This is a genomic window from Cupriavidus sp. OTU4054 (assembly GCF_038440175.1).
GTDB lineage: Bacteria > Pseudomonadota > Gammaproteobacteria > Burkholderiales > Burkholderiaceae > Cupriavidus > Cupriavidus pauculus_D.
Genome location: NZ_JASATF010000019.1, coordinates 1 through 112,795, shown reverse-complemented (window position 1 = coordinate 112,795; position 112,795 = coordinate 1). Strand labels below are relative to the sequence as shown.

Sequence of the window (112,795 nt, the reverse complement as noted above, 5' to 3'; positions counted from 1 at the left end):
CAATCAACTAAATAGCATTTCTACGAAAACAAGAAGGGCCCGCACGATGCGAGCCCTTCGAGCCACCGCGCCCGCTACCGCGCGGTCAATCCGTCACAGCGCCCTTGCTGGCCGTGGAGGCGAGCTTCGAGAACTTGGCCAGCACCCCGCGCGTGTAGCGCGGCGCCGGGGCCTTCCACGCGGCGCGCCGGCGCGCGAGCTCGGCGTCGTCCACATTCAGCTGGAGCTTGAGCTGATGCGCGTCGATCGTGATGGAGTCGCCTTCCTGCACGAGCGCGATGGTGCCGCCCACGTACGCCTCCGGCGCGACGTGGCCCACCACCATGCCCCACGTACCGCCCGAGAAGCGCCCGTCGGTAATGAAGCCCACCGATTCGCCGAGCCCCTTGCCGATGATCGCGGACGTCGGGGCAAGCATCTCCGGCATGCCGGGGCCGCCCTTGGGACCAAGGTACCGCAGCACCAGCACGTCGCCGGACTGGATGCGATCGGCGAGGATCGCATCCATCGCGCTCTGCTCGTCGTCGAACACGCGCGCGGGGCCCGTGATGACCGGATTCTTGAGGCCCGTGATCTTGGCCACCGCGCCCTCTTCGGCCAGGTTCCCCTTGAGGATCGCGAGGTGACCCTGCTTGTAGAGTGCCTTGTCGATCGGCAGGATCACGTCCTGATCCGCGCGCGGCTGGTCGGGCACGTGCGCGAGTTCCTCCGCGAGCGTGCGGCCCGTGATCGTCAGGCAGTCGCCGTGCAGCAGGCCCGCGTTCAGCAGGATCTTGAGCACCTGCGGAATGCCGCCCGCGCGATGCAGGTCGGTGGCCACGTACTGGCCCGACGGCTTGAGGTTGCAGATCACGGGCACCTTGCGGCGGATGCGCTCGAAATCGTCGATGGTCCATTCGACCTCGGCCGAATGCGCGATCGCGAGGTAATGGAGCACCGCGTTGGTGGACCCGCCGGTCGCCATGATCAGCGACACCGCGTTCTCGATCGACTGCTTCGTGATGATGTCGCGCGGCTTGATGTCGCGCTTGATGGCCTCGTACAACACGCGCGCCGACTCGGCCGCGCTATCCACCTTTTCGTCGTCCGGGTTCGCCATCGTCGACGAATACAGCAGCGACATGCCGAGCGCCTCGAACGACGAACTCATCGTGTTGGCCGTGTACATGCCGCCGCACGAGCCCGACGACGGGCAGGCATTGCGCTCCACGCCCTCGAAGTCTTCCTCGCTCATGCGGCCGGCCGTGAATTCGCCCACGGCCTCGAATGCCGAGACGATCGTCAGGTCCTTGCCCTTCCAGTTGCCGGGCTTGATCGTGCCGCCGTACACATAGATGCCGGGCACATTGGTGCGCGCGAGCGCGATCATGCCACCGGGCATGTTCTTGTCGCAGCCGCCGATGACGACCACGCCGTCCATCCACTGGCCTTGCACCGCGGTCTCGATGCAGTCGGCGATGACCTCGCGCGAGATCAGCGAGTACTTCATGCCCTCGGTGCCCATCGACATGCCGTCGGAGATCGTCGGCGTGCCGAAGATCTGCGGGTTGGCTCCCGATGCTTTGACGGCGTTCACGGCCGCGTCGGCCAGGCGCTGGAGGCCGGAATTGCAAGGGGTGATCGTCGAGTGCCCGTTGGCAATGCCGATCATCGGCTTGTCGAAGTCTTCCTTCTCGTAGCCGAGCGCGTAGTACATCGAACGATTGGGGGAACGGGCCACGCCCTGCGTGATGTGCCGGGACCGCTTGTTGAATGCCATGGTGGGGATCTCCGATGTTTTCTTGTGGACGACAGCATGGCCCTTTGCGTGTTCGGGTGTCAAATATATTATTCAACCCTTATTGAGTCGAAAAACATATCAGAGATGCGGGAGCAACACGTGGACCTGCGGCAACTGCGGTACTTTGTCACGGTGGCGGAAGAACTGCATTTCGGCCGCGCCGCGCAGCGGCTCGCCATGACGCAGCCGCCGCTCTCGCAACACATCCAGGCGCTGGAGGAGGAAATCGGCGTCCGGCTGTTCGCGCGCACGCGCCGCTCCGTCATGCTGACGCCGGCCGGACAGCAGTGGCTGCCCGAGGTGCGCCGCGTGCTGGCCGACGCCGGTGCGCTGTCGGCGCTCGCCCAGCGCTTCGCGCGCGGCGAGATCGGGTCGCTGACGCTGGCGTTCGTCAGCACGGCCGACTACGGCATCCTGCCCGACCTGCTGCGGCGCTTCCGCGCGCGGCATCCCGACGTGCAGCTCCATCTGCGCGAAGCGACGAGCGACATCCAGTTCGACGCGCTGATGGACGGCACCATCGACGCGGGGCTCGTCATCCGCCCGCAAATGCCCGCGATGCCCCACGGGCTCTCGTACCTGCCGCTCGTGCGCGAGCCGCTGGTGCTCGCCGTGCCCGATGGCTGGCGGCCCGCGACGTCCGCGATCTCGCTCCGCGATGCCGCCCATGAACCGCTGATCGTCTTCCCGCGGCGAAGCGCGCCGGCGTTTTATGACATCATTACGGGCTACTATGCCCGCGAGGGGCTGACGCCCACGGTCGCGCAGGAAGCGATCCAGATGCAGACCATCGTCAGTCTCGTGTCGGCCGGCATGGGCGTGGCACTCGTGCCCGCATCGCTGCGCAATCTGCGGCGGACCGGTGTCTCGTACCTCGCGCTGCGGGAAGCGGGGCCCGATATCGAGACCGGTCTCGTCTGGCGCGAAGGCGCCGCGGGCGTGGCGCCGGTATTGCGGTCGTTCATCGACATCGCCGGCGCCATGGCGCTGACGCATGAGGCTGGCACGATGCAGGCACCCCGCTCATAGCATCCATTTAACTCTCTCGGAACCCATGCTCGTTCACCCGCAATTCGATCCGGTCGCCATCCACCTGGGACCGCTGGCCATCCGCTGGTACGGCCTCATGTACCTGGCCGGCTTCATCATGTTCCTGTGGTTCGGCCGCCTGCGCGTCCGCCAGCCGCATAACTTCCTGCGCGGCTGGACCACGCGCGATCTGGACGACCTGCTGTTCTACGGTGTGCTGGGCGTGATTCTCGGCGGGCGGCTCGGCTACGTGCTGTTCTACAAGCCCACGTACTACCTCTCGCATCCGCTCGAAATCTTCAAGGTGTGGGAAGGCGGCATGGCCTTCCATGGCGGCTTCCTCGGCGTGCTCGTCGCGGTCTGGGTGTTTGCGCGCCTGCGCGGCCGCAGCTGGTTCGAGGTGACCGACTTCATCGCGCCGCTGATCCCGTGCGGGCTCGCGGCCGGGCGTATCGGCAATTTCATCAACGGCGAACTGTGGGGCCGCCCGACCGACCTGCCGTGGGGCATGATCTTCCCGCAGGCCGGCGACAATATCCCGCGCCATCCGTCGCAGCTGTATCAGTTTGCGGGCGAAGGCGTCGCGCTGTTCATCATCCTGTGGTTCTATTCGCGCAAGCCGCGTCCCACGGCGGCAGTGTCCGGGCTGTTCCTGCTCGGCTACGGCGTGTTCCGCTTCCTCGCCGAGTACACGCGCGAGCCGGACAACTTCCTCGGCCTGCTGGCGCTGAACTTCTCGATGGGGCAGTGGCTGAGCCTGCCGATGATCCTGGCCGGCGTGATCATGATGGTGTGGGCATACCGCCGCGCCGGCAGCCGGGATGCGGCGCGCGCCTGAGGCGCGTCACACCCTGCGTTACATCCCGCCCGGGTCGCGCTCGATTTCTTCGAGCGTGGCATCGAGCCATTCGACCAGGCGCGCTTCCAGCGCCTGCGTCAGTTCCGCGGCCAGCTGCGCCGTCAGCGGCGCGAGGCGCGACTGCAGCGTCGCCTCGGTATGCGCCTCCACGACCTGCGGCCACTCGGTGCGGAACCGCATCATCACGCGCGTCAGCAGCTCGCTGCGCACGGCACGCAGATCGTCCTCCCCGGACAGATAAGGCGTGGCGTCGAGAATCGGCGGACCGCCGCCATCGTCCTCGAGGCGGTCGTCGAGCGCTACCACCTCAGTGAGCTCGACCACGTCGGTCAGCTCCACCACGTCGTTCAGCGCGACCATGTCGCCCAGATCGCTCGCCCCTTCGCTCCCGTCGCCCACGTTCCCGACATGCGTGATCACCCCCGATGCGGGCATGCCCGTGGTATCGATCACGCCGCCCGGCGATGCCGCGTCAGCATCCGTCGCGGGCAGGTCGATGACCTCGGTCAGCAGCGGAATGCTGTCGTGGGGCCCGGGCCGCGGAATCACCCGCGAAGTGGTGCGCTCGCTCATGCCGACTCTCCTTTGGCGGACTGTCCGATGTCATGATGCGCGAGCGGATACCCGCGCTCGCGGTAGAAACGATATCGCGCGCGGCCCGCTTCGCGCGCTTCCGGCGAGGCGCCGACCACTTCGATCATCCGCTCGAAGCGCGCGAACTCCGCGGGCGCTTCCGCCTCGAGGTTGATCAGGATCTGATGGTGCGGCACCCCGTCGAGCGTCGCGGCCAGCACGATCGGCGTCACCGCCGCCTGCGGGCTGTCGAGCCCGCAGTGCGGCAGGAAGTCCAGCGCGGAGAACGTCCACAGCCGCTGGTCCAGCTGCGACAGCTGCTGGGGCGAGCCGTGCACCACCATCTTCTGCCCGGCGCCATAGGCCTTGCGGACCAGCCGGCAAACATAGCCGAGCGTGTCGGGCACGTTGCTGTGGAAGTCGATACGCGTCATCGTGCGGCTCCGCTCTCCGTGCCCGTCAGCCCACGCGGTCCATCAGGAAGCGCGCGAGCAGCGGCACCGGGCGGCCCGTGGCGCCCTTGGCCGCGCCGCTCTTCCAGGCGGTACCGGCGATATCCAGGTGGGCCCAGTCGTACTTCTCGGTATAGCGCGCGAGGAAGCACGCCGCCGTCACGCTGCCCGCGGGACGGCCGCCAATGTTCGCCATGTCGGCGAAATTGGACTTGAGCTGGTCCTGGTACTCGTCGTCCAGCGGCAGGCGCCAGGCGGTGTCCAGCGCCTTCTTGCCCGCGTCCAGCAGCTGGTCGGCCAGCATGTCGTTGCGCGCGTACAGGCCGCTGTTCACATGGCCCAGCGCGATGATGCAGGCGCCCGTGAGCGTGGCCACATCGATCACGGCGGCCGGCTTGAAGCGCTCGACGTAGGTCAGCGCGTCGCACAGGATCAGGCGGCCTTCGGCGTCGGTGTTCAGGATCTCGATGGTCTGGCCGGACATGCTGGTCACCACGTCGCCCGGCTTGGTCGCCACGCCGCTCGGCATGTTCTCGCAGGTCGGCACCACGGCGATCACGTTCAGGCGCAGGCCCATCTCGGCCACGGCCTGGATGGTGCCGAGCACCGAGGCGGCGCCGCACATGTCGTACTTCATTTCATCCATGCCCTCGCCCGGCTTCAGCGAAATACCGCCGGTATCGAAGGTGATGCCCTTGCCCACGAGCACCACGGGCGCCTGCTTGGCGCCCGCGCCGTCATAGCGCAGCACGATGAACTGGGGCGGCTCCACGCTGCCCTTGGTCACGGCCAGGAAGGCGCCCATCTTCAGCGCCTCGATCTGCTTGCGGCCGAGGATCTCGGCCTTGAGCTTGTGGCGCTTGGCGATCCCGCGGGCGGCATCGGCCAGGTAGGTCGGCGTGCAGATGTTCGACGGCAGGTTGCCGAGGTCGCGGGCCAGGTCCATGCCGTTGGCGATCGCGGTACCGCGCACCACGGCCTGGGTGGCGGCCTTGGCGTCCGCCGAATCCACGGCCAGCACGATCTTGCGCAGCGACGGGCGGTCCGCGCCGTTGGCGCCGCGCGGGGCGCGCTTGAGCTCCGGATGGCGCTCCAGCAGGCGGTAGCCGGCGTCGCGCACGAGCGTGATCGTCGTGATCACCGACCAGGCCACGTCGCGCTGGGTCGGGGCCTGCGGGGCCAGTGCCCACAGCGCCGTGGCGGCACGCGTGCCGGCCAGCGCACGAATCGCGGTGCGTACGGCCTCCGCGAACGCCTTGTCGTGAAAGTCGGCTTCCTTGCCTAAACCCACGAGCAATACGCGGGCGGCGCCGATTCCGGGCACTTCATGCAGCATGATATGCGTGCCGCGCTTGCCTTCGAAGTCGCCCTGCTTGACCAGACGTGCCACCAGCCCCTTGGTGGCAACATCCAGTGCCTTGGCCACGCCGGCCAGATTCTGGCCTTCGAACAGACCGACCACGAGGCAGTCGGTCTTGGTCGCCAGGAAACCATTTTGGCCGGCCTTGCTCCAATCCAGGGCTTTTGTGCTAAATTCCATCGCGCTTCCTTCCAGGGGCTCGTCGAAAAGAAAGCCCCCATTATCCGCGATTTTCATCCGCGACTCGCCGCCGCCGACACGCCACGCTGACAGCCCCGCGGTCCTGCCAGCTTCCTCGGCGCCCCGGCACATCGCCCGCTCCGGCCGGCAGCCCGGAACCGAATCCGCATGATCTTTCAACAAGCTCTGCGACGCGAGCTCGCGTACACCGCCGGTGCGGTGTTCCTGGTCATGCTGACCTTCATGCTCACGTCGCTCGTCATCCGCATCCTGGGGCTCGCCGCCAACGGCAAGGCCAGCCCCAACGACGTGCTGATGCTGATCGGACTGGCGACCATCGGTTACCTGTCGATCCTGCTATCCGCCTCGCTGTTCATCTCGACGCTGATCGTTCTGACGCGCTGGTACAAGGACTCGGAGATGGTGGTGTGGTTCTCCGCCGGCATCTCGCTGCGGGACTTCGTGAAACCCGTGTTGCAGTTCGCCACGCCGTTCATCGTCATGTCCCTGCTGCTGGGGATGTTCGCGTGGCCCTGGGCCAACGAGCAGAGCGCGCTGTTTCGCGACCGCTTCCAGCAGCGCGGCGTGCTGTCGATGATCGCGTCGGGCCGTTTCATCGAGCCCGCCAACGGCAACTACGTGCTGTTCATCGAAGGCATCGACGGCCAGATGAAGAACGCGCAGAACGTGTTCGTCGCCAACGCCGAAGCCAACAAGATCGGCGTGGCGCTGTCCCATCAGGGCCACTTCGAGACGATGCCCAACGGCGACCGCCTCGTCGTGATGGAAAACGGCCGCCGCTACGCGGGCACGCCGGGCCAGCTCGACTATCGCATCCTCGAATTCGAGCGCTACGCAGTCAAGGTCGATACCAAACCGCCTGAAACCGAAGCCGACCTGCCGGCCAAGAGCCGCCCGACCCTCGATCTGCTGCGCAACCCGACGCGCGAGAACATGGGCGAGCTGCTCTGGCGCATCTCGCTGCCGATCCTGGCCTTCAATTTCGTGATGATCGCGATTCCGCTCGCGTACGTGAACCCGCGCCTCGGCCGGTACACGCCGCTGGTATTCGCGGTACTGATCTACCTGACCTACAGCAACGTGATCAACCTCGCCCAGGCCTGGGTGCGTTCGGGCTCGCTGCATTTCTGGACCGCGCTCGTACCGGTTCACCTCATCGTGTTCTTCGGCGCGGTGATGATGTTCCGTTACCGTCAGAACCGCAGCCTCGGCGGCTGGCGCGCCGTGTTTGGCCTTGGCCGCCGCAAGGCGAACGGGGGCCGCGCATGAAGGTCCTCTACGTCTACGAGCGGTATTTCGCGCGGCTGATCTACGGCGTCTTCTCGTTCATCCTGTTCGCGGTGCTCGCGCTGTTCGTGTTCTTCGACATGCTCAACGAGCTCGAGAGCGTGCAGGGCGGTTACACGTCGCTGATCGCGTTCTTCCACGTGATGCTGGAGGCGCCGACCCGCGTCTACGAGGTGCTGCCGATCGCGGTACTGATCAGCGCGATCTACGTGTTCTCGCAACTGGCCAGCCAGTCCGAGTACACGATCTTCCGCGTGGCGGGCCTCAACACGCGGCAGGCGCTGTTCTCGCTGTTCAAGCTCGCGGTGCCGCTTGCGATCACGACATTCATCTTTGGCGAGTTCATCGGCCCCGCGGCCGAGCAGTACGCGCAGAAGATCAAGCTCCAGGCGATTGGCGCGACGGTGTCGTCGGGCTTCCGCTCGGGCGTCTGGGTCAAGGACCGCGACAAGGACAACACGCCCGGCGCCGCCGGCGGCGAGGTCACGCGCTTCGTCAACGTGCAGGGCCTCAAGGCGGACCAGAGCATCAACGGCATCACGATCTACGAGTTCGACAGCAACTACCGGCTGCGCGTGATTCGCGTGGCGCAGGAAGGCCGCTACCAGGGTGGCCAGTCCTGGCAGCTGAACCAGGTCAACGAGACCCGCTTCATCGAGCTGCCGCACGAAGCGGGCGTTCGCCGCGACGCGCTGGCGCCGGACTTCCGCGCCGAGCAGGCCAGGTTCCCGAACATGGTCATGCATTCGGAGCTCACGCCGCAGATCCTGTCGGTGCTGCTCGTGACGCCGGAGCGGATGTCCACGGTGGACCTGTTCCGCTATATCCGCCACCTGCGCGACAACAAGCAGGACACGCAGCGGTACGAGATCGCGTTCTGGAAAAAGGTGGTCTACCCGCTCACGCTGTTCGTGATGGTCGCGCTGGCGCTGCCGTTCGCGTACCTGCATGCGCGGGCCGGCGCGGTGGGCGTCAAGGTGTTCGGCGGCATCATGCTGGGCCTGTCGTTCCACCTGTCCAACACGCTGTTCTCCCACGTCGGCCTGCTGCACACGTGGCCGCCCATCATCTCGGCGCTGGTCCCGGGGACGCTCTACCTGCTGGTGGGCCTCACGGCGCTGCGCTGGGTGGATCGGCACTAGCCCATGGCCGGCACGCCCTTCCCCGCCTCGCAGGCGCTGATCCTGTTCGCCCACGGCGCGCGCGATGCGCGCTGGCGCGAGCCGTTCGATCGGCTGCATGGCAAGCTCACGGCACTACTGCCCGGCTGCGACGTGCGGCTCGCATTTCTGGAATTGATGACGCCGGCATTGCCCGAGGTGCTTGCCGAAGTCGCCGCGGACGGCCGTGCGCACGTCACGATCGTTCCGGTGTTCTTCGGGCAAGGGGGGCACTTGCGGCGCGACTTTCCGGCCCTCGTGGAACAGTGCCGCCAGCAGTATCCGGATATGCGGATCGATACGGCAACGGCTGTGGGCGAATCGGACAGCGTACTGGATGCCATTGCCGCGTATTGCGCGGCGTCGATCCGGGCCTGATCAGGCCGCGCGGATGGCGTCCGGCCGACCGTCGGCGGGTACCGCTTCCGTCTCGCGCTGTCCCAGCGCTTCCCCGATCATCAGCAGGCTCGGCTGCACCGGATCCATCCATGCCGCGGCCTCGCCGGCGGCCATCTCGCGCAGCGTGAACTGGTGGCTGCGCTGGCGCGGCGTGGTGGCGGCTTCCACGACCCAGGCGGGGGTGGTAGCGGGCTTGCCGCGCGCGATCAGCTGAGCGGCGATACGGGCCGCCTGATCGCGTCCCATGTAGTAGACGATGGTGTCCGCCTTGACGTCGGCATCGACGTCGACCTCGTCGGCGGCCTTGGCCTGTGTGGCAAACGCCACGCTGCGCGACACGCCGCGCTTGGTCAGCGGGCGCGCGATCGCGCTGGCGGCCGCGAGGGCCGCCGTGATGCCGGGCACCACTTCATACTCGATGCCCGCGGCTTCCAGCGCCTGAAGCTCCTCGTCGGCGCGCCCGAACAGCATCGGATCGCCACCCTTGAGGCGCACCACGCGCGCGTACTTGCCCGCCAGATCGACGATCTGGCGGTTGATGAACAGCTGCGCGGTGGAACGCTGGCCGCAACGCTTCCCCACTTCGATCAGCTCGGCCTGGGGACACCAGGCGAGCATCTCGGGCGACACCAGCGCATCGTGCAGCACGACCTCGGCCTCGCCCAGCAGGCGTGCGCCGCGCACCGTAATGAGGTCCGCCGCGCCGGGGCCCGCACCAATCAGGTACACCTTGCCCGGCGCGTGCCGTTTTGCCTTGTCTTGTGGGGAATTCATGTTCAGTGCCTGCGTGGCGTTACCGGTCAAGCGTAAGCACGGATCATACCCGCTGCCACCGTGTGGTTGGTGGCTTCGTCGATCAGCACGAACGCGCCCGTCGCCGGGTTGTCGCCATACGCATCGCACACGATCGGCTTCTGCAGCGAGATCTGCACCGCGCCAATGTCGTTGAGACGGATATCGTGGCGGCCGGTTTCATGCGACAGGGTATGAACGTCGAGCACGCGATCCACAGCCGACACGCGCGCGAACACGCTGGCCGTGGTGTGCTTGAGCACGTACTTGCGCGCCGGGTTCAGCGACTCGTCGTCGAACCAGCAGAGGTCCGCCTGCAGCTTCTTGGCCGCCACGGCAGCGGTCTCGGCGGCGACGAACATATCACCCCGCGATACATCCACATCCTCGGACAGGCGCACGGTGACGGTGTCGCCCGCATGCGCGGCATCCGCGCTGCCGTTCGGCGTCAGCACCTCGGCGACCACGGCCTCGCGGTTCGCGGGCAGCACGCGGAGCTTCTGGCCCACGCGCACGGTACCCGCTTCCACGCGACCCGCGTAGCCGCGGAAGTCGTCCGATTGCGCGCCATCCTGGCGGATGACGAGCTGCACCGGGAAGCGCAGCGCCGCGTCGCCCGCGGGCGCGAAGTCCTGCACCGGCAGCGCTTCGAGCAGGGGCAGCAGCGGCTCGCCCTGATACCACGGCATGGCATCGCTCGCATGCACGATGTTGTCGCCACGCAGCGCGGACACGGGCACGTACTGCACGTCCTTCAGCCCCAGCTGTTCGGCCAGCTCGGTGTAGGCGGTGCGGATCTCGTTGAAGCGCTGTTCGCTGTAGTCGACGAGGTCCATCTTGTTGACCGCGACGATCACGTGCTGCAGTTCCAGCAGCTTGAGGATCGCCGAATGGCGCTTGGTCTGCGCGAGCAGCTCGGCGCGGCCGTTCGTGACCGTGACGCGCGTCGCATCGACGAGCACGATTGCGGCGTGCGCCGTGGAAGCGCCCGTGACCATGTTGCGCGTGTACTGCTCGTGACCCGGCGTGTCCGCGATGATGAACTTGCGGCGCGCGGTGGAGAAGTAGCGATATGCCACGTCGATGGTAATGCCCTGCTCGCGCTCGGCCTCGAGGCCGTCCGTCAGCAGCGAGAAGTCGATCTGCTCGCCCGCGGTGCGCTTGTTCTTGGCGTTTGCCAGCGCGGTCAGCTGGTCGGACAGCACGGCCTTGCTGTCGTACAGCAGGCGGCCGATCAGCGTGCTCTTGCCGTCGTCGACGGAGCCTGCGGTGATAAAGCGCAGCAGGCCTTGGTGATTCGATTGGGTGCTCATGAGTAATCCTGTTCCGTGGCGTCGGGGGTCGCGATCAGAAGTAGCCTTCCTTCTTGCGGCGTTCCATCGAGGCTTCGCTAGTCTGGTCGTCCATGCGGGTCGCGCCACGCTCGGTGATCTCCGTCACCGCGGTTTCCGCGATGATCTCCACCGGCGAAGCCGCCGTGCTCGCCACCGGGCACGTGCAGCTGATATCGCCCACGGTACGGAAGCGGACCGACAGCACTTCGCTCTCGTCGCCATCCTGCTTCGGCGTGATGGGCGTCACGGGCACGAGCAGGCCATTCTTGCGCACGACCTCGCGCTGGTGCGCGTAGTAGATCGGCGGCAGCGCCAGGTTCTCGCGCGCGATGTACTGCCACACGTCGAGCTCGGTCCAGTTCGAGATCGGGAACACGCGCATCTGCTCGCCCTGCGCCATGCGCGCGTTGTAGAGGCTCCACAGTTCCGGGCGCTGCGCCTTGGGATCCCACTGGCCGAATTCGTCGCGGAACGAGAAGATGCGCTCCTTCGCGCGGGCCTTCTCTTCGTCGCGGCGCGCGCCGCCCATCAGCGCGTCGTACTTGTGCGCCTCGATGGTTTCCAGCAGCGTCACGGCCTGCGCGGCATTGCGCGAGTCGGTTTCCTTGCGCAGGCGCACGGTGCCGCGCTTGATCGAGTCCTCGACATGGCCCACCACGAGGCGCGCGCCGATCTCGGCCACGCGCTGGTCGCGGAACGCGATCACTTCCGGATAGTTGTGGCCCGTGTCGATATGCACGAGCGGGAACGGCAGTTCGGTCTTGCGATCGCCGAGCCGGAACGCCTTGAGCGCCAGGTGCAGCATCACGATCGAATCCTTGCCGCCCGAGAACAGCAGCGCGGGATTGCGGCACTCGGCCACCACCTCGCGGATGATGTAGATCGACTCGGCTTCCAGCCGGTCGAGGTGGTCGTTCTGTACCTGCAGCAGGTGCTCGACGTTGCTGGCAACGTTGGCGGTAACTTCTGCTTCGGCGATTTCGTTCATGATGCCCATGTCGTGTGGCCTCGTTTTAATGCTTGATGTTCTGTTCGTGCAACCCGCATTCCTTGGAGTCCTTCGACTCCCACCACCAGCGCCCGGCGCGTACATCCTCGCCGGCCTTGGTCGCGCGCGTACACGGCTCGCAGCCGATGCTCGGGTAACCCTTGGCATGCAGCGCGTTGACGGGCACGTTGTGGCGCGTCAGGTAGGCCCAGACTTCGGCCTCGCTCCAGTCCGCCAGCGGGTTGAACTTCGGAATGCCGCGCGCATCGTCCATCTCTTCGAACGGCAGCTCCAGGCGCGTGACGGCCTGCTCGCGGCGCTGGCCCGTCATCCACGCATCGGCGTGGGACAGCGCGCGGTTGAGCGGCTCGACCTTGCGAATGCCGCAGCAGGACTTGCGCAGGTCCACGCTCTCGTAGAACGCGTTCTCGCCGTGGCGCTTCACGTAGTTCTCGACCGCTTCCGCATCGGGCGTGAACTGCTCGATCACGTAGCCGTAGTGCGCATGCACCTTGTCCAGCACCGCCAGCGTTTCGGCATGCAGGCGGCCCGTGTTCAGCGTGAACACGCGGATACCCGCGCGCACGCCTTCGTTGCCGCGCAGGATCGCGTCCGTCAGCACCATGTCCTCGGCGGCCAGGCTCGTGGCGAAGCGCGCGCGGAAAAAGCGCGACGCAATGCCCGCCAGCCGTTCGGCCAGCGCCTGTTCCTTGGCCTCGAGGGCCTCGATCGAGCCCGTGTACAGGGGCATCGTCCACAGCGCTGGGGGACGCAGGGACGACACCTCCGCGGAGGCATCGACAACGGGAATGTCTGACAGGACGACGCTCATGCCGCCCCGCCTTGATGCGCAGCCCCGTGCGCCGTTACCTCCGCGCGGGCGCGGCGGAACAGCGGCAGGGGCTCATCCACCGACGCCTGGTAGGCCACGGTGAATTCGGTGAAGCCCTTGATCGCGTCCTCGATGTTCTTGTCCGCGCGCACCGCGAACGCATCGAAGCCGCAACGCTTCATGAAGTTGAGCTGGTCGCGCAGCACGTCGCCGATGGCGCGCAGCTGGCCCGCCCAGTGATAGCGCGTGCGCAGCAGATAGGCCGTCGAGAAGCCGCGGCCATCACGGAACACCGGGAAGTCCACCGCCACCACCGAAACCTGCTTGAACAGGACCTCGGCATCGGCCGGCTCGTCTTCCGGGGCCAGCCACACGCCGGTGATGGCCGGGTCACGGCCAGCCAGCAGCGCTTCGCTGGCTTTCCATACCGACAGCGGGAACAGCACGGCGTCCTTACCCTGTGCGGCGGCGGCGATACGCGCCTCGTCGAGCGGTTCCGCTTCGGTCGCGCGCAGCACGGTCCAGTTGTCGTCGACGATGACCGGACGCACTTCCGTGGCGCTGCGTTGCAGTTGAATGATCTTTGCCATGTTCGTTTTCTCCGGTCTTCAGGCTTCGGCGCGCTCGCGCTGCTTGTCGGCGTACACGCGTTCCTTGAACGGCGTGATACCGATGCGCGACAGCGTCTGGATGAACGGCTCGTCCTCGACGCGGTTGGCGACGAACGTGTCGATGATGCGGCTGACCACATCGGGCATTTCCTCGGCGCTGAACGACGGGCCGATGACCTTGCCGAGCGCCGCGTTGTTGCCTTGCGCGCCGCCGAGCGTCACCTGGTACCACTCGGAACCGTCCTTGTCCACGCCGAGCACGCCGATATTGCCGACGTGGTGATGGCCGCAGGCGTTGATGCAGCCGGAGATGTTCAGCGAGAGTTCGCCGAGGTCGTAGACGTAGTCGAGGTCCTCGAAGCGCTCCTGGATCGCGGCCGCGATCGGCAGCGACTTGGCGTTGGCCAGCGAGCAGAAGTCGCCGCCCGGGCACGCGATGATGTCGGTCAGCAGGCCGATGTTCGCGGTGGCCAGGCCGGCCTTCTTCGCGAGCTGCCACAGGTCGAACAGGTCGCGCTTCTTCACGTCCGGCAGGATCAGGTTCTGCTCGTGCGCCACGCGCAGTTCGCCGTAGCCGAAGCGGTCGGCCAGATCGGCCACCGCATCCATCTGCACGTCGGTGGCGTCGCCCGGGGGCGATGCGGGACCGGGCTTCGTCGACAGCGTGACGGCCGCATAGCCCGTCACCTTGTGGCCATGCACGTTACGGCTGACCCAGCGCGCGAACGCCTTGTCCTCGAGCAAATGCTTTTCGTAGGACGCATCGGTATCGGGCAGCTTCTCGTAGGCCGGGGGCGCGAAGTACTGCGCCACGCGGTCGAATTCTTCCTGCGTGATCGTGCCGGGACCGTCCTTGCTGAACTGCCATTCTTCCTCGACTTCCTTGGCGAACTTCTCCGCGCCGATGGCCTTCACGAGGATCTTGATACGCGCCTTGTACTTGTTGTCGCGGCGGCCATAGCGGTTGTACACGCGAATGGCCGACTCGACGTACGACAGCAGGTGCTGCCACGGCAGGTCTTCCTTGATCACGGTGCCGAGGATCGGCGTGCGGCCCAGGCCGCCACCGGCCCAGATACGCAGGCGCGTCTCGCCTTCCGCGTTGCGGTAGGCCTCGATGCCGATATCGTGCATCTGGATCACGGCGCGATCGGTCGCCGAGGCGTTGATCGCGATCTTGAACTTGCGCGGCAGGAACGCGAATTCGGGCTGGAACGTGCTCCACTGGCGCAGCAGTTCGGCCAGCACGCGCGGATCGACGTACTCGTCCGGCGCCACGCCGGCGAAGTGGTCGGTCGTGATGTTGCGGACGCAGTTGCCCGAGGTCTGGATGCCGTGCATCTCGACGCTGGCGAGGTCGGCCAGCACGTCGGGCACGCGCTCGAGGTCCATCCAGTTGTACTGGATGTTCTGGCGCGTCGAGAAATGGCCGTAGCCGCGGTCGTACGTGCGCGCGATATGCGCGAGCATGCGCAGCTGCTTCGACGACAGCAGGCCATACGGAATCGCCACGCGCAGCATGTACGCATGGCGCTGCATGTACAGGCCGTTCTGCAGCCGCAGCGGCAGGAATTCTTCCTCGGTCAGTTCGCCGGAGAGACGGCGCTGTACCTGGTCACGAAACTGGGCAACGCGTTCGTTGACGATGCGTTGGTCATACTGGTCGTACTGATACATGGTGTGGGTCCGTTCAGTATTCGTCGTTTAATCGGGGGCGCTCAGGAGACGAGCTTGATCGCGACGAGCGTCAAGGTCGTTGCCAGGGCCGCGCGCACGAGCCGCTCGGGCAGTGCCCGCGACAGTTGCGCGCCAAGCCAGATGCCGGGGATCGAGCCCACCAGCAGCGCGAGGAGCAGGTTCCAGTGCACGGTACCGAGCCACACATGGCCAAGGCCGGCCAGCGCGGTCAGCGGCACCGCGTACGCGATGTCGGTGCCGGCCACTTCGGCCGGCTTCATATGGGGGTACAGCAGCAGGATCAGCGTCGCGCCGACCGCGCCCGCGCCGATCGACGACACGGTCACGAGCACGCCGATCACGGCGCCGACGATGACCGTCGCAATCGTCTGCGCGCGGCCTTCGAGCTGGAAACGGGGATGACGCGCGAGCCAGTCGAGCATCTGCTTGCGGAACAGCAGCGAGGCGACGGTCAGCAGCACCGACACGCCGATGGTCAGGCGGATCGCGTGCAGCCACTGGGCGTCGAGCTCGCCGGCACTCTTGAGGACAAGGATGGCCGCGACCGCGGCGGGCAGGCTGCCGATGCAGAGGCGGCGCACCACGTGCCACTGCACGTGGCCATGCGCGCGGTGCGCGATCGTGCCGAAGCCCTTGGTGATGGCGGCGAAGGCGAGGTCAGTGCCGACCGCCGTGGCGGGCGAGAAGCCGAACAGCAGCGTCAGCAGCGGCGTCATGAGCGAACCCCCACCCACGCCGGTCAAACCGACGAGGAGACCGACCAGCAGACCGGAAACGGTATAGGCGAGGGACATGCAAGCTCTCGGCGTGGCCCCTTGCCGGGATGCTCGGGCGCCTGCGGGGGGCGGCGCGCGAAGACACTGGGCCATTCATTAACAAAGTTCGCAAATCGTAATAAACTGGCCTCATATCTCAAACTAATAAGAAGTTGTTTGTTTATACGACCGAAGTTATATGAACCTGCACCAGTTCCGATTCGTCCGTGAAGCCGTCCGTCAGAATTTCAATCTGACCGAGGCGGCTAAAGCGCTTTATACGTCACAACCGGGCGTCTCGAAGGCTATTATCGAGCTGGAAGAGGAGCTGGGTGTCGATATCTTCACTCGCCACGGCAAGCGGATTCGCAGCCTGACCGAGCCGGGGCGGCGCATCCTGACCTCCGTGGAGAAGATTTTGCAGGAGGTGGAGAGCCTCAAACGTGTCGGCAAGGACTATGCGGCACAGGATCAGGGCAATTTCACCATCGCCACCACGCACACGCAGGCCCGTTATGCCCTCCCCCGCGTAGTCGGCGAGTTCACCAAGCGTTACCCGAAGGTCCGCCTGTCCATCCAGCAGGGCAACCCGGCCCAGATCGCCGACATGGTCCTGCACGACCAGGCCGACATCGCGATCGCGACGGAAGGGATCTCGCGCGACCGAGGCCTCGTATCCCTGCCCGGCTATCAATGGCAACATGTGGTGGTTACGCCACCCGACCATCCGCTGCTCGAGCGCAAGCACCTGACGATCGAGGATCTGATGGCCTTCCCGCTCATTACCTACGACCCGAACTTCGCGGGCCGGCCCAAGATCGACAAGGCGTTCGAGCTGCGACAGCTGCAGCCGGACATCGTGCTCGAGGCCGTCGATGCCGACGTGATCAAGACCTACGTCGAGATCGGCCTCGGGGTCGGCATCGTCGCGGGCGTCGCGTTCGACCCCGAGCGCGACCGCAACCTGCGTGGCATTCCGGCCGGCCACCTGTTCGGTACCAATGTGACCCATCTGGCCGTCAAGCAAGGCGCCTACCTGCGCAGCTTCGTCTACACCTTCATCGAACTGTTCTCGCCCACGCTGAACCGCAAGCTGGTCGAGCAGGCGATGTCCGGCGACCACGAAGCCTACGAGCTCTGATTGCCCCTGTTGACTTGAGTATGTCCACCCATTCATCCGAACCCATCATCCACTGGACCGAGGACGGTGCCGAGCGCCAGGCGCGCTGGCGCTCCGAGGCCGGTGTGCCCGCGCCCAGGCGCGTGGTCATCGCCGACGACACCACGTCGGCCGATACCGCCTATCGTCTCGCCTGCGAGGGCACCGCGCTGCTGTGGCGCGGGGACTTTCAGAACGCGCGCCAGCTGCTGCAGGCCATGGCCCGCCGCACGGACCGCAAGCCCAGGCGCGCGCCCAAGGGCGCCAAGGCTCCCGCGAGCGTGACCGAGGCCTTCCATCTGCATCGGCTCGCGCAGTCGCAGCGCGCGCGCACGCTGGGCATGCTGCTGATTCCGTTCGATGCGGACCACGTGGTGCCGCTGCGCCGCGCGCCCGATGTGCACGAGGCCTGCGTGCAGGTCCATGGCGAGACCGATGCCCCGTACGTGGCCTCCCTGCGCGAACTGCTCGGCATGATCGGCGCCTACGAATGGCGTCGCAAGGGCGTGGAAGTGCCGGCGCTCGAGGACCGCATCCATCCGTGGTACGGCGTGTTCTCGCCGGTGCGCGGCGAATATCTCGATCTCGTGGCCGCCGAGCCGCTGCCCGCCGGGCTGGCGAAGCAGTCGCTCGCGTTCGATATCGGTACGGGTACCGGCGTGATCGCCGCCGTGCTCGCGCGCCGCGGCGTGCGGCGCGTGGTGGCCACCGACCAGGATCCGCGCGCGCTGGGCTGCGCGCGCGCAAACCTTTCGCAGCTGGGTTACGCGGACCGCGTCGAAGTCACCGAAGCCGATCTGTTCCCGGCCGGCCGCGCGCCGCTCGTGGTCTGCAATCCGCCATGGGTGCCCGCCCGGCCGAGCTCGCCGATCGAGCACGCCGTGTTCGATCCGGAAAGCCGCATGCTGCGCGGTTTCCTCGCGGGACTGGCCGCGCATCTGGAGCCGGGCGGCGAAGGCTGGCTGCTGCTCTCGGACTTTGCCGAGCATCTGGGCCTGCGCACGCGAGAGGAACTGCAGGGCTGGATCGATGCGGCGGGGCTCGTCGTGGCCGGCCGCTCGGATATTCGCCCGCGCCACCCGAAGGCCGCCGACGCCGACGATCCGCTGCACGCCGCGCGCGTGGCCGAAGTGACGTCGCTCTGGAAACTGCGCGCCAAAGCCTAGAACGTGGAGACCGTTTTATGACTACCGTTGCATTCATTGGCCTCGGCGTGATGGGCGCGCCGATGGTCGGCCATCTGATCGCGGCCGGCCATACCGTGCGCGCCTCCGTGCGCCGGCCGGAAGCCGCCGAGGCGGCGCGCGCGCTCGGCGCCGAACCGTTCTTCTCTCACGCCGAAGCGGCACGCGGCGCCGAGGTCGTCTTTACCAACGTGACATCGTCCGAGGACGTGCGCGAGGTATTGCTCGGCAAGAACGGCGTGGTGGACGGCGCCGCGCCGGGCACGATCTGCATCGACCACAGCACGATCTCCCCGATCGTCACGCGCGAGATCGCGGCGGCGCTTGCCGCGCGCGGCATCGAGGCGCTCGACTGCCCGGTGTCGGGCGGCGTGATCGGCGCGCAGGCGGCCACGCTGACGATCATGGTCGGTGGCAGCGAAGCCGTACTCGAGCGCGTGCGCCCGTTGCTGGCCGTCATCGGCAAGCATATCAACTACATCGGCGATCATGGCGCGGGCCAGGTGGCCAAGCTGTGCAACCAGATCGCGCAGGTCGTCAATATCGAAGGCATTGCGGAAGCGATGCGCTTTGCGGGCGCGCAGGGTGTCGACACGCAGCGCGTGTTCAACGCGATGGCGAGCGGCTTCGCGGGCAGCCGCATGCTCGATCTGCTCGGACCGAAGATGGTCTCGCGCGATTTCGCGCCGGGCATGGAAGCGCGCCTGCACTACAAGGATTTCGGTCTCGCCAACGGTATCGCCGAAGAACTCGGGCTGCCGCTGCCCGCGATGCGCGCCACCGCGGCGCAACTCGACAAGCTTATCGACAACGGCTGGGGCAAGGACGATACGTCTTCGCTGCTGCGCGTGCTCGAACAGCAGAACGGAAAGTAATCAGACCGCGCCCACCATCGCGAGGGTCGCGCGCAGCAACGGCGTGCCCTCGCGCGCAAGGTCGTCCAGCGCGTTGAAATGGTGCCGGCCCGGCAGCGGAATGTCCTCGCGCACATTGTCGGGCCAGGCCGCCCGGATCAGCGCCTTCTGGCGATGGAACTCGCTCGACTCGAGCTCCCCCACGGCCGTGATGAACGGCGCATCGGTCGCGGGTTTCAGGTAGGCCGGCGAGAGCCGCTCGACGTCAGCCGCGCTGAGCTTCAGATCCGTCTGCAGGAATTCGGCGCGCCGCAGCGGCTCGAGGTCGTACAGCCCGCTGATCGACATCCCACCCTTGACCAGATCGGCCGGCAGGTCCGCGCCGAACTGCGGCCAGAGCGCCGCCATCAGCATCGCCACGAGATGCCCGCCCACCGAATGGCCCGCCAGATAGATGCGGTCGCGGTCGTGCCCCAGCGCAGCGGCCTCGCGGTAGAGCCACGCCACGCTCTGCAGGACCTGCCGCACGATCGTCTCGACGCTGACCGCCGGGCATAACGAATAGTTGATCACCGCGACCGACACGCCCTTGCGCGGCAGCTGCGTCGCGACAAAGCTGTGGTCGCTCTTGTCGAGCGAGCGGAAGTACCCGCCGTGCATAAACACCAGCAGCGGCGGCCGCGCGAAATCGACGCTGGTCACCGCGGGAAAGTAATCGAGCGTCTCCGCGTCGGCGTACGGGGAATCGGGGTCGCCATAGCCGAGCCCCTCGCGAAACGTGACACGCGCGCGCACGAGCGCGGAGTCCGCTGCCCATCGAGCCATATGCACGGGATGATCGGGCACGAGCGCGCGGTTGTTGTACGCGTGCGCATAGAAGGCAGGATCCTGCGAGGGCAGTTCGGCGAGACTGGCCAGGGTGGGATGGGCAGACATGGCGGTTCCGTTCGTCATGAGATCACGATGGTGGCGCTGTGATCCTACACGATCTGATAACGTACCCGCTCGAACCCTTCCCATGGATACCGCCATGGTCGTCAAACGCCGGCTCCGCGCCAACGCGCACGATCAACTCGGCCCACCCGCGATCCCGGTGGCGGCCAACGCGCGCTGCCCGCTATGCGGCCGTCCGCTGCTCGAAGACGCCAGCACCGATCTGCACCACCCGATCCCGAAAAGCCAGGGCGGCCGCGAGGTCGTGCCCATGCACCGTATCTGCCACCAGAAGATCCACTCGGTCTTTACGGAACCCGAACTCGCGGCCACCTATCACGACTGGCCCACGCTGCGCGCCCACCCGGTCATCGCCGCCTTCATCCGCTGGATCGCGCGCAAGCCGCCGGGCTTCTACGACCGCAACCGCACCACCAACGCCCGCCGCGGCCGCTGACCGCCAATCCCGTTGTTCCGCCCCCCGATTTCCGGCATAATCCCCGATTCATCGCGGGCACTGCATTGGCAGCGGCCCCACCCAAGGCCCGGGTGGTGAAACAGGTAGACGCAGGGGACTCAAAATCCCCCGCCGCAAGGCGTGTCGGTTCGAGTCCGACCCCGGGCACCAATTCGAAAGCCGTCCCAGCGCAAGCCGGGACGGCTTTTTAACGTCTGGCGCGCGCGTTCGCTTTCGGTACCGGTGCTGGCGGCGCTGGTGCTGGCGCCGGCCGGGACGGCATCGCACGAATGAAGTCGATGAACGCCCGCAGTGGCGCGGGCACCAGTTGTCGGCCGGCGTAGTAGAGGAACGGCCCGGAAAACGACGTCCACCACGGCTCCAGGATCGGTTCGAGCGCACCGGTAGCAAAGTGCGGGCGCAGCCAATCCTCGAACAGATGGATGACGCCGGTGCCCGCGATCGCCACATCCACGGCCAGATCGACGCCACCCCCGACATGCACGAGCAGCGGGCCGTCAGGATTGATGGTCACCGTCTTGCCATGGCGACCGAACTCCCAGGGATAGATCGCGCCGCTGCTGAAACGGCCCCGGATACACGCGTGGTCCAGCAGCTCCTTCGGATGCTTCGGGCGGCCACGGCTATCCAGATACGCGGGTGCGGCCGCGGTCGCCAGGCGCTGCACGCGCGGACCGATCGGGATGGCGATCATGTCCTGCTCCAGTCGCTCCTCGTAGCGAATGCCCGCATCGCAGCCGGCCGCAATCACATCGACGAAGCTTTCCTCGGTGATGACTTCGACGCGGACGTCCGGATAGGCCGCGAGAAAACCCGGAAGAATCGACGGCAAGACCAGCCTCGCGGCGCTGACCGGCACATTGAGCCGCAGCGTGCCCATCGGCCGGTTGCGGAACTGGTTCACGACGTCGATCGCGGCCTCGACCTCGTCGAGCGCCGGCGTCAACCGCTCCAGCAGCCGGCTCCCCGCTTCTGTCGGCACCACGCTTCGCGTATTGCGGTTGAGCAGGCGCACGCCGAGTTGCGCCTCGAGCCGGCGCACGGCCTCGCTCAGGCTCGAAGCGCTGCCCCCCGCGAGCCGCGCGCCGTCTCGAAAGCCTTTTGCACGCGCCACCGCGACAAACGCATTCAGATCGTTCAAGTCATGTTTCATTGTTCGGGTTTCCGCACAGCCCGTCCGGTTTATGGGTCATTGTCGCACAGGGTCATGGCACCTACATTCTCGATATCCATCGGGAGAATCCACATGACGAACATCGACAACATCACGAAGGGCGGCGCATACGCTCTCGGCAATCGCCGCGTCAACCGCCTTGGCTACGGCGCCATGCAGCTGGCCGGGCCGGGCGTCTTTGGCCCGCCCAGGGACGGCAATGCCGCGCTCGCCGTGCTGCGGGAAGCCATCGCACTAGGCGTCAACCACATCGACACCAGCGACTTCTATGGGCCCCACATCACGAACCAGATCATCCGCCAGGCCCTGCATCCGTATCGCGCAGATCTGACCATCGTGACCAAGGTCGGCGCGAAGCGCGGCGCCGACGCGTCCTGGCTTCCGGCGATGTCGAAAGAAGATCTGTCGCAGGCCGTCCATGACAACCTGCGCAACCTTGGCGTGGACGTTCTCGACGTCGTCAACCTGCGCAGCATGTTCAGCGTGCACGGCCCGACGGAAGGTTCGCTCGAAGAACCCCTGACTGTGCTGGCCGAACTGCAGCAGCGCGGGCTGATCCGCCATATCGGCCTGAGCAACGTCACGCCCACGCAGATCGGCGAAGGGCAGCGTATCTGTCAGATTGTCTGTGTGCAGAATCAGTACAACCTTGCGCATCGCGCCGACGATGCGCTGATCGATGCCCTGGCGCGCGAGGGCATCGCCTACGTGCCCTTCTTCCCACTGGGCGGCTTCTCGCCGTTGCAGTCGGCGACGCTGTCCGAGGTGGCCACGCGATTGCAGGCCACACCGATGCAGGTCGCGCTGGCGTGGCTGCTGCGACGATCGCCCAATATCCTGCTGATTCCGGGCACGTCTTCGGTCTTGCATTTGCGCGAAAACCTCGCATCCGCCGAACTGGTGCTGCCCGATGACGCCATCGCCGCGCTCGATGGCATGGCCGACCCCACCTAGCGCCATGCACGGGCACGTGGCGTGCCAGCCGTTTGTCAGACTTCGCCTACTTCCGTGCGTCTGGCTCACGGTCTATCCTGCGGGTTGCGGTCCGGCGCCATGGTGCGGCGGACCGTCCAACGACAACACAAACCTCAGGGAACGACCATGACTCGCATCTCCGCGACGGCGGCGGCCTTTGGCTGCGCGCTCCTGATGACCGGGTGTGCCGGCACCAACTACGATGGGCTCACGCAGGCCGGCGGCAGCCTGTTCTCCGCGGCGTCGCTGTCCGATGCCAACGTCAAGCAGCTCTCCGACCAGTCCTGCGCGGAGATGGACAAGAAGAACACCGTGGCGACCGCGGACAGCACCTATGCCAAGCGGCTGACCACCATCATGGCCGGCCTCAAGAACACCGGGCTGCCGCTCGATGCCAAGGTCTACATGACCAAGGACGTCAATGCATGGGCGATGGCCAACGGTTGCGTGCGCGTCTATAGCGGCCTCATGGACCTGATGACCGACGACGAGGTGCGCGGTGTGCTCGGCCACGAGATCGGACACGTGGCGCTGGGCCATACCAAGGCCGCGATGCAGGTCGCGTACTCCACCGCGGCCGCGCGGGGCCTGCTCGGGTCGCTGGGCAACACGACGCTCACGGCGCTGTCGTCGTCGCAGGTCGGCGAACTCGGCGAGACCTTTATCAATGCCCAGTTCTCGCAGCGGCAGGAAAGCGCCGCGGACGATTACTCCTACGATCTGCTTACCAAGAACGGGCAGAACCGCCAGGCACTCGTCACCGCGTTCCAGAAGCTGGCGAAGCTCGACGGCGGCAACTCGAGCCTGCTGAGTTCGCATCCGGGCTCCGCCGCGCGCGCCCAGCATATTCAGGACCGGCTCAACAGCGGCAAATAGGTGTCGGCGGCGAGCTTGTTGAAGCCGTTTAAATCACCTTCGAAACGTTTCAATTCCTGACGCGAAACGCCGCGCGGATAATCCTCCACACCCTTGCAGGCAGGGCTGTCATCGTGACTGCAAGGGCGACCTGGAGGCCGCAACCGCGTCATGGAACCTGCGCTCGCACTGCTTGCCGGAAATCCCGAGATCGCGCTCTTTCTGGCGCTGGCGATCGGCCATGCGGTAGGCGCCATCCGCTTCGGGCCGTTCCAGCTCGGCGGCATCTGCGGCACGCTCATCGCCGCGCTCGTCATCGGGCAGGCCGGCGTCCGGCTCGACGACGACGTACGCAACGTCGCGTTCGCACTCTTTATCTTCGCGCTCGGTTTCACGGGCGGCCCACAGTTCTTCGCCAACGTCGCGAAGGAATGGCGCATCGGCCTGCTGTCGCTCGTCGAAGTCTTCGTATTGCTCGCGCTGCTGGCCATCGCGGTACCGCTGCTGCGGCTGGACCCCGGCACCGCGGCGGGACTGCTGGCGGGCGCGGCCACCGAGTCCGCCGTCATCGGCACCGCCTCGGAAGCCATCGCGCACCTCGGCGTCGATGCCGAGCAGACCCGCGTCCTCCAGAGCCATATCGTCACCGCGTACAGCGTCACGTACCTGTTCGGGCTGATCGCCATCGTGCTGTTCACGAGCCAGCTCGCGCCGTGGCTGCTGCGCGAGAACCTGCGCGAATCGGCGCAGCGACTATGGCAGAAGCTTGGCGGACAGGATGACGGGCAGGACGGCCAGCTCGATGCCTTGCCGCGCATCGTCTCGCGCGTGCTGCGCGTGGGCCCGGCCGGCGAGGCGCTGACGGTCATCGACGCCGAACGCGGCGTCGCGATGGGCGTGACCATCCGCCGCATCCTCCGCGATGGCGAAACGACGAAACCCGCACCGGACGATGTCCTGCATGTCGGCGACATCGTGCTGGCGGTCGGCCGCCGCGATGCCATGGTCGCGTTCGTACCGCGCATCGGCACGGAGGCCGGCGGCCACGACGCGCTGGCCGCCGAGTTCGAGGACGTGATCCAGTGCGAGCAAAGCGTGCTGCTGACGCGCCGCGAAGTCGTCGGCCTCACGCTGTCGCGCCTGCGCGAGATGGCCGATGTCGGCGCGGGCCGCGGCGTCTACCTCGCGAACCTCTCGCGCATGCAGCATCGCGTGCCCCTGCTGCCCGAGACCGTGCTCCAGCGCGCCGACGTGCTCACGCTGTCCGGCCCGCGCGATGCCGTGCAGCACGCGCTGCCGGAGCTCGGCTACGCGATCGTGCCGACGATTCGCACGGACTTCGTGTTCCTCGGCATCGGCATCCTGCTCGGCATGTGGATCGGCTCGCTGCATGTCGATATCGGTCGCGCCAATCTCACGCTCGGCACAGGGGGCGGCTGCCTCGTCGCGGGCCTCGCATTCGGCTGGCTGCGCGCGCGCGTGCCGCTCATGGGCTCGCTGCCCGGCCCCGCCGCGGAGATTCTCAAGGACTTCGGCCTGGCCACCTTCATCGCCGCGGTGGGACTGAGCGCGGGTCCCGACGCGCTGCGCCTGATCGCGCAGTACGGCCTCGTGCTGCCGATCGCGGGCGTGCTGATCTCGGTGATTCCCGCGGCCATCTCGCTCTACATCGGCCGCCGCTGGCTGCGGCTCGACCTGCCGATCCTGCTCGGCGCCGTTGCCGGCCAGCATTGCAGCACCCCCACGATCATGGCGCTGACCAATGCCGCGGGTAACGGCACGCCCGTGATCGGCTACACGATCACGTACGCAATCTCCAACGTGCTGCTACCGCTTCTCGGCCCCATCGCCGTCACGATGGCCGCCGCCATGGCAGCCCGTTGAACACGATCCCGATTTGCATCGCATCACGGCAATACAAAGAGGAGGTCTTCATGGAATGGCTGCACAACATCTTCCAGAAATCACCGGAGTCCGCGCTGTTCCTGTCGCTGGCGGTCGGCTACGCCCTCGGCAAGATCACGTTCGGCAAGTTCCAGCTCGGCGGCGTGGCCGGATCGCTGCTCGCGGCAGTCGTCATCAGTCAGGTGGGCGTCGAGATCGATAACGGCGTGAAGGCCGTGATGTTCGCGGTGTTCATCTACGCCGTGGGCTATGAAAGCGGCCCGCAGTTCTTCAACTCGCTCAACCGCAGCTCGCTGCGCGAGATCGCGATGGCGGTCTTCATGGCGGTGGCCGGCCTCGTGACCGTCGTCGTGCTGGCCAAGCTGTTCCACCTCGACAAGGGCCTGGCGGCGGGGCTCGCGGCGGGCGGCATGACGCAGTCCGCGATCATCGGCACGGCCGGCGACGCCATCACCAAGCTCGGCCTGCCGCCGGACCAGGTCAAGACGCTGCAGGCCAACGTCGCCATTGGTTATGCGGTGACCTACGTATTCGGCTCGCTCGGCGCGATCATCGTCTGCGTGAACATCCTGCCGCGCTTCATGGGCTCCGACCTCAAGACGGACGCGAAGAAGGTGGAAGCGGCCATGCACGGCGGTCTGCCGCAGTACGGCCCGGGCCAGGCCGGTGCACTGCCCCGCCTCGTGGGCCGCCTGTTCCGCGTGACCGGCGCCGCGGGCAAGACCGTGTCGCAGATCGAGATGGGCGGCGACGACCTCGTCACCGTCGAGAAGATCCAGCGCGCGGGCAAGCCGCTCGAGGTCACGCAGGACACGCTGCTGCAGGCAGGCGACCTCGTGCTGATGGTGGGCCGGCGCGACGCGATGGTACCCACGGCGCTCGTGATCGGCGAGGAAGTCGCCGATGCGGAGGGCATGGGCACGGTCATGCAGACCCGGCGCGCGGTGTTCACGCTCAAGGGCATGAACGACAAGACGCTCGGCGAGATCGTCGCCAATGTCAGCCGAGAGATGCGCCACGGCGTGTACCTCGAACGCATCGAGCGCAACGAGCATCCGCTGCCGCTGCTGCCGGACGTGCATCTGCAGCACGGCGACATCATCACGTTCTACGGCACGCCCGCCGATACCAAGCGCGCGGCGCAACGCGCGGGCTACGAACTGCAGCCCAGCGAGAAGACGGACTTCGTCTACTTCGGCGCCGGCGTGCTCGTGGGCCTGCTCATCGGCCTGCTTGTCGTGCGCATCGGTTCCATCCCCCTCACGCTGGGTTCGGGCGGCGGCGCGCTGCTATCGGGCCTCGTGTTCGGCTGGGCGCGGTCGAAGCATCCGATGTATGGCGCCATGCCGACCGCCGCGTGCCAGCTGCTCAAGGACTTCGGGCTCGCCGCGTTCGTCGCGATCGTCGGTATCAACTCGGGCCTGCAGGCCGTGTCCACGCTCAAGGAGTCCGGGCTGACGATCTTCATTCTCGGCGCGGTCGTCACGCTGCTGCCCCTCTTCCTCACGATGCTGTTCGGCCGTTACGTCCTGCGCTACGACAACTCGGCACTGCTCGCGGGCGCGCTGTCCGGCTCGCGCAGCGCCAACCCCGCGTTCGGCGGGATTCTCGACAAGGCGGAAAGCCCGGTGCCGACCGTGCCGTTCGCCATCACGTATGCCATCGCCAACGTATTGCTGACCCTGCTCGGCCCATTGGTCGTGGGTCTCGTCTAGGTCTCGTCTAAAGGAGCGAAAACCATGAGCAAACCCGATCTCGCCAAGCTGGCCAGCCTGTCGCCATTCGAACTCAAGGACGAACTCATCAAGCTCGCCAGCAGCCGCAGCGACTGCCTGATGCTGAATGCGGGCCGCGGCAATCCAAACTTTCTCGCCACCGTGCCGCGCCATGGCTTCTGGCAGCTCGGCCTGTTCGCGATGCGCGAGTCCGAGCGCTCGTTCTCGTACATGCCCGAGGGCGTCGGCGGGTTTCCGCGGCGCGAAGGCATCGAGGAACGCTTCGACCTGTTCGCGCGCGAATGCGCGGACGCGCCGGGCGTGAAATTCCTCGCGGGCGCGGTGTCGTACGTGCGCGACCAGCTCGGCCTCGACGCCGGCGACTTCCTGTACGAGATGTGCGAGGGCATCCTCGCGTGCAACTATCCGGTGCCGGACCGCATGCTGCGGCTCTCCGAGGTGATCGTCGGCCAATACATCCGCAAGGAGATGATCGGCAATCATCCGTTCATCGGCGAATTCGACCTGTTCGCGGTGGAAGGCGGCACGGCCGCGATGACCTATCTGTTCAACTCGATGCGCGAGAATCATCTGCTCAAGGCCGGCGACACCATCGCGCTCGGCATGCCGATCTTCACGCCCTATATCGAGATTCCCGAGCTCAACGATTACCAGCTCGTGGAGTTGATGATCGATGCCGACGCCGACGCGCGCTGGCAGTATCCGAACAAGGAGCTCGACAAGCTGCGCGACCCCAAGGTCAAGGCGTTCTTCCTCGTCAACCCCAGCAACCCGCCATCGGTGCGGATGAGCGACGAGAGCCTCGAGTACCTCGCCTCGATCATCGAGGAGCGGCCCGACCTGATCATCCTGACCGACGACGTGTACGGCACCTTCGCGGACGACTTCACGTCGCTGTTCGCGCTGTGCCCGCGCAACACGATCCTCGTCTATTCGTTCTCGAAGTATTTCGGCGCCACGGGCTGGCGGCTGGGCGTCATCGCCACGCATCGCGACAACGTGTTCGACGAACAGCTCAAGGCACTGCCCGAAGCCCAGCGCACATCGCTGCACAAGCGCTACAACTCCATCACCACCACACCGGACACGCTCAAGTTCATCGATCGCGTGGTGGCGGACAGCCGCACGGTCGCGCTCAATCACACGGCGGGGCTTTCCACGCCGCAGCAGGTGCAGATGGTGCTGTTCTCGCTGTTCTCGCTCATGGACACGCCCGATGCGTACAAGCAGGCGATGAAGCGGCTCATCCGCAAGCGCAAGGCCGCGCTGTTCCGCGAGATCGGCATCGCGCCCGAGGAAGGCGATCCGAATGTCGTCGATTACTACACGCTGCTCGATATCGAGCAGCTCGGCGGCAAGGCCATCGGCCCGGACTTCGTGAAATGGGTGCTGAGTTCGCAGGAGCCCGTGGAACTGCTGTTCCGGCTGGCCGAGGAAGCGGGTGTGGTGCTGCTGCCGGGACGTGGCTTCGGCACGCGCCATCCGTCCGGGCGCGTATCGCTGGCCAATCTGAACGAATCGGACTACGTGAAGATCGGTCGCTCGATTCGCAAGCTGTTCGAAGAATATGTGGAGAAGTACAACCAGGCGACGGGTAACAAGGCGAACAAGAACGTCGTCAAGAAATAGGCAATGGGCGACAGGGAGGGGGGTGCCCCCCTCCCTTCGCCTTATACCTTCGACTCCACGAACTGCAGCATCGTCTCCAGCATCTTCCGGATCGCGGGCTGCACGCGCGAGGCACGCGACTCGTCGTAGTCGAACGGATAGCTCTCGATCATGTACGCGCTCTGTGCCAGCTCCAGCTGCATCGCATGCACGCCACCGGCCGGATTGCCATACTGCCGCGTGATGTAGCCCCCCTTGAAGCGCCCATTGAGCACGGCCGTATGGCCCGGCACGAGGTTCGCGATCTCGAGCATGCGCGCGGCCAGGCCCGCATCGCTGCTGGCGCCGTTCGCCGATCCCAGATTGAAGTCGGTCAGCTTGCCTTCGAAGAAGCGCGGCAGCACCGAACGGATCGAATGCGCATCCCAGAGGCCGATCGTGCCGTGCTCCGCGCGCAGCCGCGCCAGTTCCTGCTGCAACGCCGTGTGGTACGGATGCCAGATCTTGTCGCGGCGCGTCGCGATCTCGGCATCGTCGGGGCCGTTGGTGCCATCCGCGTAGATCGGCGTCTTGTCGAACGTATCGACCGGGCACAGGCCGGTGGTGTCCTGGCCCGGATACAGGTTCGCGTTATCGGGCGGGCGGTTCAGGTCGATCACATAGCGCGAGTGCGTGGCCATGAGGATCGATGCGCCGAGCTCGCGCGCGAAATCGTAGAGGCGGTCCATGTGCCAGTCGGTATCGGGCACGGTGCGCGCCTCGTCGGTCAGGCGCGCGGCCACGGACGGCGGCAGGTAGGTGCCGACGTGCGGCATGGACACGAGTAGCGGGCGTGTGCCGCGGTGCAGCGTGAAAGCGGGGGTATCGGTGGTGAAGGACATCGTGGACATCTTGTCGTCGAGGGTAGACGTGTGGGGCGTATTAGGGACGAATGGGGTCTCAGTCGGTCAGCAGACGCGCGCGCGCGGCGGTGAACAGCGGGCCGGCCTCCGCCTGCAGCGGATGCTCGCCATGCTGCACGCGGCGGACGCCGGCGGTGCGAATTTCCGCTAGTGTCTCATGACCGTGGCTGGCGAACACGTGGACGGCCAGCGCCTGCGGCCCGTCGAGGCCCGCCAGCGCGACACTGCCACCATCGAGCACCGCGAAATCGGCCTGCTGGCCCACCGCAAGACCCGCCACCGCACGACCCGATGCACGCGCGCCGCCGGCCACGGCCTCGAGCCACAACCGGTCCGCCACCTGCGGATGCGCGCCGGATGCCAGCACATTGCGCCGCTGCAGTCCAAGCCGCTGCCCGTACTCGAACGTGCGCAGCTCCTCGGCCACGCTCACGCTCGCATGGCTGTCCGAACCGATGCCCCATGCGCCGTGCTGCGCCAGATAGGGCGCGGCCTCGAACACGCCGTCGCCAAGATTCGCCTCGGTGGTCGGGCAGATGCCGGCCACCGCGCCGCTCTCCGCCAGGCGGCGGCGTTCGTCCCAGTCCATATGCGTGGCATGCACGAGGCACCAGCGCGCATCGACGTCGGCATGATCGAGCAGCCATGCCACGGGCCGCGTACCGGTCTGCGCGAGGCAGTCATCGACCTCGCGCTGCTGTTCCGCGATATGGATATGCACGGGCGCCCGCGCATCCATCGCATGGAGCCCTGCCACCGCCTCGCGCAGGCTCGCGGGCGGCACCGCGCGCAGCGAGTGCGGTGCGAGGCCGAGGCGTGCGCCGTGCGCCGCGCACGCGGGCGCCAGTCGCTGCAGCAGCGCGAGCATGGCTTCGGTGCGATGGAGAAAGCGGCGCTGGTCGGGCTGCGCGGGCTTGTCTCCGAAACCCGCGGTCTGGTACAGCACGGGCAGCAGCGTCATGCCGATACCGGTGCGTTGCGCCGCGCGCAGCAGGCGCAGCGACATCTCGGCGGCATCGGCATACGGCTGCCCATCGATATCGTGGTGCACGTAGTGGAACTCGCACACGCTGGTATAGCCCGCGCGCAGCATCTCCACATACAGCTGCGTGGCAATCGCCTCGAGTGTGTCGGGCGACAGCCGCAGCGCGAAGCGATACATCAGCGTGCGCCAGCTCCAGAACGAATCGCCCCCGGCGGGATCGTCGCCGTCCGACGCGCTGCGCAACTCCGTCAGTCCCGCAAAGCCGCGCTGAAACGCGTGCGAATGAAGGTTCGGCATGCCGGGCACCACGGGCCCGGCCGCGTGTTCGACGCCGGCCCCCGGTGTCGCGTTCGGCGTCACCGCCGTCAGCCGGCCCTGCGTGTCCCAGTCCAGCAGCACATCGCTGGCCCATCCCATGGGCAGCAGCGCCTGCCGTGCGAACAGTGTGTTCATGCCGACGCTCCCCGGTACACCTGGCCCCGCCGCACGACGGTCGTGGCCGGATTGCGGCCGAACCAGTAGACGAGCTCGGCCGGCGAGGCGACGTTCCACAGCACGAAGTCCGCATCGCGGCCGGCCGCCAGCAGGCCATGCCGGTCCGCCGCGCCGAGCGCGCGCGCCGCATGCACGGTCACGCCCGCGAGCGCTTCGGGCACGGTCAGGCGGAACAGCGTCGCGGCCATGTTCAGCATCAGCAGCAGCGAGGTGGTCGGCGAGGTGCCCGGGTTGTGATCGGTCGCGATGGCCATCGGCACGCCATGCGCGCGAAGGAGCGCGATGGGCGGCAGATGCGTGTCGCGCAGGAAATAGTAGGCACCGGGCAGCAGCACCGCGACCGTGCCGGCCGCGGCCATCGCCGCCACACCGGCTTCATCGAGATGCTCGAGATGATCGGCCGACAGCGCACGATGACGCGCGGCCAGCGCGGCACCGCCGAGGTTGGTCAGCTGTTCGGCGTGTAGCTTGACGGGCAGGCCATGGCGCGCGGCCGCTTCGAACACGCGCGTGGTCTGCGCCGGCGAGAAGCCGATCGATTCGCAGAACGCATCCACCGCATCCACGAGCCCCTCCTCCGCAAGCGCCGGCAGCATCGTCTCGCAAACGAGCGCGATATAGTCGTCCGCACGCCCCGCATACTCGGGTGGCAACGCATGCGCGCCGAGAAACGTCGTATGCACGGCCACGCCATACGCCTCGCCCAGCCGCCGCGCCACGCGCAACTGCCGGCGCTCGGCCTCGAGCGACAGGCCATAGCCGGACTTGATCTCGATCGCCGTCACGCCTTCGGCAAGCAGCGGTTGCAGGCGCGCGGCGGCCTGCTCGAACAACGCCTGTTCGCTCGCCTCGCGCGTCGCGCGCACCGTGGATACGATGCCCCCGCCCGCGCGCGCAATATCTTCGTAGCTCGCGCCGGCCAGGCGCATCGCGAACTCGTCGGCGCGCTGGCCTCCGTAGACGAGATGCGTATGGCAATCGACGAGGCCGGGCGTGATCCACGCCCCGCCGGCATCGTGGCGCGGCATGGCGTCGCCCGCATACTCGGCAGGCAGTGCCGCATGGGCGCCCACCCACACGATGCGCCCATCGGCCACGACAAGCGCGCCATCGCGCATCGCATGCGCGGGGTCGCCGTCGGGCAGCAGATGGCAGTGGTGCCAGATGCCATCGGCGGCGGTTGCAAGCTGGGTCATATTGGCTCTCCGGTCTGCGCCTGGTATAGCGAGACGCGCAGGCATAGCGCGCCCTCGCCATCGGGCGTCAATGTCGTATCGGGCATCGGCGCGGCAGTCCACAGCATATTGTCACCGGGCGCGAGCCGGTCGCCGCCGGCATCTCGCCAGTCTCCGGCCACGACGCATACCAGCGTCGCGCAATCGCCCGCGATCCGCACCGGGGTCCGAAGCGCCTCGACCACTGCCCGGCATCGTCCACGCCGCGTCATCACGTTGAAGTCGCGCGTCGGCCCATCGATGAGTGCCGCATCCACCGCGACGTCGCCCGTGAACGCGAACGGTTCGCCGACACGATCGAGCCGGTGCCCGAACGAGCCATCGCGCGCGTCCAGCACCACGCCCGCGCCATCGAGCAACGCGATCTGCCGATCGATCCCCGGAAACGCCGAGAAAGGGCCATTGGCCACGATATCGGCCACGCTGATGCGCCAGTCGAACGCATCCATCGTCGCACCCGGCGGCCACACCGCGATCTCGCGCGTGATGCCGCCGCCGTTCTTCCAGGCCATCGGCGCGATCCCGTCGAGCGAAAAGCGCCGCACGTTCATCCCTGCTTCACCATCGGCAGGTCGAGCCCTTTCTCCTGCGCGCATTCGATCGCGCTCTCGTAGCCCGCGTCCGCATGGCGCATCACGCCCGTGGCCGGATCGTTCCACAGCACGCGCTCGATGCGCTTTGCCGCCGCATCGGTGCCGTCGCACACGATGACCACGCCCGCATGCTGCGAGAAGCCCATGCCCACGCCACCGCCATGATGCAGGCTGACCCACGTGGCGCCGCCCGCCGTGTTGAGCAGCGCATTGAGCAGCGGCCAGTCCGACACCGCGTCCGATCCGTCGCGCATCGCCTCGGTCTCACGGTTCGGCGATGCCACCGAACCGCAGTCGAGGTGATCGCGCCCGATCACGACCGGCGCCTTGAGCTCGCCGGACTTCACCATCTCGTTGAACGCGAGGCCCGCGCGATGCCGCTCGTCGAGACCGACCCAGCAGATGCGCGACGGCAGCCCCTGGAACGCGATGCGATCGCGCGCCATATCGAGCCAGCGATGCAGCGGCTTGTCGTCCGGGAACAGCTCCTTCATCTTGGCGTCGGTCTTGTAGATATCCTCGGGATCGCCGGACAGCGCCACCCAGCGGAACGGCCCCTTGCCGCGGCAGAACAGCGGGCGGATATACGCGGGCACGAAACCCGGGAAATCGAACGCGTTGGCCACGCCCTCGTCGAACGCGACCTGGCGGATATTGTTGCCGTAGTCGAGCGTCGGCACGCCCATCTGCTGGAACGCTAGCATGGCCTGCACGTGCTTGACGATGGACGGACGCGCGGCGGCCTCCACCGACTTCGGATCGCGCTTGCGGGCATCCTCCCACTGCTCGACCGTCCAGCCCTCCGGCAGGTAGCCGTTCACGATATCGTGCGCGGACGTCTGGTCCGTGACGATATCGGGGCGCATGCCGCCGGCCTGCGCGCGGCGCACGAGCTCCGGCACGATCTCGGCCGCATTGCCGAGCAGGCCCACGGAGATCGCCTCCTTGTTCTTCGTCGCTTCCGCGATCATGGCGAGCGCTTCGTCGATCGTGGTCGCCTTCTTGTCCAGATAGCGCGTACGCAGGCGGAAGTCGATGCGCGATTCCTGGCATTCGATCGCCAGCACGCACGCGCCGGCCAGCACGCCCGCGAGCGGCTGCGCGCCGCCCATGCCGCCGAGGCCCGCCGTCAGGATCCACTTGCCGGAGAGATCGCCGCCGTAGTGCTGGTTACCGGCTTCGACGAACGTCTCGAACGTGCCCTGCACGATGCCCTGCGTGCCGATGTAGATCCACGAGCCCGCGGTCATCTGGCCGTACATCATCAGTCCCGCGCGATCGAGCTCGTTGAACTTGTCCCAGTTGGCCCAGTGCGGCACGAGGTTCGAGTTCGCGATCAGCACGCGCGGCGCGTCGGGATGCGTGCGGAAGATGCCCACCGGCTTGCCCGACTGCACCAGCAGCGATTCATCCTCGCCCAGCCGGCGCAGGCTGTCGAGAATCGCGTCGAAGCACTCCCAGTTGCGCGCGGCCTTGCCGATGCCGCCATACACCACGAGGTCCTCCGGACGCTCGGCCACCTCGGGATCGAGGTTGTTCTGGATCATGCGATAGGCAGCTTCGATCAGCCAGTTCTTGCAATGCAGCGTATTGCCGCGCGGGGCGCGCACCTCGCGCCGGCCGCGTTGCGGCGCTGCGGTCTGCTGGGCAAATTGATGTTCGTTGGCGTTCATGGTCGGGGGATCCTGTTGGGTAACTGGAGCGTCGGTCGGAGGCGTTGTTCGGACGAGTTTCAGGCGGGGTGCGGGGCGGCGGTCGGCAGCAGCTCGCGCACGGCGGCGGGCCAGCCGGCGCCGGCATCGCCCTGCTGCACCCATTGCTTCATGGCTTCGATATCGGGCGCGAGATACCGGTCGGATTCGACGAACGCGACGCGCGCGCGAATCCGCGCAAGCTCGCTCTCGACCAGCGGGGACGATTTCAGCGGGCGATGGAATTCGATGCCCTGCGCGGCCGCCATCGCTTCGATACCGACGATGACGGCGGTATTGGCCGCCATCTCGCCCAGCCGGCGCGCGCCGTATGTGGCCATCGACACGTGGTCTTCCTGATTCGCCGACGTCGGCAGGCTGTCCACGCTCGACGGATGGGACAGCGCCTTGTTCTCGGACGCCAGCGCGGCCGCCGTGACCTGCGCGATCATGAAGCCCGAGTTCAGGCCGCCATCGCGCACGAGGAACGGCGGCAGCCCCGACAGGCCCGTATCGAGCAGCAGCGCGAGCCGGCGCTCGGAAATCGCGCCAATCTCGGCGATCGCCAGCGCGATGATGTCGGCCGCGAACGCGACGGGCTCCGCGTGGAAATTGCCACCGGACACCACATCGCCGGCCTCGGCGAACACGAGCGGATTGTCGGAAGCCGCATTGGCCTCGATGCGCAGCACGCGCGCCGCGTGCGTCAGGTTGTCCAGGCATGCGCCCATGACCTGCGGCTGGCAGCGAATCGAATACGGATCCTGCACGCGGCCGCAGGCCTTGTGCGAATCGACGATCTCGCTGCCGTCGAGCATTGCGCGCACGGCACCGGCCACGGCGATCTGGCCCGCCTGCCCGCGCGCCGCGTGAATGCGCGCGTCGAACGGCTTGACCGATCCCTTGATGGCTTCGAGCGACAACGCGCCGGCGACGATGCCAGCCGCGAACGCATCTTCGGCCGCGAACAAACCCGCCAGCGCCAGTGCCGTGGAGACCTGCGTACCGTTGAGCAGTGCCAGCCCTTCCTTCGGGCCCAGCGTAAACACGTCGAGGCCCGCGTGCGCGAGCCCTTCGCGCGCCGGCACGCGCCGGCCTTCCACCATCACGTCGCCGACGCCGATCAGCGTGCAGGACATATGCGCGAGCGGCGCGAGGTCGCCCGACGCGCCTACCGACCCCTTGGCCGGAATGCATGGCGTGACGTCGTGGTTCGCTAGCGCCAGCAGCGCCTCGATGATCTCGGGCCGCACACCGGAATGCCCGCGCGCGAGGCTGATCGCCTTGATCGCGAGAATCAGCCGCACGGTATCGGCGGCCAGGTCCGGGCCCGTGCCCACGCTGTGCGACAGCACCAGATTGCGCTGGAGCGCCGCGAGCTTGTCGTGCGGGATGCGCGACTGCGCGAGCTTGCCGAAGCCCGTATTGATGCCGTACACGACCGCGTCGGCCTCGATGATGTCCTGCACGGTCGCCTGCGCGGCGGTCACGCCGGCCCACGCCGCGTCGTCCATCGCCACACGTACCTCGCCGCGATAGATGCGGCGCAGGTCGGCCAGCGTTACCTCGCCGGGCGTCAGCACGAGCCGCGCGCGGCGATCCGCGCCGTGATGGGAAGCGTCGTTCGAAGTTGTCGTCATGTCTCTCTCGAATCTCTTGTATAAGCCTGTCTATACAGCTTAGCCAAAAAATGGCGCGATGGGAATACGGACGTACCTTGCCCTTAGCCGAACGCGGGATTGCCGTCCGCGCGGAACCGGCTGCCAAGGCGATACCGGTTACCCGGATGCAGGCAGCGCACGAACGTCACGGGCGTGCCCGCCGTCCACGTGCGTCGCGTCAGCAGCAGGCACGGCTGCGTCGCCGGCATCTCCAGTTGCGCGGCCTGCTCGGGTGTTGCCGAGATCGCATCGACCACATGCTCCACCTGGTCGTAGGGCACATTGCGCAGCAGGTACTCGCCCGGCTGCGTGTTGCGGAAATCCTGGGTAATGAAGTCGGGCGCGACGCGCGGATTGACGTAGCGGTCTTCGAGCTGGATGGGCACGCCGTCCTCGCGGTGCACGCAGACCGAGTGGAACACGGACTCGCCCGTGCGCAGGTCGAGCGCGGCCGCCACCTCGATCGAGGCCGCCACGCGCTCCACGAGGATCACGTCGCACGCGTAGTCGTGCCCGCGCATGCGGATCTCGTCCTGCAGGTTGACCACGGAGAGCAGCGTCGACTGCGGCTTGTGTTCCGCGACGAACGTGCCGACGCCGGCCACGCGCACCACCCTGCCCTGCTCGGCCAGTTCCCGTAACGCGCGGTTGACCGTCATGCGCGAGACCGAGAACCGCGTCACGAGCTCCTGCTCGGACGGCACGCGGTCGCCCGGACGCCACGCGCCGCTCTGGATCTCGCGGGCGATGTAGTCCTTCACCTGCTGGTAGAGCGCGGCGGGGGCGTTGGGCGTGCCGGTCTGGGACGCCGGGCTGGCTGCGTGGTTCATGGCATTCAGTGCGCGTCGGCGGTCGCCCCGGCGCGTATCTCCGCGCGAATTTCCTCGGTCAGCCTTGCCTTCAAGGCCGAAAATTCGGACGAAGTCTTGATCGTGTAATGGCGCGGATGGGGAAAATCCACCGCGATCTCGCTCTTGATCCGACCCGGGCGCGCGGAAAACACCGCGACACGGTTGGCCATGAAGATGGCCTCGTCGATATCGTGCGTGACGAATAATACCGTCTTGCGCGCGGACTCCCAGATCCCGAGCAGCAACTCCTGCATCAGCACGCGCGTCTGGTTGTCGAGCGCGCCGAACGGCTCGTCGAGCAGCAGGATCTTCGGATCGTTAGCGAGCGCGCGCGCAATCGCGGTACGTTGCTGCATGCCGCCCGACAGCTGCTTTGGAAAATGCCGCTCGAAGCCGCGCAGTCCCACACGCGCGATAAAGAAGTCGCTGCGCTCGCGCTGCTCGGCCTCGCTCATGCCACGCTCGCGCAGGCCGAAGCGCACGTTCTGTTCGATCGTCAGCCACGGAAACAGCGTGTACGACTGGAACACCATGCCGCGGTCGGCGCCGGGGCCGACCACGGGCTGGCCGTCGAGCAGCACACGCCCGCCGGTCGGCCGGTCCAGCCCCGCCACGATGCGCAGCAACGTCGATTTGCCACAGCCCGAAGGGCCGAGAATCGTCACGAAGTCGTTGTCGCGGACCTCGAAGTCCACGGGCTGCAGGGCCTGCGTTTCGCCGCCGTTGGGGCTCGTGAACGTGCGCGATACCTGCTGGATGGACAAGGCGCTCATCGGATGGCGCTCCATGGAAACAGCCGGCGGTTGGCCAGCTTGAAGACGAGGTCGGATACCAGCCCGATGCAGCCGATGACGATGATGCCGAAAATGATCTGCCCGGTATTCAGCAGCGCCTGACTGTCGGTGATCATATGGCCGATGCCCGAGGACGAGCCGATCAGTTCGGCCACGATGACATAGGTCCACGCCCAGCCCAGCACCAGCCGCAGGATCTCGGCGATCTCGGGCGCGGCGCCCGGAATCAGCACGCGGCGCACGATGCCGCGCGGCGTCGCGCCCAGCGTATAGGCCGCCTCCACGAGGTCGCGGCGCGCGCCGCCGACGGTCACCGCGACCATCAGCACGATCTGGAAGAACGAGCCGATAAAGATCACGAGCAGCTTCTGCGTCTCGCCGATACCGGCCCACAGGATCAGCAGCGGAATGAACGCGGACGCGGGCAGGTAGCGGCAGAACGAGACAAACGGCTCGAAGAAGGCCTCGGCCGCCTTGTAGGCGCCCATCGCGATACCGAGCGGTACCGCGAACGCGGCGGCCAGGACAAAGCCGCCGATCACGCGCCATACCGTCATGCCGATATCGCCGAGGAAGCCGTACTGCGTGAACAGCATCACGCCCTCGCGCGCCATCGTCAGCGGATCGGCGAGGAACGTCTTCGGCACGAGGCCGCCGAACGTCACCGCGGCCCACACCGCGAAGAACAACACGAAGAACGACAGCCCGAGCAGCCAGCGCGCGCGGGGCGACACGGGTTCGAGCGGCAGTTGCCACGGGTGCCGGCGCACGGTCGCCGCCGCGGGCGAGGCGAGCGCGGCCGGGTGGGGCGCGGGGTGCGGAGACTCGATGATCGAAGGCATCGGCGGCTTACTTGAGGAATCGCGCGTCATAGAGCGTGGTCACGTCCGGCACCTGCCGGATCACGCCGATCTCGAGCAGCAGCGCGGCCGACTCCTTGCTGAAGTTCGCGAGTTCGCCCGCGAAGAACGCGCGGTTGGCCTCCTTGTCCTGCCAGCGCAGGTACGCCGACGACTTCGCGAACTGCTCGCCGGTCTGCTTGACCGCGGCGCCCATGATCTCGTTGGACTTCGCCGGATCGCGGCGGATCATCTCGATCGCCTCGAAGTAGCTGTCCACGAGCGCCTGCGCCGCCTTGGGATTGTCCTTGAGCCATTTCGGCGCGCAGCCGAGCGTGTCGGTGACCATCGGGTAGTCGAGCGTCGTCGCGAGGATGCGCCCCTTGTCGGGATTCGCGCGCACCGTCGACAGATACGGCTCGTAGGTCATCGCCGCATCGTTCTGCCCCGCGACGAACGCCTGCGCGGCCGCCTGCGGCGACAGCGTCGTGGTCTTCACGTCCTTGAGCGTCATGCCGTTCTTCTTGAGCATCCATGCCAGCCCGAAGTACGGCGCGGTGCCCGGCGCATCCACGCCGACCGTCTTGCCCTTGAGATCGGCGAACGACTTCACGTCGGCGCGCACGGCCAGGCCGTCGGCGCCGTAGGACTTGTCGAGCTGCACGATCTGGGTGATGGGCACGCCGTTGGCGTTCCACGCCACGTGCGTCTCCACGGTCGTGGCCGCGCACTGGATGGCGCCCGACGCGAGCGCGAGATGACGATCCTTCTGCGGAATCATCTTGATCTCGACGTCCACGCCGTTCTTCTTGAAGATGCCCGCCTTGTCCGCGAGCGTCAGCGGCGCAAAGCCGGTCCAGCCGCTCATGCCGAGGGTCACGGGCACGTTCTGCGCATGGACGGTGCCCGCCGCGAAAGCGACGGCTCCCAATGTGGTGACGCGCAGTGCGGTGGCTCGCAGGACTGCAAGCATGGCTCGGGTCATTGCTCTCGGCTCCCTGTAGGACGGTGATGGAAATCTAGCGGCACCTGTCTATACAAGTCAACGGAGGGTTTGCACCGATCCCGCCGGCGTCATGGCGATAATCGAGGCGAAACGCACCATCATGCAGCGCCGCGCACCGCTCCTGTATAGACAGCGGAGGACTACGCAAGCGTCGTGCCACCGTCCCGGTCGCCCGGGACGGTTAGAGCGCGGACTACGCGTCGAAGAACGACCGCACGGTCGGATACCGCAACTGCACGCGCAGCTCGCGCTTGAGCCGCCGGTTGTCCAGCCGGCGCGACTCGCTCATAAAGCTCAGCAGCGTGGGATCGATGACCTCGCGCGCATGCTGGCGCGTGATGCGCGGCGGACGCGGCAATCCGCGCCGGTCGGCCACGAGATCGAAGTAATCGGCCATGCGCAGTTCGGTGTCGTCGCTCGCATGGACCACGCGCTGCGGCCGGCCGCGCCATAACGCCGCGATCATCGTGCGCGCGAGGTCGTCGGCGTGAATATGGCTCGTGTACACGTCATCCTGCGGCGCGAGCGCCGGTGTGCGCTTGTTGAGGCGCGCGATCGGCAGCCGGTCCGCAGCATAGATGCCCGGAATGCGCACGATACTCGCGCGCCACCCCGCATCGCGGCCAAACGCCCGGACCGAGCCCTCGGCCGCCACCCGGCGCCGCGCCCGCGCGGTCTGCGGGCGCACCGTATGAAACTCCTGGACGCGCGCGCCGCCGCGGTCGCCATACACGCCGGTCGTGCTCGCGTAGACGAGCACGCCGGCGGGCGTGTGCGCCCCGGTCGGCAAGGACGCCCGATGCCAGCCCCGCTCGGGTAGAATGACGGGCTCGTCGCCGTTCCGCCAGGCGCCGCCTGCACGGGCCCGGCGCCACGCAGTCCGGCGCAATGCGGCCAGCAGCGCACGTGTGCGTGGATCGCCCTCGCCCTGCCCCGGTGGCGGCGCAAGGTCGAGCACGCGGCCAGCGAGGCCCCGCAGCCGCGCGAGCGTGGCGGGCCGGTCGAGATCCGCCACGAGCGGTACGGCGCCCGCCTCGCGCAATGCCTCCCGCCGCGCGGGCTGCGATGTCATCGCGAACACGCGCATGCGTGCCGCCAGCATGCGCAGGCAGCGCGTCCCCACGTCCCCGCACCCGACGATCAGCAGGCGCGGACGACCGAGGCGCCTCGGCCTGGCCGCGGGGAACGACGCGGACGAGGAAGACGACAACAAAGAGGACGTTGCCGCAAGCGGCGACAGAGTTTGGCTCATAGATCCGATTATGGCTTATCAAGTAACCGTCATGCCCAGTGGCCACAAGTTCGAAGTGGCTGCTGACGAAACCATCCTCGGCGGCGCCCTGCGCCACAGCATCGGCCTGCCGTACGGCTGCAAGAACGGTGCGTGCGGCTCGTGCAAGGGCCGCGTGATCGACGGCACGTTCGAGCAGGGAGATCATGCCGCATCGGCACTGACGGCGCAGGAGAAAACCGAGGGCCGCGCGCTGTTCTGCTGCGCGAATGCCACGTCGGACATCACGATCGAATGCCGCGAGGTGCATGGCGCCGGCGACATCCCCATCAAGAAGATTCCCTGCCGCGTGCAGACCATCGAGCGCCTGGCCGACGACGTCGTGTCCGTCCGCCTGCAGCTGCCCGCCACCGAGCGCATGCAGTTCCTGGCCGGCCAGTACGTCGAGTTCCTGCTGCGCGACGGCAAGCGCCGCAGCTATTCCATCGCCACCGCGCCGCACGAGGAAGGCCCGATCGAACTGCATATCCGCCATATGCCCGGCGGCGCGTTCACCGACTATGTGTTCGGGGCCAGGGAAGGCGCGCCGGCGATGAAGGAGCGCGACATCCTGCGCTTCGAAGGCCCGCTCGGCAGCTTCTTCCTGCGCGAGGACTCGGACAAGCCGATCATCCTGCTGGCCTCGGGTACCGGCTTCGCGCCGATCAAGGCCATCGTCGAGCATGCCCGGTACACGGGCATCGACCGCCCGATGACGCTGTACTGGGGCGGCCGTCGCCCGCGCGACCTCTATATGCACGCGCTGTGCGAGCAGTGGGCGCGCGAGCTGCCGAACTTCCGCTACGTGCCCGTGGTGTCGAACGCGGCCGACGAAGACCAGTGGACCGGCCGCACGGGCTTCGTGCACCAGGCCGTGATCGCCGACCATCCGGACCTGTCCGGCCACGAGGTCTACGCGTGCGGCGCGCCCGTCATGGTCAACGCCGCGCGGCAGGATTTCACGGCCCAGTGCAAGCTGCACGAGGACGCGTTCTTCGCCGATTCGTTCACGTCCGAGGCCGATCTGCACGCCCCGGGCGCGGCCTGACCGGCGCGCCGGCCGTTCCGCCGACACAACAATGCCACCGGGGTCTGACAAATTTCGTTTTGACACCGGGACGCATGCGCCTTATATTGGCCGCCATGAACCAACGACGCAACCGACGCCAATCCCGTACGTTGCCCCTCTCCGGGGTGCCACGCGGCTGATCGTCGACAGCGTTTGTTCAGGTCAACGAGCCACGGGCAGCCCCCGTGGCTTTTTGTTTTTTGTTCATCGTTTCATGCCGACCCCAGGAGTCCGCCATGGCATTTGCTGAGTATCCCGTCCAATCCCTGATGTACATCACCAACCGTCCCGAGCTGGTCTTCACCGAAGGCAAGGGATCGTGGCTGACGGATCACAACGGCAAGCGCTATCTGGATTTCGTACAGGGCTGGGCCGTGAACAGCCTCGGCCATTCCAACGAAGGCATGATCGCCGCGCTGGAAAAGCAGGCGCGCAAGCTGATGAACCCGAGCCCCGCGTTCTACAACGAACCGATGCTCAAGCTGGCTCGGCTGCTGACGGACAACAGCTGCTTCGACAAGGTGTTCTTCGCCAACAGCGGCGCCGAGGCCAACGAAGGCGCGATCAAGCTCGCGCGCAAATGGGGCCAGAAGCACAAGGGCGGCGCGTTCGAGATCATCACGATGGACCACAGCTTCCACGGCCGCACGCTCGCCACGATGAGCGCGTCGGGCAAGGCCGGCTGGGACAAGATCTTCGCGCCGCAGGTGCCGGGCTTCCCGAAGGCCGAGCTCAACGACCTGGCGTCGGTGGAAGCGCTGATCAACGACAAGACCGTCGGCATCATGCTGGAGCCCGTGCAGGGCGAAGGCGGCGTGATTCCCGCCTCGCGCGAATTCATGCAGGGCCTGCGCGCGCTGGCCGACAAGCACAAGCTGCTGTTCATCGTCGATGAAGTGCAGACGGGCTGCGGCCGCTGCGGCACGATGTTCGCGTACGAACTGTCGGGCGTGGAGCCGGACATCATGACGCTCGGCAAGGGTATCGGCGGCGGCGTGCCGCTGGCCGCGCTGCTGTGCAAGGCCGACGTCGCGAGCTTCGAGGCCGGCGATCAGGGCGGTACCTACAACGGCAATCCGCTGATGACCGCGGTCGGCGCGGCGGTGATCGAGCAGCTGCTGGCCCCGGGCTTCCTCGAGGACGTGCGCGCCAAGGCCGGCTACCTGCGCGAGCAGCTGCTGGCCCTGACCGCCGAGTTCGGCCTCCAGGGCGAGCGCGGCGACGGCCTGCTGCGCGCGCTGATGCTCGGCAAGGACATCGGCCCGCAGATCGTGGAAGAAGCACGTGACATGGGTCCGGAAGGCCTGCTGCTGAATTCGCCGCGCCCGAACCTGCTGCGCTTCATGCCCGCGCTGAATGTCACGCGCGAAGAGATCGACCAGATGATCGGCATGCTGCGCACGCTGCTCAAGAAGCTGGCCTGATCTCCGCTCAGCCCCTCGGCCAAAGAAAAAGCCCCGCAAAGAAAAAGCCCCGCATACGCGGGGCTTCTTCATGGTCGCTGGCGCCGTGGATCACTCGCCCAGATACGCCGCGCGAACCTTCGGATCGTCGAGCATCTGCTTCGCGTCGCCGCTCATCGTGACCAGACCCGACTCCATCACGTAGCCGCGGTGCGCGGCCTGCAGCGCCAGGCGCGCGTTCTGCTCCACGAGCAGGATCGTCACACCCTGCGCCGACACCGTGCGCACGACCTCGAAGATCTTCTCGACCATGATCGGCGAGAGACCCATCGACGGTTCGTCGAGCAGCAGCAGCTTGGGCTGGCTCATCAGCGCGCGCGCCATGGCCAGCATCTGCTGCTCGCCGCCGGACATCGTGCCCGCCAGCTGGTTGGCACGTTCCTTCAGGCGCGGGAACGTCTCGAACATGCGGTCGATATCGGCCTTGATGCCGGCCTCGTCGTTGCGCGTGTACGCCCCCATCTGCAGGTTTTCGGTAATGGTCATGCGCGCGAACACGCCGCGACCTTCCGGCACCATCGCGAGACCCTGCTTCAGCAGCGTGTAGCTGGGCACGCCCTTGATGGACTTGCCCAGGTATTCCACGTCGCCGCCCGCCCAGCCCTGGAGGCCTGTAATGGCCTTCATGGTGGTGGTCTTGCCGGCGCCATTGGCGCCGATCAGCGTGACCAGTTCGCCGTCGTGGATCTCGAGGTCCACGCCCTTGACGGCCTGGATGCCGCCGTAGGCCACTTTCAGGCCGGAAATCTTCAGTACTGTCTGTTTCATCTCGATTCGCCTCCGCGTGTCGGTCAGTGCGCCGAGGCGCCGAGGTAGGCCTCGATCACCGCGGGGTTGCTCTGCACTTCCTGCGGCAGGCCCTGCGCGATCACCTTGCCATAGTCCAGCACGGTCAGGCGGTTGCACAGCCCCATCACGAGCTTCACGTCATGCTCGATCAGCAGGATCGTCTTGCCGTCGCTGCGGATCTTGTCGAGCAGGCCGCGCAGTTCCACCTTCTCGGTGGCGTTCATGCCGGCCGCCGGTTCGTCGAGCGCGAGCAGCTTGGGCTCGGTGGCCAGCGCGCGCGCGATCTCCAGGCGGCGCTGGTGGCCGTACGAGAGATTGCGCGAGGTGAAGTTGGCGTACTTGCCGATGCCGACGTAGTCGAGCAGGTCGTGCGCCATGTCCTCGATGCCCTCTTCCTCGCGCCGCACCGAAGGCGGACGGAAGACGGCGCCGAAGATGCCGGCCTTCGATCGCACATGGCGGCCGACCATCACGTTCTCGAGCGCGGTCATGTCGCCGAACAGGCGGATGTTCTGGAACGTGCGGGCGATGCCGGCCTTGGCCACTTCATGCACGGCCGTCGGCTGGTACGGCTGCCCGCCCAGCACAAACTCGCCGGAGTCCGGGGTGTAGAGGCCGGTGATCACGTTGAAGAACGTGGTCTTGCCCGCGCCGTTCGGACCGATCAGGCCGTAGATCTCGCCGGGCTTGATCTGCAGGCCCACTTCGGACAGGGCCTGCAGGCCGCCGAATCGCTTGTTGACCCCCTGTACCGACAGGAGGAATTCGTTGTTGCTCATGTGTCTTCCTCCTTCGTTCACAGACGGCCGATGCTGCCGGCACGGCGCACCACCGGGCGATCTTCCTTGCGCGGGGACGGCCAGATACCGGCCGGACGGAACAGCATCACCGCCACGAGGGCCAGACCGAACAGCAGCTGGCGCAGCACTTCGGCGTCGACGATCACGTGGCCGAACAGGCCCGTCTGCATCGGTTCCGCGACGACGCGCAGCAGTTCCTGGAAGCCCACGAGCAGGATGCCGCCCAGGATCACGCCCGGGATATGGCCCATGCCGCCGAGCACGACGATCGCGAGGATGTAGATCGACTCCCACAGCGTGAACGATTCCGGCGACACGAAGCCCTGGAACGCGCCGAACACCGCGCCCGAGGCGCCGCCGAACGATGCGCCCATGGCGAACGCCAGCAGCTTCATGTTGCGCGTGTTGATGCCCATCGCCTTGGCCGCGATCTCGTCTTCACGGATCGCCACCCAGGCGCGGCCGATACGCGAGTTCTGCAGACGCAGGCAGATGAACACGATCACGATGACCAGGAACACCAGCAGGTAGTAGTACATGAACACCGGCGTGAACTTCATGCCGAAGATTTCATGCGACTTCGAGAAGTCGAACCCGAAGATGTGGACCGGGTCCACGCCGGTAATGCCCTTCGGGCCGTTCGTGATGTTCACCGGACGGTCCAGGTTGTTCATGAAGATCCGGATGATCTCGCCGAAGCCCAGCGTCACGATGGCCAGATAGTCGCCGCGCAGTTTCAGCGTCGGCGCGCCCAGCAATACGCCGAACGTCGCCGCCACCGCGATCGCGATGGGCAACACCAGCCACATGGTCAGGTGGATGCCGTTGGGGAACAGCGCCTGAATCGCTTCGAACTGGTTCGCCAGGTGCGGCGAGCCGAGCAGCGCCATGCAGTAGGCGCCCACCGCGTAGAACGCGATATAGCCCAGATCGAGCAGGCCGGCAAAGCCGACCACGATGTTCAGGCCCAGCGCCAGCATGATGTAGAGCAGCGCGAAGTCGAGCACGCGCACCCAGTAGTTGCCGCCGAACGTCTGCACGAAGAACGGTGCGCACAGGGCGATCACGAGGAAGCCGAGCAGCGCGGCCAGCGTCTTTGCCGGAACTTTCGACGGCGCGGCGACGGCCGTGGATGGAATCGGGGTATTCATGGATTCGCTCTCCTCAGGCACGGTCCGCGACACGTTCGCCCATGATGCCGGACGGACGGAACACGAGCACGATGATCAGTACGATGAACGCAAAGACGTCCTGGTAGTTCGAGCCGAACACACCATTGGTCAGGTCGCCGATGTAACCGGCGCCGAGCGCTTCGATCAGGCCCAGCAGCATGCCGCCAACCATCGCGCCCGCGAGGTTGCCGATGCCGCCCAGCACGGCCGCGGTGAACGCCTTCAGACCGGGGATAAAGCCCATGTAGAAGTGTGCGTTACCGTAGTTCGTCGCCATCATCACGCCCGCCAGCGCGGCGAGTGCGGCGCCGATCATGAACGTGGCGGAGATCACGAAATTGGGGTTCACGCCCATCAGGCCCGCCACCTTCTGGTTCTCGGCGGTCGCGCGCATCGCGCGGCCGAGCTTGGTGCGGTTGACGAGGGCGAGCAGGCCGGACATGACCATCACGGCCATGCCGATGATCACCATTTCCTTGCCGGTGATCGTCGCGCCGGTGGAACCGATGTCGATCGGCTCGGAAGGCAGCAGCTGCGGGAAGGTCAGCGGGTTACGCGACCAGATCAGCATCCCCATGGTTTGCAGAATGATCGAGACCCCGATCGCGGTGATGAGCGGCGCGAGGCGCGGCGCATTCCGCAACGGTCGATAGGCGACCCGTTCGATGGTGTACGAGAGTACCGCGCACACGGGCATGGCGATCAGCGTGGCGATCACCAGCGTCAGCCATTCGGGCAGTCCGGGCGCGAACTTCTGCAGCCCCAGGATTGCGGACAGCGCGGTCAACGCGCCAATCATCAGCACATCGCCATGCGCGAAGTTGATGATGCCCAGAATGCCGTAGACCATGGTGTAGCCCAGTGCGATCAGCGCATAGATGCTGCCGAGCACCAGACCGTTCACGATCTGCTGGATAAAGATATCCATGAAAACTCCTGCTTCAGCTCCGGTTCGGCTGGCATGGTTGGCATGCCACGAACGAGGAGGTCGTCGATGATGGGTTTGGTGGTGTAAATATAGGCGGGTGTGCTGCGCCCGTCCGCTCCCATCCTTGTAAGGATGCCAATCGCGTACGACGGACTAAAAAGAACGGCACCGCAAAGTACTCACGGTGCCGTTCGTCGGGGCCGATAAGCCCGGTATTACATCTTCACGACGTCGAGGACGGACTTCTTCTTGTCCTTGTACTCGTACAGCGTGATGGTGCCTTCCTTCATGTCGCCCTTCTCGTCGAAGGCGATGTTGCCGATCACGCCCTTGTAGTTCGTCTTGGGCATTTCGGCCAGGATGGCGGCGGGCTCGACCGAGTTGGCGCGCTTCATGGCGTCCACGATCACGTTGACGGCGTCATACGTGAACGGCGCGTAGATCTGCACCGGCGCGTTGAAACGTGCCTGGTAACGCTTCTCGAAGTCCGCACCGGTTTCCATCTTCGACAGGGCCAGACCGGCTTCCGAGCAGATGATGTTCTGCACGGCATCGCCAGCCAGCTCGGCCACCTTGTCGGTACACACGCCGTCGCCGCCAACGATCTTCGACGCGATGCCGAGTTCCTTGGCCTGCTTGGCGAACGGACCGCCCGTGGCGTCCATGCCGCCGTACATGATCACGTCCGGCTTCTTGCCCTTGATCTTGGTCAGAATGGCCTTGAAGTCGGTGGCCTTGTCGTTCGTGGCTTCACGTGCCACGACGTTCACGCCGGCAGCCTTCGCGGTCTTCTCGAACTCGTCGGCCAGACCCTTGCCGTAAGCGGTGGCATCGTCAACGATGGCCACGCTCTTGGCCTGCAGGCTCTTGGCGGCGTAGTTGGCCAGTGCCGGACCCTGCTGGGCATCGGTCGCCACCACGCGGTACGTGGTCTTGAAGCCTTGCTTCGTGTAGTCGGGGTTCGTCGAGGACGGCGAGATCTGCACGATGCCGGCATCGCTGTAGATCTTCGAGGCGGGAATCGACACGCCCGAGTTCAGGTGGCCGACCACGGCCACGACCTTGGCATCCACCAGCTTCTGGGCCACGGCGGTACCGGTCTTCGGATCGGCGGCGTCGTCTTCGCCCACCAGTTCCAGCTTGATCTTCTTGCCGCCGATTTCGAGGCCGGCCTTGTTGGCTTCCTCGACGGCCAGGCGCGCGCCGTTCTCGTTGTCCTTGCCAAGGTGGGCAATGCCGCCGGTCAGCGGAGCCGCGTGGCCGATCTTGACGACGACTTCGCCGCCGCCCGCCGCGGGCGCTGCGGCCGCCGCAGGCGCCGATGCCGCGGCATCGGCAGGCTTTTCTTCCTTCTTGCCGCAGGCTGCGACCAGCGCCACTGCAGCCGCGATCGGCAGAATCTTGGCAAACGTGAATTGCATGAGTGATCTCCTAGGATTCACAAAAACAGGGGAGAACTGGACCCTCCCGAACGCTCCCCTGTACAGCCTTTGTTTAGTTTCAATTTGAAACGCCGCGCATTGTATCCCCTTTTTTTGCGGATGCAATATGCGACGCAACAACCTGAACCTTTTTCCCATCAATTGCGCTAGGGAATTTCCCCAATGCACAGATTGGGGCAATCTAAGCCCACCGGATGGACCCGCCGCATAGCTATCAAGAATCGTGCCCGGAGCGTGAAAAGTGGCATTAAAGCCGCGCGTCGCGCACCTCATAATAGACACGGTTTTAAATAGGCATTTATTTCTGATTTAGCAATGCCTCTCCAATGTGCATAATGTCTGGCCGCACCATAATAGGGAAAACCCGTGATTGCGGGATTACCCTGATATTGTCTGGCTGTATGCACATCGGCACACCCGATGGCAGAAATACGAGGCGAAAAAAAACGGCACCATAAAGGTGCCGTTTTTTGCGGGTTTCAAACGCGTCTCAGACCGACACGCTTGCCAGGCCCCGCGGCAGCGGGAAGGACATGTTCTCCTCCACGCCATCCAGCGCGCGCACCGAGCGCGCACCGAGCGCGCGCGGGCGCTCGACGATCGCCTGCGCCAGGGCCTCGGGGGCCGAGGCGCCCGCGGTCAGGCCGATGCGGCGCTTGCCGGCGACCCACTCGGGCTGCAGCTGGGCGGGATCGTCCACCATGTACGCCGGCACGCCGAGGCGGTCCGCGAGTTCGCGCAGGCGGTTGGAGTTCGAGCTGTTGGGGCTGCCCACGACGATCACCACCTCGACCTGCGGCACCATGAACTTCACGGCGTCCTGGCGGTTCTGCGTGGCATAGCAGATATCCTGCTTCTTCGGCTCGCGGATCTCGGGGAAGCGCGCCTTCAGCGCGTTCACGATCTCGGCGGTCTCGTCGACGGACAGCGTGGTCTGCGTGACGTAGGCGAGCTGGGCCGGGTCCTTGACCTCGAGGCGTCCGACGTCCTCGACGGACTCCACCAGCAGCATGCCGTGCTCCGACTGGCCCATCGTGCCTTCCACCTCGGGGTGGCCGCGATGGCCGATCATGATGATCTCGCAACCCTCGGCGCGCATCTTGCCCACTTCCACGTGCACCTTGGTCACGAGCGGGCACGTCGCGTCGAACACGGTCAGGCCGCGTTCCACCGCGTCGGCACGCACTTCCTTGGACACACCGTGCGCGCTGAAGATGACCGTCGAACCGGACGGCACCTCGTCGAGCTCGTCGACGAACACCGCACCCTTCTGGCGCAGGTTCTCCACGACGTAGGCGTTGTGCACGATCTCGTGGCGCACGTAGATCGGCGAACCGAATCGCTCGAGCGCGCGCTCGACGATCTCGATGGCACGGTCAACACCGGCGCAGAAACCGCGCGGCTGAGCGAGCAGGATCTCCGCATCGAGGGCGGGCTGATTGTCGAGCATGGGACGTTCCGCAACGGTGGACATCAGAGAATTCCGATCAACTGGACATCGAACAGGATCGTCTGTCCGGCCAGCGGGTGATTGAAGTCGAACAGCGCGGCAGTCTCGCCGAACTCCTTGAGCACGCCGGCGTAGCTACCGCCGCCCGGCGCATTGAATTCCACGAGATCGCCCGGCGAGTAATCCTCCTCGAACGAGCTGTTCTCGCGCAGCGTCGCCAGCGAGACCCACTGTAGCAGTTCCGGATTACGCGGACCGAACGCGTGCTCGGGCGCGAGCCGATACGTCATGCGCTCGCCCTCGGGCATGCCGAGCAGCGCCTGCTCGAGCATGGGTGCGAGCTGGCCCTGTCCAAGCAGCAGCGTGGCGGGCTTCTCTTCGAAGGTGCTCACCACTTCGGTACCGTTTTCAAGGGAAACACTGTAGTGCAGGGTCAGGAAGGAGTCCGCCTGAACGGTCTTGCGGCCCGCCAGGCCGCCCTCCGCTTCCGACGCAATATTTTGCAAATTCATGGGTGATCAACCGGTCAACAACCCGTATTGTATGCGACTGGACCAACTGACGCCGACCGACGCACCCATCGCCGATCCGCCAAGGAGCCGATTCATGCCGATTACCGACTGGCCCGTCAGCGAACGGCCCCGCGAAAAGCTGCTGCAGGCGGGCGCCGCCACGCTCTCCGACGCCGAATTGCTCGCCGTGTTCCTTCGCGTCGGCGCGGGCGGCAAGACCGCCCTCGACCTGTCCCGCGAACTGATCGGCAGCTTCGGCTCGCTCACCCAGCTGTTCGCCGCCGATCCCGCGCGCCTGGCCGCGTTCAAGGGCATGGGCCAGGCCAAGTTCGCGCAGCTGCAGGTCGTGCCCGAACTGGCGCGCCGCGCGCTCGCCGAATCGCTGCGCGCGCCCCGCCCGCTCGGCACGTCCCGGGCCGTACGCGACTACCTGCGCCTGACGCTGTCCCAGTTGCCGCACGAAACGTTCCACTGCCTCTATCTGGACACGCACCACCGGCTGATCGCCAGCGAGGAGCTGTTCCGCGGCTCCCTGCGGCAGACCCGCGTCTATCCCCGCGAGGTCGCGCGCCAGGCGCTGTTCCACAATGCGGCCGGCGTGATCGTCGCGCATAATCACCCCGGCGGCGCGGCGGCGCCCAGCCGCAGCGACGTCACCACCACCCGGCGGCTGGCGCGCGCACTGGGCACGCTCGACATCGACCTGCTCGATCACTGCATCGTGGCCGGCAACGCCGTCTACTCGTTTGCCGAGCACGACCTGATGCCGGGCCCGGATGTGCCGCCCAGCGCACGGCACCACACTCCCTGACGGAAAAGCGCAGAAGACGTTGATTCCCCTTGCGCTTCCGGTCTATAATGCTCGTTTTGCTGAAGTCTCAACCGCTGCAGTCCGGGCCGCGCGCCTTTTGTTGATCTGTTGCGAACATTGTCCACGAAAAAGATTTAGGAGTGCTTCATGGCACGCGTCTGTCAAGTGACCGGGAAAGCGCCGATGGTCGGCAACAACGTTTCCCACGCAAACAACAAGACCAAGCGCCGTTTTCTGCCCAACCTGCAGAACCGCCGCTTCTTTGTTGAATCGGAAAACCGCTGGGTGAGCCTGCGCGTCTCGAACGCCGGTCTGCGCCTGATTGACAAGAAAGGCATCGACTCCGTGCTCGCAGACCTGCGCGCACGTGGCGAAGTCTAATTAGGAGTCCAACATGGCCAGCAAAGGCGGACGCGACAAGATCAAGCTGGAATCGACCGCAGGTACGGGTCATTTCTACACGACGACCAAGAACAAGCGCACCATGCCGGAAAAGATGGAGATCATGAAGTTCGATCCCGTCGCCCGCAAGCACGTCGCTTACAAGGAAACCAAGATCAAGTAATTGATCCTGCTTTCGCGAAGAACCCCGCTTCATGCGGGGTTTTTTGTTTTCTGGCGCCGGTATGGGGCATTGCGCGTACACTTGCCAGTTTCCTTCTTGCCACGCGCCCCCGCGCGATACCTGCACCATGAATTATGACGTCGCGATCGTCGGCAGCGGACTGGCCGGTCTGACCGTCGCCCTGCAACTGGCCGAGACTCACCGGGTGGCGATGCTCACCAAGCGCGCGATGACGCAGGGCGCGAGCGACTGGGCGCAGGGCGGCATCGCCGCGGTACTGGACTCCGGCGACAGCTACGACGAACACACGCAGGACACGCTGGTCGCGGGTGCGGGCCTGTGCGATGAAGGTGCGACGCGCTTCATCGTGGAGCACGGCCGCGACGCCATCCAGTGGCTGATCGACCGTAGCGTCCCGTTCACGCGCGACGACCAGGCCGAACTCGGATTCCACCTCACGCGCGAAGGCGGACACAGCCATCGCCGCATCATCCATGCCGCCGACGCGACGGGCCATGCCGTGGTCACGACCCTCGCCGAGCAGGCGCGCCGGCACCCGAACATCACGATCATCGAAGACCAGTTCGCGATCGACCTGATCACCGCGGAGAAGCTCGGCCTGCCCGGCAACAAATGCTACGGCCTGTACGTACTCGACGACGCGACGGGCGAGGTGCGCACCATCACGGCCACGCACACGGTGCTCGCGGCCGGTGGCGCAGGCAAGGTCTACCTGTACACGACCAATCCCGATACGGCGACCGGCGACGGCATTGCGATGGCATGGCGCGCGGGCTGCCGCGTGGCGAACATGGAGTTCATCCAGTTCCATCCGACCTGCCTCTATCACCCTTACGCGAAGTCGTTCCTGATCTCGGAAGCGGTGCGCGGCGAAGGCGGCCTGCTGAAGCTGCCCGACGGCACACGATTCATGCCCGACCACGATCCGCGCGCGGAACTCGCGCCGCGCGACGTGGTGGCGCGCGCGATCGACTTCGAGATGAAGAAGCGCGGCCTCGACTGCGTGTACCTCGATATCACGCATCAGCCGCCCGAATTCCTCAAGGAGCATTTCCCGACGATCCACGCGCGCTGCCTCGAACTCGGCATCGATATCACGCGCGAGCCGATTCCGGTCGTGCCCGCCGCGCACTACACGTGCGGTGGCGTGGTGACGGACACGGCGGGCCGCACCGATCTCTCCAATCTCTACGCGGTGGGCGAGACGGCCTGCACGGGCCTGCACGGCGCCAACCGGCTGGCATCGAATTCGTTGCTGGAATGCATCGTGATCGGCCGCGCGGCCGCCGCCGATATCGCCTCGCAGGACAAGGCCGGCGCGCCCGATATCCAGTTGCCCGCCTGGGACGAGAGCCGCGTATCGGATGCCGACGAGGAAGTCGTGGTGTCGCACAACTGGGACGAGCTGCGCCGCATGATGTGGAACTACGTGGGGATTGTGCGCACGGACAAGCGGCTCGAACGCGCGCAGCACCGCATCGGCCTGCTGCGCGAGGAGATCGCCGAGTACTACGCGAATTTCCGCGTCACGCGCGATCTGCTCGAACTGCGCAACCTCGTGGAGGTGGCGTCGCTGATCGTTGACAGCGCGTACTCGCGGCACGAGAGCCGCGGCCTCCATTTCAGCCGCGACTATCCCGATACCCTGCCGAAGGCGCTGCCGACCGTGCTGCAGCCGCTGACCCGCCGCGCGGAAGCGCACCGCAACGGCAAGCAGAAGATCAGCCGATAGAAGTTCGGCCGATAGAGGTTCAGCCGATAATACGCAGCGAGTAGTCGGTCGCGCGGACGTCCTTCGTCAGCGCGCCGACCGAAATGCGGTCCACGCCCGTCTCCGCGAACCTGCGGATGGTATCGGCGTTCACGTTGCCCGACACTTCCAGCAACGCGCGGCCTTCGTTGACGCGCACGGCCTCGTGCATCATCTCGACGGTGAAGTTGTCGATCAGCACCGAGGTCGCGCCGGCGGCCAGCGCCTCTTCGAGCTCGGCGATCGACTCCACCTCGACCTGCACGGTCGCGTCGGTATCGAGCGCGAGCGCGGCCTGCATCGCAGCCGTGATGCTGCCCGCCGCCGCAATGTGGTTTTCCTTGATCAGGATGCCGTCATACAACGCCAGCCGCTGGTTCTCGCCGCCGCCGATCTTTACCGCGTACTTCTGCGCGAGGCGCAGCCCCGGCAGCGTCTTGCGCGTGTCGAGCACGCGTGCGCGCGTCCCGTCGATCAGATCGGCATAGCGCCGCGTGGCGGAGGCCACGCCGGACAACAGCTGCAGGAAATTCAGCGACGGCCGCTCGGCCGTGAGCAACGCGCGCGCGGGACCCGTGATCTCGCACACCACGTCGTCGGGCGACATGCGCGCGCCCTCCTCCTTGAACCACCGCACCGCAAGCCGCGCGTCCACGGCCTGCATGCAGGCGTCGAACCACGGCTGGCCGCATAACACGGCAGACTCGCGCACGATCACGCGCGCGTGGGCGGCCTTGTCCGCCGGCACCAGCAGGCCGGTCAGATCGCCCGTTCCCACATCCTCCGCGATGGCCGCGGCCACGTTCTGCGCGAGCGCCGCGCGCAGCGCGGGGCCATAACTGTCGAATACCGGATTCGCGCTCATGCCGGACCCACTCCCTGGAACAGCTGCGACTCGCGCGCGAGATCGGACGATGGGCGCACGTTCGCCTTCTGCTTCGCGGCGAAATCGAGCATGCGGTCGATACACGTATAGGCCTGGCGGCCGATCTCGGGATCGACGTGAATCTCGTTGTGACCCTTCTCGAGCACCTCGGCGAGGTTCGAGAGCGCGTTCATCGCCATCCACGGGCAATGCGCGCAGCTCTTGCACGTCGCGCTGTTGCCGGCGGTCGGCGCCTCGATGAAGTGCTTGCCCGGCGCCGCCATCCGCATCTTGTGCAGGATGCCGTTGTCGGTCGCCACGATGAACTCCTTCGCGTCGAGCTGCTGCGCGGCGGTGATCAGCTGCGTCGTCGAGCCGACCACGTCCGCGAGCGCCACCACGTTGGCCGGCGATTCGGGATGCACGAGGATCTTCGCGTTCGGATGCTCCTTGCGCAGCAGATCGAGTTCGATGCCCTTGAACTCGTCGTGCACGAGGCACGAGCCCTGCCACAGCAGCATATCCGCGCCCGTCTGCTTCTGGATGAAGCCGCCGAGGTGCTTGTCTGGTGCCCACAGGATCTTCTCGCCGCGCGCATGCAGATGCTCGACGATCTTGAGCCCGATGCTCGAGGTCACCATCCAGTCCGCCCGCGCCTTCACGGCCGCGCTGGTGTTCGCATAGACGACCACCGTGCGGTCGGGATGCGCGTCGCAGAATGCCGCGAAATCGTCGGCCGGACAGCCCAGGTCGAGCGAACAGGTCGCATCGAGGTCCGGCATCAGGATGGTCTTCTCGGGGCTCAGGATCTTGGCGGTCTCGCCCATGAAGCGCACGCCGGCCACCACGAGCGTGGTCGCGGGATGCTCGCGCCCGAAGCGTGCCATCTCGAGCGAATCGGACACGCAGCCGCCCGTTTCCTCGGCCAGATCCTGCAGATCGGCATCGACGTAGTAGTGCGCTACGAGTACCGCGTTGCGCGCCTTCAGCAGGCGGCGAATACGGTCCTTGAGCGCGGCGCGCTCGTCCTGCGACAACACCGGGGGCACCTTGGCCCAGGCATGCGCGACGCAGCTCGTGCCGGCGCTGTCGTCATCGGTCAGGATCGGTTTCTCGAACTCGACGGTCTTGAGCGCTTGGGAAGTCGTTTGTGGGGTCATGTCTGCGGTACTCCTCTGCCGACCGCACGGCGCCGTGCATGCGGCGCCATCTATCGAACACGGCAAGAGTGTAAAACGAAAAAAAGCCCCGCGAGGTGCGGGGCTTCTGGGTGCAACCGACTCAGGGTTGCGGCCGATTGTATCAGGCGTACCGGCGCAGGCGCAGCGAAAAGTCCTGCAGCGCTTCGATGCCGCTGGCCTCGGCGCGGTGGCACCAGGCCTGCAGTGCCTGCAGCAGCTGCTCGCGCGTCATGTTCGAGCGGCCCCAGATCACGGCCAGTTCGCGGCGCATTTCCACGAACGTGTGCAGCGCCTTGTGCTGCTCGACAATGCTGGCCAGCTGCTGGCGCTGCGTCGCCGCAAGCTTGGTTTCCTCGCGGTGGAACCACTTGCGCGCGGGCTTCAGGTTGCTGTACTCGGCCACGCGGCCTTCCTTGAGCTTGTCCAGTTCCTGACGGAACGCGCCCTTCACGGCCTTGGCGTAGCGGGCCATCACGTCGTAGCGGTTGGCGATGATCGCCTCCAGCGTGTTGTGATCGACCGGGCGTGCCTCGACGAGACGTGCCTTGGGCGGGATCTTCTTGACCTTGGCCAGACCCACCGCCTGCATGCCGCGGATATACCACCAGCCCACATCGAACTCGTACCACTTGATGGAGAACTTGGCCGAAGTCGGATACGTGTGGTGGTTGTTGTGCAGCTCTTCGCCGCCGATGATGATGCCCCACGGCGACACGTTGGTCGAAGCGTCCTCGCAATCGTAATTGCGATACCCCCACCAGTGGCCGAGACCGTTGATGATGCCGGCCGCGTGGATCGGGATCCAGAGCATCTGCACGGCCCACACGGTCATGCCGATCACGCCGAACAGCGCGAGATCGATGATCAGCATCAGGCCCACGCCCTGCCAGCCGAAGCGCGAGTACACATTGCGCTCGATCCAGTCGTCGGGCGTGCCATGGCCGAACTTGGCGATGGTTTCCTTGTTCTTGGCTTCCTCGCGATAGAGCTCGGCGCCTTCCATCAGCACCTTGCGGATACCGCGCGTCTGCGGGCTGTGCGGATCGTCTTCGGTCTCGCACTTGGCGTGGTGCTTGCGGTGAATGGCGGTCCATTCCTTCGTCACCATGCCCGTGGTCAGCCACAGCCAGAACCGGAAGAAATGCTGGGCGATGGGATGCAGGTCCAGCGACCGGTGCGCCATGCAGCGGTGCAGGAAGATCGTGACGCCCGCGATGGTGATATGGGTCACCACGAGCGTGAAGAGGGTGATCTCCCACCAGGACCAGTTGGCAAGGCCGTTGGCGGCCCAGTCAAGAATTGTGTCGAACAAACTGTTCTCCGTCGATTAAACAGGTCTGTAGCCCAGCACGGGTCGTGCCAGCCCACTCAGTGCGCAGCAAAACGTCTGCGAAAGAATCATCGATTGCGATAGCTATCTCGACGCGCCCGGTGGCACATCGGGGCCCGGGCGGTTCGCGGTACGAGCCGCTGCAATCTGGCGGCTGTATGTCTGTATGTGTCTGTATGGTGTGGGGCGCGGAAGTTCCTGCCTGGAAATTCCTGCCTGGAAATCCTGCCCGCGACAACCCCTCATTCTACCGGATCGGCGCGGGTGGAACATCCGCTTTTTCCCCGACTTGGAGAGGCGCCTGAGGCGTTTGTTCCGCGAGTGACCCCGACGTCGCACGAATCTCGCGCTGCGGATACGGGATGGAAATGCCGTTTGCCTTGAACGTGCGCCAGATCGCGCGGTTCATCGCCGATTGCACGCCGAGCTTGCCCTTCTCGGGATCGGCGATGTTGACGGCAATTTCGTACTCGATGCCGCTTTCTGCGAACGCGACCAGAAACCCGGTCGGCTTCGGTTCGGGGAGCACGCGTGGCAGATCGCGCACACAGGCCTCGAGTAGCGCGATCACGGTGTCGGGATCGGCGGCGTAGTCGGCCTGCACACGTGCCGCCACGCGCACATTGGTATTCGAGAACGAGTGATTCTGGACGGACTGGGCCACGAGTTGCTCGTTCGGCACCAGCGTTTCCCCGTCCCCGTTTCGCACCACGGTGTAGCGCGTGCGGATCTGGGCCACGATACCCGTGTACTTGTCCACCGTGATCTGGTCGCCGAGTTTGACCGAGCGGTCGAGCAGGATGATGAATCCCGAGATGTAGTTGCTCGCGATCTTCTGCAGACCCAGGCCCAGACCCACCCCGAGCGCGCCGCCGAATACCGACAGCACGGTCAGGTCGATACCCACGAGCGACAGGCTCAGCAGCAGCGCCACGACCAGCAGCAATGCCTTGGCGATGCGCGTGAGCACGACCTTGAGGTTGGTATCGAGGCTCGGCGCGCGCATCAGCCGGTCTTCGAGCCACGAGCCGAACCACATGGCCACCAGCACGGTCAGCAGGATCCAGATCGCGCCGAGCAGCGTGCTCGCGAGGCTCACGTCCTGCTTGCCGCCTACGGAGAAGCGTACGTCCTGCATCCAGCCGATGACGTCCCACAGCAGCCCCATCACATACAGGCCCATGCCGAGCCACACGAGGGTCGTCAGCACCTTCTCGACCAGCACGAGCATGCCCTGCAGCTGGCCGTCGCCCGACATCACGCGCCGGAGAATGTAGAACGCGAAATACAGGAACGTGATGCCGAACAGCGGCACCAGCGCGAGCCGCAGCACGCTGACCGAACCCAGCGGGACCAGCGCGTAGCGCGCGACCATCACCAGCAGCCAGCCGAACAGCGGGAACATGGCCCGCTCGAGGCTGGCGGCGGCAAAGCGCAGCGCGAAGCTCGAGGTGGCATAGCGCGCGTCGAGCCGCTTCACGACATGGCGCGCGAGGAACCACGCGACCACGAGGCAGCCCGCCAGCACCGCGATCTGCCAGAAGAACGCCTGCCCGCCGGCATCGCGGATCAGGTCATCGAGCATCCTCCCGAACGGAGGACGCGTGGCGGGAGACCCGCTCACCGTACCCACCGCATCCACTGCGCTTGCCGCCTCGGGCATCAGCGCGTCCGTTCGAGCACCGCGGCGAAGAAGCCGTCGGTCTGGTGGATATGCGGAAATAGCGCCAACATGCCGCTATCGGCCGGCAACGAGGGGACTTCGATCTTCTGCTCGGCAAACACTTCCTGCACGGGAACCAGGCGGAAATTGTCGTGCGTTGCCAGAAAATCGCGCACGATGGCTTCGTTCTCGGCCTCGAGCACGCTGCAGGTGGCGTAGACGATGCGGCCGCCGCCCTTCACCAGACGCGCGGCGGAGTCGAGGATCGCGCGCTGCTTCTCGGTCAGCTCGACGACCGACTCGGGCGTCTGGCGCCACTTGAGGTCGGGATTGCGGCGCAGGGTGCCGAGGCCGCTGCATGGCGCATCCACGAGTACGCGATCGATCTTCCCCGCCAGGCGCTTGACCTTGGCGTCGCGCTCGGAGTCGATCAGCACCGGATGCACGTTGGACAGCCCGCTGCGCGCGAGACGCGGCTTCAGGTTGGCCAGACGCTTTTCGGAGACGTCGAATGCGTACAGACGGCCCGTCGAGCGCATCGCCACGCCCAGCGCGAGCGTCTTGCCGCCCGCGCCCGCGCAGAAGTCGACGACCATCTCGCCGCGCTTCGGTGCCACCAGGTTGCACAGCAGCTGGCTGCCTTCGTCCTGCACTTCCACGCCGCCATTGATGAACAGCGGCAACTGGTTCAGCGCGGGCTTGCCCGCGAGGCGGATGCCGGCCGGCGCCATCGGCGTGGGCGCGGCGCCGATACCGGCGGCCTCGAGCTCCTCGATGGCCTGTTCGCGCGACACCTTGGCCAGATTGGCACGCAGGTCCAGCGGCGCCGGACGCAGCCAGGCGTCGCCGAGCGCGGCCGTGAAGGCCTCGCCGTGGCGGGCGAGCAGATCGTCGTACAGCCACTCGGGCAGGTTCGCGCGCACGCGCGGCGCGAGGCTCGCGCGCTCGATCGTGGTCAGGCGGTCGAGCCACTCGGCCTCGTCGGGATACAGGAACGGTGTCAGCGCGTCGCGGCCGAGCGTGGCGGCGAGGCCCAGCAGGCCCAGGCGGCGCGTGGCGGAACCGGTACCGCTTTCGGCGAACTGGCCGAATTCGACGCGCCGGCGCAACACCGCGAAGATCGCCTCGGCGATGATGCCGCGCTCGCGGTGGCCGAGCTTGCTGTTCTCGCGGAAGTAATGGCTGACCACGCTGTCCGCGGGACGCGCGAACAGCAGCACCTTGCCGAGCAGACGATCGATGTGCTGCAGATGAAACGCCTGCAGGCCGCTGCTGCTGCGCGCGAACGCGCCATCGGTACCGGTGCGCGGACCGTTGGCATCGGGCTTGCCGCCCGCTTTTCGGATCGGGCTCGACTTGCCCTTGCTGCGATTTCGCTGTCGATTCTGTTCGGGTGTTGCGTGATTACGACTGATTGTCATGATGAGATACCTGCCACGCCGGCGCTGGCTGAAAGGGCCAGGAACCACTGCGGTTCGGCCGGGTGAACGTGAACGATGCCGTCCTGCACGCGCAGCCGGTTCTCGATGAACCAGCGTACGGCACGCGGATAGATGATGTGCTCGCAATCGAGCAGACGTTCGGCCAACGACTCGGGTGTGTCGCCAGGCAGAACGTCGAGTGCCCCCTGCATCACGATCGGACCATGATCGAGTTCAGAAGTCACGAAATGCACCGTCGCGCCATGAAGCTTGACGCCCGCATCGAGCGCCTGCCGATGCGTCTTGAGGCCAGGAAAACTCGGCAGCAGCGACGGGTGAATATTCAGCATGCGGCCCGCGTAGTGGTCGACGAAGGCCGGCGTGAGAATGCGCATGAAGCCCGCCAGCACTACCAGATCCGGCTGACATGCGTCGATCGCGTCGCGCATGGCCGTATCGAAAGCGGCACGGTCGGGATAATGCTGATGGTCGATAACGATCGTGGGGATACCATGCTCGGCGGCAAACTGCAGGCCTGCGGCATCCGCGCGATTCGACAGGATAGCCGCAACCCGGGCAGGCCAGCGCTCGGATTCGCAGGCACGGACGATGGCTTCCATGTTTGTGCCACGCCCCGAGATCAGGATCACAATATTTTTCATCGCGCAATTCTACCAAGCGAAAGCCTAAACTCTCGCAAAGCGAGCGTATTAGGTGCTTAATTCACGGGAAATTTGCACGCATCGGCAATTTCCCACGGCGGACCTGTTGAAAATACCTGCGATGGATGGATTGTGACGCCTCACTCGCTCTGTTAGAGTGGCCGTTACGTCCACGCGCCCCCTTAGGCAAGGCGAGGTGACAACAAGGACGAGCTGGGAAATTAGACGGGAATACGCATGTCGAACACTGCACCGACTCTGTTGGTGGTCGATGATCATCCTATGGCCCTATCAGGCACGACCGCGTTTCTCGCGGAAGTCATGCCGGACGTCGCGGTTCACGCGGCCGGCAGTGCCAAAGAGGCTCTCAATTCGCTGCAACAGGGATTGCGTCCCGATATCGTGCTGCTCGATATCTGGCTGAACGACGGCACGGGCTTCGATGCCATGCAGACGTTCAAGACCGTGATCCCCGGCGCGCGATTTATTTTCATGTCGGCGGAAGCCACGCCCGAGATCGTGGGCCGTGCCCGCGCGCTCTCCGCGTGCGGTTTCGTCGGCAAGCACCTCGATGCCAACGCGTTCACCGCGGCGGTCCGCAAGGTGCTCGCCGGCGATACGAGTTTTCCGACCGATGAAGCGCTCAGCGGCCGCTCGCAGCAGTTCGGGCCCGCGCACGGCATCCCCGTCACGCCGGCGGAACTGGGCCTGACCCCGCGTCAGGGCTCGGTGCTCGCACTGGTGCTGGAAGGGCTGCCGAACAAGGTCATCGCGCGCAAGCTCGGCCTGACCGAAAACACCGTCAAGGAACACGTGTCCGCGATCCTGCAGCGCCTTGGTGTGCGTACGCGCATGCAGGTCATGTCGCGCATGGAGCGTTTCCGCCTGCGCCAGTAACACGGCGCCGGCTCCCTCCGGCCCAATCAGGCCCAATCAGGCCGGATGCAGCCAACGGCGCAGCAGCATGCGCAATGCCGCCGGATCGACCGGTTTCGGCAACACGAAGTACCCCGCCTCTTCCGCCGCCACGAGCGCGTCGGATTTCAGATCGCCCGTGAGCAATGCACTGCGCGCCTGCGGCTGCGTGGTCTGCCAGCGCTCGAGCAGGTCCAGCCCATTCTCGCTGCCCGGAAGCCGCAGATCGCAGAAGATGATGTCCGGCTTCAATCCCTTGCGGAACAGGCTGTCGGCCTCGGCGCCATGCGCGGCGCATGCCACGCGGATACCCCACGCCTCCATCAGCGCGATCCACGCCTTGCGGATCTGATTGTCGTCATCGACCACGAGCACGGTGCCGCGCATCGGCTCCGGCTTCGCTTCCTCGGCGCGCGCATTGGCGCGCATCGCGCGGATGCTGGCGATGGATTCCGCCGGTGCCGGCGCGAGCGCGAACCAGAACACCGATCCCTTGCCCGGCACGGACCGCACGCCGTACGTTCCGCGCATCAGCCGCACGCACTCCTTGAAGATCGCGAGGCCAAGGCCGAGCCCCTGCGACGGATCGCGCTGCGGGTTGTGGACCTGGTAATACGGCGAGAAGATATCGGGCAGATGCTCCGGGGTGATGCCCGCGCCCGTATCCCACACCTCGAGGCGAATATGCTTGCGGCGTTGCCGGGCCGTGACGAGGATGCCGCCGCGCTTCGTGTAGCGCAGCGCGTTCTGCACGAGGTTGAACAGCGCGCGCCGCAGCAGCACCGGTTCGGCCATCGCGTAGATCTCGTCGGGAACCCGCGGATTCAGCGACAGGCCGCTCTCGCGCGCATCGGCCGCGAACTGGCTCATCACGTCATGGATCAGCCCGTTGAGGTCGCAAGGCTCCAGCGTGGGCAGTACCTTGCGGCCCTCGAGCTTGGAGAGGTCCAGCAGCGAGCGGAACAGCAGGTCGATGGTCTGCGTGCCCGCCGCGACCTGCTCCACGAGCGGGTGCAGCGCGCTCGACTGGTTGCGCGCGCGCAACGCTTCCACGAGCATGACCAGCGCATGCACGGGCTGCCGCAGGTCATGGCTGGCCGCGGCGAGAAAGCGCGATTTCTCCTCGCTGGCATGGAGCGCGCGTTCCTTCTCTTCCTGGAACTGCTTGGCCAGCCGGCGGCTGCCGCTCTCGAGCTGGATGGCGCGCACGAGCGCGTGCTGGAGGTTCAGCGCATGGCGCGCGAGCATCAGCGCGTAGACGATCAGCAACAGCTGTACATAGCCGCCGTGCCCCGGGAACGCGAAGTCGGCGAGCAGCACGTTCGGCACGAGGATCGGCACCCCCGCGAAGACGAGGTTCGACGGGACCGGCGACTGCGACGTGGCACCGCCGGCCAGCACGCCGAGTGTCAGCAGATAGAGCACCGCCGAGAACACGCTCGAGTCCGTATAGAGATGCAGCAGCGCGGAGCTGCCCCACGTGAGCCCCGTGACGAACGAGTACACGCGCATGTTGTTCCACCACTTGCGCGTGTGGGCGGAACGGCTCATGCGGCCGCCATCGCGCTTGTAGCCGAAGTAGAACCACGCGACCGTGGCCGTCAGGATCAGCATGACCGCGCACCATGCCAGCAGCGCCGTGTGCTGGGCCTCGTGCCAGAACGTCGCGGCCGTCAGGCCTGGCAGCACGAGCGAAGCGCCGATCCCCGTCGGGGAGACGCGATGGACCGTGGCCAGCAGTTTTGCGCGCGTCTCGGTGTCGAGCGGCGGCCCGGGCGGGGGCAGTAACTTGTTGAGCAGCGCGTTCAATGTTGACCCTGATCTGACGCTGACACCGCGGGCGCCGCCCGCCCCTGCCCGACACTGCCAAAAACGACAGAATCGGCAAGGCGCACCGAGCATTGCATGTGTCGCGCGATTGGTATTCCGAGTGGCGCATATCATGCCGCCTTTTGCCGTGCCGCGCCATGCTTCGGCGGCTTTCCGCCCACATTGGCCCTTGATCGGGCGCCGGTGCGCCACCAAATGGGGCAGACGGGGCCATTCGCCTTATAATGCCCGTTTTCCCCGAATTGCTTTTTCGCCGTCCTCGTGAAAGTCTTCCGCGGCCTGCCCAACGCCGAAAGCCGGGCGCCCTGCGCGCTCACCATCGGCAATTTCGACGGTGTGCACCGCGGCCACCAGTCGCTGCTCGCGCGCGCCCGCGCGGCCGCCGACGCACGCGGCCTGCCGCTGTGCGTGATGACCTTCGAGCCGCATCCGCGCGAATTCTTCACGCCCGACCGCGCGCCGAAACGCATCGCGCTGCTGCGCGACAAGCTGGATGCGCTGCGCGCCAATGGCGTCGATCGCGTAGTGGTGGAACACTTCAACGCCCACTTTGCCGCGCAGTCGCCGCAAGCCTTCGTCGAGAACGTGCTGTGGCACGGGCTGCACGCGCGCTGGGTGCTGGTCGGCGACGACTTCCGGTTTGGCGCGCGGCGCGCCGGTGACGTGGACTTCCTGCGCGAGGCGGGCCAGCAGTACGGCTTCGACGTCGAGCAGATGGGCTCCGTCTCCGAAGGTGGCGTGCGGATCTCCAGCTCGGCGGTGCGCCAGGCGCTCGAGGAAGGCGACCTCGAGCACGCGCGGCGGCTGCTGGGCCACGGCTATGCGATCAGCGGCCACGTGATCCACGGCCGCAAGCTCGGCCGCGACCTCGGTTTTCCGACGCTGAACCTGCGTATCTCGCACAAGCGCCCGGCCGTCAACGGCATCTTCGTGGTGCAGGTGCATGGGCTCGCCGACCGGCCGTTGCCGGGCGTGGCCAGCATCGGCGTGCGGCCGACCATCGAGGACGCGGGCCGCGTGCTGCTGGAAGTGCATCTGTTCGATTTCAATGCGAACCTCTACGGCAAGCTCGTGCGCGTGGAGTTCATGAAGAAGCTGCGCGACGAGGCGCGCTTCGACAGCCTGGACGAGCTGACCGCCGCCATCGCGAAGGACAGTGCCGACGCGCGGGCATTCTTTGGGCTGACCGCCCCGGACGCGACCTCGGCAACCGACCGAATTAGGTAGCGGAGCCGGTGCCCGGTACGTGATACCGCGGCCCCGGTGGCCCGCCACTCCGCCTCACCCGCCAGATATCCGAATGATCGCGCGGCGACACGCAACTACCGCCGCGCCCGACTGTATCCCGAGAATCAAGACATGTCCGACGACAAACGCGCCAAGCCCGAGAAAAGCAAGTATCCGGTCAACCTGCTGGATACGCCGTTCCCCATGCGGGGCGACCTGCCCAAGCGTGAGCCGCAATGGGTCAAGCAATGGCAGGACAAGCAGCTCTACAAGAAGATCCGCGCGGCGCGCAAGGGTGCGAAGAAATTCGTGCTCCATGACGGCCCCCCGTATGCCAATGGCGACATCCATATCGGCCACGCGGTCAACAAGGTCCTCAAGGACATGATCGTGAAGGCGCGCGGCCTGACGGGCCTCGACGCCGTGTACGTGCCGGGCTGGGATTGCCACGGCATGCCGATCGAGATCCAGATCGAGAAGCAGTTCGGCAAGGGCCTGCCCGTGCAGGAAGTCCAGTCGAAGGCCCGCGCGTACGCCACCGAGCAGATCGCGCGCCAGATGAAGGACTTCGAGCGCCTCGGCGTGCTCGGTGACTGGGCGCACCCGTACCTGACCATGAACTTCAGCAACGAGGCCGACGAACTGCGCGCCCTCGGCAAGATCATGGAGAAGGGCTACGTGTTCCGCGGCCTGAAGCCCGTGAACTGGTGCTTCGACTGCGGCTCCGCGCTTGCCGAAGCCGAGGTCGAGTACAAGGACAAGGTCGACCTGTCGATCGACGTCGGCTTCCCGTTCGCCGAGACCGACAAGCTCGCGCACGCTTTCCACGTGCCGCTCGCGCAGCTCGAGGCCAAGCCGGGCTGGATCGTGATCTGGACCACCACGCCCTGGACGATCCCGTCGAACCAGGCGCTCAACGTGCATCCCGAGGTCGAGTACGCGCTCGTCGATACGCCGCGCGGCTACCTGATCCTCGCCACCGAGCGCGTGGAAGAGCAGCTCAAGACCTACGGCCTGGAAGGCAAAGTCGTGGCCACCGCGCGCGGCGAGGCCCTGTCGGAGATCCGCTTCCATCATCCGCTCGCGAAGATGGACGCCGGCTACGACCGCCTGTCGCCGATCTACCTCGGCGACTACGTGACCACCGACACGGGCTCGGGCATCGTGCACTCGGCGCCCGCCTACGGCGTGGAGGATTTCCAGTCGTGCAAGGCGCATGGCATGCCCGACGCGGACATCATCAGCCCCGTGATGGGCGATGGCGTCTACGCGAGCACGCTGCCGCTGTTCGGCGGCCAGATGATCTGGGACGCCAACCCGAAGATCGTCGCCGTGCTCGAACAATCGGGCAACCTGTTCAACTCGCACAAGTACGAACACAGCTACATGCACTGCTGGCGTCACAAGACGCCGATCATCTATCGCGCCACCTCGCAATGGTTCGCGGGCATGGATGTGGTGCCGACCAACGACGGCCCGACGCTGCGCGAGACCGCGCTCGCGGGCATCGAGGCCACCGAGTTCTATCCGGCCTGGGGCAAGCAGCGCCTGCACAACATGATCGCGCATCGCCCGGACTGGACGCTCTCGCGCCAGCGCCAATGGGGCGTGCCGATGGCCTTCTTCGTGCACAAGGAAACCGGCGCGCTGCATCCGCGCACGCCGGAGCTGCTGGAAGAAGTGGCGAAGCGCGTGGCACAGCATGGCATCGAAGCCTGGCAGACGCTCGATCCGAAGGAACTGCTCGGTGAAGAGGCCGCGCTGTACGAGAAGAACCGCGACACGCTCGACGTGTGGTTCGACTCGGGCACCACGCACTGGACCGTGATCCGCGGCTCGCACCGCGACGATCTCTACGATCCGTCCGCCGACGAACCGGATGGCCGCCTCGCGGACCTGTATCTCGAGGGTTCGGACCAGCATCGCGGCTGGTTCCACTCGTCGCTGCTGACGGCCTCGATGCTGTACGGCAAGCCGCCGTACAAGGCGCTGCTCACGCACGGCTTCACCGTCGATGGCGAAGGCCGCAAGATGTCGAAGTCGGTCGGCAACACCGTGTCGCCGCAGGACATCTCGAACAAGATGGGCGCCGAGATCATCCGTCTGTGGGTAGCCTCGACCGACTACTCGGGCGAGCTGTCGATCTCGGACGAGATTCTCAAGCGCGTGGTGGAAGGCTATCGCCGCATCCGCAACACGCTGCGCTTCCTGCTGTCGAACCTGACCGACTACGACCACGCGCAGCACGCGCTGCCGCCGTCGCAATGGCTCGAGATCGACCGCTACGCGGTGGCGCTGACCGACCGCCTGCAGAAGGAAGTGCTGTCGCACTACGACGCGTACGAATTCCATCCGGTGGCGGCCAAGCTGCAGACGTTCTGCTCCGAAGACCTCGGCGGCTTCTATCTCGACGTGCTGAAGGACCGCCTGTACACGACGGCACCGAACTCGCAGGCACGCCGCGCCGCGCAGAACGCGCTGTATCACATCACGCAGGCGATGCTGCACTGGATGGCGCCGTTCCTGTCGTTCACGGCCGAAGAAGCGTGGCAGATCTTCGCGCACGGTACCGAGCACAAGGACACGATCTTCACGAGCACGTACTACGCGGTGCCCGCCGTCGATGCCGCGGACGACCTGCTGCAGAAGTGGCACGAGATCCGCGCCGTGCGCGCCGAGGTGACCAGGCAACTCGAAGCGGTGCGCGTCGAGGGCGAGATCGGTTCGTCGCTGCAGGCGGAAGTCACGATCGCCGCGGGCGGCCCGGTGCTGGCCGCGCTGCGGAGCCTCGACGACGATCTGCGCTTCGTGCTGCTGACCTCCGCGGCCAAGGTGGAGCCGGCGCCGGAAGGCGGCGACCTGCTCGTCACGGTCACGCCGTCCGCGCACGCCAAGTGCGAGCGCTGCTGGCACTATCGCGCCGACGTGGGCCACAATCCGGCCCACCCCACCCTCTGCGGCCGCTGCGACAGCAACCTGTTCGGCGCCGGTGAACACAGGAGCCACGCCTGATGGCCACGTCATCGTCCTCGTCACGCGCACGCCCTTCCACCCGCAAGGGCGGCAGCAACGGCAAGGCCGCCCGCGGCAGCAGCACCACGCCGCTGCTGTGGATGGCCTTTGCCGTGCTCGTGGTGATCCTCGACCAGTTCTTCAAGATCCTGATCAGCCGTACGTTCGTGTATGGCGAGTCGCGCCCGGTCACGAGCTTCTTCAATCTCGTGCTGGTGTGGAACAAGGGCGCGGCGTTCAGCTTCCTCGCCGACGCCGGCGGCTGGCAGCGCTGGTTCTTCACGGCGCTGGCCGTCGTCGTGGCCGGCTTTATCGTCTGGCTGCTCTATCGCCATAACGGCCAGAAGATGTTCTGCCTGGCGATCTCGATGATCCTCGGCGGCGCCATCGGCAACGTGATCGATCGCGTCATCCATGGCCACGTGATCGACTTCCTCGACTTCCACCTGCGCAACGCGCACTTCCCCGCGTTCAACGTCGCGGATTGCGCGATCACGGTCGGTGCGGTGCTGCTGATCATCGACGAACTGCGGCGGGTCCGGCGTCACTGAGCGCCCGGCACGTGGCGCGCGGCGGCGGTATGATGCGCCATCATCGTTTCCACAGAGCTTTCCATGGATCTGCACGGCAAGCATATCGTCCTCGGCCTGTCCGGCGGCATCGCCTGCTACAAGTCGGCGGAGCTGGTCCGGCTGCTGACCAAGGCCGGCGCCACCGTGCAGGTGGCCATGACCGAGGCGGCAACGCACTTCATCACGCCCGTCACCATGCAGGCGCTGTCCGGGCGCCCGGTCTACACATCTCAATGGGATGCGCGCGTCGATAACAACATGGCGCATATCGACCTCTCGCGCGAGGCCGATGCCATCCTGATCGCCCCCGCTTCCACGGACCTCATGGCGCGTCTCGCGCACGGTCTCTGCGACGACCTGCTCACCACGCTGTGCATCGCGCGCGATTGCCCGCTGCTGCTCGCGCCGGCCATGAACCGCCAGATGTGGGCGGCTCCGGCCACGCAACGCAATGCGGCACAGCTGCGCGCCGATGGCGTGGCCATCCTCGGCCCCGGCAGCGGCGACCAGGCGTGCGGCGAGATCGGCGATGGCCGCATGCTCGAGCCCGAGGAAATCGTCGAGGACCTGATCGCGTTCTTCCAGCCTAAGCCGCTGGTCGGCAAGCGCGTGCTGATCACGGCCGGCCCGACGTTCGAGGCCATCGACCCCGTGCGCGGCATCACCAACCTGTCGTCGGGCAAGATGGGCTTCTCGATCGCACGCGCCGCGCGCGAGGCCGGCGCCGACGTCTTGCTGGTCGCGGGCCCGACTGCGCTGCCCACGCCGCGCGGCGTGGCTCGCACCGACGTGCGCAGCGCGCAGCAGATGCATGACGCGGTGCTGGCGCAATTGCGCGACGTGGACGTGTTCGTCGCGGTGGCCGCCGTCGCGGACTGGCGCCCTGCTTCGGTCTCGGACCAGAAGCTGAAGAAAGCCAACGACACCGACACGCCGACGCTGCAGTTCGTGCAGAACCCCGACATCCTCGCGACGGTTGCCGCGCGCGCGGATGCCCCCTTCTGCGTCGGCTTCGCGGCCGAAAGCGAGAACCTCGCGCAGTATGGCGAGGAGAAACGCCGCCGCAAGGGCGTGCCGCTGCTCGTCGGCAATATCGGCCACCACACGTTCGGCATGGACGACAACGAGATCGTGCTGTTCGACGCCGCGGGCATGACGCGCCTGCCGCGCGCGGACAAGCTCGCGCTCGCGCGCCAGCTCGTCGGCGCGATCGCGGACCGCCTGCCGCGCCGCCTGCCCTGACCGCCATCGTCCTGACCGCCATCCTCTCCGGGAGCCCCGCATGACCGCTACCCCGAACCGGCCGCGCCTGCGGCTGTCCGTCCTCGACCAGAGCCCGGTGATCGCCGGCCATACCGCGCGCGACGCGCTGGCCGCCACCGTCGATCTGGCCCAGATGGCCGACGACCTCGGCTATACCCGCTACTGGTGCGCCGAGCACCATGGCCTGCAGGGCGTGTGCAATCCGGCCCCGGAAGTCATGCTCGCGCGGCTGGGCAGCGTCACGCGCCGCATCCGGCTGGGCTCGGGCGGTGTCATGCTGCCGTACTACAGCCCGTTCAAGGTCGCCGAGCAGTTCCGCATGCTCGAGGGCCTGTTTCCGAACCGGATCGACCTCGGCGTGGGCCGCGCGCCCGGCGGCGACATGCGTACCGCGCAGGCCGTCGCCATGGGCGACTACAACCGTGGCGACCAGTTCGCGGAGCAGGTGCAGGACCTTGCATGGCTGCTGAGCGGCGAGGTGCCGCCGGGCCATATCGCCGACGGCGTGCTGCTGCAGCCGGCCATCGATACGCGGCCCGAGATCTGGGTGCTCGGCTCCAGCGATTTCGGCGGTGCGCTCGCGGCGAAGCTCGGCGTGCGCTTCGCGTTCGCGCATTTCATCAATGCCCACTACGGCCATGCGGTCGCCCGGCAGTACCGCGAGACATTCGCGCCGGGCTATGAGCAGGCGCCATACAGCGCCGCGGCGGTCTTCGTGATCTGTGCCGATACGCAATCGGAGGCCGATGCCCTCATGCGCGCGGTCGATATCCGCCGCGTGCAGATGGCCTACGGTATCAATGCCCCGATTCCCTCGCTCGCGCAGGCGCGCGATTTCTCGCCCACCGAGCGCGACCGCATGATCATCGAACGCGAACGGCCGCGCACGATCTGCGGCACGCCCGAAGCCGTCACCGAGCAGATGCTCGCGCTGCAGGAGCGCTTTGCCGCCGACGAACTCGTCGTGCTCAGCGTGACGGCGAGCTACGCGGCGCGCCAGCGGACCTATCAGTTGCTCGCCGAGGCATTCGAGCTCGACGCGTGACCGCGCCGCGGTGCCGACCGCGCGCCAGACTAGGCTAACATCGCGTCTTTGCCCAACGGCCCGACGCCATTCCGACCATCATGACCGCTGCACTGAACCCATCCGTCGAAATCAAGATTCTCGACAACCGCCTGAACGAGTGGGGTCTGCCCGCCTATCAGAGCGACATGGCCGCCGCCATCGACCTGCACGCCTGCGTGGACGGCCCGGTCACGATCGAGCCGGGCACGCCCGCGCAGCTGATTCCGGCCGGCTTCGCCGTGCATATGGGCAACCCGTACATGGCCGCGACGATCGTGCCGCGCTCGGGCCTCGGCCACAAGAAGGGACTCGTGCTCGGCAACTCGATCGGCGTGATCGATGCCGACTACCAGGGCCAGATCATGGTGAGCGTGTGGAATCGCAATGCGCCGGGCACCGAGCCGATCGTGATCCAGCCAGGCGAGCGCATCGCGCAGATGATGTTCGTGCCGGTGCTGCGCCCGGTGTTCACGACGGTGACGGAATTCTCGGCAGACAGCGCCCGCGGCGCCGGCGGCTTCGGCTCGACGGGCGTGTCGCACGCCAAGGCGGGCTGATCCTGCCCACCCCGCGCGGCTCGTGCGATTCGCGCGGTTCGGGTGGTTCGGGCGTCAAGCCTGCGTGAACAGCAGCGCCACGCCGTTCGCGGCGTCGGCCGGAATCAGCGTATCGCGCGGCCCGAGGTCGCGCGCTTCGATGCCAGCGTCGCGCCAGTGCGCGCGCGCCGCCGCCAGACCGGCCGTACGCAGCCGGATCGCGGCATAACCGGGCGCCTCGCGCACGATTTCCGCGGTGCCCGTCTGCGCCGCCAGCCGGTCGGCGGACGTCACCACGAGCTCGGCGCCATCGATGGCGATACGGACCGCGCCATTCGACGCCGAGGCCTCGCCTCCCGTCATCAGCGCATAGGTCCTGCCCGCCGATTCGACCTGATCGGCCGGCACGACGAGGTACATCGCGGCAATCGCCGTGGCGCCGTTGGCATGCGACATCCACTCCGGCCGCCACAGCAGCTCGGGCGTGCGGTGCTCGCAGACGAAATAGCGCGCGCCGGGCGCGCCATCGACTGCCGTCACACGAAACGTCGCCGCGTGCTCGCTGCCGTCGTCGAGACGCACGGGCCGCGAGAATTCGATCGGGTCCGACCGTTCGATGCCCGCTTCGCGCAGGCGCTGGGCCGTCGCGAACGCATCCCGGCTCTTGCACGACGTGGCCGCACAACCCCCGCCACGCTGCTGCGCGTCCCAGTAATACTGGCGGCTCGGCGTCGGCGCGGTCACGTGCAACAGTTCGAGGTAGTCGCGCGCCAGCATGATGCAGTGGTTCTGCGATCCCAGCGTGTGAAAGCCCCGCGGCGTCAGCGTAAAGCCCAGGCGCTTCCATTGTTCGACCGCCGCATCCAGATCGCGGCAGATGATGACGGCGTGGTCGTACGGTTCCAGGATGCCGGACATGGATTAGTCGAACTGAATGTTGGCCTTGCGCGCAACGGCCTGCCACTTGTCATGCTCGTGGCGGACCAGTGCGCCCAGTTCGGCCGGCGTGCCGACCGCGATCTCGAAGCCCTGCGCCTGCAGCGCTTCCACCACGCGCGGCTGCCGAATCGAGCTGGCGAGCGCATCGTGCAGGCGCGTGACCGTGTCGGGCGACACGTTCGCGGGACCGAAGACGCCGATCCACGAATACGCTTCGAAACCCTTGAAACCCTGCTCCGCGACGGTCGGCACCTGCGGCAGCTGACGCAGCCGCGAGGTCCCGGTCACGCCGAGCACCTTGATCGTCTTGGCCGCGACATGGGCCTGCACCGCGGCGTAGCTGCTGAAGAAAATATCGACTTCGCCAGCCAGCACGGCCTGCACGGCCGGGCCGCCGCCCTTGTAGGGCACGTGGAGGAAATGCACGTTGGCCTCGGTGGCGAGGGCCTCCGCGGCAAGCTGGTTCAGGCTGCCAATGCCCGATGACGCGTAACGCACACCGTCGGGACGCGACTTCGCCAGTTCCACGAGTTCGCGCACATTGGTCGCCATCACGGCCGGATTTGCCGCGATCACAAGCGGAAAACGCACCAACTGCGAGATGGGAGTGAAATCCTTGAAGGTGTCGTACGGCAAGTTCTTGTACGCAAAAGGATTGATCGCGTGCGTATCGAACGCCATCAGCAGCGTATTGCCGTCGGCCTTGGCACGCGCCACGGTATTGCTGGCAATCAGGCCGCCCGCGCCAGGCTTGTTATCGACGACCACGGTCTGACCGAGCGCGGTCTTGAGGCCAGGCTGTAGCTGCCGCGCAACGATATCCACGCTTCCGCCGGGCGGAAATGGGAGAACCATCGAAATGGGACGGCTGCTGGCCGGATTGGCCGGGCCTTCCGCGTGAGCCAGCGATGCGAGGGACGAGAGCGATCCCAGCGCGATCGACGAGCTGCCGAGCGGCAGGGACTTCAGCAGCAGACGGCGGAGCCGCGTGCGTTCGGGAGAGGACATCGGAGACTCTGGCAGTGCGATCGGGGACCGCAACAAGGCAAAAAAGAAAAAGGGCGGCATGCCGCCGCCCTGTATTTTGCACGAGGAATATGCATTCTGCAGGCATTGCGCCCGTCTATCGCCCATTTAGTCGCCCGGCCACGCCGGGCGATGGCACATATTCCGGCCGTTCAGGCCTCCGCGCGCTGCTCGCTTTCCGGTGCCTCCGGCGGTTCCGGATCGGCCTCGGAGAAGGTCAGCTTGATCTGATCCTCGTCGTCCAGATCCACGGCGACCTTGCCGCCACTCACCAGACGACCGAACAGCAGCTCGTCGGCCAGCGCCTTGCGGATCATGTCCTGGATCAGACGCTGCATCGGCCGCGCGCCCATCAGCGGATCGAAGCCCTTCTTCGCGAGGAACTTGCGCAGTTTCTCGGTGAAGCTGGCTTCCACCTTCTTCTCGTGCAGCTGCTCTTCCAGCTGCATCAGGAACTTGTCCACGACGCGCAGGATGATTTCCTCGTCGAGCGCGCGGAAGCTGATGGTCGCATCCAGACGGTTGCGGAACTCCGGCGTGAACATGCGCTTGATGTCGGCCATCTCGTCGCCCTGCTCGCGCGCGGTCGTAAAGCCGATCGTCGCCCGGTTCATGGTCTCGGCGCCCGCGTTCGTGGTCATGATGATGATCACGTTGCGGAAGTCCGCGCGCCGGCCGTTGTTGTCGGTCAGCGAACCATGGTCCATGACCTGCAGCAGGATATTGAAGATATCCGGGTGCGCCTTCTCGATCTCGTCGAGCAACAGCACGCAATGCGGCTTCTTCGTCACGGCTTCGGTCAATAACCCACCCTGATCGAACCCGACATATCCCGGCGGCGCGCCAATCAGGCGGCTCACCGCATGGCGTTCCATGTATTCCGACATATCGAAGCGCAGCAACTCGATGCCCATGATGAAGGCGAGCTGCTTGGCCACTTCGGTCTTGCCGACACCGGTCGGGCCCGAGAACAGGAACGAGCCGATCGGCTTGTCCGTCTTGCCGAGCCCCGCGCGCGACATCTTGATCGCCGAGGCCAGCGCCTCGATGGCCGGGTCCTGCCCGAACACCACCGACTTCAGGTCGCGTTCCAGCGTCTGCAGCTTGCTGCGGTCGTCCTGGTTCACGCTCTGCGGCGGGATGCGCGCAATGCGGGAGACGATGTCCTCGATCTCGGTCTTGCCGATGGTCTTCTTCTGCTTCGACTTCGGCAGGATGCGCTGGGCGGCACCGGCCTCGTCGATCACATCGATGGCCTTGTCGGGCAGATGGCGATCGGTGATGAAGCGCGCCGACAGTTCGGCGGCGGCCGTCAGCGCCGAGGCGGCATACTTCACGCCGTGATGTTCCTCGAAGCGCGACTTCAGGCCCCGCAGAATCTGCACGGTCTGATCCACCGACGGTTCGACCACGTCGATCTTCTGGAAGCGCCGCGACAGCGCCGCATCCTTCTCGAAGATGCCGCGGTATTCCGTGAACGTGGTCGCGCCGATGCACTTGAGCTGGCCCGACGACAGCGCCGGCTTGAGCAGGTTGCTCGCATCCAGCGTGCCGCCCGACGCGGCGCCCGCGCCGATCAGCGTGTGAATCTCGTCGATGAACAGGATCGCGTTCGGATTGTCCTTGAGCGACTTCAGCACGCCCTTCAGGCGTTGCTCGAAATCGCCGCGGTACTTCGTACCGGCCAGCAGCGCGCCCATGTCGAGCGAGTACACGACCGCCTTCTCGAGGATGTCGGGCACTTCGTTCTTCGTGATGCGCCATGCGAGGCCTTCCGCGATCGCGGTCTTGCCCACGCCAGCCTCGCCCACGAGCAGCGGGTTGTTCTTGCGGCGGCGGCACAGCACCTGCACCACACGCTCGACTTCGCTCTCGCGGCCGATCAGCGGATCGATCTTGCCGGCCTTGGCCAGCGCATTCAGATTCTGCGTGTATTGCTCGAGCGGACTTTCCTTGCCGTCACCGCCCTCGCCTTCGGCATTGCCTTCGCCGTGCTTGGCCGGCTCGGCCTGGTCCTTGCGGATGCCGTGGCTGATGAAGTTGACGACGTCCAGACGCGTGACGCCCTGCTGCTGCAGGTAGTACACCGCGTGGGAGTCCTTCTCGCCGAAGATCGCCACGAGCACGTTGGCACCGGTCACTTCCTTCTTGCCGTTGGAAGTCGACTGTACGTGCATGATCGCGCGCTGGATCACGCGCTGGAAACCCAGCGTCGGCTGCGTATCGACCTCGTCGGTACCTGGCACCACCGGCGTGTTGTCGGCGATGAAGTTCTTGAGGCTGGTGCGCAAGTCCTCGATGTTGGCCGCGCACGCGCGCAGCACCTCGGCTGCCGTGGGATTGTCGAGTAGTGCCAGCAGCAGGTGCTCCACGGTAATGAACTCGTGGCGGGCCTGGCGGGCCTCGACGAAAGCCATATGCAGGCTCACTTCCAATTCTTGCGCAATCATGCTTCCTCCATCACGCACTGCAGGGGATGCCCCGCCTGCCGCGCATGGGTTGACACTAATTCCACCTTGGTCGCCGCGATATCTCTCGTGTAGATGCCGCAGACGCCCTTGCCTTCCCGGTGAACGGTGAGCATGATCTGCGTCGCCGTCTCCCGGTCCCTGCTGAAATACTGTTGCAGGATCATCACGACGAACTCCATAGGAGTGTAGTCGTCATTAAGCAGGACCACCTTGTACATCGCCGGGGGCTTGAGCTGCTGCTCTCGCCGTTCGATGACGGTGCCTGCTTCGCGTTGTGGGGTATTCGCCAGCCGTGTAACCATGGCCTTATTCTAACCCTTACTCACAAGTCTGCAATTTGGGGAAAAGACGCCGGATTCAAGAGCCCGCCGCTGCGAAAAAACTTGCGTGCGCCGGCGCACTGAACGCCGCCTGGCACCCGCTCTCCTACCTGTCCCGCGCACGCCCGTGGTGCAACCGCACCGCCACGGCGCCAGCCTGCCCAACCCGCCTGACACGGTCTGGTGCGCGCCCTCCACGGTACCATCGCCAGCCGTTTCAATCCCGCCACACCCTACGCCGAGTGGGGAATCTGCCAGCTTGACAGCCATTTGGTTTGCCAGAAAAATCGGTCGCACATTCAGGCACGGTCGGCGAGCCACGCAGACAAGGCCGGCCCGGATGGATCCGTGAGCGGGAGGCTTGCGGCATCGGTGGCGCGCCGGTTTTCCCGGCGACCTTGCGCATTTCCGCGTCCGAACCCCTGTCCCCCGCTTGAAACTGTTATTTCGTTGGGGGAGTTTATGGCAAGCGGTATCGTCAAATGGTTCAATGACGCCAAAGGCTTTGGGTTTATCAAGCCGGACGACGGCGAAGAAGAACTGTTTGCGCACTTTTCGGCCATCCAGATGGCAGGTTTCAAGACGCTGAAGGAAGGCCAGCGCGTTTCGTTTGAAGTGGTCCAGGGCCCGAAGGGCAAGCAGGCCACGAACATTCAGGACGCAGCTTAAGCGCAATCGGCTTGAATCGTGCGCCGACCGTACCGGCCATAGAGCTCGACGGTCCACGGATGCGAGGCGGCGGGTGCGCTTCCGGAACGGGATCAGTATCGCAGGTCAGCCAAGCATCCAGCAGAAAGCCCGGAATTTCCGGGCTTTCTGCGTTTCAAGGCGCCTTTCAAGGCGCCATCACCCCGCTTTGTAGATCGTATTTTTCCTAAACATAACAAGCCCTTGCGCCAGCGCAAGATGCGGCGACACCGGGTTCGCGACAGTGGCGGGTCATATTTTTCCCATTTGCACTGTCATGATCAAACGCATTCTCCTCGCCGTTGCCATGCTCGGCTCCGCCGCCTGGATCGGTAGCACCCAGGGCAGCGAACAGGCAGGCCCCGCGCACTGGAGCTATACCGGCAAGACCGGCCCCGACCACTGGGCCGAGCTCGACCCCGCCTACGCGGCCTGCAACCAGGGGCACGCCCAGTCCCCCGTCGATATCCGCGACACCGCACCGGGCCGGCATATGCCGGTCGGCTTCGCCTACGCGGCGGGGGCGACATCCGTCGTCAACAACGGTCACACGGTGGAGTTCGACGTGCAGGATGGCGGCAGCATCCGTGTGGATGCGGTGGCTTATCAACTGTCGAACATCCATTTTCACGCGCCCAGCGAGGAGCGCTTTGACGGCAGGGTCTATCCGATGGCCGCTCACCTCGTGCATCGCGACAGCGCCGGCAATCTCGCCGTGGTGGCGGTCATGTTCGAGGAAGGGGAGGAAAACGCGGCGCTGGCCGACGTGTTCGCGGCCATGCCGAAGCGGGCGGGCAAGTCCGCGAAGCTGTCGCACGCGCTCGATGCCACGGCCTTCCTGCCCGCCGATCACGCGTTCTATGCGTTCATCGGATCGCTGACCACCCCACCCTGCAGCGAAGGCGTGCAGTGGCGCGTCCTCAAGCAGCCCGTGCAGGTCTCGGCCGCGCAACTGGCGGCGTTCCGCCAGCTCTATCCGATGAACGCGCGGCCCTTGCAGCCTCTGTACGACCGCAAGATCGAGGAATGAGCGGCCGCGCCGATTACATGTTGTCGATCATCACCTGACCGAAGCCGGAGCAAGAGACCTGCGTCGCGCCTTCGAGCTGGCGCGCGAAGTCGTACGTGACCTTCTTCGACAGGATCGCGCGCTCCATCGAGGCGATGATCAGGTCGGCCGCTTCGGTCCAGCCCATATGGCGCAGCATCATTTCCGCGGACAGGATCTCCGAGCCGGGATTCACGTAATCCTTGCCTGCGTACTTGGGCGCGGTGCCGTGCGTCGCCTCGAACATCGCCACCGAGTCGGACATGTTGGCGCCCGGCGCGATGCCGATGCCGCCCACCTGCGCGGCCAGCGCGTCGGAGATGTAGTCGCCGTTGAGGTTGAGCGTCGCGATCACCGAATACTCGGCCGGGCGCAGCAGGATTTGCTGCAGGAAGGCATCGGCGATGGCGTCCTTGATCACGATATCGCGACCCGTCCGCGGGTTGCGGAACTTGCACCACGGGCCGCCGTCCACGAGTTCGGCGCCGAATTCCTGCTGCGCGAGCTCGTAGCCCCAGTCGCGGAACGCGCCCTCGGTGAACTTCATGATGTTGCCCTTGTGCACGAGCGTCACCGACGGGCGGTCATTGTCGATCGCATACTGGATGGCCTTGCGGACGAGCCGCTGCGTGCCTTCGCGCGAGACGGGCTTGATGCCGATGCCCGATGTCTCCGGGAAGCGGATCTTGCGCACGCCCATCTCGTTCTGCAGGAACGCGATCAGTTTTTTCGCATTCGCACTCTCGGCTTCCCACTCCAGACCCGCATAAATGTCTTCCGAGTTCTCGCGGAAGATCACCATGTTGGTCTTCTCGGGCTCGCGCACCGGCGACGGCACGCCCTTGAAATAGCGGACCGGGCGCAGGCAGACGTAGAGATCGAGCTGCTGGCGCAACGCAACGTTGAGCGAGCGGATGCCGCCACCGACGGGCGTGGTCAGCGGGCCCTTGATGGACACGACATATTCCTTCACCGCATCGAGCGTCTCGTCGGGCAGCCACACATCGGGGCCATACACACGCGTCGATTTCTCGCCCGCATAGACCTCCATCCATGCGATGCGGCGCTTGTCGCCATAGCACTTGGCGATGGCCGCATCGACCACGCGCAGCATGACCGGCGTGATGTCGATGCCGATGCCGTCCCCTTCGATGTACGGAATGACCGGGTTGTCCGGCACGTTGAGCGAGCCGTCCGCGTTGACCGTGATCTTCTCGCCCGCGGGAATCCTGATGTGCTGGTACATGAGCGTCTCCACATTTGTGTCGCGAGGCATTTTGCAGCAATCCGCGCCATGCCGCCATAATCTGCGCCCATGACGCTGATCGCCCTCAACAAGCCCTACAACACCATGAGCCAGTTCTCGCCGCACCCCTCGCGGCCGACGCTGGCGGACTGCGTGCACACCCCCGATGTCTATCCGGCCGGCCGGCTCGATGCCGACAGCGAGGGGCTGCTGCTGCTGACCGACGACGGCGTGCTGCAGGCGCGCATCGCCGACCCCGAACACAAGCTCGCCAAAGTCTATCTGGCGCAGGTGGAAGGCGTGCCCGACGACGCCGCGCTGGCGCGGCTGCGCCGTGGCGTGGATCTGGGCGATTTCACGACGCGGCCGGCCCGCGCGCGCATCGTCGGCGCACCGGACTGGCTATGGACGCGCGATCCGCCCATCCGATTCCGCGCCGCGATCCCGACGACCTGGGTGGAGCTGGAGATCCGCGAGGGCAAGAACCGCCAGGTGCGGCGCATGACGGCGGCGGTCGGTTATCCCACGCTGCGCCTCGTGCGCGTGGCGATCGGGGCGCTGCGGCTCCCGGACCTGGGCCTGCAGCCCGGCCAGTCCCGCGAGATCGACCCGTCGACCCTCGGTCTGCCGCCGGCGACACCGTCCAGGCCCGTAAGACGGCGTTACAAATAGGTACATTTCTGTGGTCAACGAGGGGCGAGATGGTCTCGTTTTTGAGGCAGACACGCCAACAAGCGCGTCAATTTCCCAGACTGCACTCCAATTCGAGGTACTCGCAAATGAAAAAACTGATCGCTGCCCTGGTTGTCGGCCTGTTCGCTACCGGCGCTTTCGCTCAAGCTTCGGCGCCTGCCGCCGACGCCGCCGCGCCCGCTGCGGCCTCGAAGACCACCAAGTCCGCCAAGAAGAAGACCTCGCACAAGAAGCATGCAAAGAAGGCTGCCGCTTCGGCACCGGCTGCATGATCTGACGTCGCAGCATTCGCGTGACCCGAAGGCAGGCTCGCTCAGGCGGCCTGCCTTTTTTGCTGTCCGGTCCGACGTCTGGCCCGGCGCGTCCTGACTGCGCTATGCTCACGGTCTGCAGTCGAACCTATCCCACGTCCACGCCATGCCTTCCGTGCTCAAGTCCTCGCTGGCTGCCAGCGCCCTCGCGCTGACCGCCCTCGCCCCCCTGGCGCATGCCCAGGGCGCGCTGCCCACCGTCAACCTGAACGCGGGCATGTACGCCATTCACGCCGAGGTGGCCGACAACGCCGCCGCGCGCGAGCGCGGGCTGATGTACCGCCAGAACATGCCCGCGAATGCCGGCATGCTGTTCGTGTTCGAGGAAAAGGCGGGCCACTGCTTCTGGATGAAGAACACGAACCTGCCGCTGTCGATCGCCTTCCTGGCCGACGACGGCAGCATCGTGAACATCGAGGACATGGCGCCGCAGACCGAGGACAACCACTGCCCGCGCGCGGCCGTGCGCTACGCGCTCGAGATGAACAAGGGGTGGTTCGCGCAGAAGGGGATCAAGCCCGGCGCGAAGATCGGCGGGCTGCCCGCGGCACGCCCGGCGCAGTAAGCACCGGGGAGCAGGACCGCGCGCGATAGGTCGCGATCAGTCGCGGAAGTTGTTGAAATCGAGCGGGGCGTCGGTGACTTCCTTGCGCAGCAGCGCGATCACCGATTGCAGGTCGTCGCGCTTGGTGCCGGACACGCGCACCGCATCGCCCTGGATGCTCGCCTGCACCTTGATCTTGCTGTCCTTGATCATGCGCACGATCTTCTTGGAGAGGTCGCCCGTCACGCCCTTCTTGATCGTGATGACCTGCTTGACCTTGTCGCCGCTGATCTTCTCGACCTTGCCATGGTCGAGGAAGCGCACGTCCACGTTGCGCTTGGCCATCTTGTTGATCAGCACGTCCTTGACCTGATCGAGCTTGAAGTCGTCGTCGGCGAAGGCGGTCAGTTCGCCCTCCTTCTGCTCGACGCGCGCGTCGGATCCCTTGAAGTCGAAGCGCGTGGAGATCTCCTTGTTGGATTGCTCCACCGCGTTCTTCACTTCCACCATGTTTGCTTCACATACTACGTCGAACGACGGCATCTTCTTTCTCCTGGGCCAAGCGGCAACGGCACGCTCGACCGGTTACGTATAATCCTGCCCACCACACGGGTTCACTTGCATGGCAGATTTCCGAGAATTTTATCCCCTGCGGCGCCACAATACATTCGGATTCGATGTCCGGGCGCGCTTCGCCGTGCATGTCCGCAGCGAACAGGACCTCGTCGAAGCGCTCGACGATCCGCGCGCGGCGGGCCTGCCCGTCGTGGTGCTGGGCGGTGGCAGCAATGTGGTGCTGTCGGGCGATCTCGACGCGCTGGTGCTGCTGATCGAGATTCCGGGCTACCACGTGGCCGAACCGTCGGGCGAGGCTGTCTATGTTACCGCCGGTGCGGGCGAAAACTGGCATGGACTCGTCGGCCGCACGATCGAGGATGGCCTGCCCGGCCTCGAAAACCTTGCGCTGATCCCCGGCACCGTCGGCGCCGCACCGATCCAGAACATCGGGGCCTATGGCGTGGAGCTCTGCGAGCGCTTTGCCCGGGTACGCGCCTACGACCGGCAGACGCGGAATTTTGTCGAACTCGACGCCGCGCAATGCGCGTTCGGCTACCGTGACAGTGTGTTCAAGCACACGGGCCGCGACCGCTTCATCATCACCGCCGTGACGCTTCGCCTGCCGCGCCCGTGGCAACCCGCGCTCGGCTACGCCGAACTGGCCCGCGAACTGGAAGGCGTGGACACGCCGGACGCCGCGCGCATCCGCGACGCGGTAGTGGCCATCCGCTCGCGCAAGCTGCCGGATCCCGCCGTGATCGGCAATGCAGGCAGTTTCTTCAAGAATCCGATTGTCGAGGCGCCGCAGCGTGACGCGCTGGCGGCCGCGCATCCGACGCTGGTCAGCTATCGCCAGCCCGATGGCCGCTACAAGCTGGCCGCCGGATGGCTGATCGATCAGTGCGGATTCAAGGGCGTGAGCGACGGCCCCGTGGGCGTCTATGGCAAGCAGGCGCTGGTGCTCGTGCACCACGGCGGCGGCAGCGCGCGCGAACTGCTCGCGCTGGCCGGCCGCATTGCCGATACCGTGCAGGCACGATTCGGCGTGCGAATCGAACCGGAGCCCGTCATCGTCTGACGACCGGCCCCGACAGCAGGGTGGCCGGGGTCAGCCGCGGGGGTCAGCCGCGGGGGTGAGCCGTGACGTCAGCCGAAGTGGCAGACGTAGTCGAGCGTTTCGGTGACTTCGATGTCGAACTTGCTGTCGCCGGGCACGTGGAACTGCTGGCCCGCGCCGTAGGTCTGCCACTCGGTGGCGCCCTGCAGGCGCACGCGGCACGAACCCGCGTTGATTTCCATGATCTCCGGCGCGCCCGTGCCGAACGTCAGTGCGGCCGGGAAGATCACCCCCAGCGTCTTGCGCGTGCCGTCGGGAAACACCACCGTGTGGCTCACGCACTTGCCGTCGAAATACAGATTGGCCTTCTTGACGACGCTGACGTTATCGAACTGGTTGGCGGGCTGGTTGGACTGACTCATTGACTTGATCTTGACGGGTTGAAATTCAATACTTGCCGCAGAGCAGGTATTCCATCAGCGCCTTCTGCACGTGCAGACGGTTTTCGGCCTCTTCCCACACCACGCTGCGCGGGCCGTCGATAACGGCGGCCTCGACTTCCTCGCCACGATGCGCGGGCAGGCAGTGCATGAACAGGGCGTCGGGCGCGGCGCGGTCCATCATGGCCGTGGTGACCATCCAGTCCTTGAACGCGCGCTTGCGCGCCTCGTTCTCGGCCTCGAACCCCATGCTGGTCCAGACGTCGGTGGTGACCAGATGCGCGCCATCGCAGGCGTCCAGCGGATCGGTGAACACCTTGACGAGGCTGGCGGCCGACGCCGGCACCATGGCCGGATCGAGCTGATAGCCCGGCGGCGCCGAGAAATGGAACGTGAAGCCGAGCCGCTCGGCGGCCTGGATCCACGTGTACGCCATGTTGTTGGCATCGCCGATCCACGCGACGACCTTGCCGCGGATGCTGCCGCGCTGCTCGATGTACGTGAAGACGTCCGCCAGCACCTGGCACGGATGATATTCGTTGGTCAGCCCGTTGATCACGGGCACGCGCGAATGCGCGGCAAAGCGTTCGATGATCTCCTGCCCGAACGTGCGGATCATGATGATGTCCACCATGCGGGAGATCACCTGCGCGGCATCCTCGATCGGCTCGCCGCGGCCCAGCTGCGAGTCGCGCGTGTTCAGGAACACCGCGTGACCGCCGAGCTGATGGATGCCCGCCTCGAACGACAGGCGCGTGCGCGTGGAATTCTTCTCGAAGATCATGGCCAGCGTGCGGTCGTGCAGCGGGTGCCAGGTCTCGTAGTTCTTGAACTTCGCCTTGAGGATCTGCGCGCGGTCCAGCAGGTACTCGTACTCCTCGGCGGAGAGGTCGTTGAACTGCAGGTAATGCTTGATCGGGGTTGAGCTCATAAAACAATTAAGGCGGCTCTTCGGGGAGCCGCCTTTCGCGTCGCCTGCGCAATTTAACTGCAACGATCATAAGGGATTATTCAGCCTTTGGCGAGCCCGGAGTCACCCCATGCTCCGGCCGCCGGGCGGCTATCATGGCGGCTCCCCCGGCGCATGTCGCGACAGGAGGCCCTTATGCTCAACTCTTATATAAGATATAATACTCGCTGATTCACGCGGGGCTTGGCATACCAGTGCCGCCGCCCGCCCCGGCACCAAAAGTGCCCCCGAAGATACCGACGCCCCGCAGTCCCATGACTTCCAACGTTCGCGAATATTTCATCCAAGGCATTACCAAGGAAGGCAAGACCTTTCGTCCGAGCGACTGGGCAGAACGGCTGTGCGGCGTGATGGCACAGTTCCGGCCAGAGGGCGACTCCGGCGATCCGCGCTATACGTACTCGCCGTACGTGCGGCCGGTGATCATCGGCGGGGTCAAGAACGTGGTGGTGGACGTGCGGCTGCGCGACATCGAGCCCAAGGCGCTCGACTTCGTCCTGAACTTCGCGCGCGACAACGATCTGCAGCTGGTGGAGGCCTGCTACCTCGACTGACCGGGCGGCCCCTGCAACAGCAGACGCCCAAAACAAAAAAGCTCGTCATGCGACGAGCTTTTTTTATGCCGGGCTCCCGGGGAAGCCGCGGCAAACCACGCGGACAGCGATCAGGCAGCCATGGCCTTGATGGCGGCCGACAGGCGCGACTTGTGGCGTGCAGCCTTGTTCTTGTGCACGATCTTCTTGTCGGCGATGCTGTCGATCACGTGTTGCGACTGCTTGAAGACTTCAGCAGCGGCAGCCTTGTCGCCGGCGTCGATGGCCTTGCGAACGGCCTTGACGGCGGTGCGCAGACGCGAGCGCAGGCTGGAGTTGTGAGCGTTCTGAGCGACGGCTTGGCGCGCGCGCTTGCGAGCTTGTGCGGAATTTGCCATTTGATCTCTTTTCCTGAATTCAGATGCGTGCCCCGGGGCAACGCGAATAACTTATCTGGGACGCCTGGGACGCAACCTTCGGGCAAACCCCTCAGGCCACATCGTGCGGCCCGGGATGCTTCGACATACGAATCCGGAACGCGACTGTCCTTGCGAATCGGCGATTATACACACACGCACGGAACTGAGGCAAGGTCGGATTGTGGAACGTGTGCCGGCCGACAGTCGCCCGCGACGCCGTCCGTATAATAGGCGCCACATCGGGCCGCATGCACCGCGTTTGCGTCACTTCCCGCGCCGCCACCGTGGCGCCGTGGCAACTTTGTGGCGCGGCGGGCGTCAGACTCCCGCCCGTTCACGCATCTCCCGACCATCTTGAACCTGCTCAAAGCGCTCGCCACCATCAGTAGCCTGACGATGCTTTCGCGCATCACCGGCCTGATGCGCGAAATCCTGATCGCCCGCGCGTTCGGCGCCTCGGACATGACCGATGCGTTCAACGTCGCCTTCCGCATTCCCAACCTGCTGCGCCGCGTGTTCGGCGAGGGGGCGTTCTCGCAGGCGTTCGTGCCGATCCTCAACGAGTACCACGGCCGCCGCGGGCTCGCGGACACGCGCGCGCTCATCGACGCGGTGTCCACGGTGATGACATGGGTGCTCGTGGCGGTGTCCGCGCTCGGCGTCATCGGCGCCCCGCTCGTGATGACGGCCGTGGCCACGGGCTTCCGCGGCCAGAGCGAGACCTACGACGCCGCCGTGTTCATGACGCGCGTGATGTTCCCGTATATCGGCCTCATCTCCATGGTGGCGCTGGCCTCGGGCGTTCTCAACACGTGGCGCAATTTCGGCGTGCCCGCGTTCACGCCGGTGCTGCTGAACCTGTGCCTGATCGTCGCGGCCCTGTTCGTGGGCCCGCACCTGGCCCAGCCGATCTATGCGCAGGCGTGGGGGGTGCTCGTGGGGGGCGTGCTGCAGCTGGCGATCCAGATTCCGGCGCTGCGCCGGCTCGGCGTGATGCCGCGGCTGTCGTTCGACGTGCGCGCGGCCTGGGCCAACGAGGGCGTGCGCCGCGTGATCCGGCAGATGCTGCCGGCGCTGCTGGCCGTGTCGGTGGCCCAGATCAGCCTGATCATCAATACCAATATCGCCTCGCATCTGGCCGCGGGCAGCGTGTCGTACCTGACCTATGCCGACCGGCTGATGGAGTTTCCGACCGCGCTGCTCGGCGTGGCGCTGGGCACCATCCTGCTGCCGAGCCTGTCGCGCGCCAGCGCCGACGACAATCGCGAGGAATATTCGGGGCTGCTCGACTGGGGGCTGCGGCTCACGTTCCTGCTCGCGGTCCCGTGCGCGGTCGGCTTGTTCGTATTCGGCGAGCCGCTGACCGCCGTCCTGTTCAACTACGGCCGCTTCGACGCCCATGCGGTCGAGATGACCCGGCAGGCGCTGGTCGCGTACGGCACGGGTCTGCTCGCGCTGATCGCGGTGAAGATCCTTACGCCCGGCTTCTACGCGCGGCAGGACATCCGCACCCCGGTCAAGATCGCGCTGGTCGTACTGGTGATCACGCAGGCCGCGAATTCGGTGTTCGTGCCGCTGTTCGCGCATGCCGGGCTCGCGCTATCGATCAGCTTCGGGTCGAGCGTCAATGCGCTGCTGCTGTTCTTCGGGCTGCGCCGCCGCGGCTTCTACCGGCCCGCGCCGGGATGGGGCCTGTTCCTGGCGCAGCTGCTTGCCGCAGTGCTGATCCTCGCGGGCATGCTGCTCTGGTTTACCCGCACGTTCGACTGGATCGCACTGGGCGCGACACCGGGGTTGCGGATCGCACTGATGGCGTCGTGCCTGGTACTTGCAGCGGTGGTCTACTTCGGTACACTGTGGCTCATGGGGCTGAGGTACTCCGCGTTTCGGCGGAAGACCACGGACACCGCCATCAGGAACCCGCAATGACATCCACGAAAGTCCTGGATTACTTCGCCAGTCTCGTGGCGGACGAGCATGGCATCCCGCTTACGGAAACCGCGCTCTCGATTGCCCAGGACGCGTATCCCGATCTGGACCTGCAGGCCGAACTGGCCGCGCTGGACATGCTCGCGGTGCGGCTCAAGCGGCGGATCGCCGACGGCACGCCGGCCATTCAGCGCCTGCGGCTGCTCAATCATTTCTTTTATCGGGATCTCGGGTTCGGCGCCAACGCCAATGACTACTACGATCCCGACAACTCCTACCTCAACGTCGTCATGAAGCAGCGGCGCGGGATTCCGATCTCGCTTGCGGTGCTGTTCATGGAGCTGGGGCAGCAGATCGGCCTGCCGCTCAAGGGCGTGTCGTTTCCGAACCATTTCCTCGTGCGGATGACGATTCCCGCGGGCGAGGTGGTGCTGGACCCGCTGACGGGCGAGACACTGTCGAAGGAACAGTTGCAGGAGATGCTGGATCCCTACCTCGAACGCGAGGGCATCGACGATCCCAATCAGGTGCCGCTCGGGCTGTTCCTGCAGGTGGCGAGCCACCGCGAGATCATTGCGCGCATGCTGCGCAACCTGAAGGCCATCTATTTGCAGGAGTCGCGCTGGCAGCGGCTGCTGGCGGTACAGAACCGCCTCGTGATCCTGCTGCCGAATTCGATCGAGGAAGTGCGCGATCGCGGCCTCGCCTACGCGAACCTCGAATGCTTCCGGCCCGCGCTGGAAGATCTGGAGGCCTATGTGCAGGCGCGGCCCGATGCGGCCGACACCACGCAGATCCGCGACCGCATGCCGGCGCTGCGCATGATGAGCCGCAGCCTGAGCTGAGCCGGCAGCAAAACGGGGCCCGCGGGCCCCGTCTTTCTTTGCTTCAGTGTTCAGGCGTCAGTGTTCGGACGAAGGCCGGCGCTTGTTCCCACGCACGAGGCGCCAGAGGCCGCCCAGCACGAGCGGCACCACGGCCGCGCCGATACCGGCCAGCACGATCAGGTTCAGATACTGCTTGATGAACGGCAGGTTGCCGAAGAAGTAGCCAGCGAACACGAGGCCGACCACCCACATCAGCGCGCCCAGCACGTTGAACAGCTGGAACCGTGCGAACGTCATCTGCGAGACCCCGGCCACGAACGGCGCGAACGTGCGCACGATCGGGATAAAGCGCGCCATCACGAGCGTCTTGCCGCCATGGCGTTCGTAGAAGTCGTGCGTGCGGCGCAGCGCCTTCTGGTCCAGGAATCGCCATTCGTGCTCGAACACCTTCGGGCCAATCCAGCTGCCGACCATGTAGTTGACGGTATTGCCGCTGATGGCCGCCACGAGCAGCAGCCCCGACAGCATCCATTCGTTCATCGCCCCGGTGGCGCACATGGCGCCCGCGATAAACAGCAGGGAATCGCCGGGCAGGAACGGCAGCACGACGAGGCCGGTTTCGGCGAACACGATCGCGAACAGGATGCCGTACACCCAGACGCCGTAGTCCTGGACGAACTGGCCCAGGAATTTATCGACGTGGAGCACCATGTCGAGCAGTTGCAGTACGGTATCCAAATCAGTCCTCACTCCAGATGAAGGTGCCCATCATACAAGAGCGGCAAGGCGCGTTGCGCACTTGTAGCCCTGCCACCCGTGGTGGCGCGCCCAAGAATGTTCGGACGCGCACGTATAATTGCCCGCATGCCTGCCGACGCCTCCCACACCGCCCTGCCAGCCGTGCCAGACCGGCCCGTCCGCCCTATCCGGACACTCAGGCCCATCCGGCCCTTACCCGACCAGCTGATCAGCCAGATCGCCGCCGGCGAGGTGGTGGAACGGCCGGCCTCGGTGGTCAAGGAACTGCTCGAAAACGCGCTCGACGCGGGCACCAGCCAGCTGGGCATCCGGCTCGAGGAAGGCGGCGTCCGCCGCATCGTCATCACCGACAACGGCTGCGGCATTCCGGCCGACGAACTCCCCGTGGCACTCATGCGCCACGCCACGAGCAAGATCGCCTCGCTCGACGAACTCGAAGCCGTGCTGACGCTCGGCTTCCGCGGCGAGGCGCTGGCCTCGATCGCTTCCGTCTCCCACCTCGTGCTGACCAGCCGCACCGCGGACGCGCCGCATGCCTCGCAGGTCAGTGCCGATTCCGGCCAGTTGCAGCCCGCGTCGGGCGGCGTCGGCACGATGGTCGACGTGCAGCACCTGTACTTCAACACGCCAGCGCGCAGAAAGTTCCTCAAATCGGAACAAACCGAGCTCGGCCACTGCCTGGAGATGGTCCGCCGGGTGGCGCTCGCGCGGCCCGACGTCACGATTTCGGTCCACCACAACGGCAAGCCGCTCGAGCACTGGAACGCCGGCGACGTGGCCACGCGTACCGCGCAGGTCCTGGGCGACGACTTCGCGCGCGCCCGGCTGCCGCTGGACGAGGAAGCGGGCACGCTGCATCTGTACGGCTTTGCGGGACTGCCGACGGCATCGCGCGGCCGGCCCGATCAGCAGTATTTCTTCGTCAACGGACGCTTCGTGCGCGACAAGCTGCTCAACCACGCCGTGCGCAGCGCCTATCAGGACGTGCTGCACGGCGACCGGTTTCCGTCGTACGTGCTCTGCCTGGACCTGCCGCCCGAGATGGTCGATGTGAACGTGCACCCGTCGAAGATCGAGGTGCGCTTTCGCGAATCGCGCGCGGTGCACCAGTTCGTCTATCACGCGGTGCAGCGTTGCCTCGCGCGACAGGCCGGCGAACAGGGCGACAGCCTGCATACCGATGCCGGCGAGGGTCCGGCCGGAGCGGGCGGCGCGTACCCGATGCCGGCCGCGCGGCCAGCCTCGGGGGCGGGTGCCGCGCCGCAGTGGATCAACTATTCGGCGGGCCGCCAGACCGAGCTGGGTATCGCGCAGCCGCGCCAGGCATACCTCGGCATGGTGCGCGACGCCACGGCCGGGGCGCGCGGCAACGGCTTCGATGGCGCCGCGCAGGGCCTGCCCGGCTATGCGCCTTCATCGCAGCCATCCTCGCAACCCTCATCGCGCCCGCCGGCATGGCTCGCGGACGCGCAGGCCGCGCGCGCCGACGAACCGCCCGGCCTGATCGGCGGATCCACGGTCACGCGCATCGGCAGCCATGCGTTCGATGGCACGGCGGATGAAGACGAGGCCCACCCGCTCGGCTATGCGATCGCGCAGCTGCACGGCATCTACGTGCTGGCGCAGAACGCGCGCGGGCTCGTGCTCGTCGATATGCACGCCGCGCACGAGCGCATTCTCTACGAGCAGATCAAGACCGCGCTCGATGCGCGCGAACTGGCCGTGCAGCCGCTGCTGATCCCCGTGACGCTGCCCGCGAGCGCGGTGGAGATCGGTGCCGCCGAGGAACATCAGGACACGTTGCGGCAGCTCGGCTTCGATATCGCGCCGGTCTCGCCGACCACGCTCGCCGTGCGCGCGATTCCCGCGCTGCTCAAGCAGGCCGACGCGGAAGCGCTCGCCCGCGACGTGCTGCGCGACCTCCATGCCTATGGCGGCTCGCGCGTGCTGATCGAACGCCAGAACGAGCTGCTGGCCACGCTGGCATGCCACAGCGCCGTGCGCGCGAACCGCAAGCTGACCGTCGAGGAAATGAACGCGCTGCTGCGCGAGATGGAGCAGACCGAGCGCGCCGACCAGTGCAATCACGGTCGGCCCACCTGGGTGCAGTTATCGGTCGCGGAGCTCGATCGGCTGTTCCTGCGCGGCCAGTGATCGCGTCCGTCCATGAGTGATGCCGCAATGAAGGCGCCGATCGTCTGCCTGTTGGGGCCGACCGCATCGGGCAAGACCGCCGCCGCGCTCGCGCTGGCCGAGCGCGCGCCCATCGAGATCATCAGCCTCGACTCCGCGCTGGTCTACCGCGAGATGGATATCGGCACGGCCAAGCCCTCGCGCGCCGAACTCGACGCGGTGCCCCATCATCTGATCGACATCGTCGATCCCGCCGACAGCTACTCCGCCGCGCAGTTCGTCGAGGATGCCGAACGCCTGATCGGCGAGATTCGCGCGCGCGGCCGCATGCCGCTGATCGTGGGCGGCACGATGCTCTACTACAAGGCGCTGACGCAGGGGCTCAACGACCTGCCGCGCGCCGATGCCGCGGTGCGCGCCGAGCTCGATGCGCTGGCGGCCGAACGCGGCTGGCCCGCGCTGCATGCGATGCTCGCCGAAGTGGACCCCGTGACGGCCGCGCGGCTCGCGCCCAACGATGCGCAGCGCATCCAGCGCGCGCTGGAGATCCATCGCCTGACCGGACAACCGATGTCGGCGCTGCTCGCGCGCGAAGCGGCCGCGCGCACGTTCACCGGCAGTGCCGATGCGCGCTTCCGCGTGATCGCGCTCGAACCGTCCGATCGCGCGGTGCTCCACGCGCGCATTGCCGCGCGCTTCGATGCAATGCTCGCGCACGGCCTGATCGACGAGGTGAAACGTCTGCGCGCGCGCGGCGACCTGAATCCGGCGCTGCCGTCGATTCGCTGCGTCGGCTATCGGCAGGTGTGGGAGTACCTCGATGGCGAATGCGACCACGCCACCATGCGCGAGCGCGGCATCGCGGCGACGCGCCAGCTGTGCAAGCGGCAGATCACGTGGCTGCGAAGCACGCCCGAGCGCGTGACTGTCGATTGCCTGGCCGAAGACTATGTGCGGCAGGTGGCGGACATCGCGTTCGCATCGGCCCAACCGTAACCATCGCCCTCACCTTTCTCGCCCGAGCCATGCCTACCGCCCAACCATCCTGCACGCTGCGTCCCGCCACCCCCGCCGACAGCGCGACGCTGTGTCGCCTGATCTCGGCACTGGCCGAGTACGAAAAGCTCACGCACCTCGTGGAGGCCACGCCCGAAAAGATCGAGCAGGCGCTGTTCGGCGAGCGGCCCCATGCCGAGGCCGTGATCGCCGAGGTGGAAGGGGGGCAGGCGGTGGGGTTCGCGCTGTTCTTCCACAACTTCTCGACGTTCCTCGCCAAGCCGGGGCTCTACCTCGAGGACCTGTTCGTCGAGCCCGCATGGCGCGGCCACGGTATCGGCAAGGCCCTGCTGCGCCATCTGGCCGCGCTCGCGGTCGCGCGCGGCTGTGGCCGCTTCGAGTGGTCGGTGCTCGACTGGAATCAGCCCTCGATCGACTTCTACGAGGCCATGGGTGCCGACGTGATGCCCGACTGGCGCATCTGCCGCGTCACCGGCGACGCACTCGCGCGGCTTGGGGCCGCCTAGGTTCGCCTATCGGCCCGCGCTCGCCAGCATCGCCCCGAGCAGCACGTTGGCGCCGGCCTCCAGATGCTCGGGACGCGCGTCCTCGATCTCGTTGTGGCTGATGCCGTCCTTGCACGGCACGAAGATCATCGCCGTGGGCGCCACGCTCGCGATATACACCGCGTCGTGCCCCGCACCCGTGACGATGTCCTGATGCGTGTAGCCGCGGGCACCGGCTTCTTCCCTGACGTGGGCCACCAGCGATTCGGCAAACGGCGTCGGCGGAAAGTGCTGCACGTCCACGACCTCCACCGCCAGCGCGGTGCCCGTGGTCTGGCCCGACTGCAACCGCGCGCAGGCATCGCGGAAGCGCGCATCCATCTCCGCAAGCCGGTCCGCATCCTGATGACGCAGGTCCACCGAGAACGTGACCGCGCCGGGAATGACGTTGCGCGACGACGGATGCACGTCCACCACGCCCACGGTGCCGCGGCCATGCGGCGCATGGTCGTTGGCGATGCGGATGACTTCCTGCATCAGGAACGTCGCGCCGTATAGCGCATCGCGCCGCAGCGGCATCGGCGTGGGGCCCGCATGCGCCTCCATGCCCGTCACGGTCACGTCATACCACCGCAGGCCCAGCGAGCCCGTGACCACGCCGATGATGTTGTCGGCCGCTTCGAGGATCGGTCCCTGCTCGATATGCGCCTCGAGGTAGGCGCCGATCGGCCGGCCGCCCACGGGGAGCTCGCCCGCGTAGCCGATGGCCCGCAGTTCGTCCGCCACGCGCTTGCCGGCGGTGTCGGTGGCGGACAGCGCCACCTCGAGCGGGAACTTGCCCGCGAACACGCCCGACCCCATCATCACGGGCACGAAGCGCGTGCCTTCCTCGTTGGTCCAGATCGCCAGTTCGAGCGGCGCTTCCGTCGTGATGCCATGATCGGCCAGCGTGCGCATGACCTCGAGCCCGGCGAGCACACCGAAACAGCCGTCGAACTTGCCGCCCGTGGGCTGGGTGTCGATATGGCTGCCCGTCATCACGGGCGGCAGGCTGTCGTTGCGGCCCGCGCGGCGGCCGAAGATATTGCCGACCCGATCGACCGTCACGGTCAGTCCCGCCTCGCGCATCCAGCGCGTGACGAGGTCCCGCCCCTGTCCATCGAGCGCGGTCAGCGCAAGCCGCGCATTGCCGCCCTTCGGCGTGGCGCCAATTTCCGCGAGTGCCATCAGCGACTGCCAGAGCCGCTTGCCATCGATCCGCATCGTTGTCATCTTGCCTCCGGCCTAGACGGTCGCCGGCACGAAGCCGGCAAGGAATGCCTCGAGCGCAAGGCCGATCGCATCGACCTCGTAGCCGCCTTCCTGCACGACCACGGTCGGCACGCCGAGCGCGTGGATGCGTTCGCCGATGCCGCGGTACGCGTCGAGCCCCACGCGCAGCACGCTGATGGGGTCATGGATGTACGTATCGAATCCGAGCGCGAGCACGAGTGCCTGCGGACGATAGTCGCGCAACGCGTCGAGCGCGCTGTCGAGCGCCGCGAGGAATCCCGCATCGGCGGTGCCGTGCGGAAGCGGGAAGTTGAGGTTGTAGCCGTAGCCCGCGCCATGGCCGCGCTCGGTCGCATATCCGGTATAGAACGGGTAGTAGCCGTTGGGGTCGGCATGCAGCGAGATGGTCATCACGTCGGAGCGCTGATAGAAGATCTGCTGCGTACCGTCGCCATGGTGCGCATCGACGTCGAGGACCGCGACCTTGTCGAAGCGCTGGAGCAGCGTCTGCGCCGCGATGGCCGAGTTGTTGACGTAGCAGAACCCGCTCGCGCGATCCGTATGGGCATGGTGGCCCGAGGGCCGGCATAACGCATAGGCCAGGCCACCCGCGTCGGGCGCGGAGACGTGCCGCGCGGCCGCCACCGCGCTGTGGGCCGAGCGTTCGATCGAGCGCCAGCTATCCGGCCCCAGCGGGCAGCTCAGGTCCCCGAGGTAATAGCCGGTCTGCGCGATGATGCTGTCCGACGGGCATGGCGCGCGCCGCGTCTGGTCGATGCGGCCGCTGTGGTACGGCGAAAGGTTCGGCAGAACCTCGATACCGGGCTCGAGCGTCGGCGACGCCAGCGCCATCCAGCGCGCATAGGCCGTGGACAGGAATTCGAGATAGGCCGGGCTGTGCACCGCCTCCAGCGGCGCGCGTCCGTAGTCCGGCGGCGCGCTGACGGCGATGGACCGCGCGGCGAGCGCGCGCTGGAGCGCGGCCGCGCGGGCGGGAACGTCGGTCGGTTCGCATAGCCGGCCGACGCGCATGAACTGCCGGGGCTGATGCAATAACTGGTCATCCGAGAAGAAGGCGCGCATGGTCGGTGGCATGGTCGGTGAAGGATGCGGTCTTCATGCGCCGCCGGGCGTTTCCGACGGCGTCTTGAATTCGATCTCGACGAACACGCACTCGCCATCGTGACCGTTGATCACGTTGTGCTCGACGCCCGCGGGCCGGTAATAGGCGCGGCCGGCGACGAGGTCGCTCGTGACCTGTCCCGCGGGGGTCTCCAGCAACAGCGGGCCGCTCGTCATGGGCACCACCACGTAGTCGTAGCCGTGGCGATGGTGGCCCGTTTCCGCGCCACGCGCGAAGCGCCATTCGGTGACGGTCACGCGTTCGTTATCGACCTGCACGGTCGGGACTGCCTGGGGTCGGGTCATCGTTCGCCTTATCGCGTCAATACGTCTTCAAGAATCTCGAGGCCTTCGTTCATCACGGCGTCCGGAATCGTCAGCGGAAACAGGAAGCGGATCACGTTGCCGTACACGCCGCACGAGAGCAGAAGCAGGCCACGTTCGAGCGCGCGGTTCTGGACCTCGCGCGTGAACTCGGGATCGGGGCTGCCGTCGGCGCGGCGGAACTCCACCGCGACCATCGCGCCGAGCCCGCGCACTTCGGCCATCTGCGGCACGCGCGGCCTGAGGCTCTTGAGCCGGGTCACCAGACGCTCGCCGAGTTCGGCGCCGCGCGGAATCAGCTGCTCGGACTCGAGCACGTCGAGCACCGCCAGCGCGGCGGCCACCGCGAGCGGATTGCCCGCATAGGTGCCGCCGAGGCCGCCGGGCGCAGGCGCATCCATGACCTCCGCGCGCCCGCACACCGCGGACAGCGGCATGCCGCCGGCCAGGCTCTTCGCCATCGTGGTCAGGTCCGGCACGACGTCGTAATGCTCCATCGCGAACAGCTTGCCCGTGCGGCCGAAGCCCGTCTGGACTTCATCGGCAATCAGCAAGATGCCGTGCTCGTCGCAGACCGCGCGCAGCATGCGCACGAACTCGGGCGGCGCCACGTTGAAGCCGCCCTCGCCCTGCACGGGCTCGAAGATGATCGCGGCCACGCGGCGCGGATCGATATCGGCCTTGAACAGATGCTGGAGTGCCTTGCTGGCGTCCTCCACGGTCACGCCCTGCAGCGGCGACGGGAACGGCGCGTGATAGACCTCGCCCGGGAACGGACCGAAGCCGACCTTGTACGGCGCGACCTTCCCCGTCAGCGCCATGCCCATCATCGTGCGGCCATGAAAGCCGCCCGAAAACGCGATCACGCCGGGACGGCCCGTGGCCGCGCGCGCGATCTTGATCGCGTTCTCGACCGCTTCCGCGCCCGTGGTGAAGAAGGCCGTCTTGCGCGCGGAGCGGCCCGGCGCGCGCTGGTTGATGCGCTCGGCCAGCTCGACGTAGCTCGCGTACGGCACGATCTGATACGCGGTGTGCGTAAAGCGCTCCAGCTGCTGCTGGAGCGCGGCCACGAGCTTCGGATGACGATGGCCCGTGTTCAGCACGGCGATGCCGGCCGCGAAGTCGATATAGCGCTTGCCCTCGACGTCCCAGATCTCTGCATTCTCGGCACGCTCGGCGTAGAAGTTGCACATGACGCCCACCCCGCGCGGGGTGGCGGCATCCTTGCGGCGCAGCAGTTCGGCATTCTTCATATTGTGGCTCCAGATGGATGAGGGGGATTACGCGGCCGCGCGCACGAGCGTCGGATCCCAGGCCTTGCCCGGAATCGCGTCGATCAGGCGGCGCGTGTAGTCGTGACGGGGCGCATCGAAGATCTGTGCGGGAGGCCCGGCCTCCACCACGCGTCCGCGATGCATGACGATGACCTCGTGGCAGATCTGCGCGGCCACGCGCAGGTCGTGCGTAATGAAGATCAGCGCGATATCGAGCCGCTTCTGCAGGTCGGCCAGCAGCGCGAGCACCTGCGCCTGCACGGAGACGTCAAGCGCCGACACCGACTCGTCGGCCACGAGCACGCGCGGCTCCAGCGCGAGCGCGCGCGCGATGCCGATCCGCTGGCGTTGCCCGCCCGAGAACTGGTTCGGATACCGGTCGAACGCCGAGGCCTCGAGGCCGACCAGTTCGAGCAATTCGCGCGTCCGCGCATAGGCGGCCTCGCGCGGCACGCCGCACGCGATCGGCCCGTCGGCGATGATGCGTCCCACCGTATGGCGCGGATTCAGCGAAGCGAACGGGTCCTGGAAGATCATCTGCACCGCGCGCCGCATCGGCCGGAACTGCCGCTCGGACAGGCGCGCGAGGTCGTGGCCGTCGAACAGGATTTCGCCGCCATCGACGCCGGTCAGCTTGAGCAGGCACTTGCCGATCGTCGACTTGCCCGATCCCGACTCGCCGACGATGCCGAGCGTCTCGCCGCGGCGCACGCGAAAGCTCACGTCATCGACGGCATGGGTCACGCGCTTCTTTGCGAACAGGCCGCCGCCGGAAACGTAGGTCTTGCGCAGGTGGCGGACCTCGAGCACGGTGCCGTCGTCGGCATGGCCGCCATCGCGTGCGCGGCCGTGCGGAACCGCGCCGATCAGCCGGCGCGTGTACGGATGCCGCGGATCGTTGAGCACCTGCTCCGCGCTGCCGAGTTCGACGAGCACGCCCTTCTCCATGACGGCGACGCGATCGGCGATCTCCGCGACCACGCCGAAATCGTGGGTCACGAACATGACGCCCATGCCCTTCTCGGCCTGGATGCGCCGGATCAGCGCGAGGATCTGCGCCTGCGTGGTGACGTCGAGCGCGGTGGTCGGCTCGTCGGCGATCAGCAGCGCGGGCTCCAGCGCAAGCGCCATGGCGATGACCACGCGCTGGCGCTGGCCGCCCGACAGCCGGAACGGGTAGCTATGCACGATCGTGGCCGGATCGGGTAAGCCCACGAACGCAAGCAGCTCGAGCACGCGGCGCGCGCGGGCCTCGCCCGGATACTCGCGATGCACGCGCATGACTTCGGCAATCTGGTCGCCGATCGTCATCACCGGATTGAGCGCCGACAGCGGCTCCTGGAACACCATCGCGATGTCCTTGCCGCGCATGCCGAGCAACTTGGCCTCGTCCTGCGCGAGCAGGTCCTGGCCGCGGAACAGGATCTGGCCGCGCTCCGGCTTCAGGTAAGCCGGTAGCAGGCCCATGATGGCATTGGCGCTCATCGACTTGCCGGAACCCGATTCGCCGACGATGCACAGGATTTCGCCCGCGTGCAGGTCGTAGGAGATATCGCGGACCGCATAGGGACGATCGCCGCCGGGCGGCAATGCGATGGACAGGTCGCGGATCGACAACAGCGGCTGGGCCTGGATGACTGACATGGAATCCCTCTCGCGTATCGTCTGCTTACTCGCCGCGCCGGCGCAGCTGGGGATTCATGGCATCGTTGAGCCCTTCCCCGATCAGGTTGATGGCCAGCACGGTGAGCAGGATGGCCACGCCGGGCCAGACGCTCATCCACCAGGCCTCGCGGATCATCGTGCGCGCGGCGCCGATCATGAAGCCCCAGCTCATCATGTTGCGGTCGCCGAGCCCGAGGAACGACAGCGCCGACTCGGTCAGGATCGCCGTCGCCACCATGAACGAGGCCGACACGATGATCGGCGACATCGCGTTGGGCAGGATCTGCGTCACGATGATCCGTAACGGACGCTGCCCGATGACGATGGCGGCCTGCACGAACTCGCGCTGCTTGAGCGTCAGGAACTCGCCGCGGACGAGGCGCGCGACCGGCGGCCACGACACGACCGAGATCGCGCCCACGATCGAATAGATCGATGGGTTGAAGATCGCGACGATCACCACGGCCATCGCCAGCTGCGGAATCGTCTGGAAGAACTCGGTGAAGCGCATCAGCGCATCGTCGATGCGGCCGCCGCAGTAGCCGGCCACCGCGCCGATCAGCACGCCGAATACGAGCGCGACCGCGGTGGAGATCACGCCCACCAGCAGCGACACGCGCGCGCCATAGAGCAGGCCCGCCGTGATGTCACGTCCGAGCATGTCGGTGCCGAACGGGTAGGCCATGTCCGCGAACGGATGAATCAGCGGATCGCCGACCATCATCCACGGGGACTCTTCGTACAGCAGCGGCGCGAGGAACGACACCGCCACCACCGCGAGCAGTACCACGAGGCCCGCGACGGCACCGACATTGCGGCAATAGCGTCGAAGGAACGATTTCATGCGGCGGCCTCCCTGCCCCCGACGGCGATGCGCGGGTCGATAGATCGATAGAGGATGTCGGTCGCGAGGTTGAACACCACCACGAGCGCCGACGTCACGAAGAAGATGCCGAGCAGCAGCTGATAGTCGCGCTGCAGCAGCGCGTCGAACATCAGCCGGCCGATGCCGGGCCACGAGAACACGGTTTCGGTCAGCACGGCGCCACCGGCCATCTGGCCCAGCTGGATGCCCGCGAACGTGATGACCGGCAGCAGCGCGTTGCGCAGCACGTGCACGCGGATCACGCGCCGCGCGGGCACGCCTTTCGCGCGCGCGGTCTTCACGAAGTCCATGCCCATGACCTCGAGCATCGACGCGCGCGTCAGCCGCACGTACACGGCCATGAAGAAACAGCCCAGCGATACCGTCGGCAGCACCATATGGAGCGCGATGTCCCGCACGCGCGCGAAGCCCGTGTAGCCAGCACCGACCGACTCCATGCCGAACGCGGGCAGCCAGCCGAGCACGACGGAGAACAGGATGATCGCCATCAGCGACAGCCAGAACAGCGGCGTCGCATAGAGCAGCAGCGCGCCGGACATCACCGCGCTGTCGATCCAGCGGCGCCGGTTCTCGTAGCGGGTGCGCGCGGCAATCACCCCGAGCAGCACGCCGAGCACGATCGAGAACAGAAACGCCCCACTCATCAGCAGGAACGTCGCGGGCAGGCGGTCCAGGATCAGGTCGAGTACCGGCAGGTGATTGCGATACGAGTAACCGAGATCGAGGTGCGCCACGCCCTTCAGATAGATCGCCAGCTGCGTGACCACGGGCTTGTCGAGGCCGAACTGCTCGCGCAGTTGCTGCACATAGGCGGCATCGCCGGCGCCGGCCTCACCGGCCATCACCGTGGCCGGATCGCCGGGCGCGAGGCGGATCAGAAAGAAATTGATGATCACCACGCCCAGCACGACGACCAGCGCCTTGCCGAGACGGGACAGGAAGAAGGACACGAAATTCACGGCGCACGCTCCGTCAACGATGTCCCCCCGCCATCTGGCGAGGGGACGGACTCGCTCAGGTCTTCTCGATCTCAGTTCTTCTCGATCGATACGTTGTCGAACGACTCGTTGAGACCGATCGCGGTGGTCACGAGGTTCTTCACGTTCTTGCGATAGAGCGTCGGGAACTCGATCTCGAACAGGTTCGCATTGGCCACGTCGTTCACGAGAATGCGCTGCACCTCGCTATAGAGCTTCTGGCGCTCGGCGGGATCCATCGTCACGCCGGCCTTCGTCCACAGCTCGTCGGCCTGCGGATTGTTGTAGCCCTGCACGTTCGCGAACGGCGTGCCCTTGACGATATTGCGCGCCACGTAGAGCCGCTCCACGCCCAGCGCGGGGTCGCCGTACTGGTACGTGTACGTGATGGTCATATCGAAGTCCCAGTTGCCCACGCGCGCGGCCCACGTACCCGCGTCGGCGGATTCGATGCTGACCTTGAAGCCGAGCGGCTCGAGCATCTGCTTCACGTACTCGTCGAGTCGATCCCAGTTGGCGCCGTACGACGTCGAGAGGATCTTGATCGGGTACTGGCCCACGTCCACGCCCGACGCCTTGATCTCCTCGCGCGCCTTCTTGAGGTTGAACTCGAACTGCGGAATGTTCTTGTCGAAGAACAGCGTGCTGGACGCGAACGGGCTTACCGCGGGCTTGCCCATGCCGAAGAAGATGTTGTCGACGATCAGCTTGCGGTTGAGCGCATGCATCACGGCCTGGCGCACCTTCACGTTATTGAACGGCGGCTTGCGTTCGTTGAGCAGCATGCTCGCCATCGGCGCGAACATCTCCCAGCCCTTGGTCGTGTACTCGACGTTGGGGATCGCGCGCAGGCGCTTGACGTCCACGTTGTCCACGTCGCCGCCGCGCAGCACCTGTACGTCGCCCTTCTCGAACGCGACCGCGCGCGAGGCCGAATCGGGAATCACGTAGAACACGAGCTCGTCGAGGTACGGCTTGCCCTTCTTCCAGTAGTTCGGATTCTTGACGAGCTTGATATACGCGCCCTTCTTCCATTCCTTGAACATGAACGGACCCGTGCCGACCGGCTTCTGGTTGGCCGGATTGTTCCGGTAGTCGGTGCCTTCGTACAGATGCTTGGGCATCATCGGCATCGTGCCGGTCTCGAACATCGAGATAAACGGCGGGAACGGTTCCTTGAGCTTGATCTCGACGGTCGTGTCGTTGACCGCGCGAATCGACGCCATGTACTTGTTGATGACCGCGCGCGTGCGCACGTGCACCTCGCGCAGCAGCTTGTCGATCGAGAACACCACGTCGGCGGACGTGAACGGCTTGCCGTCGTGCCACTTGACGCCGCTCTGGAGCTCGAACGTGTAGGTCAGGCCGTCCGGCGAGATCTTCCACGACTTGGCGAGTTCCGGCTGCGGCTTCAGGTCCGGCGAATAGGTGAGCAGGCCCTGGTAGATCTTGCCCGCGATGTACTGCGTGGGCGCCTGCGAGTTCATCGCGCTCACCAGAATCGGCGGCTCGGGCTGGACGATGCCCGACAGCGTGCCGCCCGCCGTCTGCGCGAATGCACTGGCGCTCGTAAAGCCCGCCACCACCGCGGCGGACGCGATGACCATGGACATCAGGCTCCCCCTGATGCGCGTCTTGCTGCCGACTGATTTCATGAGGCGTTTCATCGGTCGAATCCTTTTGTTCTGACGAATGTTGTGGACGAGTGAGGGCAACCGGTTGCGGCCGCTTGCGCGGGCCGTCAGCCGGGAAATGACTTCAGAGGTGAAAAACGATGGGCGGTGCGGTCAGTCCACGGCGGGCTCCACGCCACACCAGTCGTGCAGGAACAGTGCAAACGTGGTGGCCACGCGCACCATGCTGTCGATCGACACCGATTCGTCGATGCCGTGGATATTGCGCGCCTCGGGTCCGTAGCATGTGACCGGCGTATCGAGCGTCAGCCGGAAATGACGGGCGTCCGTGGTCGCGGTGGTCGCCTCGCGCGCGGGCGGCGTCCCGTGGACCTGTTCGTGCGCGCGCGCGAGCGCCTGCATGGGCGCGTTGTCGAGGTCGAACTCGCAACCCGGCGCGTGAAAGCCTTCGTAGCGAATATTCAGCGTGAGGTTGCTCGCGAGCCGCGCGAGGGTGTCGCGCACGCAGGCCGCCACCTGGGCCTTGGCGTCATCGACATCCATCTGCGGATAGAAGCCGATGCGCACACCGAGCGTGCAGGTGCACGGCACCGACGAGTTCCACTCGCCGCCCTGGATCTGTCCGAGATTGAAATTGATCGGATGCGCGTGATCGCGATACACGGCGGGCCGGTTCTCGGGCAGGTTCCACTGCGCCTCGAGCTTGCGCAGGTCCGCCATCACCGCAATGCCGGCCTCGATCGGATTGACGCCCGTCGTCATGTACGCGGCATGCGCGGGACGTCCCGTGAGCTCCACGAACATCCAGAACACGCCCATCTGCGCGCTCATCAGCCCTTCGCCCAGCGGCTCGGGGATCAGCACCGTGTCGAACGAGGCCAGCTTGCCCGCGCCCACGGCGCTGCGCAATGCGGCCACGGTCGCCAGCGCGCCGTTGCCGGTGTTCTCTTCCTCGAGCACGGCGTTGAAGCCGACCGCGCCCGCGGGCTGCACGCCAAGCGACTTCAGCGCCTTGAACGCGGCCAGCGCGCACACGATGCCGGCCTTCATGTCGCCGGCGCCGCGGCCGAACAGCCAGCCGTCCTCGATATACGGCGCGAACGGATCGCGGCGCCACATCGAGACGGGACCGGTGGGCACCACGTCGAGATGGCCGTTGAACAGCACCGAGCGGCCGCCGCGCGTGGCGGGACGATGCGTCGCCAGCAGGTTGTAGCGGCCGCCATCGGGACAGCACGACGGCGAATACAGCGGCAGGTCCTTCAGCGCCGCGGTGTTCAGCACGATGTGTTCCGACGGCAGGCCGAGGTCCTGCAGCGCGCGTTCCATGACGTCCACGGCCGGTTGCTCGTTGCCCGACGGACTCGGCGCCGCCACCAGATCGGACAGCGTTTCCACCATATACGGTACGAGTTCGCGAACGGCCTCCGCGATGGAAGCAGTTGTCAGGTTCGTAATGACCGCGCTTTGCGTCATGGGCACTCCCGGAAAAACAACATCGGCACGGATGGAAAATTAGCCGATGGTTGGTACCATCGGTAGGTCCATGTCTTCAATTTTGCGCGGGGCCACTTTGAAAGAGACACTGCTTTCGGAATTGCTGCTGCAACGGCTCGAACGTCCCGGCGGCGCGCCGGCCGAGAAATCGAGCGCGCATATGAATCGCCAGCTGTACGCGATCATTCGCGCGGAAATCCTTGCTGGCGCTGTGCCTGCGGGCAGCAAGCTCCCTGCGTCACGCGCGCTCGCGAAGGATATCGGGGTCTCGCGCAACACGGTGCTCTATGCGTACGAGCAGTTGCTCGCCGAGGGCTATGTCACGGCATCGAGCGGAAGTGGCACCTTCGTGTCGCATACCGTTCCCGACCATCGTGCATTGCACAACGGCAGTGCGCGTCATGGCACCATGAATGTGCCCGCATCGCAGGCCGGCACGCATCCACATACGAACCGCTCCGCGCTGTCGCGGCGCGGGCAGCATCTGGTCTCGCACGCGAGCGCATCGGATCGCCAGTGGGGCGCGTTCGTCGCGGGCGTGCCCGATGTCTCGCTGTTTCCGCACGGCGTATGGGCGCGGCTGCTGAACAAGCATTGGCGCAATCCCAGTCCGCAGCTGCTCACGTATGCGCACCACGGCGGGCACGCGCCGCTCAAGCAGCAGCTGGCCGAGCATCTGCGCGTGGTGCGGTCGGTGCGCTGCGAGCCCGATCAGATCGTGGTGACCACGGGCATCCATCAGGCCGTCGATCTGATCGCGCGCCTGCTGGCGGACCCTGGCGACCGCGCATGGATGGAGGACCCCGGCTACTGGGGCACACGCAGCCTGCTGCACAGCGCGGGCGTGGAACCCATTCCGGTGCCCGTCGATGAAGAAGGCATCGCGCCGGGTGCCGCGGCGCTGCAGGATCCGCCGCGCTTCATCTTCGTCACGCCGTCGCACCAGTATCCGCTCGGCATGATGATGAGCCTGTCGCGCCGGCGCATGCTGCTCGAATATGCGCGGCAGCGCGGCGCGTGGATCATCGAGGACGACTACGACAGCGAGTTCCGCTTCGAGGGGCGTCCCGTGGCCTCGCTGCAGGGGCTCGACGAGCACGACCGCGTGATCTACATGGGCACGTTCTCGAAGACGTTGTTCCCGGGCCTGCGCATGGGCTTCATGGTCCTGCCCAAGCCGCTCGCGCCGCATTTCGCGCTCGCGCTGTCCGAGCTCTATCGCGAAGGCCAGCTCGTGCAGCAGGCCGTGCTCGCGGACTTTATCGAGGAGGGCCATTACGCCACGCATATCCGGCGCATGCGTCAGCGCTACGCGCAACGGCAGGCGCTGCTGCGCGAGGCCATTGCCGCGCGCTTCGGCGCGGACTGGCCCACTTCCACGCACGAGGCGGGCCTGCATATGGTGATGCATCTGCCGCCGGGCGCGGACGACCTCGGCATCAGCATGGCGGCGCGCACGCAGGGCCTGTCGGCACGGCCGCTGTCGCGCTACTACACGGACGACACCCATGCGCAGCAGGGCCTGCTGCTTGGCTATGCATGCGTGCCCGAGGCCGAGATCGCGCCCGCGTTCCGCAAGCTCGCCGAGGTCATCGAGCCCGCGCTCGAGCATCTGGCGCGCACGCGCGAGCCGCGGCGCCCGCTGGCCGCGCGCATCAGCGAGGAGGCGTGGAGCGGCGCATGAAAAAAGCCGGCTTGCGCCGGCTTTTTTTATCGCTGAGGCAGATCAGACCACCACGGTCTGCGCCTGGCCTTCGGCGCGCTCGCGGATCTCGCCGATCTGGTACACGGCCTCGCCGGCCGCCTGCAGATGGCGAATCGCGCGATCGGCATCTTCCTTCGCCACGATCACGACCATGCCGATCCCGCAGTTGAACACGCGGTGCATCTCGGCGTCGGCCACATTGCCCTGCGCCTGGAGCCACTGGAACAGCGGCGGCAGCGTCCACGCGTCCTTCTGGATCACGGCGGTCAGGTTGTCGGCCAGCACGCGCGGCACGTTCTCGGTCAGGCCGCCGCCGGTGATGTGGGCCATGCCCTTGACGGGCAGCGTGTCGATCAGCGACAGCAGCGGCTTCACGTAGATGCGCGTCGGCGCCATGATCGCGTCCTGCAGGCGCTGGCCGTGGAAGTCGGCATTCAGGTCCGGACGCGCCACGTCGATGATCTTGCGCACGAGCGAGTAGCCATTGGAGTGCGCGCCCGACGAAGCGAGGCCCAGCACGACGTCGCCCGGGGTGATCGTGGTGCCGTCGATGATCTTGCGCTTTTCCACCGCGCCGACCGCGAAGCCGGCCAGGTCGTACTCGCCGTCCGGGTACATGCTCGGCATTTCGGCGGTCTCGCCACCGATCAGCGCGCAGCCCGACAGTTCGCAGCCGTGGGCGATGCCCTGGATGACGGTCGCGGCCGTGTCCACGTCCAGCTTGCCGCAGGCGAAGTAGTCGAGGAAGAACAGCGGCTCGGCGCCCTGCACGAGGATGTCGTTGACGCTCATCGCCACGAGATCCTGACCCACGGTGTCGTGGCGGTTCAGCTGGAACGCCAGCTTGAGCTTGGTACCCACGCCGTCGGTGCCGGAGACCAGCACCGGCTCCTGGAATTTCTTCGACAGCTCGAACAGCGCGCCGAAGCCGCCGATGCCAGCCATCACGCCTTCGCGCATCGTGCGCTTGGCAAACGGCTTGATCCGGTCGACCAGCGCGTCGCCGGCATCGATGTCAACACCGGCGTCGCGGTAGGAAAGGCCTGCCTGGCCGGTGGGCGAAGATGCGCTCATGAGAGTCCTGCTTGACTTGGAAGAGGTGGTCCGGACGGCCCCGCCCGGTCCCGTGTGACGCGGGAAGCAGGCAAGAGTCCAGTAGAATCGCGATTTTAACGGATACCGGCACCCGGCTTCCAGTACTGCCCGATTGCCCACCCGCCAGCTTCGCCCATTGCCTCACCGATGAACGCCCCCCTGCTCTCGCAAGACGTCAAGCGGATCCTTGTCTGGATCGCCGCGGCGGCCGCGCTTTTCGCCGCCATTCTGGCGCTGGCGCCCGTCCTGACGCCGTTTCTGTTCGCGTTCATCTTCGCGTACATCCTCAATCCGGGCGTGGACTGGCTGCAACGCCGCCGCGTGCCGCGCTTTATCGGCGTGACGCTGATGATCGGCCTGCTCGCCGTGATTCTCGTGCTGCTGGTCCTGCTGCTGATTGCCGTGCTCCAGCGCGAAATCCCGCAACTGCGCGATCAGCTGCCCGCGCTGCTGCACAAGCTGAACAACGTGGTGGCGCCGCGCCTCGCCGAACTGGGCGTGCGGGTCCGCTTCGACTTCCCGGGCCTGCGCAGCATGCTGTCGGACCGTTTCTCGGCCAGTCCCGAGGACCTGCTCACGATCATGCTGACGTACCTGCGCGTCTCCGGCTCCGCGCTGCTCGAGATCGGCGGCATGCTGTTCATCATCCCGATCGTCATGTTCTACCTGATGATGGACTGGCATATGGTCATGCGGCGCATCGAGCGCCTGGTGCCGCGCCGCTGGGTGCCGAAGGTCCGCGAACTGTCCAGCGAGACCGATGCCCTGCTGTCCCAGTACCTGCGCGGCCAGATCCTCGTCATGGTGATCCTCGCCGCGATCTATGCGGTCGGCCTGTCGGTCGCCGGCTTCGACGTGGGCGTGCCCGTCGGCATCTTCACCGGGCTGGCCGTATTCATCCCGTATATCGGCTTCGGGCTCGGTCTGGTGCTCGCGATCCTGGCCGCGCTGCTGCAATTCGGCAACTGGTACGGCATCGGGGCCGTCGCGGTGGTATACGGAATCGGTCAATTCGTGGAAAGCTTCTACCTGACGCCGCGTCTCGTGGGCGAGCGCATCGGCCTGCACCCGCTCGTGGTCATCTTTGCGCTGCTGGCATTCGGACAGCTGTTCGGTTTCTTCGGCGTGCTGCTGGCGCTGCCCACCTGCGCGGTATTGCTGGTCGGCGCGCGGCAGGTCCGGCGCGTCTATATCACGAGCGATCTGTATCGAAACTGAGCTTTCCAACCGTCATGTCTTCGCGTCCCAAGCAGCTATCGCTCGAACTCGGCAATCCGCCGCCGTCCACGTTCGAAAACTTCGTCGTGGCGTCGAACCGCGAGCCCGTGCAGCGCCTGCGCGAACTGCCGGAGGCCGTGGCGGCCGAGCATGCCGACGACCGCCTGATCTACCTGTGGGGCGAGGTCGGCTCGGGCCGGACGCATCTGCTGCACGCGCTGTGCGACGCCGGTTTCCATACGGGCCTGAACTGCCGTTACCTGAGCCCGCACCACGCGCTCGCCGATTTTATTTTCGACCCGTCCTGCCAGCTCTACACGGTGGACGACGTGGAATTGCTCGACGAGGCGCGGCAGATCGCCGTGTTCTCGCTGTATAACGAAGTGCGTGCACACGTTCGTACTGCGCTCGTCGTGGCGGGCGGTGCGGCGCCCCGCGTGATGCCCGTACGTGAAGATCTCCGCACACGACTCGGCTGGGGGCTCGTCTACCAGGTCGCGTCCCTGTCCGATGAGGACAAGATGGCCGCGCTGATCCAGGCCGCGCGCGAGCGCGGCCTGCAGCTGTCCCCCGAAATCCCGCACTGGCTCGTCACGCGCCACTATCGCGACATGCCGAGCCTGATGGCCCTGCTCGACGCGCTGGACACCTATTCCCTCGAGCGCAAGCGCGCGGTCACGCTGCCGCTGCTGCGCGAGATGTTCGCCGAACTACGGGAGTGACGCCGCCTCGGTTTCATCCTGCAACGCTCGTGCATCGCCCCCGCACCGGTCCGCCCGCCTGCCCCAATGAAGTCCGTAGCCGACCGGCTCATGCACCTTAAGGTAAAATCGCCGCCCATGAATCTGGCACTGTTTGACCTCGACCACACCCTGATCCCGACCGATAGCGACCACGAATGGGGCCGCTTCCTTGTCCGCATGGGCGTCGTCGATGAGGAATCCTATCGCCGCAGGAACGACGAGTTCTATGCGCAATACAAGGCGGGCACGCTCGACATCCAGGCGTTCCTGCGCTTTGCGCTGGCGCCGCTGGCCGCGAACCCGCGCGACCGCCTCGAGGAATGGCGCGGCCGCTTCATGCGCGAGGTCATCGACCCCGTCATCACGCCGCAGGCCCGCGCGCTCGTGTACAAGCACCTCGAAGCCGGCGACCTGTGCGCGGTGGTCACCGCCACCAACAGTTTCGTCACCGCGCCGATCACGGCCGCCTTCGGCATCAAGCACCTGATCGCGACCGAACCCGCAACCGCCGACGGCAAGCCCGACAGCGCCTTTACCGGCGAGGTGGCCGGCGTGCCGAGTTTCCGCGAGGGCAAGATCACGCGCGTCGAATCGTGGCTGAAGGGCCTGGGCGCGCGCTGGGAAGACTTCGGCACCACGACGTTCTACAGCGACTCCGCCAACGACCTGCCGTTGCTCGAGAAGGTCAGCGATCCGATCGCCGCCAACCCGGACGACCGCCTGCGCCACCACGCCGCCGCGGCCGGCTGGCGCATCATGGACCTGTTCTGACGTGATCAAGAAGCTCATCAACAGGCTCCTGGGCAAGCCAGGGCCCAAACAGCGTCTTCTCGGCCGCGCGCACACGCCGCGCATCGTCGGCGTGGAAGAACATCGCATCGATCCCTCGCTGATCTCGCGCAACGCGGTCAAGGTCACCTCCACGCTGCAGCAGGCCGGCTACCAGGCCTTTATCGTCGGCGGCGCCGTGCGCGACCTGCTGCTCGGCATCAAGCCGAAGGACTTCGACGTGGCGACCAACGCCACGCCGGACCAGGTGCAGGCGCTGTTCCGCCGCTCGCGCATCATCGGCCGGCGCTTCCAGATCGTCCACGTGACGTTCTACGGCGGCCGCGAGCAGGAGATCATCGAGGTCTCGACGTTCCGCGCCCTCGTGGACGCCGTGGCCAGCGAGACGCTGCCCGAGGGGCGCCGCCTCAAGCGCAGCGAGCTCGACAGCAAGACCCATGCGATCGATGCGTCGGGCCGCGTGCTGCGCGACAACGTGTGGGGCTCGCAGGCCGAAGACGCGGAACGCCGCGACTTCACGATCAACGCGATGTACTACGATCCGGCCGCGCAGACCGTGCATGACTACCATCACGGCATGGAAGACATCCGCGCGCGAACGCTGCGCATGATCGGCGACCCGGTCACGCGCTATCGCGAAGATCCCGTGCGGATGCTGCGCGTCGTGCGTTTCGCGGCCAAGACCGGCTTCACGATCGACGAACACACGCGCGAGCCGATCGCGGGCCTGGCCTCGCTGATCCACAATGTGCCGAGCGCGCGCCTGTTCGACGAGATGCTCAAGCTGCTGATGTCGGGCCACGCATGGGCTTCGCTGCAGGAGCTGCGCAAGGCGGGCCTGCACAAGGGCCTGCTGCCGCTGCTCGACGTTGCCATCGAGCAGCCGATGGGCCAGCGCTTCGTGCAGCTGGCGCTCGACAACACCGATCGCCGCGTGCAGGCCGGCAAGCCGGTATCGCCGGGCTTCCTGTTCGCGTCGTTGCTGTGGCACCACGTGCTGCAGCGCTGGGAGCGCCTGCGCGAGGAAGGTGAGCACCCCATCGCCGCGCTCAATACCGCGATGGACATGGTGCTGGAGAAGCAGACCGGCCAACTCGCGATCCAGCGCCGCTTCGTGACGGATATGCGTGACATCTGGGGCATGCAGCCGCGTTTCGAGAAACGCGTGGGCCGCATGCCGTTCCGGCTGCTCGAGTCGCCGCGTTTCCGCGCCGGCTTCGACTTCCTGCAACTGCGCTGCGAATCGGGCGAGCAGCCCGCGGAGATCGCGCAGTGGTGGGCCGACTTCCAGAATGCGCCGCCCGACCAGCGCGAGGATCTGATCGCCTCCGCGCGGCCGTCGCGCAACGCGCAGGCCGAGGCCGACGGCCCGGGCAGCGGCCCGGCAGGCGCCGTGAAGAAAAAGCGCCGTCGGCGCGGCCCGCGGAAATCGGATAAAGTCTCCACGCGGGGCGACACGGACGCGGCGGATGGGGGTCAGGCCGCAGAATCAGGGTCCGGCCGCGCCCAGCCGGAGGACACATAAATGACACTTGCCTATATCGGCATCGGCGCCAACATTGGCGATGCCCGCCAGGCACTGAAGGACGCGATCGTGTGCCTGGCCCAGCAGGTCGGCATCACGGTCGTGGCCAAATCCTCGTTCTATCGCACCGCGCCGGTCGACGCCGGCGGTGACGACTATTTCAACGCCGTGGTGAAGGTGGAAACACCGTTCACGGCGCCGCAGCTGCTTCGCATCTGCCATCACATCGAGGATCAGTTCGGACGCGAGCGGCCGTTTCGCAACGCGCCGCGCACGCTCGATCTCGACCTGCTGCTGTTCGGTGCCGACATCATCGACACCGAACCGCTGACGGTGCCGCATCCGCGCATCACCGAGCGCGCGTTCGTGCTGGTGCCGCTGGTGGAACTCGATCCCGAGCTCGTCATTCCGGGCCGCGGCCGCGCCGCCGATCATTTGCCGCGCGTACAGGACCAGCGCATCGAGAAGTTTTCCTCATGCAAGTGTCCGCGGCTCGCGCAACAGGGCGCCGCCGCTTCCTGAGCCGGTCCGCGCCGCGGACCTCGCCGTATTGCTGAATTCTTTCCAATCACGCGCGCCGACTCATGCTCGAACATCTCCGCCGCATCGTCATCGAAGGTCCCGTGGGTTCCGGCAAGAGCGCGCTGGCGCAGCGCCTCGCGCGCACCCTGCAGGCCGGCGAACTGCCGGACGGCGCGCGGCGCAGCCCGTTCCTGGAGCGGTTCTATCGCGAGCCGCAGCGTTATGCGCTGCCGATGCAGCTCTCCTGCCTCAACGCGCGCATCCAGCAGCTTGAACACTGGCACGCCGCGCTACTGGCCACGCAGCGCATGGTCACCAATTTCCTCTACGAGCGCGATCGCCTCTACGCGGCGCTGACGCTCGAGGCCGACGAACTCGCGCTCTACGATGCGCTGGCCGCGCGCATGCCGCCGCGTCCGCAACGCGCGGACCTCGTGATCATGCTGCAGGCCACGCCCTCGCTGCTGCGCGAGCGTATCGCGCGCCGCGGGCTGCCGGGCGAGTCCCATGTCGATGAAGCGTATCTGCAGCGCCTCGTCGATGCGTACGGCGAACTGTTCCATCGTTACGACGACGCGCCGGTCATGATCGTCGATACCGCGCATTTCAATCCGGTGGACAATGACGACGATTTCCGTACACTGATGTCGCGCATAGAAACGATGCGGGGCCGCAGAGCCTTCCTGAATTTCGCCGCGCGATAACGATACGGATTCCCATGAGCTACCTCCTCGACCCCTCCCGCAAGACCGTCACCCTTCCGAAGCTGCAGGCGATGCGCGATGCCGGCGAAAAGATCGTCATGCTGACCGCGTACGACTCGAGCTTCTCCGCGCTGCTCGATTTCTGCGGCGTGGAGGTGATTCTCGTCGGCGATTCGCTCGGCAACGTGATGCAGGGGCAGCAGACCACGCTGCCCGTCACGCTCGCGCACATGGTGTATCACACCGAATGCGTCGCGCGTGGCAACCAGACCGCGCTGCTGATGTCGGACCTGCCGTTCGGTACCTACGCCACGCCAGAGATGGCCTATGCGAGCGCCGTCGCGCTGATGCGCGCGGGCGCGCATATGGTCAAGATCGAGGGCGGCGAATGGCTGGCGCCGACCGTGCGCTTTCTCGTCGAGCGCAGCATTCCGGTGTGCGCGCATATCGGACTGACGCCGCAGTCGGTGCATGCGCTCGGCGGCTTCAAGGTGCAGGGCAAGACCGATGAGGGCGCGGCGCAGCTCAAGCGCGATGCGGTGTCGCTGCAGGAAGCCGGCGCGCAGATCGTGCTGATGGAAGCGGTGCCGGCCGCGCTGGCGGCCACGGTGACGTCGCTGCTGAAGGTGCCGACGATCGGCATTGGCGCCGGTGTCGATTGCACGGGGCAGGTGCTCGTGCTGCAGGACATGATCAATGTCTACCCGGGCCGCAAGGCGAAGTTCGTGCGCAACTTCATGGAAGGGCAGACGTCGATCGAAGGCGCGGTGCGCGCCTATGTGGCCGCGGTGAAGGATGGCAGCTTCCCCGCGCCGGAACACACGTTCTCGGCCTAGTACCGGCCCAGTACCCGGCCTAGTACCCGGCCTGGGACGCGTCCACGACGACCGCCGTCATCGCGCCGCGCAGCGCGTTGCATACCACCACCCGCTGCGCGCGCGCGAACATCGCGCGCGTGATCGTGGCCTCGCGAGCGGGGCCGTCGAGCGTCGCGTCGTCCTGCCAAACACCTTGGCTGACACCTTGTTCCAGTAGCTGTGCACGCATCACGCCCGGCAGGATGTCCGCCGACAGCGGCGGTGTCAGCCACTCGCCGTCGATCTTCGCGAACACCGAACTGCGCCCGCCTTCGAGCAACTCGCCCCGCGTGTTGAAGAACAGCCGGTCGAATGCGCCGCGCCGCTCCGCCTCCTGCCACCCCGCGTCGTAGACCGCGCGCGCGCTCGTCTTGTAGCGCCGCAGCGGATCCGCGTCGGGCAATGGCTCCGCCGCGATATCGACCGCTACCGGCTGCGCCAGCGGCACAAGCGCACCGCTCGCAAAGGCGAGCGTGCCCGACTTGTCCACGCTGACACGCAGACGCCAGTCGCCGTCGCCCAGCCGCACGGCCTCGGCCTGCACGGCGCGCGCCGCGGCTTCCGCATCGAATGCAAACCCGAACGCCGCCGCCGACGCGGCGAGTCGCGCCAGATGCCGCGACTGCGCGATGCACACGCCGTCGCGCGCGTGCATCGTCTCGAACAGCGTGAAACCCGGATCGTGCGCGGTAAGAAAACGCGCCTTCCAGCCGCATTCCGTATATTCGTCGGCCGCCACGCTGTCGTGCACGATGCCGCCGCCCACGCCCATCTCGCCGGCCCGCAAGCCGTCGGCCCCCATCGCATCGAGCACGAGCGTGCGAATCGCCACCGACATCGCGAACGCGCCATCGGGATCGAGCCAGCCGATCGCACCGGTATAAATGCCGCGCGGCGACGACTCGAGCGCCGCGATGATCTCCATCGTCCGGCGCTTGGGCGCGCCAGTGATCGACCCGCATGGAA

The 112,795-nt window shown here is 66.4% G+C and carries 106 protein-coding genes and 1 tRNA gene; 48 read left to right on the top strand and 59 right to left on the bottom strand.

The genetic code is table 11. The features are described from left to right. Positions 1-85: 85 nt before the first annotated feature. Positions 86-1,759, bottom strand: coding sequence for a dihydroxy-acid dehydratase (ilvD, locus tag AAHB16_RS21575; RefSeq protein ID WP_150370868.1), 1,674 nt, complete (start codon positions 1,757-1,759; stop codon positions 86-88). Positions 1,760-1,879: 120 nt separating this feature from the next. Here ilvD and AAHB16_RS21570 point away from each other — a divergent pair, with 120 nt between their 5' ends. Together AAHB16_RS21570 and lgt are read left to right on the top strand one after the other, a co-directional pair. Further along, the gene (locus tag AAHB16_RS21570; protein WP_342051923.1) at positions 1,880-2,809 is read left to right on the top strand and encodes a LysR family transcriptional regulator; all 930 of its coding nucleotides are present in this window, start codon (positions 1,880-1,882) and stop codon (positions 2,807-2,809) included. 25 nt (positions 2,810-2,834) lie between these two features. Further along, positions 2,835-3,647, top strand: a complete 813-nt coding sequence (gene lgt, locus AAHB16_RS21565) for a prolipoprotein diacylglyceryl transferase (protein WP_150370866.1) — start codon at positions 2,835-2,837, stop codon at positions 3,645-3,647. Between the two features lie 18 nt (positions 3,648-3,665). On the opposite strand, the gene AAHB16_RS21560 is transcribed toward lgt, so the two are convergent. Genes AAHB16_RS21560 through AAHB16_RS21550 form a run of 3 tightly spaced genes read right to left on the bottom strand, consistent with a single transcriptional unit; the run spans position 3,666 to position 6,233 of the window. Further along, a complete protein-coding gene (locus tag AAHB16_RS21560) occupies positions 3,666-4,241 on the bottom strand; it encodes a hypothetical protein (RefSeq protein WP_342051922.1) in 576 nt (191 codons plus the stop codon). Next, positions 4,238-4,675, bottom strand: coding sequence for a DNA polymerase III subunit chi (locus AAHB16_RS21555; RefSeq protein WP_150370864.1), 438 nt, complete (start codon positions 4,673-4,675; stop codon positions 4,238-4,240). Before AAHB16_RS21555 ends, AAHB16_RS21560 begins: the two co-directional genes overlap by 4 nt. Positions 4,676-4,700: 25 nt before the next feature. After that, positions 4,701-6,233, bottom strand: a complete 1,533-nt coding sequence (locus AAHB16_RS21550) for a leucyl aminopeptidase (protein WP_150370863.1) — start codon at positions 6,231-6,233, stop codon at positions 4,701-4,703. Positions 6,234-6,401: 168 nt separating this feature from the next. Here AAHB16_RS21550 and lptF point away from each other — a divergent pair, with 168 nt between their 5' ends. Genes lptF through AAHB16_RS21535 form a run of 3 tightly spaced genes read left to right on the top strand, consistent with a single transcriptional unit; the run spans position 6,402 to position 9,079 of the window. Next, positions 6,402-7,523: an LPS export ABC transporter permease LptF gene (gene lptF, locus AAHB16_RS21545; RefSeq protein ID WP_342051921.1), complete on the top strand. Its 1,122-nt coding sequence runs from the start codon at positions 6,402-6,404 to the stop codon at positions 7,521-7,523. Further along, the gene (gene lptG / locus AAHB16_RS21540; RefSeq protein ID WP_150370861.1) at positions 7,520-8,683 is read left to right on the top strand and encodes an LPS export ABC transporter permease LptG; all 1,164 of its coding nucleotides are present in this window, start codon (positions 7,520-7,522) and stop codon (positions 8,681-8,683) included. Before lptF ends, lptG begins: the two co-directional genes overlap by 4 nt. A 3-nt stretch (positions 8,684-8,686) precedes the next feature. Beyond that, positions 8,687-9,079, top strand: coding sequence for a sirohydrochlorin chelatase (locus tag AAHB16_RS21535; RefSeq protein WP_342051920.1), 393 nt, complete (start codon positions 8,687-8,689; stop codon positions 9,077-9,079). Here AAHB16_RS21535 and cobA read toward each other — a convergent pair whose 3' ends face one another. The 7 genes from cobA to AAHB16_RS21500 are packed head-to-tail and all read right to left on the bottom strand — an operon-like array spanning position 9,080 to position 16,149. Continuing rightward, entirely contained in the window at positions 9,080-9,874 is a 795-nt protein-coding gene (gene cobA, locus AAHB16_RS21530) for a uroporphyrinogen-III C-methyltransferase (protein ID WP_150370859.1), read from the bottom strand. It abuts the gene before it with no gap. Positions 9,875-9,900: 26 nt separating this feature from the next. Next, complete coding sequence (locus AAHB16_RS21525; protein WP_150370858.1) at positions 9,901-11,205, bottom strand: sulfate adenylyltransferase subunit 1; 1,305 nt, start codon at positions 11,203-11,205, stop codon at positions 9,901-9,903. Positions 11,206-11,239: 34 nt separating this feature from the next. Next, on the bottom strand, positions 11,240-12,223 hold the full coding sequence (gene cysD, locus AAHB16_RS21520) for a sulfate adenylyltransferase subunit CysD (RefSeq protein WP_150370857.1): 984 nt from the start codon (positions 12,221-12,223) through the stop codon (positions 11,240-11,242). 16 nt (positions 12,224-12,239) lie between these two features. Further along, positions 12,240-13,046: a phosphoadenylyl-sulfate reductase gene (locus tag AAHB16_RS21515; RefSeq protein ID WP_150370856.1), complete on the bottom strand. Its 807-nt coding sequence runs from the start codon at positions 13,044-13,046 to the stop codon at positions 12,240-12,242. After that, on the bottom strand, positions 13,043-13,636 hold the full coding sequence (locus tag AAHB16_RS21510; protein ID WP_150370855.1) for a DUF934 domain-containing protein: 594 nt from the start codon (positions 13,634-13,636) through the stop codon (positions 13,043-13,045). Before AAHB16_RS21510 ends, AAHB16_RS21515 begins: the two co-directional genes overlap by 4 nt. 18 nt (positions 13,637-13,654) lie before the next feature. Further along, positions 13,655-15,334, bottom strand: coding sequence for a nitrite/sulfite reductase (locus AAHB16_RS21505; protein ID WP_342051919.1), 1,680 nt, complete (start codon positions 15,332-15,334; stop codon positions 13,655-13,657). Between the two features lie 41 nt (positions 15,335-15,375). After that, positions 15,376-16,149, bottom strand: a complete 774-nt coding sequence (locus AAHB16_RS21500) for a sulfite exporter TauE/SafE family protein (protein WP_150370853.1) — start codon at positions 16,147-16,149, stop codon at positions 15,376-15,378. A 160-nt stretch (positions 16,150-16,309) separates the two neighbouring features. On the opposite strand from AAHB16_RS21500, the gene AAHB16_RS21495 reads away from it, so the two are divergent. The 3 genes from AAHB16_RS21495 to AAHB16_RS21485 are packed head-to-tail and all read left to right on the top strand — an operon-like array spanning position 16,310 to position 19,328. After that, positions 16,310-17,251 (top strand): CysB family HTH-type transcriptional regulator, encoded by a 942-nt coding sequence (locus AAHB16_RS21495; protein WP_150370852.1) that lies wholly within the window; start codon positions 16,310-16,312, stop codon positions 17,249-17,251. Between the two features lie 20 nt (positions 17,252-17,271). Next, positions 17,272-18,435 (top strand): methyltransferase, encoded by a 1,164-nt coding sequence (locus AAHB16_RS21490; RefSeq protein WP_150370851.1) that lies wholly within the window; start codon positions 17,272-17,274, stop codon positions 18,433-18,435. A gap of 17 nt (positions 18,436-18,452) precedes the next feature. Beyond that, the gene (locus AAHB16_RS21485; RefSeq protein WP_150370850.1) at positions 18,453-19,328 is read left to right on the top strand and encodes an NAD(P)-dependent oxidoreductase; all 876 of its coding nucleotides are present in this window, start codon (positions 18,453-18,455) and stop codon (positions 19,326-19,328) included. Here the strand turns inward: AAHB16_RS21485 and AAHB16_RS21480 are convergent, their stop codons facing one another. Next, the gene (locus AAHB16_RS21480; RefSeq protein ID WP_342051918.1) at positions 19,329-20,243 is read right to left on the bottom strand and encodes an alpha/beta hydrolase; all 915 of its coding nucleotides are present in this window, start codon (positions 20,241-20,243) and stop codon (positions 19,329-19,331) included. Positions 20,244-20,337: 94 nt separating this feature from the next. Between AAHB16_RS21480 and AAHB16_RS21475 the strand changes: the two genes are divergently transcribed. Further along, complete coding sequence (locus tag AAHB16_RS21475) at positions 20,338-20,697, top strand: HNH endonuclease (RefSeq protein WP_150370848.1); 360 nt, start codon at positions 20,338-20,340, stop codon at positions 20,695-20,697. A gap of 86 nt (positions 20,698-20,783) precedes the next feature. Further along, a tRNA-Leu gene (locus AAHB16_RS21470) sits at positions 20,784-20,868 on the top strand. A 37-nt stretch (positions 20,869-20,905) separates the two neighbouring features. On the opposite strand, the gene AAHB16_RS21465 is transcribed toward AAHB16_RS21470, so the two are convergent. After that, positions 20,906-21,871 (bottom strand): LysR family transcriptional regulator, encoded by a 966-nt coding sequence (locus tag AAHB16_RS21465; protein ID WP_342051917.1) that lies wholly within the window; start codon positions 21,869-21,871, stop codon positions 20,906-20,908. 93 nt (positions 21,872-21,964) lie between these two features. On the opposite strand from AAHB16_RS21465, the gene AAHB16_RS21460 reads away from it, so the two are divergent. The 5 genes from AAHB16_RS21460 (at position 21,965) to AAHB16_RS21440 (ending at position 28,992) form a co-directional block, all read left to right on the top strand. Next, entirely contained in the window at positions 21,965-22,846 is an 882-nt protein-coding gene (locus AAHB16_RS21460) for an aldo/keto reductase family oxidoreductase (RefSeq protein ID WP_342051916.1), read from the top strand. A 147-nt stretch (positions 22,847-22,993) separates the two neighbouring features. Beyond that, entirely contained in the window at positions 22,994-23,743 is a 750-nt protein-coding gene (gene loiP, locus AAHB16_RS21455; RefSeq protein WP_342051915.1) for a metalloprotease LoiP, read from the top strand. 150 nt (positions 23,744-23,893) lie between these two features. Beyond that, entirely contained in the window at positions 23,894-25,606 is a 1,713-nt protein-coding gene (gene aspT, locus AAHB16_RS21450) for an aspartate-alanine antiporter (protein ID WP_342051914.1), read from the top strand. A 50-nt stretch (positions 25,607-25,656) separates the two neighbouring features. Beyond that, on the top strand, positions 25,657-27,342 hold the full coding sequence (aspT, locus tag AAHB16_RS21445; RefSeq protein ID WP_150370843.1) for an aspartate-alanine antiporter: 1,686 nt from the start codon (positions 25,657-25,659) through the stop codon (positions 27,340-27,342). A 24-nt stretch (positions 27,343-27,366) separates the two neighbouring features. Beyond that, complete coding sequence (locus tag AAHB16_RS21440; protein WP_342051913.1) at positions 27,367-28,992, top strand: bifunctional aspartate transaminase/aspartate 4-decarboxylase; 1,626 nt, start codon at positions 27,367-27,369, stop codon at positions 28,990-28,992. 41 nt (positions 28,993-29,033) lie between these two features. Here the strand turns inward: AAHB16_RS21440 and hutG are convergent, their stop codons facing one another. The 11 genes from hutG to AAHB16_RS21385 form a co-directional block, all read right to left on the bottom strand. Further along, entirely contained in the window at positions 29,034-29,852 is an 819-nt protein-coding gene (gene hutG, locus AAHB16_RS21435; protein WP_150373690.1) for an N-formylglutamate deformylase, read from the bottom strand. Positions 29,853-29,910: 58 nt separating this feature from the next. Continuing rightward, complete coding sequence (locus AAHB16_RS21430; protein ID WP_150370841.1) at positions 29,911-31,311, bottom strand: formimidoylglutamate deiminase; 1,401 nt, start codon at positions 31,309-31,311, stop codon at positions 29,911-29,913. Further along, the gene (hutI, locus tag AAHB16_RS21425; RefSeq protein WP_150370840.1) at positions 31,308-32,549 is read right to left on the bottom strand and encodes an imidazolonepropionase; all 1,242 of its coding nucleotides are present in this window, start codon (positions 32,547-32,549) and stop codon (positions 31,308-31,310) included. Before hutI ends, AAHB16_RS21430 begins: the two co-directional genes overlap by 4 nt. Beyond that, positions 32,546-33,139, bottom strand: a complete 594-nt coding sequence (locus AAHB16_RS21420; protein WP_342051912.1) for a HutD/Ves family protein — start codon at positions 33,137-33,139, stop codon at positions 32,546-32,548. The genes hutI and AAHB16_RS21420 overlap by 4 nt, the downstream gene beginning before the upstream one ends. Continuing rightward, positions 33,136-34,854, bottom strand: a complete 1,719-nt coding sequence (gene hutU, locus AAHB16_RS21415; protein ID WP_342051911.1) for a urocanate hydratase — start codon at positions 34,852-34,854, stop codon at positions 33,136-33,138. The genes AAHB16_RS21420 and hutU overlap by 4 nt, the downstream gene beginning before the upstream one ends. Positions 34,855-34,913: 59 nt before the next feature. Further along, on the bottom strand, positions 34,914-36,512 hold the full coding sequence (hutH, locus tag AAHB16_RS21410) for a histidine ammonia-lyase (protein WP_342051910.1): 1,599 nt from the start codon (positions 36,510-36,512) through the stop codon (positions 34,914-34,916). Between the two features lie 83 nt (positions 36,513-36,595). Beyond that, the gene (gene hutC / locus AAHB16_RS21405) at positions 36,596-37,363 is read right to left on the bottom strand and encodes a histidine utilization repressor (protein ID WP_150370837.1); all 768 of its coding nucleotides are present in this window, start codon (positions 37,361-37,363) and stop codon (positions 36,596-36,598) included. 5 nt (positions 37,364-37,368) lie between these two features. Beyond that, positions 37,369-38,157 (bottom strand): ABC transporter ATP-binding protein, encoded by a 789-nt coding sequence (locus AAHB16_RS21400; RefSeq protein ID WP_342051909.1) that lies wholly within the window; start codon positions 38,155-38,157, stop codon positions 37,369-37,371. After that, on the bottom strand, positions 38,154-39,020 hold the full coding sequence (locus AAHB16_RS21395) for an ABC transporter permease (protein ID WP_150370835.1): 867 nt from the start codon (positions 39,018-39,020) through the stop codon (positions 38,154-38,156). Before AAHB16_RS21395 ends, AAHB16_RS21400 begins: the two co-directional genes overlap by 4 nt. A 7-nt stretch (positions 39,021-39,027) precedes the next feature. Further along, positions 39,028-39,990, bottom strand: a complete 963-nt coding sequence (locus AAHB16_RS21390) for an ABC transporter substrate-binding protein (protein WP_342051908.1) — start codon at positions 39,988-39,990, stop codon at positions 39,028-39,030. 226 nt (positions 39,991-40,216) lie between these two features. Then, positions 40,217-41,275 carry an NAD-dependent epimerase/dehydratase family protein gene (locus AAHB16_RS21385; protein ID WP_150370833.1) on the bottom strand — a complete coding sequence of 353 codons (1,059 nt, stop codon included), beginning with the start codon at positions 41,273-41,275 and terminating at the stop codon, positions 40,217-40,219. Positions 41,276-41,285: 10 nt separating this feature from the next. Here AAHB16_RS21385 and AAHB16_RS21380 point away from each other — a divergent pair, with 10 nt between their 5' ends. Both AAHB16_RS21380 and AAHB16_RS21375 read left to right on the top strand, forming a co-directional pair. Then, complete coding sequence (locus AAHB16_RS21380) at positions 41,286-42,341, top strand: CDP-6-deoxy-delta-3,4-glucoseen reductase (RefSeq protein WP_150370832.1); 1,056 nt, start codon at positions 41,286-41,288, stop codon at positions 42,339-42,341. 257 nt (positions 42,342-42,598) lie between these two features. After that, positions 42,599-43,786 (top strand): acetylornithine transaminase, encoded by a 1,188-nt coding sequence (locus tag AAHB16_RS21375; protein ID WP_150370831.1) that lies wholly within the window; start codon positions 42,599-42,601, stop codon positions 43,784-43,786. Between the two features lie 90 nt (positions 43,787-43,876). Here the strand turns inward: AAHB16_RS21375 and AAHB16_RS21370 are convergent, their stop codons facing one another. The 7 genes from AAHB16_RS21370 to AAHB16_RS21340 form a co-directional block, all read right to left on the bottom strand. Continuing rightward, positions 43,877-44,593 carry an ABC transporter ATP-binding protein gene (locus AAHB16_RS21370; protein WP_150370830.1) on the bottom strand — a complete coding sequence of 239 codons (717 nt, stop codon included), beginning with the start codon at positions 44,591-44,593 and terminating at the stop codon, positions 43,877-43,879. A gap of 23 nt (positions 44,594-44,616) precedes the next feature. Continuing rightward, positions 44,617-45,393 (bottom strand): ABC transporter ATP-binding protein, encoded by a 777-nt coding sequence (locus AAHB16_RS21365; RefSeq protein WP_150370829.1) that lies wholly within the window; start codon positions 45,391-45,393, stop codon positions 44,617-44,619. A 17-nt stretch (positions 45,394-45,410) separates the two neighbouring features. Continuing rightward, positions 45,411-46,565, bottom strand: coding sequence for an ABC transporter permease subunit (locus AAHB16_RS21360; RefSeq protein WP_150370828.1), 1,155 nt, complete (start codon positions 46,563-46,565; stop codon positions 45,411-45,413). Between the two features lie 13 nt (positions 46,566-46,578). After that, complete coding sequence (locus tag AAHB16_RS21355; RefSeq protein WP_109580222.1) at positions 46,579-47,514, bottom strand: branched-chain amino acid ABC transporter permease; 936 nt, start codon at positions 47,512-47,514, stop codon at positions 46,579-46,581. A 215-nt stretch (positions 47,515-47,729) separates the two neighbouring features. Further along, positions 47,730-48,935 carry a branched-chain amino acid ABC transporter substrate-binding protein gene (locus AAHB16_RS21350; RefSeq protein ID WP_150370827.1) on the bottom strand — a complete coding sequence of 402 codons (1,206 nt, stop codon included), beginning with the start codon at positions 48,933-48,935 and terminating at the stop codon, positions 47,730-47,732. A 511-nt stretch (positions 48,936-49,446) separates the two neighbouring features. Then, positions 49,447-50,406: a 4-hydroxy-3-methylbut-2-enyl diphosphate reductase gene (gene ispH / locus AAHB16_RS21345; protein WP_342051937.1), complete on the bottom strand. Its 960-nt coding sequence runs from the start codon at positions 50,404-50,406 to the stop codon at positions 49,447-49,449. Between the two features lie 23 nt (positions 50,407-50,429). After that, positions 50,430-50,918: an FKBP-type peptidyl-prolyl cis-trans isomerase gene (locus AAHB16_RS21340; protein WP_150370826.1), complete on the bottom strand. Its 489-nt coding sequence runs from the start codon at positions 50,916-50,918 to the stop codon at positions 50,430-50,432. Positions 50,919-51,012: 94 nt separating this feature from the next. Between AAHB16_RS21340 and radC the strand changes: the two genes are divergently transcribed. From radC to nadB, 4 genes are all read left to right on the top strand, one after another. Next, on the top strand, positions 51,013-51,729 hold the full coding sequence (radC, locus tag AAHB16_RS21335) for a RadC family protein (RefSeq protein WP_342051907.1): 717 nt from the start codon (positions 51,013-51,015) through the stop codon (positions 51,727-51,729). Between the two features lie 147 nt (positions 51,730-51,876). Continuing rightward, positions 51,877-52,110: a 50S ribosomal protein L28 gene (gene rpmB, locus AAHB16_RS21330; protein ID WP_006575661.1), complete on the top strand. Its 234-nt coding sequence runs from the start codon at positions 51,877-51,879 to the stop codon at positions 52,108-52,110. Positions 52,111-52,123: 13 nt separating this feature from the next. Beyond that, positions 52,124-52,294 (top strand): 50S ribosomal protein L33, encoded by a 171-nt coding sequence (gene rpmG / locus AAHB16_RS21325; protein ID WP_010814980.1) that lies wholly within the window; start codon positions 52,124-52,126, stop codon positions 52,292-52,294. 127 nt (positions 52,295-52,421) lie between these two features. Beyond that, positions 52,422-54,047 (top strand): L-aspartate oxidase, encoded by a 1,626-nt coding sequence (gene nadB / locus AAHB16_RS21320; protein WP_150370824.1) that lies wholly within the window; start codon positions 52,422-52,424, stop codon positions 54,045-54,047. Positions 54,048-54,066: 19 nt separating this feature from the next. Here the strand turns inward: nadB and nadC are convergent, their stop codons facing one another. The 6 genes from nadC to purN form a co-directional block, all read right to left on the bottom strand. After that, positions 54,067-54,930: a carboxylating nicotinate-nucleotide diphosphorylase gene (nadC, locus tag AAHB16_RS21315; protein WP_150370823.1), complete on the bottom strand. Its 864-nt coding sequence runs from the start codon at positions 54,928-54,930 to the stop codon at positions 54,067-54,069. After that, positions 54,927-56,090 carry a quinolinate synthase NadA gene (nadA, locus tag AAHB16_RS21310; protein ID WP_150370822.1) on the bottom strand — a complete coding sequence of 388 codons (1,164 nt, stop codon included), beginning with the start codon at positions 56,088-56,090 and terminating at the stop codon, positions 54,927-54,929. Before nadA ends, nadC begins: the two co-directional genes overlap by 4 nt. 142 nt (positions 56,091-56,232) lie before the next feature. Beyond that, positions 56,233-57,423, bottom strand: a complete 1,191-nt coding sequence (locus AAHB16_RS21305; protein WP_150370821.1) for a DesA family fatty acid desaturase — start codon at positions 57,421-57,423, stop codon at positions 56,233-56,235. Between the two features lie 265 nt (positions 57,424-57,688). Continuing rightward, positions 57,689-59,026 (bottom strand): mechanosensitive ion channel family protein, encoded by a 1,338-nt coding sequence (locus AAHB16_RS21300; protein WP_342051936.1) that lies wholly within the window; start codon positions 59,024-59,026, stop codon positions 57,689-57,691. Between the two features lie 77 nt (positions 59,027-59,103). Further along, positions 59,104-60,525, bottom strand: a complete 1,422-nt coding sequence (locus AAHB16_RS21295; RefSeq protein ID WP_191002171.1) for an RsmB/NOP family class I SAM-dependent RNA methyltransferase — start codon at positions 60,523-60,525, stop codon at positions 59,104-59,106. Next, the gene (purN, locus tag AAHB16_RS21290) at positions 60,522-61,187 is read right to left on the bottom strand and encodes a phosphoribosylglycinamide formyltransferase (RefSeq protein ID WP_150370819.1); all 666 of its coding nucleotides are present in this window, start codon (positions 61,185-61,187) and stop codon (positions 60,522-60,524) included. The genes AAHB16_RS21295 and purN overlap by 4 nt, the downstream gene beginning before the upstream one ends. Before the next feature lie 237 nt (positions 61,188-61,424). Between purN and AAHB16_RS21285 the strand changes: the two genes are divergently transcribed. Then, entirely contained in the window at positions 61,425-62,084 is a 660-nt protein-coding gene (locus tag AAHB16_RS21285) for a response regulator (RefSeq protein ID WP_150370818.1), read from the top strand. Positions 62,085-62,120: 36 nt separating this feature from the next. On the opposite strand, the gene AAHB16_RS21280 is transcribed toward AAHB16_RS21285, so the two are convergent. After that, complete coding sequence (locus AAHB16_RS21280) at positions 62,121-63,911, bottom strand: ATP-binding response regulator (protein ID WP_223851375.1); 1,791 nt, start codon at positions 63,909-63,911, stop codon at positions 62,121-62,123. A 282-nt stretch (positions 63,912-64,193) separates the two neighbouring features. Here AAHB16_RS21280 and AAHB16_RS21275 point away from each other — a divergent pair, with 282 nt between their 5' ends. From AAHB16_RS21275 to dut, 6 genes are all read left to right on the top strand, one after another. Next, positions 64,194-65,159 (top strand): bifunctional riboflavin kinase/FAD synthetase, encoded by a 966-nt coding sequence (locus AAHB16_RS21275; protein WP_150370816.1) that lies wholly within the window; start codon positions 64,194-64,196, stop codon positions 65,157-65,159. 132 nt (positions 65,160-65,291) lie between these two features. Then, the gene (gene ileS, locus AAHB16_RS21270; RefSeq protein WP_342051906.1) at positions 65,292-68,171 is read left to right on the top strand and encodes an isoleucine--tRNA ligase; all 2,880 of its coding nucleotides are present in this window, start codon (positions 65,292-65,294) and stop codon (positions 68,169-68,171) included. Beyond that, positions 68,171-68,722, top strand: a complete 552-nt coding sequence (lspA, locus tag AAHB16_RS21265) for a signal peptidase II (RefSeq protein ID WP_342051905.1) — start codon at positions 68,171-68,173, stop codon at positions 68,720-68,722. The genes ileS and lspA overlap by 1 nt, the downstream gene beginning before the upstream one ends. 63 nt (positions 68,723-68,785) lie before the next feature. Next, complete coding sequence (gene coaBC / locus AAHB16_RS21260) at positions 68,786-69,985, top strand: bifunctional phosphopantothenoylcysteine decarboxylase/phosphopantothenate--cysteine ligase CoaBC (protein ID WP_150370813.1); 1,200 nt, start codon at positions 68,786-68,788, stop codon at positions 69,983-69,985. Positions 69,986-70,025: 40 nt separating this feature from the next. Further along, complete coding sequence (locus AAHB16_RS21255) at positions 70,026-71,051, top strand: LLM class flavin-dependent oxidoreductase (protein ID WP_150370812.1); 1,026 nt, start codon at positions 70,026-70,028, stop codon at positions 71,049-71,051. Positions 71,052-71,131: 80 nt separating this feature from the next. After that, entirely contained in the window at positions 71,132-71,629 is a 498-nt protein-coding gene (dut, locus tag AAHB16_RS21250; protein ID WP_150370811.1) for a dUTP diphosphatase, read from the top strand. Positions 71,630-71,683: 54 nt separating this feature from the next. Here the strand turns inward: dut and AAHB16_RS21245 are convergent, their stop codons facing one another. From AAHB16_RS21245 to clpS, 4 genes are all read right to left on the bottom strand, one after another. Then, a complete protein-coding gene (locus tag AAHB16_RS21245) occupies positions 71,684-72,526 on the bottom strand; it encodes a VOC family protein (RefSeq protein ID WP_150370809.1) in 843 nt (280 codons plus the stop codon). A 3-nt stretch (positions 72,527-72,529) separates the two neighbouring features. Next, complete coding sequence (locus AAHB16_RS21240) at positions 72,530-73,555, bottom strand: tripartite tricarboxylate transporter substrate binding protein (RefSeq protein ID WP_342051904.1); 1,026 nt, start codon at positions 73,553-73,555, stop codon at positions 72,530-72,532. A gap of 170 nt (positions 73,556-73,725) precedes the next feature. After that, entirely contained in the window at positions 73,726-76,023 is a 2,298-nt protein-coding gene (clpA, locus tag AAHB16_RS21235) for an ATP-dependent Clp protease ATP-binding subunit ClpA (protein ID WP_150370807.1), read from the bottom strand. Continuing rightward, the gene (clpS, locus tag AAHB16_RS21230) at positions 76,020-76,346 is read right to left on the bottom strand and encodes an ATP-dependent Clp protease adapter ClpS (RefSeq protein ID WP_167468394.1); all 327 of its coding nucleotides are present in this window, start codon (positions 76,344-76,346) and stop codon (positions 76,020-76,022) included. Before clpS ends, clpA begins: the two co-directional genes overlap by 4 nt. Before the next feature lie 480 nt (positions 76,347-76,826). On the opposite strand from clpS, the gene AAHB16_RS21225 reads away from it, so the two are divergent. Both AAHB16_RS21225 and AAHB16_RS21220 read left to right on the top strand, forming a co-directional pair. After that, on the top strand, positions 76,827-77,033 hold the full coding sequence (locus AAHB16_RS21225) for a cold-shock protein (RefSeq protein WP_109580202.1): 207 nt from the start codon (positions 76,827-76,829) through the stop codon (positions 77,031-77,033). 295 nt (positions 77,034-77,328) lie between these two features. Further along, positions 77,329-78,081 (top strand): carbonic anhydrase, encoded by a 753-nt coding sequence (locus AAHB16_RS21220; RefSeq protein ID WP_342051903.1) that lies wholly within the window; start codon positions 77,329-77,331, stop codon positions 78,079-78,081. Positions 78,082-78,094: 13 nt separating this feature from the next. On the opposite strand, the gene icd is transcribed toward AAHB16_RS21220, so the two are convergent. Then, positions 78,095-79,345 (bottom strand): NADP-dependent isocitrate dehydrogenase, encoded by a 1,251-nt coding sequence (gene icd / locus AAHB16_RS21215; RefSeq protein WP_150370805.1) that lies wholly within the window; start codon positions 79,343-79,345, stop codon positions 78,095-78,097. A 69-nt stretch (positions 79,346-79,414) separates the two neighbouring features. On the opposite strand from icd, the gene AAHB16_RS21210 reads away from it, so the two are divergent. From AAHB16_RS21210 to AAHB16_RS21200, 3 genes are all read left to right on the top strand, one after another. Next, positions 79,415-80,017: a pseudouridine synthase gene (locus tag AAHB16_RS21210; protein WP_150370804.1), complete on the top strand. Its 603-nt coding sequence runs from the start codon at positions 79,415-79,417 to the stop codon at positions 80,015-80,017. 107 nt (positions 80,018-80,124) lie between these two features. Then, positions 80,125-80,310, top strand: coding sequence for a hypothetical protein (locus AAHB16_RS21205; RefSeq protein ID WP_109580198.1), 186 nt, complete (start codon positions 80,125-80,127; stop codon positions 80,308-80,310). 145 nt (positions 80,311-80,455) lie between these two features. After that, positions 80,456-80,914: a DUF192 domain-containing protein gene (locus tag AAHB16_RS21200; RefSeq protein WP_150370803.1), complete on the top strand. Its 459-nt coding sequence runs from the start codon at positions 80,456-80,458 to the stop codon at positions 80,912-80,914. A gap of 36 nt (positions 80,915-80,950) precedes the next feature. On the opposite strand, the gene AAHB16_RS21195 is transcribed toward AAHB16_RS21200, so the two are convergent. Continuing rightward, positions 80,951-81,436 (bottom strand): YajQ family cyclic di-GMP-binding protein, encoded by a 486-nt coding sequence (locus AAHB16_RS21195; RefSeq protein WP_150370802.1) that lies wholly within the window; start codon positions 81,434-81,436, stop codon positions 80,951-80,953. 79 nt (positions 81,437-81,515) lie between these two features. Between AAHB16_RS21195 and murB the strand changes: the two genes are divergently transcribed. Next, positions 81,516-82,529, top strand: coding sequence for a UDP-N-acetylmuramate dehydrogenase (gene murB / locus AAHB16_RS21190; protein WP_150370801.1), 1,014 nt, complete (start codon positions 81,516-81,518; stop codon positions 82,527-82,529). 68 nt (positions 82,530-82,597) lie between these two features. Here murB and ppnP read toward each other — a convergent pair whose 3' ends face one another. Continuing rightward, positions 82,598-82,930 carry a pyrimidine/purine nucleoside phosphorylase gene (gene ppnP, locus AAHB16_RS21185; RefSeq protein ID WP_150370800.1) on the bottom strand — a complete coding sequence of 111 codons (333 nt, stop codon included), beginning with the start codon at positions 82,928-82,930 and terminating at the stop codon, positions 82,598-82,600. Positions 82,931-82,955: 25 nt separating this feature from the next. After that, complete coding sequence (argF, locus tag AAHB16_RS21180) at positions 82,956-83,879, bottom strand: ornithine carbamoyltransferase (RefSeq protein WP_342051902.1); 924 nt, start codon at positions 83,877-83,879, stop codon at positions 82,956-82,958. Between the two features lie 293 nt (positions 83,880-84,172). Between argF and AAHB16_RS21175 the strand changes: the two genes are divergently transcribed. Then, positions 84,173-84,472 carry a DUF3579 domain-containing protein gene (locus AAHB16_RS21175; RefSeq protein ID WP_150370798.1) on the top strand — a complete coding sequence of 100 codons (300 nt, stop codon included), beginning with the start codon at positions 84,173-84,175 and terminating at the stop codon, positions 84,470-84,472. A 110-nt stretch (positions 84,473-84,582) separates the two neighbouring features. Here the strand turns inward: AAHB16_RS21175 and rpsT are convergent, their stop codons facing one another. Further along, positions 84,583-84,849: a 30S ribosomal protein S20 gene (gene rpsT / locus AAHB16_RS21170; protein WP_150370797.1), complete on the bottom strand. Its 267-nt coding sequence runs from the start codon at positions 84,847-84,849 to the stop codon at positions 84,583-84,585. Positions 84,850-85,224: 375 nt separating this feature from the next. Here rpsT and murJ point away from each other — a divergent pair, with 375 nt between their 5' ends. After that, complete coding sequence (gene murJ, locus AAHB16_RS21165) at positions 85,225-86,799, top strand: murein biosynthesis integral membrane protein MurJ (RefSeq protein WP_342051901.1); 1,575 nt, start codon at positions 85,225-85,227, stop codon at positions 86,797-86,799. Continuing rightward, complete coding sequence (locus AAHB16_RS21160) at positions 86,796-87,644, top strand: SirB1 family protein (RefSeq protein WP_150370795.1); 849 nt, start codon at positions 86,796-86,798, stop codon at positions 87,642-87,644. The genes murJ and AAHB16_RS21160 overlap by 4 nt, the downstream gene beginning before the upstream one ends. Before the next feature lie 57 nt (positions 87,645-87,701). Here AAHB16_RS21160 and AAHB16_RS21155 read toward each other — a convergent pair whose 3' ends face one another. Further along, positions 87,702-88,364, bottom strand: a complete 663-nt coding sequence (locus AAHB16_RS21155; protein WP_150370794.1) for a DedA family protein — start codon at positions 88,362-88,364, stop codon at positions 87,702-87,704. Positions 88,365-88,490: 126 nt separating this feature from the next. On the opposite strand from AAHB16_RS21155, the gene mutL reads away from it, so the two are divergent. From mutL to AAHB16_RS21140, 3 genes are read left to right on the top strand one after another with little or no spacing between them, the layout of a single operon-like run. Further along, complete coding sequence (gene mutL, locus AAHB16_RS21150) at positions 88,491-90,539, top strand: DNA mismatch repair endonuclease MutL (protein ID WP_150370793.1); 2,049 nt, start codon at positions 88,491-88,493, stop codon at positions 90,537-90,539. A gap of 12 nt (positions 90,540-90,551) precedes the next feature. Next, the gene (miaA, locus tag AAHB16_RS21145; RefSeq protein ID WP_150370792.1) at positions 90,552-91,514 is read left to right on the top strand and encodes a tRNA (adenosine(37)-N6)-dimethylallyltransferase MiaA; all 963 of its coding nucleotides are present in this window, start codon (positions 90,552-90,554) and stop codon (positions 91,512-91,514) included. 29 nt (positions 91,515-91,543) lie between these two features. Next, positions 91,544-92,041: a GNAT family N-acetyltransferase gene (locus tag AAHB16_RS21140; RefSeq protein ID WP_342051900.1), complete on the top strand. Its 498-nt coding sequence runs from the start codon at positions 91,544-91,546 to the stop codon at positions 92,039-92,041. A gap of 6 nt (positions 92,042-92,047) precedes the next feature. Here the strand turns inward: AAHB16_RS21140 and AAHB16_RS21135 are convergent, their stop codons facing one another. The 9 genes from AAHB16_RS21135 to AAHB16_RS21095 form a co-directional block, all read right to left on the bottom strand. Then, on the bottom strand, positions 92,048-93,292 hold the full coding sequence (locus AAHB16_RS21135) for a Zn-dependent hydrolase (protein WP_342051899.1): 1,245 nt from the start codon (positions 93,290-93,292) through the stop codon (positions 92,048-92,050). Between the two features lie 12 nt (positions 93,293-93,304). Further along, positions 93,305-94,375: a histone deacetylase family protein gene (locus AAHB16_RS21130; protein WP_342051898.1), complete on the bottom strand. Its 1,071-nt coding sequence runs from the start codon at positions 94,373-94,375 to the stop codon at positions 93,305-93,307. A 33-nt stretch (positions 94,376-94,408) separates the two neighbouring features. Then, complete coding sequence (locus AAHB16_RS21125; RefSeq protein WP_150370789.1) at positions 94,409-94,720, bottom strand: cupin domain-containing protein; 312 nt, start codon at positions 94,718-94,720, stop codon at positions 94,409-94,411. An 8-nt stretch (positions 94,721-94,728) separates the two neighbouring features. Then, positions 94,729-95,991 (bottom strand): 4-aminobutyrate--2-oxoglutarate transaminase, encoded by a 1,263-nt coding sequence (gene gabT / locus AAHB16_RS21120; RefSeq protein WP_150370788.1) that lies wholly within the window; start codon positions 95,989-95,991, stop codon positions 94,729-94,731. A 27-nt stretch (positions 95,992-96,018) separates the two neighbouring features. After that, entirely contained in the window at positions 96,019-97,656 is a 1,638-nt protein-coding gene (locus AAHB16_RS21115) for an ABC transporter ATP-binding protein (RefSeq protein ID WP_342051897.1), read from the bottom strand. Between the two features lie 25 nt (positions 97,657-97,681). Next, positions 97,682-98,521 (bottom strand): ABC transporter permease, encoded by an 840-nt coding sequence (locus AAHB16_RS21110; RefSeq protein ID WP_342051896.1) that lies wholly within the window; start codon positions 98,519-98,521, stop codon positions 97,682-97,684. Continuing rightward, positions 98,518-99,522, bottom strand: a complete 1,005-nt coding sequence (locus AAHB16_RS21105; protein ID WP_342051895.1) for an ABC transporter permease — start codon at positions 99,520-99,522, stop codon at positions 98,518-98,520. Before AAHB16_RS21105 ends, AAHB16_RS21110 begins: the two co-directional genes overlap by 4 nt. A gap of 71 nt (positions 99,523-99,593) precedes the next feature. Beyond that, on the bottom strand, positions 99,594-101,195 hold the full coding sequence (locus AAHB16_RS21100) for an ABC transporter substrate-binding protein (protein ID WP_342051894.1): 1,602 nt from the start codon (positions 101,193-101,195) through the stop codon (positions 99,594-99,596). A gap of 132 nt (positions 101,196-101,327) precedes the next feature. Beyond that, positions 101,328-102,650 (bottom strand): ArgE/DapE family deacylase, encoded by a 1,323-nt coding sequence (locus AAHB16_RS21095; RefSeq protein ID WP_342051893.1) that lies wholly within the window; start codon positions 102,648-102,650, stop codon positions 101,328-101,330. Positions 102,651-102,747: 97 nt separating this feature from the next. Here AAHB16_RS21095 and pdxR point away from each other — a divergent pair, with 97 nt between their 5' ends. Further along, positions 102,748-104,355, top strand: coding sequence for a MocR-like pyridoxine biosynthesis transcription factor PdxR (pdxR, locus tag AAHB16_RS21090; protein ID WP_191002170.1), 1,608 nt, complete (start codon positions 102,748-102,750; stop codon positions 104,353-104,355). 42 nt (positions 104,356-104,397) lie between these two features. Here pdxR and purM read toward each other — a convergent pair whose 3' ends face one another. Next, positions 104,398-105,450 carry a phosphoribosylformylglycinamidine cyclo-ligase gene (gene purM / locus AAHB16_RS21085; protein WP_150370781.1) on the bottom strand — a complete coding sequence of 351 codons (1,053 nt, stop codon included), beginning with the start codon at positions 105,448-105,450 and terminating at the stop codon, positions 104,398-104,400. 168 nt (positions 105,451-105,618) lie between these two features. Here purM and AAHB16_RS21080 point away from each other — a divergent pair, with 168 nt between their 5' ends. The 7 genes from AAHB16_RS21080 (at position 105,619) to panB (ending at position 111,808) form a co-directional block, all read left to right on the top strand. Next, on the top strand, positions 105,619-106,689 hold the full coding sequence (locus AAHB16_RS21080; RefSeq protein WP_150370780.1) for an AI-2E family transporter: 1,071 nt from the start codon (positions 105,619-105,621) through the stop codon (positions 106,687-106,689). Positions 106,690-106,703: 14 nt separating this feature from the next. Then, the gene (gene hda, locus AAHB16_RS21075) at positions 106,704-107,411 is read left to right on the top strand and encodes a DnaA regulatory inactivator Hda (protein ID WP_150370779.1); all 708 of its coding nucleotides are present in this window, start codon (positions 106,704-106,706) and stop codon (positions 107,409-107,411) included. A 117-nt stretch (positions 107,412-107,528) separates the two neighbouring features. Beyond that, on the top strand, positions 107,529-108,203 hold the full coding sequence (locus tag AAHB16_RS21070; RefSeq protein ID WP_150370778.1) for a histidinol-phosphatase: 675 nt from the start codon (positions 107,529-107,531) through the stop codon (positions 108,201-108,203). Position 108,204: 1 nt separating this feature from the next. Further along, complete coding sequence (pcnB, locus tag AAHB16_RS21065; protein ID WP_150370777.1) at positions 108,205-109,746, top strand: polynucleotide adenylyltransferase PcnB; 1,542 nt, start codon at positions 108,205-108,207, stop codon at positions 109,744-109,746. Next, positions 109,747-110,268 carry a 2-amino-4-hydroxy-6-hydroxymethyldihydropteridine diphosphokinase gene (folK, locus tag AAHB16_RS21060; protein ID WP_150370776.1) on the top strand — a complete coding sequence of 174 codons (522 nt, stop codon included), beginning with the start codon at positions 109,747-109,749 and terminating at the stop codon, positions 110,266-110,268. 62 nt (positions 110,269-110,330) lie between these two features. Further along, positions 110,331-110,972, top strand: coding sequence for a deoxynucleoside kinase (locus AAHB16_RS21055; RefSeq protein WP_150370775.1), 642 nt, complete (start codon positions 110,331-110,333; stop codon positions 110,970-110,972). Between the two features lie 14 nt (positions 110,973-110,986). Then, a complete protein-coding gene (panB, locus tag AAHB16_RS21050; RefSeq protein ID WP_150370774.1) occupies positions 110,987-111,808 on the top strand; it encodes a 3-methyl-2-oxobutanoate hydroxymethyltransferase in 822 nt (273 codons plus the stop codon). 19 nt (positions 111,809-111,827) lie between these two features. On the opposite strand, the gene AAHB16_RS21045 is transcribed toward panB, so the two are convergent. After that, positions 111,828-112,795: aminotransferase class IV (locus AAHB16_RS21045; RefSeq protein WP_342051892.1), on the bottom strand; the 968-nt coding region annotated here is incomplete at its 5' end.

Bases quoted from the DNA above. Each gene is read 5' to 3' on its own strand.
- ilvD (WP_150370868.1), bottom strand. From the start codon at position 1,759: ATGGCATTCAACAAGCGGTCCCGGCACATCACGCAGGGCGTGGCCCGT.
- lgt (WP_150370866.1), top strand. From the start codon at position 2,835: ATGCTCGTTCACCCGCAATTCGATCCGGTCGCCATCCACCTGGGACCG.
- AAHB16_RS21560 (WP_342051922.1), bottom strand. From the start codon at position 4,241: ATGAGCGAGCGCACCACTTCGCGGGTGATTCCGCGGCCCGGGCCCCAC.
- AAHB16_RS21555 (WP_150370864.1), bottom strand. From the start codon at position 4,675: ATGACGCGTATCGACTTCCACAGCAACGTGCCCGACACGCTCGGCTAT.
- AAHB16_RS21550 (WP_150370863.1), bottom strand. From the start codon at position 6,233: ATGGAATTTAGCACAAAAGCCCTGGATTGGAGCAAGGCCGGCCAAAAT.
- lptF (WP_342051921.1), top strand. From the start codon at position 6,402: ATGATCTTTCAACAAGCTCTGCGACGCGAGCTCGCGTACACCGCCGGT.
- lptG (WP_150370861.1), top strand. From the start codon at position 7,520: ATGAAGGTCCTCTACGTCTACGAGCGGTATTTCGCGCGGCTGATCTAC.
- AAHB16_RS21535 (WP_342051920.1), top strand. From the start codon at position 8,687: ATGGCCGGCACGCCCTTCCCCGCCTCGCAGGCGCTGATCCTGTTCGCC.
- cobA (WP_150370859.1), bottom strand. From the start codon at position 9,874: ATGAATTCCCCACAAGACAAGGCAAAACGGCACGCGCCGGGCAAGGTG.
- AAHB16_RS21525 (WP_150370858.1), bottom strand. From the start codon at position 11,205: ATGAGCACCCAATCGAATCACCAAGGCCTGCTGCGCTTTATCACCGCA.
- cysD (WP_150370857.1), bottom strand. From the start codon at position 12,223: ATGGGCATCATGAACGAAATCGCCGAAGCAGAAGTTACCGCCAACGTT.
- AAHB16_RS21515 (WP_150370856.1), bottom strand. From the start codon at position 13,046: ATGAGCGTCGTCCTGTCAGACATTCCCGTTGTCGATGCCTCCGCGGAG.
- AAHB16_RS21510 (WP_150370855.1), bottom strand. From the start codon at position 13,636: ATGGCAAAGATCATTCAACTGCAACGCAGCGCCACGGAAGTGCGTCCG.
- AAHB16_RS21505 (WP_342051919.1), bottom strand. From the start codon at position 15,334: ATGTATCAGTACGACCAGTATGACCAACGCATCGTCAACGAACGCGTT.
- AAHB16_RS21500 (WP_150370853.1), bottom strand. From the start codon at position 16,149: ATGTCCCTCGCCTATACCGTTTCCGGTCTGCTGGTCGGTCTCCTCGTC.
- AAHB16_RS21495 (WP_150370852.1), top strand. From the start codon at position 16,310: ATGAACCTGCACCAGTTCCGATTCGTCCGTGAAGCCGTCCGTCAGAAT.
- AAHB16_RS21490 (WP_150370851.1), top strand. From the start codon at position 17,272: ATGTCCACCCATTCATCCGAACCCATCATCCACTGGACCGAGGACGGT.
- AAHB16_RS21485 (WP_150370850.1), top strand. From the start codon at position 18,453: ATGACTACCGTTGCATTCATTGGCCTCGGCGTGATGGGCGCGCCGATG.
- AAHB16_RS21480 (WP_342051918.1), bottom strand. From the start codon at position 20,243: ATGTCTGCCCATCCCACCCTGGCCAGTCTCGCCGAACTGCCCTCGCAG.
- AAHB16_RS21475 (WP_150370848.1), top strand. From the start codon at position 20,338: ATGGTCGTCAAACGCCGGCTCCGCGCCAACGCGCACGATCAACTCGGC.
- AAHB16_RS21465 (WP_342051917.1), bottom strand. From the start codon at position 21,871: ATGAAACATGACTTGAACGATCTGAATGCGTTTGTCGCGGTGGCGCGT.
- AAHB16_RS21460 (WP_342051916.1), top strand. From the start codon at position 21,965: ATGACGAACATCGACAACATCACGAAGGGCGGCGCATACGCTCTCGGC.
- loiP (WP_342051915.1), top strand. From the start codon at position 22,994: ATGACTCGCATCTCCGCGACGGCGGCGGCCTTTGGCTGCGCGCTCCTG.
- aspT (WP_342051914.1), top strand. From the start codon at position 23,894: ATGGAACCTGCGCTCGCACTGCTTGCCGGAAATCCCGAGATCGCGCTC.
- aspT (WP_150370843.1), top strand. From the start codon at position 25,657: ATGGAATGGCTGCACAACATCTTCCAGAAATCACCGGAGTCCGCGCTG.
- AAHB16_RS21440 (WP_342051913.1), top strand. From the start codon at position 27,367: ATGAGCAAACCCGATCTCGCCAAGCTGGCCAGCCTGTCGCCATTCGAA.
- hutG (WP_150373690.1), bottom strand. From the start codon at position 29,852: ATGTCCTTCACCACCGATACCCCCGCTTTCACGCTGCACCGCGGCACA.
- AAHB16_RS21430 (WP_150370841.1), bottom strand. From the start codon at position 31,311: ATGAACACACTGTTCGCACGGCAGGCGCTGCTGCCCATGGGATGGGCC.
- hutI (WP_150370840.1), bottom strand. From the start codon at position 32,549: ATGACCCAGCTTGCAACCGCCGCCGATGGCATCTGGCACCACTGCCAT.
- AAHB16_RS21420 (WP_342051912.1), bottom strand. From the start codon at position 33,139: ATGAACGTGCGGCGCTTTTCGCTCGACGGGATCGCGCCGATGGCCTGG.
- hutU (WP_342051911.1), bottom strand. From the start codon at position 34,854: ATGAACGCCAACGAACATCAATTTGCCCAGCAGACCGCAGCGCCGCAA.
- hutH (WP_342051910.1), bottom strand. From the start codon at position 36,512: ATGACGACAACTTCGAACGACGCTTCCCATCACGGCGCGGATCGCCGC.
- hutC (WP_150370837.1), bottom strand. From the start codon at position 37,363: ATGAACCACGCAGCCAGCCCGGCGTCCCAGACCGGCACGCCCAACGCC.
- AAHB16_RS21400 (WP_342051909.1), bottom strand. From the start codon at position 38,157: ATGAGCGCCTTGTCCATCCAGCAGGTATCGCGCACGTTCACGAGCCCC.
- AAHB16_RS21395 (WP_150370835.1), bottom strand. From the start codon at position 39,020: ATGCCTTCGATCATCGAGTCTCCGCACCCCGCGCCCCACCCGGCCGCG.
- AAHB16_RS21390 (WP_342051908.1), bottom strand. From the start codon at position 39,990: ATGCTTGCAGTCCTGCGAGCCACCGCACTGCGCGTCACCACATTGGGA.
- AAHB16_RS21385 (WP_150370833.1), bottom strand. From the start codon at position 41,275: ATGAGCCAAACTCTGTCGCCGCTTGCGGCAACGTCCTCTTTGTTGTCG.
- AAHB16_RS21380 (WP_150370832.1), top strand. From the start codon at position 41,286: ATGGCTTATCAAGTAACCGTCATGCCCAGTGGCCACAAGTTCGAAGTG.
- AAHB16_RS21375 (WP_150370831.1), top strand. From the start codon at position 42,599: ATGGCATTTGCTGAGTATCCCGTCCAATCCCTGATGTACATCACCAAC.
- AAHB16_RS21370 (WP_150370830.1), bottom strand. From the start codon at position 44,593: ATGAAACAGACAGTACTGAAGATTTCCGGCCTGAAAGTGGCCTACGGC.
- AAHB16_RS21365 (WP_150370829.1), bottom strand. From the start codon at position 45,393: ATGAGCAACAACGAATTCCTCCTGTCGGTACAGGGGGTCAACAAGCGA.
- AAHB16_RS21360 (WP_150370828.1), bottom strand. From the start codon at position 46,565: ATGAATACCCCGATTCCATCCACGGCCGTCGCCGCGCCGTCGAAAGTT.
- AAHB16_RS21355 (WP_109580222.1), bottom strand. From the start codon at position 47,514: ATGGATATCTTTATCCAGCAGATCGTGAACGGTCTGGTGCTCGGCAGC.
- AAHB16_RS21350 (WP_150370827.1), bottom strand. From the start codon at position 48,935: ATGCAATTCACGTTTGCCAAGATTCTGCCGATCGCGGCTGCAGTGGCG.
- ispH (WP_342051937.1), bottom strand. From the start codon at position 50,406: ATGCTCGACAATCAGCCCGCCCTCGATGCGGAGATCCTGCTCGCTCAG.
- AAHB16_RS21340 (WP_150370826.1), bottom strand. From the start codon at position 50,918: ATGAATTTGCAAAATATTGCGTCGGAAGCGGAGGGCGGCCTGGCGGGC.
- radC (WP_342051907.1), top strand. From the start codon at position 51,013: ATGCCGATTACCGACTGGCCCGTCAGCGAACGGCCCCGCGAAAAGCTG.
- rpmB (WP_006575661.1), top strand. From the start codon at position 51,877: ATGGCACGCGTCTGTCAAGTGACCGGGAAAGCGCCGATGGTCGGCAAC.
- rpmG (WP_010814980.1), top strand. From the start codon at position 52,124: ATGGCCAGCAAAGGCGGACGCGACAAGATCAAGCTGGAATCGACCGCA.
- nadB (WP_150370824.1), top strand. From the start codon at position 52,422: ATGAATTATGACGTCGCGATCGTCGGCAGCGGACTGGCCGGTCTGACC.
- nadC (WP_150370823.1), bottom strand. From the start codon at position 54,930: ATGAGCGCGAATCCGGTATTCGACAGTTATGGCCCCGCGCTGCGCGCG.
- nadA (WP_150370822.1), bottom strand. From the start codon at position 56,090: ATGACCCCACAAACGACTTCCCAAGCGCTCAAGACCGTCGAGTTCGAG.
- AAHB16_RS21300 (WP_342051936.1), bottom strand. From the start codon at position 59,026: ATGCTCGATGACCTGATCCGCGATGCCGGCGGGCAGGCGTTCTTCTGG.
- AAHB16_RS21295 (WP_191002171.1), bottom strand. From the start codon at position 60,525: ATGACAATCAGTCGTAATCACGCAACACCCGAACAGAATCGACAGCGA.
- purN (WP_150370819.1), bottom strand. From the start codon at position 61,187: ATGAAAAATATTGTGATCCTGATCTCGGGGCGTGGCACAAACATGGAA.
- AAHB16_RS21285 (WP_150370818.1), top strand. From the start codon at position 61,425: ATGTCGAACACTGCACCGACTCTGTTGGTGGTCGATGATCATCCTATG.
- ileS (WP_342051906.1), top strand. From the start codon at position 65,292: ATGTCCGACGACAAACGCGCCAAGCCCGAGAAAAGCAAGTATCCGGTC.
- lspA (WP_342051905.1), top strand. From the start codon at position 68,171: ATGGCCACGTCATCGTCCTCGTCACGCGCACGCCCTTCCACCCGCAAG.
- coaBC (WP_150370813.1), top strand. From the start codon at position 68,786: ATGGATCTGCACGGCAAGCATATCGTCCTCGGCCTGTCCGGCGGCATC.
- AAHB16_RS21255 (WP_150370812.1), top strand. From the start codon at position 70,026: ATGACCGCTACCCCGAACCGGCCGCGCCTGCGGCTGTCCGTCCTCGAC.
- dut (WP_150370811.1), top strand. From the start codon at position 71,132: ATGACCGCTGCACTGAACCCATCCGTCGAAATCAAGATTCTCGACAAC.
- AAHB16_RS21245 (WP_150370809.1), bottom strand. From the start codon at position 72,526: ATGTCCGGCATCCTGGAACCGTACGACCACGCCGTCATCATCTGCCGC.
- AAHB16_RS21240 (WP_342051904.1), bottom strand. From the start codon at position 73,555: ATGTCCTCTCCCGAACGCACGCGGCTCCGCCGTCTGCTGCTGAAGTCC.
- clpA (WP_150370807.1), bottom strand. From the start codon at position 76,023: ATGATTGCGCAAGAATTGGAAGTGAGCCTGCATATGGCTTTCGTCGAG.
- clpS (WP_167468394.1), bottom strand. From the start codon at position 76,346: ATGGTTACACGGCTGGCGAATACCCCACAACGCGAAGCAGGCACCGTC.
- AAHB16_RS21225 (WP_109580202.1), top strand. From the start codon at position 76,827: ATGGCAAGCGGTATCGTCAAATGGTTCAATGACGCCAAAGGCTTTGGG.
- AAHB16_RS21220 (WP_342051903.1), top strand. From the start codon at position 77,329: ATGATCAAACGCATTCTCCTCGCCGTTGCCATGCTCGGCTCCGCCGCC.
- icd (WP_150370805.1), bottom strand. From the start codon at position 79,345: ATGTACCAGCACATCAGGATTCCCGCGGGCGAGAAGATCACGGTCAAC.
- AAHB16_RS21210 (WP_150370804.1), top strand. From the start codon at position 79,415: ATGACGCTGATCGCCCTCAACAAGCCCTACAACACCATGAGCCAGTTC.
- AAHB16_RS21205 (WP_109580198.1), top strand. From the start codon at position 80,125: ATGAAAAAACTGATCGCTGCCCTGGTTGTCGGCCTGTTCGCTACCGGC.
- AAHB16_RS21200 (WP_150370803.1), top strand. From the start codon at position 80,456: ATGCCTTCCGTGCTCAAGTCCTCGCTGGCTGCCAGCGCCCTCGCGCTG.
- AAHB16_RS21195 (WP_150370802.1), bottom strand. From the start codon at position 81,436: ATGCCGTCGTTCGACGTAGTATGTGAAGCAAACATGGTGGAAGTGAAG.
- murB (WP_150370801.1), top strand. From the start codon at position 81,516: ATGGCAGATTTCCGAGAATTTTATCCCCTGCGGCGCCACAATACATTC.
- ppnP (WP_150370800.1), bottom strand. From the start codon at position 82,930: ATGAGTCAGTCCAACCAGCCCGCCAACCAGTTCGATAACGTCAGCGTC.
- argF (WP_342051902.1), bottom strand. From the start codon at position 83,879: ATGAGCTCAACCCCGATCAAGCATTACCTGCAGTTCAACGACCTCTCC.
- AAHB16_RS21175 (WP_150370798.1), top strand. From the start codon at position 84,173: ATGACTTCCAACGTTCGCGAATATTTCATCCAAGGCATTACCAAGGAA.
- rpsT (WP_150370797.1), bottom strand. From the start codon at position 84,849: ATGGCAAATTCCGCACAAGCTCGCAAGCGCGCGCGCCAAGCCGTCGCT.
- AAHB16_RS21160 (WP_150370795.1), top strand. From the start codon at position 86,796: ATGACATCCACGAAAGTCCTGGATTACTTCGCCAGTCTCGTGGCGGAC.
- mutL (WP_150370793.1), top strand. From the start codon at position 88,491: ATGCCTGCCGACGCCTCCCACACCGCCCTGCCAGCCGTGCCAGACCGG.
- miaA (WP_150370792.1), top strand. From the start codon at position 90,552: ATGAGTGATGCCGCAATGAAGGCGCCGATCGTCTGCCTGTTGGGGCCG.
- AAHB16_RS21140 (WP_342051900.1), top strand. From the start codon at position 91,544: ATGCCTACCGCCCAACCATCCTGCACGCTGCGTCCCGCCACCCCCGCC.
- AAHB16_RS21135 (WP_342051899.1), bottom strand. From the start codon at position 93,292: ATGACAACGATGCGGATCGATGGCAAGCGGCTCTGGCAGTCGCTGATG.
- AAHB16_RS21130 (WP_342051898.1), bottom strand. From the start codon at position 94,375: ATGCGCGCCTTCTTCTCGGATGACCAGTTATTGCATCAGCCCCGGCAG.
- AAHB16_RS21125 (WP_150370789.1), bottom strand. From the start codon at position 94,720: ATGACCCGACCCCAGGCAGTCCCGACCGTGCAGGTCGATAACGAACGC.
- gabT (WP_150370788.1), bottom strand. From the start codon at position 95,991: ATGAAGAATGCCGAACTGCTGCGCCGCAAGGATGCCGCCACCCCGCGC.
- AAHB16_RS21115 (WP_342051897.1), bottom strand. From the start codon at position 97,656: ATGTCAGTCATCCAGGCCCAGCCGCTGTTGTCGATCCGCGACCTGTCC.
- AAHB16_RS21110 (WP_342051896.1), bottom strand. From the start codon at position 98,521: ATGAAATCGTTCCTTCGACGCTATTGCCGCAATGTCGGTGCCGTCGCG.
- AAHB16_RS21100 (WP_342051894.1), bottom strand. From the start codon at position 101,195: ATGAAATCAGTCGGCAGCAAGACGCGCATCAGGGGGAGCCTGATGTCC.
- AAHB16_RS21095 (WP_342051893.1), bottom strand. From the start codon at position 102,650: ATGACGCAAAGCGCGGTCATTACGAACCTGACAACTGCTTCCATCGCG.
- purM (WP_150370781.1), bottom strand. From the start codon at position 105,450: ATGAGCGCATCTTCGCCCACCGGCCAGGCAGGCCTTTCCTACCGCGAC.
- AAHB16_RS21080 (WP_150370780.1), top strand. From the start codon at position 105,619: ATGAACGCCCCCCTGCTCTCGCAAGACGTCAAGCGGATCCTTGTCTGG.
- hda (WP_150370779.1), top strand. From the start codon at position 106,704: ATGTCTTCGCGTCCCAAGCAGCTATCGCTCGAACTCGGCAATCCGCCG.
- AAHB16_RS21070 (WP_150370778.1), top strand. From the start codon at position 107,529: ATGAATCTGGCACTGTTTGACCTCGACCACACCCTGATCCCGACCGAT.
- folK (WP_150370776.1), top strand. From the start codon at position 109,747: ATGACACTTGCCTATATCGGCATCGGCGCCAACATTGGCGATGCCCGC.
- AAHB16_RS21055 (WP_150370775.1), top strand. From the start codon at position 110,331: ATGCTCGAACATCTCCGCCGCATCGTCATCGAAGGTCCCGTGGGTTCC.
- panB (WP_150370774.1), top strand. From the start codon at position 110,987: ATGAGCTACCTCCTCGACCCCTCCCGCAAGACCGTCACCCTTCCGAAG.